General features: G+C 57.3%; 111 protein-coding genes and 5 pseudogenes (1 of these 116 running past the window's edge). 53 read left to right on the top strand and 63 right to left on the bottom strand.

Annotated features, from left to right (window positions below):
- A protein-coding gene (locus tag ACKLKD_RS07475) for a DeoR/GlpR family DNA-binding transcription regulator (protein ID WP_025712240.1) crosses the window boundary here: on the top strand, positions 1–180 show its final stretch. The gene continues 582 nt to the left of window position 1, outside the view; only the last 180 of its 762 coding nucleotides appear in the window; its start codon lies beyond the left edge, outside the window; it ends in the stop codon at positions 178–180.
- On the opposite strand, the gene ACKLKD_RS07470 is transcribed toward ACKLKD_RS07475, so the two are convergent.
- Positions 177–1,037, bottom strand: coding sequence for a broad-spectrum class A beta-lactamase OKP-D-1 (locus tag ACKLKD_RS07470; protein ID WP_080897395.1), 861 nt, complete (start codon positions 1,035–1,037; stop codon positions 177–179). The genes ACKLKD_RS07475 and ACKLKD_RS07470 overlap by 4 nt on opposite strands.
- 295 nt (positions 1,038–1,332) lie before the next feature.
- Here ACKLKD_RS07470 and ACKLKD_RS07465 point away from each other — a divergent pair, with 295 nt between their 5' ends.
- Positions 1,333–1,593, top strand: a complete 261-nt coding sequence (locus ACKLKD_RS07465; protein ID WP_080897438.1) for a hypothetical protein — start codon at positions 1,333–1,335, stop codon at positions 1,591–1,593.
- 83 nt (positions 1,594–1,676) lie between these two features.
- Positions 1,677–2,765 carry an AAA family ATPase gene (locus ACKLKD_RS07460; protein WP_025712238.1) on the top strand — a complete coding sequence of 363 codons (1,089 nt, stop codon included), beginning with the start codon at positions 1,677–1,679 and terminating at the stop codon, positions 2,763–2,765.
- Between the two features lie 28 nt (positions 2,766–2,793).
- Here ACKLKD_RS07460 and ACKLKD_RS07455 read toward each other — a convergent pair whose 3' ends face one another.
- Positions 2,794–4,059 (bottom strand): MFS transporter, encoded by a 1,266-nt coding sequence (locus ACKLKD_RS07455; RefSeq protein WP_080897394.1) that lies wholly within the window; start codon positions 4,057–4,059, stop codon positions 2,794–2,796.
- Between the two features lie 54 nt (positions 4,060–4,113).
- The gene (locus ACKLKD_RS07450; protein ID WP_080897393.1) at positions 4,114–7,221 is read right to left on the bottom strand and encodes a beta-galactosidase; all 3,108 of its coding nucleotides are present in this window, start codon (positions 7,219–7,221) and stop codon (positions 4,114–4,116) included.
- A gap of 197 nt (positions 7,222–7,418) precedes the next feature.
- On the opposite strand from ACKLKD_RS07450, the gene ACKLKD_RS07445 reads away from it, so the two are divergent.
- Positions 7,419–8,483, top strand: a complete 1,065-nt coding sequence (locus ACKLKD_RS07445; protein WP_080897392.1) for a LacI family DNA-binding transcriptional regulator — start codon at positions 7,419–7,421, stop codon at positions 8,481–8,483.
- 265 nt (positions 8,484–8,748) lie between these two features.
- Complete coding sequence (locus ACKLKD_RS07440; protein ID WP_025712233.1) at positions 8,749–9,189, top strand: GNAT family N-acetyltransferase; 441 nt, start codon at positions 8,749–8,751, stop codon at positions 9,187–9,189.
- A gap of 40 nt (positions 9,190–9,229) precedes the next feature.
- Here the strand turns inward: ACKLKD_RS07440 and ACKLKD_RS07435 are convergent, their stop codons facing one another.
- Positions 9,230–9,445, bottom strand: a complete 216-nt coding sequence (locus ACKLKD_RS07435) for a DUF4177 domain-containing protein (RefSeq protein WP_004205985.1) — start codon at positions 9,443–9,445, stop codon at positions 9,230–9,232.
- Positions 9,414–10,511 carry a transcriptional regulator FtrA gene (gene ftrA / locus ACKLKD_RS07430; protein WP_080897391.1) on the bottom strand — a complete coding sequence of 366 codons (1,098 nt, stop codon included), beginning with the start codon at positions 10,509–10,511 and terminating at the stop codon, positions 9,414–9,416. Before ftrA ends, ACKLKD_RS07435 begins: the two co-directional genes overlap by 32 nt.
- 67 nt (positions 10,512–10,578) lie before the next feature.
- On the opposite strand from ftrA, the gene ACKLKD_RS07425 reads away from it, so the two are divergent.
- From ACKLKD_RS07425 to urtE, 7 genes are all read left to right on the top strand, one after another.
- Positions 10,579–10,977, top strand: a complete 399-nt coding sequence (locus tag ACKLKD_RS07425; protein ID WP_080897390.1) for a rhodanese-like domain-containing protein — start codon at positions 10,579–10,581, stop codon at positions 10,975–10,977.
- Between the two features lie 148 nt (positions 10,978–11,125).
- Positions 11,126–12,229 (top strand): cobalamin-independent methionine synthase II family protein, encoded by a 1,104-nt coding sequence (locus ACKLKD_RS07420; RefSeq protein ID WP_025712228.1) that lies wholly within the window; start codon positions 11,126–11,128, stop codon positions 12,227–12,229.
- A gap of 170 nt (positions 12,230–12,399) precedes the next feature.
- The gene (gene urtA / locus ACKLKD_RS07415) at positions 12,400–13,671 is read left to right on the top strand and encodes an urea ABC transporter substrate-binding protein (RefSeq protein ID WP_004176249.1); all 1,272 of its coding nucleotides are present in this window, start codon (positions 12,400–12,402) and stop codon (positions 13,669–13,671) included.
- Positions 13,672–13,732: 61 nt separating this feature from the next.
- Complete coding sequence (urtB, locus tag ACKLKD_RS07410) at positions 13,733–15,307, top strand: urea ABC transporter permease subunit UrtB (protein WP_080897389.1); 1,575 nt, start codon at positions 13,733–13,735, stop codon at positions 15,305–15,307.
- Entirely contained in the window at positions 15,307–16,380 is a 1,074-nt protein-coding gene (gene urtC / locus ACKLKD_RS07405; protein ID WP_080897388.1) for an urea ABC transporter permease subunit UrtC, read from the top strand. The genes urtB and urtC overlap by 1 nt, the downstream gene beginning before the upstream one ends.
- Entirely contained in the window at positions 16,380–17,177 is a 798-nt protein-coding gene (gene urtD / locus ACKLKD_RS07400; protein WP_080897387.1) for an urea ABC transporter ATP-binding protein UrtD, read from the top strand. Before urtC ends, urtD begins: the two co-directional genes overlap by 1 nt.
- Positions 17,178–17,186: 9 nt before the next feature.
- Positions 17,187–17,885: an urea ABC transporter ATP-binding subunit UrtE gene (gene urtE, locus ACKLKD_RS07395; protein ID WP_025712223.1), complete on the top strand. Its 699-nt coding sequence runs from the start codon at positions 17,187–17,189 to the stop codon at positions 17,883–17,885.
- A 35-nt stretch (positions 17,886–17,920) separates the two neighbouring features.
- On the opposite strand, the gene ACKLKD_RS07390 is transcribed toward urtE, so the two are convergent.
- Positions 17,921–18,403, bottom strand: a complete 483-nt coding sequence (locus ACKLKD_RS07390) for a helix-turn-helix domain-containing protein (protein ID WP_080897386.1) — start codon at positions 18,401–18,403, stop codon at positions 17,921–17,923.
- Positions 18,404–18,532: 129 nt separating this feature from the next.
- Positions 18,533–19,729 (bottom strand): efflux MFS transporter YdeE, encoded by a 1,197-nt coding sequence (ydeE, locus tag ACKLKD_RS07385; protein ID WP_087805615.1) that lies wholly within the window; start codon positions 19,727–19,729, stop codon positions 18,533–18,535.
- Between the two features lie 194 nt (positions 19,730–19,923).
- Here ydeE and eamA point away from each other — a divergent pair, with 194 nt between their 5' ends.
- Positions 19,924–20,823 carry an O-acetylserine/cysteine exporter gene (gene eamA / locus ACKLKD_RS07380; RefSeq protein ID WP_008804965.1) on the top strand — a complete coding sequence of 300 codons (900 nt, stop codon included), beginning with the start codon at positions 19,924–19,926 and terminating at the stop codon, positions 20,821–20,823.
- A 48-nt stretch (positions 20,824–20,871) separates the two neighbouring features.
- On the opposite strand, the gene marB is transcribed toward eamA, so the two are convergent.
- The 3 genes from marB to marR are packed head-to-tail and all read right to left on the bottom strand — an operon-like array spanning position 20,872 to position 21,960.
- Positions 20,872–21,090, bottom strand: a complete 219-nt coding sequence (marB, locus tag ACKLKD_RS07375; RefSeq protein ID WP_002904394.1) for a multiple antibiotic resistance protein MarB — start codon at positions 21,088–21,090, stop codon at positions 20,872–20,874.
- 34 nt (positions 21,091–21,124) lie between these two features.
- Positions 21,125–21,505: an MDR efflux pump AcrAB transcriptional activator MarA gene (gene marA / locus ACKLKD_RS07370; protein WP_025712219.1), complete on the bottom strand. Its 381-nt coding sequence runs from the start codon at positions 21,503–21,505 to the stop codon at positions 21,125–21,127.
- 20 nt (positions 21,506–21,525) lie between these two features.
- Entirely contained in the window at positions 21,526–21,960 is a 435-nt protein-coding gene (marR, locus tag ACKLKD_RS07365) for a multiple antibiotic resistance transcriptional regulator MarR (RefSeq protein WP_004143563.1), read from the bottom strand.
- A gap of 89 nt (positions 21,961–22,049) precedes the next feature.
- Between marR and ACKLKD_RS07360 the strand changes: the two are divergent.
- Together ACKLKD_RS07360 and ACKLKD_RS07355 are read left to right on the top strand one after the other, a co-directional pair.
- Positions 22,050–22,176, top strand: a pseudogene (locus tag ACKLKD_RS07360) (hypothetical protein); the annotation flags it as partial.
- Between the two features lie 46 nt (positions 22,177–22,222).
- Positions 22,223–22,891, top strand: a complete 669-nt coding sequence (locus ACKLKD_RS07355; RefSeq protein WP_002904403.1) for a MarC family NAAT transporter — start codon at positions 22,223–22,225, stop codon at positions 22,889–22,891.
- A gap of 70 nt (positions 22,892–22,961) precedes the next feature.
- Here the strand turns inward: ACKLKD_RS07355 and ACKLKD_RS07350 are convergent, their stop codons facing one another.
- The gene (locus ACKLKD_RS07350; protein ID WP_042929292.1) at positions 22,962–24,161 is read right to left on the bottom strand and encodes a sugar transporter; all 1,200 of its coding nucleotides are present in this window, start codon (positions 24,159–24,161) and stop codon (positions 22,962–22,964) included.
- 201 nt (positions 24,162–24,362) lie between these two features.
- Here ACKLKD_RS07350 and ACKLKD_RS07345 point away from each other — a divergent pair, with 201 nt between their 5' ends.
- Entirely contained in the window at positions 24,363–25,157 is a 795-nt protein-coding gene (locus ACKLKD_RS07345) for a PhzF family phenazine biosynthesis protein (protein ID WP_087805617.1), read from the top strand.
- A 45-nt stretch (positions 25,158–25,202) separates the two neighbouring features.
- Here ACKLKD_RS07345 and ACKLKD_RS07340 read toward each other — a convergent pair whose 3' ends face one another.
- From ACKLKD_RS07340 to ACKLKD_RS07325, 4 genes are all read right to left on the bottom strand, one after another.
- A complete protein-coding gene (locus tag ACKLKD_RS07340; protein ID WP_087805619.1) occupies positions 25,203–26,522 on the bottom strand; it encodes an MFS transporter in 1,320 nt (439 codons plus the stop codon).
- Between the two features lie 63 nt (positions 26,523–26,585).
- On the bottom strand, positions 26,586–27,536 hold the full coding sequence (locus tag ACKLKD_RS07335; protein ID WP_080897383.1) for a phosphoglycerate dehydrogenase: 951 nt from the start codon (positions 27,534–27,536) through the stop codon (positions 26,586–26,588).
- An 85-nt stretch (positions 27,537–27,621) separates the two neighbouring features.
- Complete coding sequence (locus ACKLKD_RS07330; RefSeq protein WP_025713193.1) at positions 27,622–28,506, bottom strand: dihydrodipicolinate synthase family protein; 885 nt, start codon at positions 28,504–28,506, stop codon at positions 27,622–27,624.
- Between the two features lie 14 nt (positions 28,507–28,520).
- Positions 28,521–29,669 (bottom strand): iron-containing alcohol dehydrogenase, encoded by a 1,149-nt coding sequence (locus ACKLKD_RS07325; RefSeq protein ID WP_080897382.1) that lies wholly within the window; start codon positions 29,667–29,669, stop codon positions 28,521–28,523.
- A 174-nt stretch (positions 29,670–29,843) separates the two neighbouring features.
- On the opposite strand from ACKLKD_RS07325, the gene dtnK reads away from it, so the two are divergent.
- The 3 genes from dtnK to ACKLKD_RS07310 are packed head-to-tail and all read left to right on the top strand — an operon-like array spanning position 29,844 to position 32,824.
- Positions 29,844–31,082, top strand: coding sequence for a D-threonate kinase (gene dtnK / locus ACKLKD_RS07320; RefSeq protein ID WP_080897381.1), 1,239 nt, complete (start codon positions 29,844–29,846; stop codon positions 31,080–31,082).
- Entirely contained in the window at positions 31,075–32,061 is a 987-nt protein-coding gene (locus ACKLKD_RS07315; protein WP_025713190.1) for a D-threonate 4-phosphate dehydrogenase, read from the top strand. Before dtnK ends, ACKLKD_RS07315 begins: the two co-directional genes overlap by 8 nt.
- A 1-nt stretch (position 32,062) precedes the next feature.
- Positions 32,063–32,824, top strand: a complete 762-nt coding sequence (locus ACKLKD_RS07310; protein ID WP_025713189.1) for a DeoR/GlpR family DNA-binding transcription regulator — start codon at positions 32,063–32,065, stop codon at positions 32,822–32,824.
- Between the two features lie 11 nt (positions 32,825–32,835).
- On the opposite strand, the gene ACKLKD_RS07305 is transcribed toward ACKLKD_RS07310, so the two are convergent.
- On the bottom strand, positions 32,836–33,780 hold the full coding sequence (locus ACKLKD_RS07305) for an L-lactate dehydrogenase (RefSeq protein WP_025713188.1): 945 nt from the start codon (positions 33,778–33,780) through the stop codon (positions 32,836–32,838).
- Positions 33,781–33,925: 145 nt separating this feature from the next.
- On the opposite strand from ACKLKD_RS07305, the gene ACKLKD_RS07300 reads away from it, so the two are divergent.
- Positions 33,926–34,408, top strand: coding sequence for a GNAT family N-acetyltransferase (locus ACKLKD_RS07300; protein ID WP_025713187.1), 483 nt, complete (start codon positions 33,926–33,928; stop codon positions 34,406–34,408).
- Here ACKLKD_RS07300 and ptrR read toward each other — a convergent pair.
- Entirely contained in the window at positions 34,362–35,240 is an 879-nt protein-coding gene (ptrR, locus tag ACKLKD_RS07295) for a putrescine utilization regulator PtrR (protein ID WP_023289635.1), read from the bottom strand. The two genes, ACKLKD_RS07300 and ptrR, sit on opposite strands and share 47 nt — an antisense overlap.
- 106 nt (positions 35,241–35,346) lie before the next feature.
- On the opposite strand from ptrR, the gene sad reads away from it, so the two are divergent.
- From sad to ACKLKD_RS07260, 7 genes are all read left to right on the top strand, one after another.
- On the top strand, positions 35,347–36,732 hold the full coding sequence (sad, locus tag ACKLKD_RS07290; protein ID WP_087805621.1) for a succinate-semialdehyde dehydrogenase: 1,386 nt from the start codon (positions 35,347–35,349) through the stop codon (positions 36,730–36,732).
- 82 nt (positions 36,733–36,814) lie between these two features.
- Positions 36,815–37,741 (top strand): glutaminase B, encoded by a 927-nt coding sequence (gene glsB / locus ACKLKD_RS07285; protein WP_080897378.1) that lies wholly within the window; start codon positions 36,815–36,817, stop codon positions 37,739–37,741.
- A complete protein-coding gene (locus tag ACKLKD_RS07280) occupies positions 37,741–38,109 on the top strand; it encodes a DUF4186 domain-containing protein (protein ID WP_025713183.1) in 369 nt (122 codons plus the stop codon). Before glsB ends, ACKLKD_RS07280 begins: the two co-directional genes overlap by 1 nt.
- A 114-nt stretch (positions 38,110–38,223) precedes the next feature.
- On the top strand, positions 38,224–39,648 hold the full coding sequence (locus ACKLKD_RS07275; RefSeq protein ID WP_025713182.1) for a GGDEF domain-containing protein: 1,425 nt from the start codon (positions 38,224–38,226) through the stop codon (positions 39,646–39,648).
- Positions 39,649–39,725: 77 nt separating this feature from the next.
- Positions 39,726–40,256: a GNAT family N-acetyltransferase gene (locus ACKLKD_RS07270; RefSeq protein WP_025713181.1), complete on the top strand. Its 531-nt coding sequence runs from the start codon at positions 39,726–39,728 to the stop codon at positions 40,254–40,256.
- Positions 40,257–40,369: 113 nt separating this feature from the next.
- A complete protein-coding gene (locus ACKLKD_RS07265; protein ID WP_025713180.1) occupies positions 40,370–41,821 on the top strand; it encodes a tagaturonate reductase in 1,452 nt (483 codons plus the stop codon).
- Between the two features lie 254 nt (positions 41,822–42,075).
- The gene (locus tag ACKLKD_RS07260; protein WP_025713179.1) at positions 42,076–42,522 is read left to right on the top strand and encodes a GNAT family N-acetyltransferase; all 447 of its coding nucleotides are present in this window, start codon (positions 42,076–42,078) and stop codon (positions 42,520–42,522) included.
- 209 nt (positions 42,523–42,731) lie between these two features.
- Here ACKLKD_RS07260 and ACKLKD_RS07255 read toward each other — a convergent pair.
- Positions 42,732–42,914: pseudogene (locus tag ACKLKD_RS07255) on the bottom strand (tautomerase family protein); the annotation flags it as partial.
- A gap of 175 nt (positions 42,915–43,089) precedes the next feature.
- Here ACKLKD_RS07255 and ACKLKD_RS07250 point away from each other — a divergent pair.
- From ACKLKD_RS07250 to ACKLKD_RS07240, 3 genes are read left to right on the top strand one after another with little or no spacing between them, the layout of a single operon-like run.
- Positions 43,090–43,806: a hypothetical protein gene (locus ACKLKD_RS07250; protein ID WP_025713177.1), complete on the top strand. Its 717-nt coding sequence runs from the start codon at positions 43,090–43,092 to the stop codon at positions 43,804–43,806.
- Positions 43,807–43,810: 4 nt separating this feature from the next.
- Positions 43,811–44,005, top strand: a complete 195-nt coding sequence (locus ACKLKD_RS07245; protein WP_023328596.1) for a hypothetical protein — start codon at positions 43,811–43,813, stop codon at positions 44,003–44,005.
- Positions 44,006–44,023: 18 nt separating this feature from the next.
- Positions 44,024–44,506, top strand: a complete 483-nt coding sequence (locus ACKLKD_RS07240) for an Hcp family type VI secretion system effector (protein ID WP_042929505.1) — start codon at positions 44,024–44,026, stop codon at positions 44,504–44,506.
- A gap of 48 nt (positions 44,507–44,554) precedes the next feature.
- Here ACKLKD_RS07240 and ACKLKD_RS07235 read toward each other — a convergent pair whose 3' ends face one another.
- The 7 genes from ACKLKD_RS07235 to ACKLKD_RS07205 form a co-directional block, all read right to left on the bottom strand.
- Entirely contained in the window at positions 44,555–44,935 is a 381-nt protein-coding gene (locus tag ACKLKD_RS07235) for a tautomerase family protein (RefSeq protein ID WP_025713175.1), read from the bottom strand.
- Positions 44,926–45,246 (bottom strand): carboxymuconolactone decarboxylase family protein, encoded by a 321-nt coding sequence (locus ACKLKD_RS07230; protein WP_004143517.1) that lies wholly within the window; start codon positions 45,244–45,246, stop codon positions 44,926–44,928. Before ACKLKD_RS07230 ends, ACKLKD_RS07235 begins: the two co-directional genes overlap by 10 nt.
- Positions 45,247–45,408: 162 nt before the next feature.
- Positions 45,409–46,170 (bottom strand): trans-aconitate 2-methyltransferase, encoded by a 762-nt coding sequence (gene tam / locus ACKLKD_RS07225; protein ID WP_025713174.1) that lies wholly within the window; start codon positions 46,168–46,170, stop codon positions 45,409–45,411.
- Between the two features lie 202 nt (positions 46,171–46,372).
- A complete protein-coding gene (locus tag ACKLKD_RS07220) occupies positions 46,373–46,663 on the bottom strand; it encodes a hypothetical protein (RefSeq protein ID WP_004205945.1) in 291 nt (96 codons plus the stop codon).
- A 211-nt stretch (positions 46,664–46,874) separates the two neighbouring features.
- The gene (locus ACKLKD_RS07215) at positions 46,875–48,062 is read right to left on the bottom strand and encodes an MFS transporter (RefSeq protein WP_080897377.1); all 1,188 of its coding nucleotides are present in this window, start codon (positions 48,060–48,062) and stop codon (positions 46,875–46,877) included.
- A 155-nt stretch (positions 48,063–48,217) separates the two neighbouring features.
- Entirely contained in the window at positions 48,218–48,640 is a 423-nt protein-coding gene (locus tag ACKLKD_RS07210) for a VOC family protein (RefSeq protein ID WP_025713172.1), read from the bottom strand.
- Positions 48,641–49,091: 451 nt separating this feature from the next.
- Entirely contained in the window at positions 49,092–49,937 is an 846-nt protein-coding gene (locus ACKLKD_RS07205) for a LysR family transcriptional regulator (protein ID WP_042929502.1), read from the bottom strand.
- 89 nt (positions 49,938–50,026) lie between these two features.
- On the opposite strand from ACKLKD_RS07205, the gene ACKLKD_RS07200 reads away from it, so the two are divergent.
- Complete coding sequence (locus tag ACKLKD_RS07200; protein ID WP_042929508.1) at positions 50,027–51,085, top strand: NAD(P)H-dependent flavin oxidoreductase; 1,059 nt, start codon at positions 50,027–50,029, stop codon at positions 51,083–51,085.
- A gap of 10 nt (positions 51,086–51,095) precedes the next feature.
- Here ACKLKD_RS07200 and ACKLKD_RS07195 read toward each other — a convergent pair whose 3' ends face one another.
- Genes ACKLKD_RS07195 through ACKLKD_RS07180 form a run of 4 tightly spaced genes read right to left on the bottom strand, consistent with a single transcriptional unit; the run spans position 51,096 to position 54,398 of the window.
- A complete protein-coding gene (locus ACKLKD_RS07195) occupies positions 51,096–51,755 on the bottom strand; it encodes a methionine ABC transporter permease (RefSeq protein WP_004217626.1) in 660 nt (219 codons plus the stop codon).
- Positions 51,752–52,543 (bottom strand): methionine ABC transporter ATP-binding protein, encoded by a 792-nt coding sequence (locus ACKLKD_RS07190; protein ID WP_025713170.1) that lies wholly within the window; start codon positions 52,541–52,543, stop codon positions 51,752–51,754. The genes ACKLKD_RS07195 and ACKLKD_RS07190 overlap by 4 nt, the downstream gene beginning before the upstream one ends.
- Positions 52,540–53,346 (bottom strand): MetQ/NlpA family ABC transporter substrate-binding protein, encoded by an 807-nt coding sequence (locus tag ACKLKD_RS07185; protein WP_002904638.1) that lies wholly within the window; start codon positions 53,344–53,346, stop codon positions 52,540–52,542. Before ACKLKD_RS07185 ends, ACKLKD_RS07190 begins: the two co-directional genes overlap by 4 nt.
- 23 nt (positions 53,347–53,369) lie before the next feature.
- Complete coding sequence (locus ACKLKD_RS07180) at positions 53,370–54,398, bottom strand: isopenicillin N synthase family dioxygenase (protein WP_080924591.1); 1,029 nt, start codon at positions 54,396–54,398, stop codon at positions 53,370–53,372.
- Between the two features lie 284 nt (positions 54,399–54,682).
- Here ACKLKD_RS07180 and ACKLKD_RS07175 point away from each other — a divergent pair, with 284 nt between their 5' ends.
- From ACKLKD_RS07175 to ACKLKD_RS07165, 3 genes are all read left to right on the top strand, one after another.
- Positions 54,683–54,946, top strand: a complete 264-nt coding sequence (locus tag ACKLKD_RS07175; protein WP_002904643.1) for a VF530 family DNA-binding protein — start codon at positions 54,683–54,685, stop codon at positions 54,944–54,946.
- 21 nt (positions 54,947–54,967) lie between these two features.
- Entirely contained in the window at positions 54,968–55,279 is a 312-nt protein-coding gene (locus tag ACKLKD_RS07170) for a cupin domain-containing protein (protein ID WP_004205936.1), read from the top strand.
- A gap of 178 nt (positions 55,280–55,457) precedes the next feature.
- Positions 55,458–56,213, top strand: a complete 756-nt coding sequence (locus ACKLKD_RS07165) for a VOC family protein (protein WP_025713168.1) — start codon at positions 55,458–55,460, stop codon at positions 56,211–56,213.
- Between the two features lie 9 nt (positions 56,214–56,222).
- Here the strand turns inward: ACKLKD_RS07165 and ACKLKD_RS07160 are convergent, their stop codons facing one another.
- A complete protein-coding gene (locus ACKLKD_RS07160) occupies positions 56,223–57,152 on the bottom strand; it encodes an AraC family transcriptional regulator (protein ID WP_420061966.1) in 930 nt (309 codons plus the stop codon).
- A 119-nt stretch (positions 57,153–57,271) separates the two neighbouring features.
- Between ACKLKD_RS07160 and ACKLKD_RS07155 the strand changes: the two genes are divergently transcribed.
- Positions 57,272–58,510, top strand: coding sequence for an MFS transporter (locus ACKLKD_RS07155; protein WP_087805669.1), 1,239 nt, complete (start codon positions 57,272–57,274; stop codon positions 58,508–58,510).
- On the opposite strand, the gene hpxE is transcribed toward ACKLKD_RS07155, so the two are convergent.
- Together hpxE and hpxD are read right to left on the bottom strand one after the other, a co-directional pair.
- On the bottom strand, positions 58,487–59,461 hold the full coding sequence (gene hpxE / locus ACKLKD_RS07150) for a molybdenum cofactor-independent xanthine hydroxylase subunit HpxE (protein WP_087805625.1): 975 nt from the start codon (positions 59,459–59,461) through the stop codon (positions 58,487–58,489). The genes ACKLKD_RS07155 and hpxE overlap by 24 nt on opposite strands.
- 11 nt (positions 59,462–59,472) lie before the next feature.
- Positions 59,473–60,510 carry a molybdenum cofactor-independent xanthine hydroxylase subunit HpxD gene (gene hpxD, locus ACKLKD_RS07145; RefSeq protein ID WP_087805627.1) on the bottom strand — a complete coding sequence of 346 codons (1,038 nt, stop codon included), beginning with the start codon at positions 60,508–60,510 and terminating at the stop codon, positions 59,473–59,475.
- Positions 60,511–60,635: 125 nt separating this feature from the next.
- Here hpxD and hpxR point away from each other — a divergent pair, with 125 nt between their 5' ends.
- Complete coding sequence (gene hpxR, locus ACKLKD_RS07140) at positions 60,636–61,559, top strand: LysR family hpxDE operon transcriptional regulator HpxR (protein WP_008804925.1); 924 nt, start codon at positions 60,636–60,638, stop codon at positions 61,557–61,559.
- Here hpxR and hpxO read toward each other — a convergent pair.
- Positions 61,540–62,694 (bottom strand): FAD-dependent urate hydroxylase HpxO, encoded by a 1,155-nt coding sequence (hpxO, locus tag ACKLKD_RS07135; RefSeq protein WP_025713163.1) that lies wholly within the window; start codon positions 62,692–62,694, stop codon positions 61,540–61,542. The genes hpxR and hpxO overlap by 20 nt on opposite strands.
- Before the next feature lie 345 nt (positions 62,695–63,039).
- On the opposite strand from hpxO, the gene ACKLKD_RS07130 reads away from it, so the two are divergent.
- The 5 genes from ACKLKD_RS07130 to ACKLKD_RS07110 all read left to right on the top strand — a co-directional run bounded on the left by ACKLKD_RS07130 (position 63,040) and on the right by ACKLKD_RS07110 (position 67,048).
- Entirely contained in the window at positions 63,040–64,419 is a 1,380-nt protein-coding gene (locus ACKLKD_RS07130) for a nucleobase:cation symporter-2 family protein (protein ID WP_087805629.1), read from the top strand.
- Positions 64,397–64,897 carry a 2-oxo-4-hydroxy-4-carboxy-5-ureidoimidazoline decarboxylase gene (uraD, locus tag ACKLKD_RS07125; protein WP_080897374.1) on the top strand — a complete coding sequence of 167 codons (501 nt, stop codon included), beginning with the start codon at positions 64,397–64,399 and terminating at the stop codon, positions 64,895–64,897. Before ACKLKD_RS07130 ends, uraD begins: the two co-directional genes overlap by 23 nt.
- The gene (gene uraH / locus ACKLKD_RS07120) at positions 64,894–65,220 is read left to right on the top strand and encodes a hydroxyisourate hydrolase (RefSeq protein WP_025713160.1); all 327 of its coding nucleotides are present in this window, start codon (positions 64,894–64,896) and stop codon (positions 65,218–65,220) included. The genes uraD and uraH overlap by 4 nt, the downstream gene beginning before the upstream one ends.
- Before the next feature lie 239 nt (positions 65,221–65,459).
- Positions 65,460–65,726 (top strand): type II toxin-antitoxin system antitoxin HipB, encoded by a 267-nt coding sequence (gene hipB / locus ACKLKD_RS07115; RefSeq protein WP_008804920.1) that lies wholly within the window; start codon positions 65,460–65,462, stop codon positions 65,724–65,726.
- Positions 65,726–67,048, top strand: a complete 1,323-nt coding sequence (locus ACKLKD_RS07110) for a type II toxin-antitoxin system HipA family toxin (protein WP_087805631.1) — start codon at positions 65,726–65,728, stop codon at positions 67,046–67,048. The genes hipB and ACKLKD_RS07110 overlap by 1 nt, the downstream gene beginning before the upstream one ends.
- A gap of 16 nt (positions 67,049–67,064) precedes the next feature.
- On the opposite strand, the gene ACKLKD_RS07105 is transcribed toward ACKLKD_RS07110, so the two are convergent.
- The 5 genes from ACKLKD_RS07105 to ACKLKD_RS07085 all read right to left on the bottom strand — a co-directional run bounded on the left by ACKLKD_RS07105 (position 67,065) and on the right by ACKLKD_RS07085 (position 73,335).
- A complete protein-coding gene (locus ACKLKD_RS07105) occupies positions 67,065–68,357 on the bottom strand; it encodes a glycoside hydrolase family 10 protein (protein ID WP_087805633.1) in 1,293 nt (430 codons plus the stop codon).
- 132 nt (positions 68,358–68,489) lie between these two features.
- Positions 68,490–69,494 carry a fimbrial protein gene (locus tag ACKLKD_RS07100; RefSeq protein ID WP_025713157.1) on the bottom strand — a complete coding sequence of 335 codons (1,005 nt, stop codon included), beginning with the start codon at positions 69,492–69,494 and terminating at the stop codon, positions 68,490–68,492.
- Positions 69,482–71,983: a fimbria/pilus outer membrane usher protein gene (locus ACKLKD_RS07095; protein ID WP_025713156.1), complete on the bottom strand. Its 2,502-nt coding sequence runs from the start codon at positions 71,981–71,983 to the stop codon at positions 69,482–69,484. The genes ACKLKD_RS07100 and ACKLKD_RS07095 overlap by 13 nt, the downstream gene beginning before the upstream one ends.
- A gap of 15 nt (positions 71,984–71,998) precedes the next feature.
- Positions 71,999–72,694 carry a molecular chaperone gene (locus ACKLKD_RS07090; protein WP_087805635.1) on the bottom strand — a complete coding sequence of 232 codons (696 nt, stop codon included), beginning with the start codon at positions 72,692–72,694 and terminating at the stop codon, positions 71,999–72,001.
- A gap of 77 nt (positions 72,695–72,771) precedes the next feature.
- A complete protein-coding gene (locus ACKLKD_RS07085; protein WP_004143457.1) occupies positions 72,772–73,335 on the bottom strand; it encodes a fimbrial protein in 564 nt (187 codons plus the stop codon).
- Between the two features lie 445 nt (positions 73,336–73,780).
- Here ACKLKD_RS07085 and ACKLKD_RS07080 point away from each other — a divergent pair, with 445 nt between their 5' ends.
- Positions 73,781–74,068, top strand: a complete 288-nt coding sequence (locus ACKLKD_RS07080) for a hypothetical protein (protein WP_025713154.1) — start codon at positions 73,781–73,783, stop codon at positions 74,066–74,068.
- A 206-nt stretch (positions 74,069–74,274) separates the two neighbouring features.
- Here ACKLKD_RS07080 and map read toward each other — a convergent pair whose 3' ends face one another.
- The 3 genes from map to ACKLKD_RS07065 form a co-directional block, all read right to left on the bottom strand.
- Positions 74,275–75,078 (bottom strand): type I methionyl aminopeptidase, encoded by an 804-nt coding sequence (gene map / locus ACKLKD_RS07075; RefSeq protein WP_025713153.1) that lies wholly within the window; start codon positions 75,076–75,078, stop codon positions 74,275–74,277.
- Positions 75,059–75,277 carry a ParD-like family protein gene (locus tag ACKLKD_RS07070; RefSeq protein WP_002904808.1) on the bottom strand — a complete coding sequence of 73 codons (219 nt, stop codon included), beginning with the start codon at positions 75,275–75,277 and terminating at the stop codon, positions 75,059–75,061. The genes map and ACKLKD_RS07070 overlap by 20 nt, the downstream gene beginning before the upstream one ends.
- A 289-nt stretch (positions 75,278–75,566) precedes the next feature.
- Complete coding sequence (locus tag ACKLKD_RS07065) at positions 75,567–75,815, bottom strand: hypothetical protein (protein WP_025713152.1); 249 nt, start codon at positions 75,813–75,815, stop codon at positions 75,567–75,569.
- Positions 75,816–76,111: 296 nt separating this feature from the next.
- Here ACKLKD_RS07065 and ACKLKD_RS07060 point away from each other — a divergent pair.
- Positions 76,112–77,767, top strand: a pseudogene (locus tag ACKLKD_RS07060) (putative bifunctional diguanylate cyclase/phosphodiesterase).
- A gap of 33 nt (positions 77,768–77,800) precedes the next feature.
- Here the strand turns inward: ACKLKD_RS07060 and ACKLKD_RS07055 are convergent.
- The 7 genes from ACKLKD_RS07055 to ACKLKD_RS07025 form a co-directional block, all read right to left on the bottom strand.
- Complete coding sequence (locus ACKLKD_RS07055; RefSeq protein ID WP_087805637.1) at positions 77,801–78,736, bottom strand: alpha/beta hydrolase; 936 nt, start codon at positions 78,734–78,736, stop codon at positions 77,801–77,803.
- 185 nt (positions 78,737–78,921) lie between these two features.
- Positions 78,922–79,062 (bottom strand): hypothetical protein, encoded by a 141-nt coding sequence (locus ACKLKD_RS07050; RefSeq protein WP_042929501.1) that lies wholly within the window; start codon positions 79,060–79,062, stop codon positions 78,922–78,924.
- A gap of 24 nt (positions 79,063–79,086) precedes the next feature.
- Positions 79,087–79,326: a hypothetical protein gene (locus tag ACKLKD_RS07045; RefSeq protein WP_080897372.1), complete on the bottom strand. Its 240-nt coding sequence runs from the start codon at positions 79,324–79,326 to the stop codon at positions 79,087–79,089.
- Between the two features lie 431 nt (positions 79,327–79,757).
- Positions 79,758–80,201: a PTS sugar transporter subunit IIA gene (locus tag ACKLKD_RS07040; RefSeq protein WP_080897371.1), complete on the bottom strand. Its 444-nt coding sequence runs from the start codon at positions 80,199–80,201 to the stop codon at positions 79,758–79,760.
- Entirely contained in the window at positions 80,191–81,636 is a 1,446-nt protein-coding gene (locus tag ACKLKD_RS07035; protein ID WP_025713233.1) for a sugar porter family MFS transporter, read from the bottom strand. The genes ACKLKD_RS07040 and ACKLKD_RS07035 overlap by 11 nt, the downstream gene beginning before the upstream one ends.
- 738 nt (positions 81,637–82,374) lie before the next feature.
- Positions 82,375–83,703: a 6-phospho-alpha-glucosidase gene (locus tag ACKLKD_RS07030; RefSeq protein ID WP_025713234.1), complete on the bottom strand. Its 1,329-nt coding sequence runs from the start codon at positions 83,701–83,703 to the stop codon at positions 82,375–82,377.
- 11 nt (positions 83,704–83,714) lie between these two features.
- Positions 83,715–85,247, bottom strand: coding sequence for a PTS transporter subunit EIIC (locus ACKLKD_RS07025; protein WP_087805639.1), 1,533 nt, complete (start codon positions 85,245–85,247; stop codon positions 83,715–83,717).
- Between the two features lie 255 nt (positions 85,248–85,502).
- On the opposite strand from ACKLKD_RS07025, the gene ACKLKD_RS07020 reads away from it, so the two are divergent.
- The gene (locus tag ACKLKD_RS07020; protein WP_025713236.1) at positions 85,503–86,201 is read left to right on the top strand and encodes a GntR family transcriptional regulator; all 699 of its coding nucleotides are present in this window, start codon (positions 85,503–85,505) and stop codon (positions 86,199–86,201) included.
- 5 nt (positions 86,202–86,206) lie between these two features.
- Here the strand turns inward: ACKLKD_RS07020 and ACKLKD_RS07015 are convergent, their stop codons facing one another.
- Positions 86,207–86,950 (bottom strand): sulfite exporter TauE/SafE family protein, encoded by a 744-nt coding sequence (locus ACKLKD_RS07015; RefSeq protein WP_025713237.1) that lies wholly within the window; start codon positions 86,948–86,950, stop codon positions 86,207–86,209.
- Positions 86,951–87,061: 111 nt separating this feature from the next.
- Here ACKLKD_RS07015 and ACKLKD_RS07010 point away from each other — a divergent pair, with 111 nt between their 5' ends.
- Positions 87,062–87,946 (top strand): LysR family transcriptional regulator, encoded by an 885-nt coding sequence (locus tag ACKLKD_RS07010; RefSeq protein ID WP_087805641.1) that lies wholly within the window; start codon positions 87,062–87,064, stop codon positions 87,944–87,946.
- Positions 87,947–88,058: 112 nt separating this feature from the next.
- Entirely contained in the window at positions 88,059–88,934 is an 876-nt protein-coding gene (locus tag ACKLKD_RS07005; protein ID WP_087805643.1) for an NAD(P)-dependent oxidoreductase, read from the top strand.
- A 52-nt stretch (positions 88,935–88,986) separates the two neighbouring features.
- Here the strand turns inward: ACKLKD_RS07005 and ACKLKD_RS07000 are convergent, their stop codons facing one another.
- The 5 genes from ACKLKD_RS07000 to ACKLKD_RS06980 form a co-directional block, all read right to left on the bottom strand.
- Positions 88,987–90,456, bottom strand: a complete 1,470-nt coding sequence (locus ACKLKD_RS07000) for an alpha/beta hydrolase (protein ID WP_087805645.1) — start codon at positions 90,454–90,456, stop codon at positions 88,987–88,989.
- 190 nt (positions 90,457–90,646) lie between these two features.
- Positions 90,647–93,721 (bottom strand): efflux RND transporter permease subunit, encoded by a 3,075-nt coding sequence (locus ACKLKD_RS06995; protein WP_087805647.1) that lies wholly within the window; start codon positions 93,719–93,721, stop codon positions 90,647–90,649.
- Complete coding sequence (locus ACKLKD_RS06990) at positions 93,718–94,866, bottom strand: efflux RND transporter periplasmic adaptor subunit (RefSeq protein WP_087805649.1); 1,149 nt, start codon at positions 94,864–94,866, stop codon at positions 93,718–93,720. The genes ACKLKD_RS06995 and ACKLKD_RS06990 overlap by 4 nt, the downstream gene beginning before the upstream one ends.
- Positions 94,867–94,944: 78 nt before the next feature.
- Positions 94,945–96,141 carry a sensor histidine kinase gene (locus ACKLKD_RS06985; RefSeq protein WP_087805651.1) on the bottom strand — a complete coding sequence of 399 codons (1,197 nt, stop codon included), beginning with the start codon at positions 96,139–96,141 and terminating at the stop codon, positions 94,945–94,947.
- Complete coding sequence (locus tag ACKLKD_RS06980; protein ID WP_087805653.1) at positions 96,138–96,830, bottom strand: response regulator; 693 nt, start codon at positions 96,828–96,830, stop codon at positions 96,138–96,140. The genes ACKLKD_RS06985 and ACKLKD_RS06980 overlap by 4 nt, the downstream gene beginning before the upstream one ends.
- A 124-nt stretch (positions 96,831–96,954) precedes the next feature.
- Here ACKLKD_RS06980 and ACKLKD_RS06975 point away from each other — a divergent pair, with 124 nt between their 5' ends.
- The 3 genes from ACKLKD_RS06975 to gap all read left to right on the top strand — a co-directional run bounded on the left by ACKLKD_RS06975 (position 96,955) and on the right by gap (position 100,056).
- On the top strand, positions 96,955–97,740 hold the full coding sequence (locus ACKLKD_RS06975) for a MipA/OmpV family protein (RefSeq protein WP_087805655.1): 786 nt from the start codon (positions 96,955–96,957) through the stop codon (positions 97,738–97,740).
- A 246-nt stretch (positions 97,741–97,986) separates the two neighbouring features.
- Positions 97,987–98,967, top strand: coding sequence for a GlxA family transcriptional regulator (locus ACKLKD_RS06970; RefSeq protein ID WP_040242584.1), 981 nt, complete (start codon positions 97,987–97,989; stop codon positions 98,965–98,967).
- Positions 98,968–99,045: 78 nt separating this feature from the next.
- Positions 99,046–100,056 (top strand): type I glyceraldehyde-3-phosphate dehydrogenase, encoded by a 1,011-nt coding sequence (gene gap / locus ACKLKD_RS06965; protein ID WP_002904873.1) that lies wholly within the window; start codon positions 99,046–99,048, stop codon positions 100,054–100,056.
- Between the two features lie 420 nt (positions 100,057–100,476).
- Here the strand turns inward: gap and ACKLKD_RS06960 are convergent, their stop codons facing one another.
- On the bottom strand, positions 100,477–100,641 hold the full coding sequence (locus ACKLKD_RS06960) for a hypothetical protein (protein ID WP_004221585.1): 165 nt from the start codon (positions 100,639–100,641) through the stop codon (positions 100,477–100,479).
- Between the two features lie 181 nt (positions 100,642–100,822).
- Here ACKLKD_RS06960 and ACKLKD_RS06955 point away from each other — a divergent pair.
- Positions 100,823–101,248: pseudogene (locus ACKLKD_RS06955) on the top strand (helix-turn-helix domain-containing protein); the annotation flags it as partial.
- Between the two features lie 5 nt (positions 101,249–101,253).
- On the opposite strand, the gene ACKLKD_RS06950 reads toward ACKLKD_RS06955, so the two are convergent.
- Both ACKLKD_RS06950 and ACKLKD_RS06945 read right to left on the bottom strand, forming a co-directional pair.
- Positions 101,254–102,081 carry an SDR family oxidoreductase gene (locus ACKLKD_RS06950; RefSeq protein WP_080897370.1) on the bottom strand — a complete coding sequence of 276 codons (828 nt, stop codon included), beginning with the start codon at positions 102,079–102,081 and terminating at the stop codon, positions 101,254–101,256.
- A 72-nt stretch (positions 102,082–102,153) separates the two neighbouring features.
- Positions 102,154–103,302 (bottom strand): iron-containing alcohol dehydrogenase, encoded by a 1,149-nt coding sequence (locus ACKLKD_RS06945; protein ID WP_025714725.1) that lies wholly within the window; start codon positions 103,300–103,302, stop codon positions 102,154–102,156.
- A gap of 132 nt (positions 103,303–103,434) precedes the next feature.
- On the opposite strand from ACKLKD_RS06945, the gene ACKLKD_RS06940 reads away from it, so the two are divergent.
- Together ACKLKD_RS06940 and ACKLKD_RS06935 are read left to right on the top strand one after the other, a co-directional pair.
- Positions 103,435–104,394, top strand: a complete 960-nt coding sequence (locus ACKLKD_RS06940; protein WP_025714724.1) for a LysR family transcriptional regulator — start codon at positions 103,435–103,437, stop codon at positions 104,392–104,394.
- Between the two features lie 153 nt (positions 104,395–104,547).
- Positions 104,548–105,171 (top strand): annotated as a pseudogene (locus ACKLKD_RS06935) (helix-turn-helix domain-containing protein); the annotation flags it as partial.
- A 566-nt stretch (positions 105,172–105,737) separates the two neighbouring features.
- Here ACKLKD_RS06935 and ACKLKD_RS06930 read toward each other — a convergent pair.
- A complete protein-coding gene (locus tag ACKLKD_RS06930; protein WP_025714722.1) occupies positions 105,738–107,003 on the bottom strand; it encodes an aromatic amino acid transporter in 1,266 nt (421 codons plus the stop codon).
- 185 nt (positions 107,004–107,188) lie between these two features.
- Complete coding sequence (locus tag ACKLKD_RS06925; protein ID WP_025712472.1) at positions 107,189–108,559, bottom strand: tyrosine phenol-lyase; 1,371 nt, start codon at positions 108,557–108,559, stop codon at positions 107,189–107,191.
- Between the two features lie 689 nt (positions 108,560–109,248).
- Here ACKLKD_RS06925 and ACKLKD_RS06920 point away from each other — a divergent pair.
- Entirely contained in the window at positions 109,249–109,500 is a 252-nt protein-coding gene (locus ACKLKD_RS06920) for a zinc ribbon domain-containing protein (RefSeq protein WP_025712471.1), read from the top strand.
- Between the two features lie 184 nt (positions 109,501–109,684).
- Here the strand turns inward: ACKLKD_RS06920 and ACKLKD_RS06915 are convergent, their stop codons facing one another.
- From ACKLKD_RS06915 to ACKLKD_RS06900, 4 genes are all read right to left on the bottom strand, one after another.
- Positions 109,685–111,115 carry an aspartyl protease family protein gene (locus tag ACKLKD_RS06915; RefSeq protein WP_087805657.1) on the bottom strand — a complete coding sequence of 477 codons (1,431 nt, stop codon included), beginning with the start codon at positions 111,113–111,115 and terminating at the stop codon, positions 109,685–109,687.
- A 135-nt stretch (positions 111,116–111,250) separates the two neighbouring features.
- Positions 111,251–111,661: a hypothetical protein gene (locus ACKLKD_RS06910; RefSeq protein WP_117141138.1), complete on the bottom strand. Its 411-nt coding sequence runs from the start codon at positions 111,659–111,661 to the stop codon at positions 111,251–111,253.
- A 122-nt stretch (positions 111,662–111,783) separates the two neighbouring features.
- Positions 111,784–112,002 carry a helix-turn-helix domain-containing protein gene (locus tag ACKLKD_RS06905; RefSeq protein ID WP_025712469.1) on the bottom strand — a complete coding sequence of 73 codons (219 nt, stop codon included), beginning with the start codon at positions 112,000–112,002 and terminating at the stop codon, positions 111,784–111,786.
- A 12-nt stretch (positions 112,003–112,014) separates the two neighbouring features.
- Positions 112,015–112,550: DUF2975 domain-containing protein (locus ACKLKD_RS06900; protein WP_420061965.1), on the bottom strand; the 536-nt coding region annotated here is incomplete at its 5' end.

Below are 112,550 nucleotides of genomic sequence, written 5' to 3'. Positions count from 1 at the left end.
GTCAGCCAGGTCAGTGCGAAAAGCATCCTGCTGTGCGACAGTTCGAAATACAATCAGGTGGCCACCTTTATGGCGTTACCCTTGACCCGGTTCACCACCATCATTACCGACCGGCATCTCTCCGATGCCGCCGCCAGTCATATCGCCCGGCATGCCTGCGAAGTGCTGCGCGCCGGTTAGCGCTGCCAGTGCTCGATCAGCGCCGCGCCGATAGCGGCGATCTGCTGGTTACGCTCGGCGATGGTCGCCGGCGTATCCCGCATATAAATCACCACAATGCGCTCCGCTTTGCCGTCCGGGCCGAGCAGGGCGACGATGCCGCGCGCACCCCGTTCGCCAGCCCCGGTTTTATCGGCGATAAACCAGCCCGCCGGCAGCACGGCGCGGATCAGCGGGCCGGCAACCCGATCGTCCACCATCCACTGCACGAGCTGCTGTTGCGAACGGGCGCTCAGATGCTTCGCGGTCAGTAGTTTGCGCAGCGTGGCGGCCATGCTGGCCGGGGTGGTGGTGTCGCGCACGTCGCCGGGCAGCGCCTCATTCAGTTGCGTTTCCCGGCGGTCAAGGCGCGTGACGTTGTCACCAATAGTGCGCAGAAAAGCCGTCAATCCCGCCGGACCGCCGAGGGTGTCCAGCAGCAGATTGCCGGCGCTGTTATCGCTCATGGTGATGGCGGCGGCGCAGAGTTCGCCGACCGTCATCCCGTCGGCAAGGTGTTTTTCGCTGACCGGGGAATACGCCACCAGATCCTGCTGGCGGTAGTGGATCCGCCGATCCAGTCGTTCGACCCCGGCATCCACCCGGGCCAGCACCGCGCCGCAGAGCAGGACTTTAAAGGTGCTGGTGAGCGGAAAACGTTCATCGGCGCGCCAGGCGGCCAGCGTGCGGCCGCTGGCCAGATCCATTTCGACATAGCCCACGCGGCCCGACAGCTGGCTTTCGCTTATTTTTATCTGCTCGAGCGGTTGCGGGCCGGCGAATAGCGGCAGTGGCAGGCAGGCGAACAGGGAGATAACACACAGGTGAACATAACGCATAACCGCAATACTTCCTTGAGTGAGAGCCGAAAAAGACGCGTCCGGGAGTGACAAATAAGAATAACCCGGCGTTTTGCTGATTCACAATTCCTCTTTTTTCCTTCATCATTTGTCGGCTTTTATTTCGAATAATCAATATGTAGCTCAGCCTAAGCACGCTATTTTTTTGACTCAAGGCCGCGATGAACTATAAGAAAGTACGTAATACCGCACTCAGGCTGGCGCCGTTTGTTGACGATAACGCCCGCCGGTCTCCGCGGTTCGCCAATGATATATGCCATCCCGGGAGGAACAGGTGCACCCGATAATTAAGGTCATGCTGGTGGGAGGTAAGGCGGACGGGCTGTTGGTCAGCGTCGCCGGCGACGCAACCGAGGTCTCGGTGACGCCTGCGCAGTATGGTGCGCCATCCGGGCAACCGCTGAGCTATCGCATCGTAAGTCAAACCATTGACGATGAACGCTATTTCTTTGGCGTCTTCAGTGACGCCCATCAGGATAGCGATAAGCTGACGCGGGTGGCTCTGACCCGTGGAATGAAAAAAATGTTCTGTTAAACCCTGCCTGAAAGGGGTGTGACAGGGGCTCTCTGGCGCCGCTGTGCTACCGTGGCAGCCTTCTTCTTTGGGCAGGACGCATCATGATCCAGTACATCCGTATTCAAAACTTTCGCTCAGTGAGGGATATCGCGCTGGAGCTTGGGCCGCTGAACATTGTCTTCGGCCCCAACGGCTGCGGTAAATCCAATATTTATAACGCCATCCACCTGCTGACCGCCGCCGCTGACGGCAGGCTGTCGGGATTTATCAGCGAAGAGGGCGGTCTGGAGAATATGATGTGGTCCGGGGAGCGTTCGCCGGTTGATCGCCACCCCCGGCGGCTGCAAATCGCCTGCCGGACGGACAGCTTTGATTATGAGCTGCAGATAGGTTTCCCGGAAAAATTACCCTATCCGACGCAGTTCATGCTCGATCCGATCGTTAAAGAAGAGAACATCTGGCTGGCCGGCTACGCCCGCCGGCCTTCCTCTCGCGTATTACAACGTAAAAATCAGGCGGCGTTCCTCGTCGATGTGACGGGGGAGAAAAGTACTTTCACCGAAAGCATTTATGAAAACGAGTCGGTATTTGGTCAGCTCGGCGAACCGCATCGTTTTCCCGAAGTGTCGCGGGTGCGCGAGACCCTGCGTCGCTGGCGGTTTTATCATGAGTTCGCCATCGGCCGCCACTCGCCGCTGCGCCAGCCGGCCGTAGGATACCGTTCACCGGTGCTCGACAGCGATGGTCACAACCTGGCGGCCGCCTTTCAGACCATTGTCGAAATTGGCGCGGAAGAGATGATGTATGCGATCCTCGCCGACGCCTTTCCCGGCTGTCAGTTTTACTGTGAAAACGAGCACTCGCGTTTCGTTCTGAAAATGCGCCGCGAAGGGATCCGCCGCCCGCTGCTGGCGGCGGAGATGTCCGACGGCACGCTGCGCTTTCTGTGCCTCGCCGTTGCGCTGCTCAGTCCGCGCCCGCCGGCCTTTCTGGCAATCAATGAACCGGAGAACAGCCTGCATCGCGACATGTTGCCCGCGCTGGCCCGGCTGATTATCGAGGCATCCCGTTACAGCCAGATCTGGCTGACCAGCCACTCGGCAGAGCTGGCGGCGTTGATTGCCGCCGGGGCGCCGTGTCAGCGCTATGCGCTGGAGAATCGCGACGGGGAGACGCGGATTGTTGAGTGAGCCCAGTCATCCCTGACGGGCGCGTCGGTCAGGCGGGGGTCTGCGTCTCCGCAGCAGGCAGCAGGCTTTTACCGCCGCGCAAGGTGATGAATGAGAGCAGGGTGAAGCTCAGGGTGATAGACCCGAGGATCAGATACGCCTGATGAAACCCCACGGTGTCGTACATCCGGCCGACCCAGGCGGAAAGCACCACCCCGGACAGTTGTTTGGACAGGTTAAAGCCGATCAGGAACAGGGTGGCCGAAAGCCGCGGGTTAAAGGCGGAGGAGATATATTTAAAGGTTCCGACCAGCAGGAAGGGGATCTCAAACATATGCAGCATCTTGAGGATCACCACCTCCACCGCCGATGAGGCAAACGACGACCCGAGAATACGCACCGACATGATCATCCCCGCCGTCAGCAGGGCGTTTTTGGCGCCGATACGGTTAACAATGGCCGGCGCGCAGAACATGATCAGCGCATTGAGCAGCTCGCCACCGGTGGTGACGAAGCCAAACACTTCGGTACCGCGCTGCGGGCTGGCGAAAAAGCTTTTGAAAAAGTTGGCGAACTGCTGGTCAAACACGTCGTAGACGCTGGCGACGCCCACCACATAGATAATAAAGCCCCAGAAGCGCGGCATACGCAGCAGCTCTGCCGCGGTGCGCAGCGAAAAGGCCTGGCGATTGGCGCCGAGCGCCTCGATAACCTCGGCGCTGTTGCTGCTTTCCGGCCGCGACAGCCAGAGCAGCAGGCCGAGCACCAGCGCAAAGCCGGAGGCGATCCAGAAGGTGATATTCGGGTCGATGCCGAACAGCACGCCGGTTATCGAGGCGCACAGCGCCCAGCCGACGCAGCCTGCGACCCGCACTTTGCCATATTCAAAGCGGTTGGCCCGGCTGACGCGTTCGATATAGGCTTCCACCGCCCCGGAGCCGCTGGAGAAAACAATCCCCAGATAGATCCCGCCTGCCAGCGCCCCGGCGATAATATTCATTTGCAGCAGCGGGGAAAAAACGAAAATAAAGAACGGTGCGAAGAGAATTAACAGCACCGTAATGGTCCACAGCAGATGTTTGCGCAGGCCGAGCTTATCCGACATCAGGCCGAACACCGGCTGAAAAATAATCGCGAATAACGAGATGGAGGAGAAAACGATCCCGGTTTCCGTTTTGGTTAAATGGTTAACGTCCGCCAGCCACACCGGGAAAAACGGAAAGTAGGCTGACATAATGAAATAGTAAAAGAAAAAGAACAGCAGGAAATAGACAAAATTATGCCGTTCTCGTGGCGCCAGTTCAGAGAATTTCATCACCATGATCCCTTGTTATTCTGTTTGTAGGGTGGGGACTTTCGCCCCCACGGATTAAAGGCAACGCAATGAGACCTCGTACTGCCAGCGCGTCTCGGTCAGCAGCCACTGCGGCAGCACGCTCGGGGTCCAGGAGTCATCGCCTCCCACCCCCATATGCAGGCCGTCGAGGGTGATCCAGACGCCATCTTCGGCCTGCATCTTGTGCCAGTGGTCGGTCTCCATCAGCTGACGGGTGCTCCACGGCTGAACGGAGAAGTGGAAATGACCGCTGACGTGCCAGCGTCCCCAGTCCAGCGCCTGGGTATCGCAGCGCAGGCCGTTTTCCGTCGGAAAGATGTAGGGGGTCGTCATCGCCGCCAGCGGCTGCTCCCAGCGGGCGAAGCAGGCGCTGCTCCGCCGGTCAGGGTAGTTCTCATGCGGACCCAGGCCCAGCCAGCTCACCGGCGCCTGCTGATCCGCCACCTGGAAGTGCAGCCCGACCCGCGGCAGCGGCGGCAGGGTTTCCGCCCGTTCGCCGTCCACCGCCAGCCGCAGCGTACCGTCCGCGGTGAAGTGCATGCGCCAGTGGCTGACAATCACCACCTCTTCGCCGCGCAGATAGTGCCAGCGGCAGTCGACGAGGGTTTCATTCGCCAGGCGCTGCGCGTCGCATTGCACGCAGCGCGCCTCCAGATTGAACAGGCCGGCGCTTTTCCAGCGCTCCACCCAGGCGTTGGGGTCAATGCGCTCCACTTCGCTGACTCCGATGTCGTTGTCGAGCGGCGCGCGAATAAACTGGTCGCGCAGCGGGGTGAGCAGCTGCTCCTGGCCATTAACCGACCAGTGGCTCAGCAGCCCTGTCAAGCGATCGACGGTCCAGCATTGCGAACCGGCGCGGATCTGCCAGGCTTCATCGCTGACGATAAGATCCGGCGCACTCGTCGGGGCAGGCCGTTCCGGCAGGGCCAGCGGCGCCGGCAGGGGAAACTGATGCCAGGCGACGTGGTGCTCCGCTTCTGACCAGGCGGTGGCCTTAGGCTGGGTCACCTCCAGCGTCAGCCACACCGCGCGGGCGCCTGCCGGCAGGGTCAGGCTGTCGAGCAGCGTTATCTCGTCGCTGCCCTCCGGCGGCAGCGCCAGGGTCTGGTTGCCGTGATACAGGGTTTCACCGGCCGACTGCACCTGCCAGCGCAATACTTCGTTGTCGGTTTCACGGAACAGGTATTCGCTGGTGATGCGCACCCGCAGCGGCGAGGTCGACAGCAGCGTGAACTGAAAATACTGCTGGGCGTGCTTTGCCTCCACCAGCGACGGATGCGGCGTGCGATCGGGGAACACCAGACCGTTCATACAGAACTGACGATCGTTAGGCTTATCGCCAAAGTCACCGCCATAGGCCCAGCCGACGCTGCCGTCGGCAAAGGTTTTGCGGATCGCCTGATCGGCCCAGTCCCAGATAAACCCGCCCTGCAGCCGCGGGTACTCGCGGAAGGCCTGCCAGTAATCGGCGAAGTTACCGAGGCTGTTGCCCATCGCGTGGGCATATTCGCAAAGGATCAGCGGCCGCTGCTCGCCGGGCAGGCTGATCCATTTTTTGATCCCCCATTTGGGTACCGCCGGGATCGGCTGGTCGCGTTCGACGCGGGCGTACATCGGACAGATAATATCGGTGGCGGTGGTATCCGCGCCGCCGCCCTCGTACTGCACCGGACGGCTCGGGTCGTTGCGTTTCAGCCAGTGGTACAGCGCTTCGTGGTTGCCGCCGCCGCCGGACTCGTTGCCCAGCGACCAGATGATAATGCACGGATGGTTGCGGTTGCTCTGTACCATCCGGGTGACGCGGGCGCTGAAGGCTGGCAGCCACGCCGGATCGTCGGACAGCCGATTCATCGGCACCATCCCGTGGGTTTCAATATTGGCCTCGTCGACCACGTACAGACCGTAGCGGTTGCAGAGTTCATACCAGCGCGGCGCGTTGGGGTAGTGCGAGCAGCGGACGGCGTTAAAGTTGTTCTGCTTCATCAGCAGAATGTCCTGCACCATATCCGCCTCGGTGACCACCTGACCGCGCAAATGATGGTGTTCATGGCGGTTAACGCCGCGGATCAGCAGCGGTTTGCCGTTGAGGCGCAGCAGGCCGTCGGCTATCTCGATGCGGCGAAAGCCGATGTCCCACGCTTCGGCCTCCAGCAGTTCGTCGCCGCGCCACAGGGTGACCACGGCGCGATAACAGTTTGGGGTTTCCGCGCTCCAGTGCGCCGGCGCCGCCACCGCCAGGGAGAAATCGACCCGTTCCGCGTAGTGGCCGCGCTCATCCACCGTCGGGGTGCCTAACGGCTGCCGCCCGGCGGCGACCTGCTCCTCGCCGCGCCACAGGCTAACCCCGACGCTGAGCCCGGCAAGCGCCGCCTCTGTCGCGTCGACGGTGGCCCGCACCTGCAGAGTGCCGTCGCGGTAGAGGGCGTCGAGGGTCGGCATCAGCTGTACGTCGGTCAGTCGCTGGTGCGGCTTATTCAGCAGCCATACCGAGCGGAAAATACCGCTCATCCGCCACATATCCTGGTCTTCCAGCCAGCTGCCGGCGCTCCAGCGCATGACCATCACGCACAGGCGGTTGTCACCCGGGCGCAGGAAGGGGCTGAGATCGAACGCTGCCGGCAGGCGACTGTCCTGCGAATAGCCGACCCACACGCCATTGCACCACAGATGAAACGCTGAGTTGACGCCATCGAAAATAATCTGCGTTTGCCCGTTCTCGCACCACGTGTCCTCAACCGTAACGTGCAGGGAGTAGCAGCCGGTCGGGTTCTCCTCCGGCACCCGCGGCGGGGTGGTGTCGATAGGATAGCGAACGTTGGTGTAGATCGGCGCGTCATAGCCCTCCATCTGCCAGTTGGAGGGGACCGGGGTGCTGCGACTGTCCGGCAGATCCTGCGTCAGCCACTGCGCATCCACCGCAAACGGGCTGCGGGCGTAAGCGAACTGCCACTCGCCGTCCAGCTGACGGCGATAGGGAGAGGGCTGCTCATCCCTGGCGGCAAGCTCATCGCGCCAGCTGGCGAAAGCGGGATGCGCCGGCAGGCGGTTGAGGTGGGTGATGGTCTGGTTTTGCCAGTCTTCGCGGGCGAGGATCGCGTGAAAATCAGGGACATGGCCGTGCCCGGTATCATAAATTTGCATGTGAATACCCAATAAGTCAGAAAAATGTCGTTCGCTAAACAGGATGATTAACGTTATCGGGTAATTTGTTTTTTCCAGCAACCGCACTGGATATGAAATTAACAGACGATCACGAAAGCGAGGCCAAAGCGCTATTTTTTGTCGTATTTTGAACATAAAATGTTAGCGCACGACATTGTAATTGCTGAGGAGAAAAGATGCCGCGTCGTACCGCAACCCTGGAGGATGTCGCCCGCGCGGCGGGCGTGTCCCAACAGACGGTTTCCCGGGTGCTGAACCGTCCTGAGGTGGTGTCAGCCCGCACCCGGGAGCAGGTGATCCGCGCGATGCAGACGCTGCACTATGTGCCCAACCGTTCGGCGCAGCTGCTGGCCGGCAAGGCGGCGCCCTCCATCGGGCTGATTACCGCCTCCCTGACGCTGCATGCCCCCTCGCAGATCGCGGCTGCGGTAAAAAGCCATGCCAGCCTGCACCAGCTGGAGGTGGCGATAGCGATGCCGGCGCAGGCCGATTTTGTCGCGCTGCAGGCCCGGCTGGACGAACTGCGCGCCCAGCATATTCGCGGGGTGATCGTCAGCCTGCCGCTGGAGAGCGCCACCGCCGAGCGGCTGGTTAAAGAGAACCCGGATATGGCCTGCCTGTTTCTGGACGTCTCCCCGGAGGCCGATGTCTGCTGCGTGCGCTTCGACCATCGCGACGGCTGCGGGGCCTGCGTGCGCCACCTGTGGGAGCTGGGGCATCGCGAATTTGGCCTGCTGGCGGGGCCGGAAAGCTCAGTTTCCGCCCGTCTGCGTCTCGCCAGCTGGCGCGAGGCCCTGCACAGTCTGAATATCGCCCGTTCAACCACGGTATTCGGCGACTGGAGCGCCGCCAGCGGCTGGCAGAAAACTTTTGAGCTGCTGCATCTGCAGCCGCGGATTAGCGCCATTGTCGTGGCGAACGATCAGATGGCGCTCGGCGTGCTCAGCGCCCTGGCCCAGCTCAACCGCAGCGGCAGCCAGGCGGTGTCGGTGACCGGTTACGATGACACCGCCGACAGTCTCTATTTCCAGCCGCCGCTGACCACGGTGGCGCAGGACTTCAATCTGCTGGGGCAGCGGGCGGTGGAGCGGCTCATTGCCCTGATGGCGGCGCCGCAGCTGCGGATCCGCGAGCTGCTGCCGACCCGGCTTATCGTGCGCCAGTCGGCCTGGCCGGTCGCCGATGCGCAGGACCGGCAGCAAACCCTGGCGCAGCTCAAAGCACTGGTGGAAAAGCTATAGCCGTTGACCGTTGAGGCTTTATTGAGGTTGACCATGCTAACCTCGGCAGCCAACGTAGAGAGGTCAGGATTATCTGTCTGCGAAAATGCAAAACAAAATCTATCCATGCAAGCATTGATTTACCGCCAGTCATATGGCGGTTTTTTTTTGCCGCTTCCATCCTCTCGCGTTGTCTTCAGTCCGGCTTGCCGTCTGGCAGATCCTGCGGCGGCATGCTAGATCTTGCTTTCGGGGATCCATCCGGGAGACGACGGGAGACAAGGTCATGATGGTGATAGAGGGCAAAGAGGCGATCGGGCGGGTGGACTGGCAGCGGGTGCGAAGCATCATCGCCGAGGCCGGGCTCAATGAACGTGATGTTGCGCAACTGGAGCAGGCGTTCCGCCACAGCACCTTCTGCTGGTTTGGCTATGAGAACGGTCAGCTGATTGCCGTGGCGCGAGCCATCAGCGACTGCACCTGGAGCAGCTATCTGGCGGATGTGGCGATCGTGCCCGCGCGGCAGGGGCAGGGTTACGGACAACAGCTGATGCTGGCCGTTCGGGAACAATTACTGCCCTTCGGCAAAATTTTTATCTATGCGGTGGCGGATAAGATTGCGTTTTATCAGCGCGTTGGTTTTGCCATGCTGACCACCGGTATGGTCTGCGCCAGCGAGGAGGGTATGCACAACATGCAGGCGCAGGGCTATATTCGCCAGCCCTGAGCACGCCTGGCTTAAGCGTGTAAACCAGGCGCAGGCGCTGTCAGAGGGGGCGTTCAAGCACAAACAGATACGCTTCCCGCGACCAGAACAGGGCGGTACGGCGGCGCTCCACCGACATGGTTTTCACTTCCCAGCCCTCACGGGTATAGCTGCTGAGAAACTGGCTCATTTTGTCAGGGTCGGCCTTGGCTTCGCCAAAAAACAGGCTGCCCAGCAGCCCCTCTTTATAGATCACTACCCGACACTCTTTCTTCATCATCGACCCTCCTGGCGACCGGTTTACCGTGGCCGCCTATTGTCCGTGGCTGCGACGATTTTGCAATCGGAGAAGGCGTAAACTGTTTTCGATACTGCAGCGGGCTTAGCGCGAAGTGCTGGCGAAAATGGTGGCGCAGGGTGCCGGCGCTGGCAAACCCGCAGCGCTCAGCGATCTGATCGATGCCCATCGTGCTCTCCGTCAGGTGCTGGCGGGCGCGCAGCAGTCGTTCCTCCAGCAGCCAGCGGGCGGGCGTTTTTCCGGTCGCCTCCTCAAAGCGGCGCAAAAAGGTGCGCGGTCCCATGCCGGCGCGCTGCGCGAGGGAAGCGACGGTATGGCTGGCGGCAAGATGCTGGTGCAGATAGTCAAACAGCTGCCCAAGGCGCAGGCTCTCCCGGCTGCGGGCGACCGGGCGCAGGACCTGCTGCGCCTGACCGCCGTCGCGATGGGGAGAGACGACCAGGCGGCGGGCGACGACGTTGGCGGCTTCGCTGCCGAAATCCTCGCGCACCAGATGCAGACAGAGGTCGATCCCCGCCGCGCTGCCGGCGGAAGTCATCAGCACACCGTCGCCCACGTAAAGGACATCTTCCACCACCTGAATCTGCGGAAAACGCGACTGCAGCGCCGCGGTGTAGCGCCAGTGGGTTGTCGCCTGGCGGCCATTGAGCAGCCCGGCGGCAGCGAGAACGAACACCCCGGAACAGATGGAAATAATCCGGCACCCGCGGGCGTGGGCGGCGGCCAGGGCGGCGCACAGCGCCTCGGGGACCGGGGCGTCGATGCCGCGCCAGCCGGGGACCACAATCGTATCCGCCTGGGCGAGAAGTTCAGGGCCGCCGTCGGTCATCAGGCGGATGCCGCCGGTGGCGCGCAGCGGGCCTTCATCGACGGCGGCGACGACGAACTGGTACCAGTTGTCGCCCATTTCCGGGCGCGGCAGGCCGAAGATCTCCACGGCCACGCCAAACTCAAAGGTGCACAGGCCATCGTAGGCAAGGGCGACCACCTGATGACGTGACGGTGTCACCGAAGGGGTTGTCAGGATGTTAGCGTTTTCTGTCATGGTTGCCGGCAGATAAGGGTGAGGGGCGTCAGTAAAGTAGTGTTATCACAGACAAGGAGAAGACGCCATGAGTGTAGTAACCCAATTTACCCCCGCCGCTTCCGCTGAGGCTATCCGCTGGTTCCGCCATAAGCTGCATCTTGAAACCGACTGCGCCGATGTACACAGCGCCCAGCGTGCCGGCGAGGTCGACTTTGTCCTGCTGCACGTGGTGGGTAGCGAGGCGGCCTTCGCGCATCGGCATCTTCCCGGCGCGCTGCATCTCCCGCACAGTCAGATCACCGCCGGGAGAATGGCGGCCTGGCCGGCAGATACCGTGTTTGTGGTCTACTGCGCCGGGCCGCACTGCAACGGTGCCGACGTTGCCGCGCTGAAGCTGGCTGAGCTGGGGCGACCGGTGAAAATGATGCTCGGTGGGCTGACCGGCTGGGAAGATGAGGGCTATGCGTTTGCTTCCGGTGATTGAAAATTTTTCATGTACCATGAAATATTCTCGTTTGCGACCCGCCAGCCTGCATGCCAGTATCTGGACATATAGCCATCCAGAAGTCTAAAAATTCAAATAATGAACTATCACGGTGGGCAACTAACGCGCCCACCGCTAAGGAGACAGCATGCAACGTCAACAGGCCCCGTTCCGCGCAGACATCGTCGGCAGTTTTTTGCGCCCGAACAGTATTAAACAGGCGCGTCAGCAGCTGGCTGAGGGGGTTATCGACGCCGGTCAGCTACGCGAGATCGAGAATAACGCGATCCGTCATCTGGTCCAGCAGCAGTGCGACTGCGGCCTGCATGTGGTCACCGACGGCGAGTTTCGTCGCGCATGGTGGCACTTCGATTTCTTCGACGGCCTGCAGGGGGTTGAGCGTTATGATGCCGACCAGGGGATCCAGTTCAACGGTGTGCAAACCAAAGCGCACGGCGTGCGCGTCACCGGCAAGCTGGCCTTCGGCGATCACCCGATGCTCGAAGATTTCCGCTATCTGAAAAGCATCAGCGGCGACGCGCAGCCGAAGATGACCATTCCCAGCCCGAGCGTGCTGCACTTCCGCGGCGGACGGAAAGATATTGATGCCACGGTCTACCCGGATCTGAGCGACTACTTCGACGATCTGGCCACCACCTGGCGCGATGCGATCCGCGCGTTTTATGACGCCGGCTGCCGCTATCTGCAGCTGGACGATACCGTCTGGGCCTATCTGTGCTCCGATGCCCAGCGTCAGCAGGTTCGCGAGCGCGGCGAGGATCCGGATGCGCTGGCGCGTATTTATGCCCGGGTGCTGAACCAGGCGCTGGAGGGTAAACCAGCCGATCTGACGGTGGGCCTGCACGTCTGCCGGGGTAACTTCCGTTCAACCTGGATCTCGGAAGGGGGTTACGAGCCAGTGGCCGAGGTGCTGTTTGGCGGCGTCAATGTCGATGCCTTCTTCCTCGAGTACGACAACGACCGCTCCGGGGATTTCGCGCCGCTGCGCTTTATTCGTCCCGGTCATCAGCAGGTGGTTCTCGGACTGATCACCACCAAAAACGGTGAGCTGGAAAATCCGCAGGGGGTCAAAGCGCGTCTCGCCGAGGCCGCGCAGTACGTACCGCTCGAGCAGATCTGCCTCAGCCCGCAGTGCGGTTTCGCCTCCACGGAAGAGGGCAATGCCCTCAGCGAAGACCAGCAGTGGCAGAAAGTTCGCCTGGTGACCTCCATCGCCGCCGACGTCTGGTAATTGCTTTCTTAGCGCAGCGTTGCACCGTGATGAGGCAACGCTGCCATCCTCTTCGCCACTATCGCCCACCTGCGCCGCATCCTGCTGTTTTCACAACTTGGCACCTTTTTTGCCTTATCACCTCTGGTTAGCTGTTAATTCTTTATTTTTGCGCTACTCAGGAGTGAATCATGCAACGTAGAACGTTATTAAAAGCTTTTGCACTCTCCGCCTCTGTTATGGCTATGGGTCTCTCCTTTCAGGCCTATGCCGCCGACACCATCAAAGTCGGGATCATGCATTCGCTCTCCGGGACGATGGCGATTTCCGAAACGCCGCTGAAGGACGTCGCGCTGATGGCCATCGACGACATCAACGCCAAAGGCGGGGTGCTGGGCAAAAAGCTGGAGCCGGTGGTGGTCGACCCGGCCTCCAACTGGCCGCTGTTTGCCGAGAAGGCGCGCCAGCTGCTGGCCCAGGATAAAGTGGCGGTAGTGTTTGGCTGCTGGACCTCGGTCTCGCGTAAATCGGTGCTGCCGGTGTTTGAGGAGCTGAACGGCCTGCTGTTCTACCCGGTGCAGTACGAAGGGGAAGAGATGTCCCCCAACGTCTTCTATACCGGCGCGGCGCCTAACCAGCAGGCCATCCCGGCGGTGGAATACCTGCTGAGCGAGGATGGCGGCGGCGCTAAACGTTTCTTCCTGCTGGGGACGGACTACGTCTATCCGCGCACCACCAACAAGATCCTCCGCGCCTTCCTGCATGCCAAAGGGATCCAGGACAAAGATATCGAGGAGGTCTACACCCCGTTCGGCTACAGCGATTACCAGACCATCGTCGCCAATATCAAAAAATTCGCCGCCGGTGGCAAAACGGCGGTGGTCTCCACCATCAATGGCGATTCCAACGTGCCGTTCTACAAAGAGCTGGCTAACCAGGGTCTGAAAGCGACCGATGTGCCGGTGGTGGCCTTCTCGGTGGGGGAAGAGGAGCTGCGCGGCATCGATACCAAACCGCTGGTCGGCAACCTCGCGGCATGGAACTACTTTGAGTCTGTCGATAATCCGACCAACAAAGCCTTCGTCGCCGATTATCGCGCGTATGCCAAAGCGCACAAGCTGCCGAATGCCGATACGGTGGTGACCAACGATCCGATGGAGGCGACCTGGGTGGGTCTGCATATGTGGGCGCAGGCGGTGACCAAAGCGGGCACCACCGATGTCGACAAAGTGCGCGAGGCGATGGCCGGGCAGACCTTCAACGCGCCGTCCGGCTTTACCCTGACCATGGACGCCACTAACCATCATCTGCATAAGCCGGTGATGATCGGTGAAATTGAAGGCAACGGTCAGTTCAACGTGGTCTGGCAGACCGATAAACCCGTTCGCGCGCAGCCGTGGAGCCCGTGGATCCCCGGTAACGATAAGAAACCTGACCATCCGGTGAAAACCGTCAGCCAGTAAGCGCCAGGGCCGGCGGGGCTGAAGCATAGGGACCGTCGGCCGCTGACCAGAGGAGAACGACATGAACGCATTGCGTCTCATGAGTGTGTTGGCGCTACTGCTGACCTTGCTGCCATGGCGGGCGCAGGCCGCGGAGGCGGACGACTTCGTTGCCGCCAGCCGCAGCCAGCAGGCGCAGCTGTTGACTGAGTGGGCGGCAGCACCGCAGGCGGATCGCCTGCCGCTGCTGCGGGCGTTGACCAGCGAGAGCCTGGTGATGGACGACGGAAAACATGCTTTCCGCACCCGACAGGGCGGATTACAGCCACTGGGCGCTGCCGCCGCGCCGCAGGGCGAAACCCGACCGGTCCGTCTGACCAACCGGCTGCGCAATCTGGCTGCCGGCGCGCTGGCCAGCCACCTTATTTTAAGTGACAACGTCACGGAGAGGGCTTCCGCCGCGCGTACGCTACAGCGGGAAGCGACCCCGGCCATGGCCGCGCTGCTGCAACAGCGGCTGAAGGCGGAAACCGATGATAATGTGCGCGGCCTGCTGGAGGTGGCGCTGGCGCGCCTGCAGCTCACTCAGCCTGAGGCCAGCGCGCGGCTGGCCGCCGTGACGCTGCTCGGCCATTCGGCGGACCCGGAGACCCAGGCGCTGCTGATCCCCTTTACCGATGCCCAGCATGAGCCGGATGCGGCGGTGCGCGAGGCGGCCAGCGACAGTCTGCAGAAGATCAAACATCGTCTGCTGCTCGGCGATCTGCTGGGCCAGGCCTTTATGGGGCTGTCGCTGGGCTCGGTGCTGCTGCTGGCGGCGCTGGGGCTGGCGATCACCTACGGCCTGCTGGGGGTGATTAACATGGCCCACGGCGAGATGTTAATGATCGGCGCCTACAGCTGCTGGCTGGTCCAGCAGGCGCTGGCGCAGATCGCGCCGCAGTGGCTGGCCTTTTATCCGCTGGTCGCGCTACCGGTGGCGTTTCTGGTGACCGCCGGGATCGGTATGGCGCTGGAGCGCACCATTATTCGTCATCTGTATGGTCGGCCGCTGGAAACGCTGCTCGCCACCTGGGGGATCAGCCTGATGCTTATCCAGCTGGTGCGGATGCTGTTTGGCGCGCAGAACGTCGAAGTGGCTAATCCCGCCTGGCTCTCCGGCGGCGTGCAGGTCCTGCCGAACCTGATCCTGCCGTGGAACCGGCTGGCGGTGCTGGCGTTCGTCCTGCTGGTGCTGTGTTTTACCTGGCTCATCCTGAACCGTACCCGTCTGGGGATGAACGTCCGCGCCGTGACGCAGAACCGGGCGATGGCCGCCTGCTGCGGCGTGCCTACCGGGCGGGTGGATATGCTGGCCTTTGGCCTCGGCTCCGGTATTGCCGGGCTGGGCGGCGTGGCGCTGTCGCAGCTTGGCAACGTCGGGCCTGAACTGGGTCAGGGATACATCATCGACTCGTTTCTGGTAGTGGTGCTGGGCGGCGTCGGCCAGCTGGCCGGCAGCGTGGCGGCGGCCTTTGGGCTGGGCATTTTCAACAAAATTCTCGAACCCCAGATGGGCGCGGTGCTGGGCAAAATCCTGATCCTGGTGATGATTATTCTGTTTATTCAGAAACGCCCGCAGGGTCTGTTCGCGCTGAAAGGGAGGGTTATTGACTGATGAGCCAACCAATCACCTTAACGCTGGCGCAGCGCGCGCCGCGGCCGCTGCGCTGGCTGGGGATCTTACTGGTGCTGGGGCTGCTGAGTATGCCATTCCTGGCGCTGCTGCCGGCCTCGCATCCGCTGGTGGTGCCGAGCTGGCTGCTGACGCTGAGCGGCAAAATCCTCTGCTACGCCATTGTGGCGGTGGCGCTGGATCTGGTCTGGGGCTATGCGGGCATGCTGTCGCTGGGGCACGGGATTTTCTTTGCCCTCGGCGGGTACGCCATGGGGATGTACCTGATGCGCCAGGCGGCGGGCGACGGTCTGCCGGCGTTTATGTCTTTTCTCTCCTGGAGCGAGCTGCCCTGGTTCTGGTGGGGCACGCAGCATTTTGCCTGGGCGATGGCGCTGGTGGTGCTGGTACCCGGTCTGCTGGCCCTGGTTTTCGGCTGGTTTGCCTTTCGCTCGAAGATCAAAGGGGTCTATTTCTCGATCATGACCCAGGCGCTGACCTATGCCGGCATGCTGCTGTTCTTTCGCAACGAAACCGGGTTTGGCGGCAACAACGGCTTCACCGGTTTTACCACGCTGCTGGGCTTTCCGATCACTGCCACCGGCACCCGCGCTGCTCTGTTTATGGCCACCGTCCTGCTGCTGTTGCTGACCCTGTGGCTGGGTTCGGCGCTGGCGCAGAGTAAGTTTGGCCGGATCCTCACCGCGGTGCGGGATGCAGAAAACCGGCTGATGTTCTGCGGCTACGACCCGCGCGGCTTTAAGCTGCTGGTGTGGACGCTGTCGGCGGTGCTCTGCGGTCTGGCGGGGGCGTTATATGTCCCGCAGGTCGGGATCATCAACCCCAGCGAAATGTCGCCGACCAACTCCATCGAGGCCGCCATCTGGGTGGCGCTCGGCGGGCGCGGCACCCTGATCGGTCCGGTGCTTGGCGCCGGGCTGGTCAACGGCGCGAAAAGCATTTTCACCGTGGCGATGCCGGAGTACTGGCAGCTGTTTCTGGGCCTCATCTTTATCATCGTGACCCTGTTTTTACCCCGCGGGGTGATGGGCCTGCTGCGTCGAGGAGACCGCTAATGCAACCGGATGAAGGACTGTTTACCCGTCAGCTGCCCGGAGATCGCTTTCGCGAACAAACCGATCCGGTGCTGCAGCTGGAGAACATCAACGTCAATTTCGACGGATTTCAGGCGCTAACGGATCTGTCGCTGGCGATAGGCGTCGGCGAACTGCGCTGTGTGATCGGCCCCAACGGGGCGGGCAAGACCACCCTGATGGACGTGATCACCGGCAAAACCCGACCGCAGAGCGGCAAAGCGCTCTATGACCAGTCGGTGGATCTGACCACTCTTGACCCGGTGGCCATCGCGCGTCACGGCATCGGGCGCAAGTTTCAGAAGCCGACGGTCTTCGAAGCGCTGACGGTGGCGGAAAATCTCGCCCTGGCGATGAAGGGGGATAAATCGGTGTGGGCCAGCCTGCGCGCCCGGCTGAGCAGCGAACAGGACGATCGGCTCAATGAGGTGCTGCGCCTGCTGCGTCTCGACGGCGAGCGCTACCGCCAGGCCGGTCTGCTGTCCCATGGTCAGAAGCAGTTTCTCGAGATCGGCATGCTGCTGGTGCAGGAGCCGCATCTGCTGCTGCTTGATGAGCCGGCGGCCGGCATGACCGATGCGGAAACGGAGTATACGGCGGAGCTGTTTCGTACCCTGGCCGGACAGCACTCTCTGATGGTGGTGGAGCACGACATGGGATTTGTCGAGACCATCGCCGACCGGGTGACGGTTTTGCATCAGGGACAGGTGCTGGCGGAGGGATCGCTGCGCGAGGTGCAGGCCAATGAGCAGGTCATTGAAGTTTATCTGGGACGTTAAGGAGCGCCAATGCTACAGGTGAGTCAGTTACATCAGTACTACGGCGGCAGCCATATTTTGCGTGGGGTGGAATTTTCCGCCCGCCAGGGCGAAGTCACCTGCCTGCTGGGGCGCAATGGCGTCGGTAAGACCACGCTGCTGAAATGCCTGATGGGGCTGATCCCGGCGCGCAGCGGTGAGGTGCGCTGGCAGGATCAGAACATCACCCATCGCAAACCGCACCAGCGGGTACAGGCCGGGGTCGCCTACGTCCCCCAGGGGCGCGAGATTTTTCCGCGCCTGACGGTGGAAGAAAACCTGCTGATGGGGCTGTCGCGCTTTCCCGCCCGTGAAGCGCAGCAGGTGCCGGAGGAGATCTACCAGCTTTTTCCGGTGCTCAGGACCATGAAGCAGCGGCGGGGCGGTGATTTATCCGGCGGCCAACAGCAGCAGCTGGCGATCGGCCGCGCGCTGGCCAGCCGTCCCCAGCTGCTGATCCTTGATGAACCCACCGAGGGGATCCAGCCCTCCGTTATCAAAGAGATTGGCGAGGTGATCCGCCAGCTGGCGAGTCGGGGGGATATGGCGATCCTGCTGGTGGAACAGTTCTATGACTTTGCCGCCGGGCTGGCGGACCACTACCTGGTGATGTCGCGCGGCGCCATCATCCAGCAGGGCAAGGGCGGTGATATGGAGCGCGACGGCGTGCGCGCCATGGTGACTATCTGACCGGGCCGGCGGCAGGCGCGCCGCCGGTATGCGGGTTATTTGCGCAACAGCCGCTGCAGGCGCGCCTGGCGCCAGTTTTTGATCCATTCGCCGAACACGAACAGGCGTAATCCTCTGACTACCAGCAGAGCGCCCCAGATCAGGGCCACCCAGCCGGACCAGGCGTACTGCGGGTTTGTGAAGTGGTTGAGCACCGCCAGCAGCACGCAGACTACCACCGCCACCGACAGCGAACGGAAAAAGCGGCTCTCCTGATGCACCCGCGCTTTGGCTTCCTCGATGCGCAGATCCAGCGAGGCTTCCGGGCCCGGCGCACCCTCCCGCGAGGCTTCGCCGCCGATCTCGGCCACCGTGACCTCAAAGACCGCGGCGAGGGCGCTGAGGGTCTCCAGCCCCGGGCGTTCGCCATTCTCAATGCGCTGGATCGTGCGAACGCTGAGACCCGCCATTTCGGCTAGCTGCTCCTGGGACCAGGCGCGCTGCAGCCGCAATTGTTTGACCTGATTGTTGCTGTTCATATTCGTATGCTCCATGACGTTCTGCGGATGTAAACCTGTGATGGAGTATGGTGAAGCGGGCCGCCAGCCACCACGACAGCGACCCGACAGCGGCCCGACATCAACCCGACAGCCGCATGCCAGCTGGCGTCAGGCGTTGGCCAGCGGAGGATCCGGTTGCCAGGGGCGGGCATTCATCCCACGGAAAATCATCAGCCAGGCGGCGACAATCGCCACGATAAGAATGACAAAAAGCGACCAGTGCGGCAGATGAGTGAGGATCAACCCCGTCAGCATCGGGTTGAATGCCGCGCCCAGCCACCCCAGCGACTGGGCGGAGAAGTAGCTGGCCTTCATCCCCGGCGGGGCAATATGGTCAATCAGCATATACTCCCCGGGGGCATAAATCACTTCCCCGAGGGTGAAGATCACCGCCGAGATCCCCCACGCCCACAGGCTGGCGCCAGAGAACATAAAGCCCACAAGGCCGATCACAAAGCAGACGGTGCCGAAGGTCATCAGCGGGCGGATATTTCTCGCGCTCAGCCGCCGGCCAACCGCGTACTGCAGAGCAACCACCACCGCGGCGTTCACCGGCAGCACCACCGCCACCACTTTCTCGGCGAAGTCGCTGCTGGCGACCACCAGCACATACTGCGAGAGACAGGAGGCGAAGGCGCCGCTGACGAAGGAGGCCAGCAGCCCGGAACAGGTAAACCACAGCAGCGCCCGGTCGCGCAGCAACACCGACGGCGACCAGGGCGCGGCGCCCGGCGGGGCCGTGGCGGCGCCATCCCGCTGGAGAAACAGCTGAATAAACACCAGCGGAAAAGCGGCGCAGGCGGCCGCCAGCCAGAATGGCAAATTGATGCTGTGCATCACCAGCAGGGTGCCGATGGGCGGGCCAACGGTCCAGCCGATATTGAGGATGGTATAGTTCAGCGAGAAGATACGCGCTTTTTTCTCCGGCGTCAGCCGGTCGGCGAACCAGGCTTTTAGCACGGTGGAAAACACCGAGTAGGCGCAGTTGATCAACGCAAAGAAGATCACTACCAGGATAGCGTTATTGACCAGCGGTATCGCGCTAAATCCCAGAATAAACACCAGCACTGACCACACCATATAGCGCTTTTTGTCGAACTTATCCGCGAGGATGCCAAAGCCCATGCTGAACAGCACACCGATCACCAGCGCCAGTGACAGGGCGTAGCCAATCACATCCACCTCCAGCTGAAAGCGTCGGGTGAGGTAGATAGTCATAAACGGCAGTGTGGCTCCGCGGCCAATAGTTAATAGCAACGACGATGCCAGCAGCGCAATGGTGGAGCGCCGGAGAGTGGTGATCATGATTTCCTTGCCTGTCATGTTGTTATCATTTTATGTCTTCGATCACAAATAACACGGCCATTACGCCTTGTACAGGTCGCCCCGGCCGCCGGGTGCACTTCCGGCCCTGCCAAAAATAATGATCTATCCCGGCGGCCGCTTTTTGGTTACTTTGATTTTGTTCACAAAAATTCCAATAACGACAGAGGCAGGGTATGACGAGGAAAGATGGACTGCTGGCGCTGCTGGTAGTGGTGGTGTGGGGGCTTAATTTCGTGGTGATTAAGCTGGGATTACACAACATGCCGCCGCTGATGCTGGCGGGGCTGCGCTTTATGCTGGTGGCCTTCCCGGCGCTGCTGTTTGTGTCCCGACCGGCCATCCCGCTGCGCCTGCTGCTGGGCTATGGCCTGACCATCAGCTTTGGTCAGTTTGCCTTCCTGTTCTGCGCTATCGGCCTGGGTATGCCTGCCGGGCTGGCTTCGCTGGTACTGCAGGCGCAAGCCTTCTTTACCATTATTCTCGGCGCCTTCGTCTTTGGCGAACGCCTGCAGGGCAAGCAGCTGGCGGGGATCGCGCTGGCAATCTTCGGCGTACTGGTACTGGTGGAGGGCAGCCTCGGCGGGGAGCATGTGCCGCTGGTGGGCTTTATGCTGACCCTGGCGGCGGCGCTCAGCTGGGCCTGCGGTAATATCTTCAACAAGAAAATCATGTCGCATGCCGCCCGGCCGCCGATTATGTCGCTGGTGGTGTGGAGCGCGTTGATCCCGGTGCTGCCGTTTATGCTGGCCTCATGGTTGATTGATGGCCCGCAGACCATGCTGGCGAGTCTGCAACACATCGATCTGCTGACGATACTGTCGCTGCTCTATCTGGCGTTTATCGCTACTATCGTCGGCTATGGTATCTGGGGTTCGCTGCTGGGGCGCTATGAAACCTGGCGGGTGGCGCCGCTGTCGCTGCTGGTGCCGGTGGTGGGAATGGCCAGCGCTGCGCTGCTGCTGGGGGAGACGCTGAGCGGACTGCAGCTCACCGGAGCGGTGCTGATTATGGCCGGGCTCTACATTAACGTCTTCGGCTTACGTCTGGTGCGGCCGGGTATGGCGCGCGGATAAAAAAAAGCCCCGGAGACGGGGCTATACACAATTATGTGTGTAATGGCATCACAGGTCGTGCTGCTGGTAGTACGGCACGCCAAGCTCGTCAGATTTATCATTGCCGGCCGCCATATGATTGAAATCAAATGGCGAGTCGTTATGTTCCGAAGGGATAATCATCGTATCACGCTGGTTTTGACGCACCGGCGTGGTGTTTTGCTCCGCATAGCTGAGGCTGGAGGCCAGCGACAAGAGTACGATAGCTGCGGCAGCGAATAGTTTCATGATTTCCTCAATACGTTTTTTATCGTGCAGGTGATTAACAACAGTGAGTTAGCGGATGTAGATAGCGGGACTCGCCAGGTACATTCGTTATGCGATATTTGTGGGGCGGAACATCGAAATAGTTCTTGAACGTTCGCGTCAGGGTCTGCTGCGACTCGAAACCGTAGCGTTCCGCCAGGTACAGGATTGGCTCATTGCTCTGCTTGAGCTTTTGCGCAATCTCCGTCAGCTTGCGGCTGCGGATGTACTGGCCGAGAGAATGGCCGGTCTCTTTCTTAAACATACGTTGCAGGTGCCACTTGGAGTAACCTGAGCGCTCAGACACTTTTTCCAGCGACAGGGGCGATTCCAGGTTATCCTCGATCCACGACAAAATACTATGGATAGTGATGGCGTCATTATTACGTCTGGACATCATCTTACCTCTTCTTATTTTTACGGCAGGACCTTCTTGAGCAGTTGCTCAAGCATGGCGACTTCGTCCGCCGACAGATTTTTTGTTAACTCCTGGTGTAACTTCTGACCCACAACCTGATGACACTGCTCGCAAAGGGCTGCGCCGTCTGGCGTCAACTGCACCAGCACGCCGCGTTTGTCAGCGGGGTTGGGTAACCGTTCAATCCAGCCTTTGCACGCCAGGCGGTCGAGCATACGCGTCATCGCGCCCGGGTCGACGGAAAGCACGGTTTTCAGCTCAACGGGGGTAATACATACTTCGCAACGAATGGAGCAGAGCACGCGAAACTGGGTCGCGGTAATATCCATAGGTGAGAGGTAGTCGTTGAGCAGGCGATCTTTTTTCTGGTTAACCATCTGGATCAAGCGACCCAGCGGGATCATTTCATTAAACAGGTCGCTGGTACTTTTCATGATGGTTGCCCAGGTAAGTAATTAGTTGCAGGTGATACTATTGCCCAGGCAATCATAAGTCAACATTATGAATTCGCCGATACCACGATTTGCTAAAAGAAAAAAATCTGACACGGGTCACTTTTTATGATTTTTCTAACGCTTGTTATTTTTTATCAGAAGTGGTTTATCACCCGGGCTGGTGTCGGATCCCTCGAAGCCGGTATACTCACGGAACGAAATCATCCTGAAAAAATGAATATTAACGGGACTTTAATTAACTATGTTCGATTTGTTTAAAGCGATAGGACTCGGCCTGGCGGTGCTTTTACCGCTGGCTAACCCACTCACAACCGTGGCGCTGTTCCTGGGCCTGGCGGGCAATATGAACAACGCCGAGCGGAACAAGCAGGCGTTGATGGCATCGGTGTATGTCTTCGCCATTCTGATGGTGTCGTGGTATGCCGGACAGGTGGTGATGAATACATTCGGCATATCAATACCTGGGCTGCGTATCGCCGGGGGATTGATTGTGGCCTTTATCGGTTTCCGTATGCTGTTTCCCCAGCAAAAAGCCCACGATTCGATGGAAGCGAAGATCAAATCGGAAGAACTGCAGGATGAGCCGACCGCCAATATCGCCTTTGTGCCGCTGGCGATGCCCAGTACCGCCGGTCCGGGCACCATAGCGATGATCATTAGCTCTGCCTCGACCGTTAAGCACGGCGTGGACTTCCCGGAGTGGGTGGTGCTGGCGGCGCCGCCGATCATCTTTTTGCTGCTAGGGGTGATTCTGTGGGCGTGTCTGCGCAGTTCCGGCGCGATTATGCGTCTGGTCGGCAAAGGGGGGATCGAAGCGATTTCCCGACTGATGGGCTTCCTGCTGGTCTGTATGGGCGTGCAGTTTATTATTAACGGCGTGCTGGAGATTATTTCGACCTGGCATCCCTGACCGCCCCGGATGGGATGAGAGACAAAAGCCTGCCGGTAGTAATGCCGGCAGGCTTTTTTGTGCGATGGATTCAGGAGTGGTGCGGCTGATGGTCTTCCAGCGATACCGGCCAGCGGCGGAAAATCATCAGCGACCAGACCAGCGCCACCAGTGCCGGAATGGCGCCGACATAGCCGACAGAGGCCATCGACAGATGCAGACTCACCTGGCTGCCGACCAGCGCTCCTGCGCCAATACCGATATTAAAGATGCCTGAGAACAGCGACATCGCCACGTCGGTGGCGTCCGGGGCGGAGGCCAGTACTTTCACCTGCATGCCAAGGCCGATAATCATGATCGCCACCCCCCAGAAGATGCTGAGCAGCATCAGGTGGTGCGGGTTATGCGAGGCCGGCAGCAGCAACAGCAGACAGGCCAGCAGCAGGCCGATAGCGATGCTAATCAGCCCGGAAGCGTGCTGGTTGCCGAGCTTACCGAACAGAATGCTGCCGATAATACCGGCCCCGCCGAGGATCAGCAGCAGCACGGTGGCAAAGTTGCCGCTCAGGCCTGCCACGGTCTGGACAAAGGGCTCGATATAGCTGTAGGCGGTATAATGGGCGGTCACCACCACCACGGTCAGAATATATACGCTGACCAGCGCCGGGCGGCGGAACAGCACCGGCAGGCTTTTCAGCGAGCCTGAATGTTCGCTCGGCAGGGTTGGCAGCAGCTTCACCAGGCAGGCCAGGGTGGCTAACGCGCCGAGGCCAATCGCCAGGAAGGTCATCCGCCAGCCAAAATACTGGCCGATGATGCGGCCAATCGGAATACCGAACACCATCGCCAGCGCGGTACCGGTGGCGATCAGGCTCAGCGCCTGCGCGCGTTTGCCTGGCGGCGCCATGCGTATGGCCAGCGCCGAGGTTATCGACCAGAACACCGCATGCGCAAAGGCGATGCCGATGCGGCTGATGACCAGCACGTCAAAATTCCAGGCAAAAAACGACAGGATGTGGCTGGCGATAAACAGAATAAAGAGGGCGATCAGCAGCCGCCGGCGCTCCACTTTACTGGTCAGCAGCATAAATGGCAGCGACATCAGCGCCACTACCCACGCATAAATGGTCAGCATCATGCCCACCTGCGCGGTTTCCATGCCGAAGCTGTCGGCAATATCCGACAACAGGCCAACCGGGGCAAATTCTGTGGTGTTAAAAATAAACGCGGCGATGGCCAACGTCACGACACGTAGCCACGCTACCTTGCGTGAGACCGTATTCGTAGTCATAAGCTCTGGACTGGTGATTCAGGGGAAGATGTGACGCTGATCTTAAAACGATTGCTGGCGAAAAGACAATCATTTTGTGATCTGCATCTCATTTTGTTGGCGGCGCCTGGCCGCGGTTAAGCAATTAATTTTGCTATGGATAGTGTCAGGGAGGCGCTTTTATGTCATGTTGAGGGAAAGTAAAAAAAGTAAGGACAGTGTATGCAGGAAATTCAATTTTATCTGGTCGATGCTTTCAGCGATAAAAACTTCGGTGGCAATGCCGCTGCCGTCTGCCCGCTCAGCGAGTGGTTAGCCGACGATGTGCTGCTGAAAATGGCCCAACAGCATAACCAGTCCGAAACGGCTTTCTTTGTCCGTACCGACGAGGGTTATGAGCTACGCTGGTTTACCACACTCGGCGAAATCAACCTCTGCGGCCATGCCACCCTGGCGACAGCGCACGTGATTTTCGAATATCTTGACCATCCTTCGGCGACCATTACCTTCAGTACTCGCTTTGTGGGCGATCTGCGGGTCACCCGCAGCGGCGACTGGCTGACGCTCGACTTCCCGGCCTGGTCGACCGCGCCGGTGGCCAATCCGCCAGCGGACCTGCTGGCCGGGCTGGGGCTTGAGTCCGCCGTTGAAGTACGGGAAGGGCGCGATTATCTGGTGGTGCTGGCGGATCGCCAGCAGGTTGAAGCCGTGCAGCCGGATATGGTGCGGCTGCAAACGCTTGGCAAAATGATCTGTGTTAGCGCGCCGGATGTGGAGTATGACTTTGTCAGCCGCTTCTTCTGCCCGGGTGAAGGAGTACCGGAAGATCCGGTGACCGGCTCCGCCCATAGCATGCTGATCCCCTGGTGGGGCGAAAAGCTGGGGAAAACCACCATGATGGCGCGCCAGGGTTCCACCCGCGGCGGCGACCTGCGCTGCCAGTGGCAGGGCGACCGGGTGCTGATCGGCGGCCAGGCGACCACCTATCTGCGCGGGACGGTTTACCTGCGAGGGTAACAATGTGTTTACGCCCGGTGGCATCCTCTACCGGGCGGATTGGACTTAATGTTGTTCAGCAGCATTAAGGACGGGTGATTTTTCACCCTTGTCATTGATAGGTTCAATTTTACCCATCAGGAACAGGTAGTTGATTATCCCGATAACGACAAGAATGGCCGAGAAAATCAGTGCCCAGTTGAATGAGCCTGTCGCAGCAACGATCGCACCCGTAATGATAGGGCCGACTGCGCCTCCCATATTCGAAACCGTATTTTGCAGCCCAGCGACAATTGAGACGCTGTTTTTGGGGGCAACATCACCCGGTAAGGCCCAAACCTGCGACGCAGCAACCGTGGTTCCTGATTTGGCGACACAAAGAAGAAAAACAGTCATGAAAACCGAGTCGGTAAATGGTGCAAAACCGATGCAAAGTGCCATGAGTAAGCCGATGGTCAAAAACAGTTTACGGGTCGCTGTTAGAGACAGTATTTTCTTATGTACCAGGCGATCTGAGGCCCAGCCAGCAAAAACTTCAATCACCATCCCACATAATAAAGGCAGAGCGGCTACCATCCCCATTTTAATAAAATCCATACCTTTCTCTTTTACCAGGTAAGTGGGAAGCCAGGTAATGAAAAAATAGGACGTATAATTGATGGTGAAAAAGCCGATGCACATTGCCCAAATGTTACGATAACGCAAGAGCTTATACCATTTCATTGGCAATACGGTTTTGTCGCCGTGATGTTGTTTTTGGCCATCGCGAATAATGCGCACTTCCGAAGGACTGATGCGTTTATGTTCTTCAGGGTTTTCAGCATAGATAAAATACCATGCGATAACCCATAAAATGCCCACACTACCGATGATCAGAAAGGTCAGTCGCCAGTCAAAGGTGTAGATCATCCAGACGATAAGCGGCATGGCAACGGCACCGCCAAATTTAGACGCGCTGTCGAACAGGCCGGATACCGTCGCGCGCTCTTTGTCCGGAAACCAGCGTGCGGCGATCCCTGCATTGCTGGGGTAGGCGGCGGCCTCGCCAACACCTAAAGCCAGACGCAAGGCGAGAAGTGATTTAAACCCCGTGGCAACCCCCATCATCGAGGTGGCGATTGACCACCAGGCAACGGCTAAACCAAGACCTTTTTTCTGTCCAAAACGATCGGCGAACCACCCCGCGGGGATCTGTAATAACGAATATGACCAAAAAAAAGCAGCCATGATAAACCCCATCATTTCGGGGTCGAGCTTCAGTTCATCAATTAAATGAGGGGCGGCGGCAGATAATACTGTCCGGTCGATATAGTTAATGGCAATAGCCAACCACATTAATCCGGCTATCCACCAGCGAATACGAGTAGTGTTAGCTGTCGTGTTCATATATTCGGCTCTGAGTAGATGTTCGTTATATTGGTGGGAATGACATGCTTCCCACCTCGTTATTTACAGCGAATTCATAATGTTTTCAGGTCGTTCACCGCGACAGACGCAGGTAATAATATTGTTGACGCAGCGTGCGCTAATATTGCTAATGGCGCCATCCGTATATCCAGCAATATGCGAGGTTGGCGCAAAATTGGCCAGGGTAAACAAAGGATGCGTAGCGCACGGCTCCTCGAGAAAAACGTCAGCTGCGGCTCCGGCGAGGTGTCCTGATTTCAGTGCCTCATACAAAGCGTGTTCATCAACGATACCGCCTCTGGAAACATTAATGAGGAACGCCCCTGATTTCATCTGCTGTAGCCGGGCGGCATTAAACATATTTTCAGTTTCCGGGGTTAACGGCGTATGCAGACTAATAAAATCACTTTGCGCCGTCAGGGTATCCAGTGAAACATATTCAACCTGATGCTCCTGAGCAAATTCTCTGTCCGGCCAGGCGTCGGTGGCCAGCACTCGCATATTGAATCCGCGCGCACGTCGCGCCACTTCCTTGCCGATATGGCCTAAACCGACGATCCCCAGCGTTTTGCCATAAACATCAGTGGCAAAAATACGAGGCCAGTTGCCTGCTTTCGTTTCACTTATTGCCTGAGAAATCTGGCGGGCAGTATTGAGAATTAAACCAAAAGCAAAATCGGCCACCGCATGCTTATTGGCATCCGGAACGTTAGTGACAAAAATATTGCGCTGACGTGTCGCGTTAAGATCGATGTTATCCACACCAACGCCGTGTTTGCAGACAATTTTAAGCCTGGGCGCTTTTTCCAGCAGAGATTCATTGATGTCGGTAAAGGCGACAATCATCGCTATGGCATCAGGCAGATGCTGAGCCAGCATTTCTGTCGAGGCATCGGCAGGCAACATGACCAGTTCCAGATCGGCCTCTTTCAGCGCTGAAATAGGCGCGTCGTCGTATTTGGCGAATGAGGGCGAGGTGCAAATTACTTTCATAACCGTTTCCTGTTTACTGGCGACGCGTAGCGTCGCAAATACAAGGTCTTGCCCCAGCCAGTGAAGGCCGGGGCGGATACGTAAATTAGTGAAGGTAGGTGTTAATGATATTTTTAATCTGCTGCAGCTGTTGGTCACTGAACTGCACCGCGTAGCGGCTGTCGCCCACCTCATGACCCATCAGCTGCAGGGCTTTTTTCACCGCCGCGGGCGAGAACGCCACCTTATACAGATCGGTGCGCAGGCCCGTCACTCGCTCCTGGGCCTGGCGCGATCCGGCGATATCCCCGGCGTGAAAGTGCGACCAGATGGCGTTGATTTCAGCGGGCGCGACGTTGGCAAGCCCCGAGATGCAGGCTGAACAGCCGTCGACAAATCCCTGATGAATAAGCGAGTCCGGTCCGTTCAGAACGTCGAAGCCGTCGATATCGCGCACCGCGTCGAGAAAGCCTTTCAGGCTCTCATAGCTGCCGGCGCTGTCCTTGATGCCGACGATATTCTCGTGCCGGGCCAGCTGGCGCGCGGTCTCCGGGGCAATGGTGTTCCCGGTGCGCGCGGGAATGTTGTAAAGAAAGAGCGGGACGCTCAGCGCGTCGGCGATCGCCGTATAGTGGTTAATCAGCTCTTCCTGCTTCAAGGGCACGAACCACGGGGTGATGGCCGATACCGCGTCAACGCCGAGGCGGGCGATCTGCTGGCCCAGTCGACGAGTTTCCCGGGTGGATATTTCCCCGATATGGGCCACCACCGGGACGCGACCGGCCGCTTCTTCCACGCAGGTTCTGGCGACGGCGATCTTCTCTTCCTCATTGAGGACAAAAAATTCGCCGTTGGTACCGCCGCAGAAAATACCGTTGCCCGCGGCGATCTGGCGCTGTACCTGCTGGCGTAGCGCAGGCAGGTTAAGCGCGCCCTCGGCGGTAAAGGGGGTGACGATGGCGGTCAGTACGCCGCTAATAGCTTTCCTCATTTTACTTTCTCCTGTTAGGCATGTTCTGGAAACAACGTCTGGTAGATAGCCGCTATCTCTTCACGGCTGACGCTGCAGGGGGCATTGTTCATCAGGCGTTTGACGTTTTGCGCCGCCGCGCTGAGGGCGGGAATGCTCTCCTGCGGCACGCCGAGCGCGGCCAGGTTGTCGGGCAGCGGCAGTCGTTTCACCAGCGCCGCCAGCCACGCGACCAGCGCATGGGATTTCTCTTCCTCGCTGAGCGTGCGATCCGCGTCGGGGATCAGATCCCAGACCTGAGCAAATTTCGCCACCGCGTGGGGGCGGACCACCCGCATACAGGGCGCCAGCAGGATGGCGTTGGCCACGCCGTGCGGCAGATGCCAGGTGCCGCCGAGCGGATAGGAGAGCGCATGCACCAGGTGGGTGCCCGCATGGTTAATCGCTGCGCCGCCGTACCACGAGGCCCAGAGCATCTCCAGTTTTGCCGTTAGATCCTGCGGCTGATTCACCGAGCGCTCGATATGGCGCACCAGCTTGTGCAAACCGATTAACGCCGCGTTGTCGCTCACCGGATTGGCGACGGTGGAGGTAAAGCACTCCAGCAGATGGCACAGGGCATCAATGCCGGTCGACGCCGCGATGCTGGCCGGCATGCTGGTGGTCAGTTCCGGCAGCAGGGCGACATAGTCCGGCAGCAGCACCGGGGAGATGATCCCCACTTTGGTCTGCTGCTCGGGGATTGCCAGAATGGCGTTCGGCGTCGCTTCAGAGCCGGTCCCGGCGGTGGCCGGGATTAACAATGAGCCGAGCCGTCGTTGCGGCTGCTCACCGGCCAGCAGGGCCGTCAGAGCGGGCGCCTCAGGGTGCAGAAGTACTGACAGCAGTTTTGCCACATCCAGCACGCTCCCCCCGCCGATGCCAACGACCATCTGTGGCTGGCTGGCGCCCAGCTGGCTGACGATCTGCGCCACATCATGATGGCTTGGCTCCGCCGGCACCGTGTCAATGACCTCGACCTGGCGTCCCTCAGCCGTCAGCAGGCGATGGATCGCCTGGGTTGCTTCCAGCGCCCCGACGTTCTTGTCGGTCACCAGCAGGATAGAGGTTTTACCGGCCAGCAGCGGGCGCAGAGCCGATGAGGCGCCCGCCCCGCTGATAATCGTACTGTGTATCGTCGCCACACGTTTCTCCTTGGTAGCAATTGATTACTTTCAATCATTCATGAGTCACAGGACTCGTCTGGTGGGGAAAAGTTATAATTTATGCGGCAGGTTAATAACATGAGCTTGCTCACATTTAATCAAATATGATTGAATATAATCAATTCAGGATTTCATCGACCACAAGGCAGGACAATGAACGACGACGGCAATAACAACGTGCTGGTGCTGGCGGATGACTTTACCGGGGCTAATGATGCCGGGGTCAGCCTGGCAGAAGCAGGGATGGCGGTGGAAGTGGCATTTACCGCCGGGCAGGCGTCCTCCGTGCGGGCATTAATTCTTAACAGCGACAGCCGGGCGATGAGCGCCGCCGCGGCGGCGGACAAGGTTACCGCTCTGCTGCGCGGTGCGGCGACATTCACTGCGTACTGGCAGGTTAAGAAGATCGACTCCACGCTGCGCGGAAATCCCGGCGCCGAACTGGAGGCGATGATGACGGTGCAGAATTGTCGGGTGGCGGTGGTGGCGCCGGCGTATCCGGCAGCCGGGCGGCATACCCGGGACGGGCGCTGTTATGTCCGCGGGGTAGCCCTCGATCAGACTGAATTTGCCAGCGATCCGAAAACGCCGGTGAGCCGGTCTGATATTGCCGGCATTCTCGCCATGCAGAGCCGGCTGCCGTGCCGCTCGCTGAGCGCCGCGCAGCTTCCGGCGGCGTTAGCGGCTGCTGACGAGGAGAGGCGGGTACTGATTGTCGATGCCTGGGAAGACGGCCACCTGGATCAGGTGATCGACGCCGTCGCGCCCCATGCGCGCAAGACGTTGCTGGTCGGCTCGGCGGGCCTCTGCGAGGCGCTGGCCCGCCGCCTGCGACGTAGTGAGCAGGGGCCGCTGCTGGCGGTGGTCGGTTCAATGAGTGAGATGGCGCAGCGACAGGTTGCGGCCCTGCAGGCCCACCCCCGGGTGAGGCAGATTGAGATTGACGTGGCGCGGGTCTTTAGCGGCTCGTCTGAGGATGAGGCCCGGCGGATCGCCGGGGTGCTGCGCGAAGGCCGGCACTGCGTGGTGACTACCCGCCCGGACAGCGCTGCCCGGCAGGGGATAGAAGCCCGGTGCCGTGAACAGGGCCTGAGCCGTGCCGCATACGGCGAGCGCATTTGTGGCTGGCTTGCCGCGCTTACGGCGCAGGCGGTGGCGCAGTGCCCTCCTGGCGCCCTGTATCTCTCCGGCGGCGATGTGGCCATCGCCGTGGCTCAGGCGCTCGGCGCCAGCGGGTTCCAGATCCGTGGCCGGGTGGCGGAGTGCGTTCCTTACGGGCATTTTCTCGGTGGCCGCTGGTCGCGGCCGGTGATGACCAAAGCCGGAGGATTCGGCACCGACACCACGCTGTTACATGTTGTGAATTTTATTGAGGAGAAACTGAGTGTCTAAAACGATTGCAGTCACAATGGGCGACCCGGCAGGTATTGGTCCGGAGATTATTATTAAATCCCTCGCCGAGGGGGCGCTGAGCGGCGCACCGGTGGTGGTGGTGGGCTGTGCCCAGACGCTGCGGCGGATCCTGGCGCTGAATATCACGCCGCGGGTGGAGCTACGCATCATTGACCATCCCGCCGAAGCAGTATTTTCCCCGGCGACGATTAACGTTATCGATGAACCGCTCAGCGACCCGCAGGAGCTGCGTCCCGGCGAAGTCCAGGCCCAGGCGGGCGATCTCGCGTTTCGCTGCATCAAACGCGCGACCGCCCTCGCGCTGGAGGGCGCCGTCGCCGCCATCGCCACCGCGCCGCTGAATAAAGAGGCGCTTCATCTGGCGGGGCATGCTTTCCCCGGCCATACCGAACTGCTGGCCCACCTGACGCAGACCACCGATTACGCCATGGTGCTGTATACCGAGAAGCTTAAAGTTATCCATATCACCACCCATATTTCCCTGCGCAAGTTCCTCGATACCCTCAACCAGCCGCGGATTGAGACGGTGATTGGCGTGGCAGATCGGTTTTTGCGCCGCGTCGGCTATCAGCGTCCACGCATTGCGGTCGCCGGGGTCAACCCGCATGCCGGGGAGAATGGCTTGTTTGGCGATGAAGAGATCCGCATCGTCGCCCCGGCGGTCGCCGCCATGCAGGCGCAGGGGATAGCGGTCACCGGACCCTGTCCACCGGACACGGTGTTTATGCAGTGTCATGAAGGGATGTACGACATGGTAGTGGCGATGTACCACGATCAGGGGCATATCCCGCTGAAGCTGCTCGGGTTCTATGACGGGGTGAATATCACCGCCGGGCTGCCGTTCATCCGCACCTCAGCGGATCATGGCACCGCGTTTGATATTGCCTGGACAGGTAAAGCGAAGTCTGAGAGCATGGCAACCTCCATTGAGCTCGCCATGCAAATCGCGCAGGAATAACATGAAGGGATATAACCGGTTAGAGCAGATTATGGACTTCCTGAAAAGCCATAATCTGGTGACAGTCGACCAGCTGGTGGCGGCGACCAACGCCTCACCGGCCACTATTCGCCGCGACCTGATCAAACTCGATCAGGAAGGGGTGATCAGTCGCACGCATGGCGGGGTGACGCTGAATCGGTTTATTCCTTCCCAGCCGACGACGCTGGAGAAAGCCCAGCGCAGCCCGCTGGAGAAGCAGGCGATCGCCAGCGCGGCGGCCGCGCTGGTGAAAGCCGGCGACGCTATCGTGCTCGACGCCGGCACCACCATGATTGAGCTGGCGCGGCAGATCACCCATCTGCCGCTGCGGGTGATCACCAGCGATTTACATATCGCGCTGTTCTTATCGGAATTTAAGCAGATTGAAGTGACGATTATCGGCGGGCGCATCGACGACAGCAGCCAGTCGTGCATCGGCGATCACGGCCGCCGTCTGCTGCAGACTATCTGGCCGGATCTTGCCTTCGTCAGCTGCAACGGCTGGGACCTTGAGAAAGGCATCACCGCCCCGACCGAAGAGAAGGCCGCCCTGAAACGGGATCTGATGGCCAATGCCCGGCGGCGGATTCTGCTGGCGGACAGCTCGAAATACGGCGCCTGGTCACTGTTCAACATTGCTCCGCTGGCGTCGTTGACCGATATCGTCACCGACGCCCACCTGCCGGAAGAGACCCGCGAAGCGCTGCTGACCCTCTCCCCGCAGCTGATCATTGCCGACTGACCCGGACGTCGTCAGGGCAGACGAGCGATATTGGCTTTGATCACCGCTATCGACTGGCTGAACTTCGCCTGCTCTTCGGCGGCCAGCCGCAGTTCAATAATCTGCTGCACGCCGCCCTGGGCCAGCACCGCCGGCACCCCAGCCGCTGCGCCGCTGACCCCGTACTCGCCGTCAAGAATGCAGGAGACCGCCAGCGCGCGGTGGCTGCCGGTGAAGATATTGCGGCAGATCTCGGCGATGGTGCCTGCCACGCCATATTCGGTGCAGCCTTTACCCGCGTAGATCTCAAACCCCAGCTTACGCACTTTTTCGGCCATGGCCTCGCGATCGAGCGGGTGGCCGGTGCGCTGCTGATAGAGGTCGGCGATCGGCGAGCCGTACACCGAGGAGTGCGACCACACCGGAAACTGGGTATCGCCATGCTCGCCGAGGATAAAGGCGTCGATGCTCTGGGCGCCAATCTCCAGCTCCTGCGCCAACAGGCGACGCAGGCGGGTGGTGTCCAGCCAGACGCCGGTGCCCAGCACCTGGCTGCGCGGCAGGCCGGAGAGCTGCCATACCTGCCAGGTGATGATATCGCAGGGGTTGGTGGCCACCAGGAAGATGCCGTTAAATCCGTTCGCCATCATCGCCGGCACAATGCTCTTCACAATCTTCGCGGTGGCGGTCAGCTCATCCAGCCGGCTCTGACCGGGGCGCAGCGCGCCGCCGGAGACGGTGATCACCGCGATATCGACATCGGCGCAGTCGCTGGCCTCGCGGGTGGAGATGGTCATCATCCCCGGCAGGTAAGCGGCGGCATCGCTCAGGTCCTGAGCGTGGGCTTCAGCGCGCTGCTGGTTAAGGTCGACGAGGATCAGCTCCTCGCAAATACTCTGATTGAGCAGGGCATAGGCCGCCGATGCGCCGACGTTGCCAGCGCCAATAATCATCACTTTACGGGCTTTAGTGTGCATGTTGTGGTCTCAGAAACGAACGACAGGCAATAAAGTTACTGTGTTTCAGTGAGTTAGTGCAAGAGGAGGGCGACAATATAAGTTAATGCTATGCCGGTAAGCGCCGCCGGCCGCGCTACAGTGGCGTAAAAAAAGGAGCTCACCTATGTATACCATCACCGACATCGCCGCCACCGACGCTGAATTTACCGCCCTGATTGCCGCTCTTGACGCCTGGCAGGAGACACTTTATCCGGCGGAGAGCAACCATCTGCTGGACCTCGGCCAGCTGCCGCCGCAGACGGTGATCGCCCTGGCGATCCGCAGCCCGCTGGGCGAGGCCGTTGGCTGCGGGGCTATCGTCCTCAGTGAGGAAGGTTTTGGCGAAATGAAACGGGTCTATATCGATCCGCAGCACCGCGGACAACAGCTGGGGGAAAAACTGCTGGCGGCGCTGGAGGCGAAAGCGCGTCAGCGCGATTGCCATACCCTGCGCCTGGAGACCGGCATCCATCAGCATGCGGCGATTGCCCTTTATACGCGCAACGGCTACCAGACACGCTGCGCGTTTGCGCCGTATCTGCCGGATCCGCTCAGCGTGTTTATGGAGAAACCGCTGTTTGTCGATCTTCGTTCAGCAGCGCTATAAAGGCCTCCAGCTGGCGGGTTTTGGCGCCCCGGCGCCACACCAGCCAGGTGGTTAGCCAGCGCCACTCTTCGGCCAGCGGCCAGGCGGAAACCTGCTGATGGCCTGGCATGCTCTCCAGCATACTGCGCGGGATCAGCGCCAGGCCGGCGCCGGCGATCACGCAGGCCAGCATCCCATGGTAAGACTCCATCTCGTGGATCCGGCCCGGGGTCGCTCTGTCAGCATGAAACCAGCTCTCAAAATGCCGGCGGTAGGAGCAGTTGGCGCGAAAGGCGTAAACGTTGGCCCCGTTCACTTCGCTGGCGCGGGCGATGGGCGCGTGGCCGTAAGGCGCAACGATCATCATCTCTTCAGGGAACACCGGCAGCCCCTCCAGACCCGGATGCACCAGCGGGCCGTCAACGAACGCGGCGCTCAGCGCCCCCTCCAGCACGCCGTCGATCATCGTCCCGGACGGGCCGGTGGAGAGCGCCAGATGAATTTTCGGGTAGCGTTGATTAAAGTGGGCCAGGGTGGTGGGGATCCGCACCGCCGCGGTGCTCTCCAGCGAACCCAGGGAAAACAGTCCCTGAGGTTCGTCGCCCGCCACCACCATCCGCGCCTCGTCCACCAGGGCGAGGATCTGCTGGCTGTAGCGCAAGAAGCTGTGGCCCGCGGGCGACAGGCGCAGGCGCTGGTTCTCGCGGATAAACAGCTCAACGCCGAGGTCGGCCTCCAGCTGGCGGATGCGGGTGGTGAGGTTGGACGGCACGCGATGCACTTTCTGCGCCGCCTGGGTAATGCTGCCGGTGCTGGCGACCGCGTTAAACATCTCTAGCTGAGTCAGGTCCATAGTATTCTTCTTTTGTGAATGCGTTGCTTAATATTATTCATTTTCAATGAATGGAAAGGTAAGCCAGAATACGGTCACTTCGCAAGCAACGAGAGAGAGAATAACGATGAATTTATCTGCAACGCACGCCGTCTCCGTCAATCCGACTACCGGTGAGGTGGTCTCCTCGCTGCCGTGGGCCAGCGAAAGTGAGGTTGATGCGGCGATCGCGCTCGCCGCGGCAGGCTATCGCCAGTGGCGTCAGACGCCGCTCGCCGATCGCGCCGACGCCCTGCGCCGCATCGGGGACGCGCTGCGCGCCCGCGGTGAAGAGGTGGCCCAGATGATCACCCTTGAGATGGGCAAACCGATCGCTCAGGCGCGCGGCGAGGTGGCGAAATCCGCCAACCTCTGCGACTGGTACGCTGAACACGGCCCGGCGATGCTGGCGACCGAAGCCACCCTGGTGGAAAATAATCAGGCGGTGATTGAGTATCGTCCGCTGGGCGCTATTCTGGCGGTCATGCCGTGGAACTTCCCGGTCTGGCAGGTGCTGCGCGGCGCGGTACCGATCCTGCTGGCCGGCAACAGCTACCTGCTGAAGCACGCCCCGAATGTGATGGGCAGCGCCCAACTGCTGGGCGAGATTTTTGCCGCCGCCGGCCTGCCGGATGGCGTGTTCGGTTGGGTGAACGCCACCAATGACGGCGTCTCGCAGATCATCAACGATGACCGCATCGCGGCGGTGACCGTCACCGGCAGCGTCCGTGCCGGCAAGGCGATTGGCGCGCAGGCGGGCGCGGCGCTGAAGAAATGCGTCCTCGAGCTGGGGGGATCCGATCCCTTTATCGTGCTCAACGATGCTGACCTGGATGAGGCGGTGAAGGCTGCCGTCACCGGTCGCTATCAGAACAGCGGCCAGGTGTGCGCCGCCTCGAAACGCTTTATTCTCGAAGCCGGCATTGCCGACGCGTTCACCCGCAAATTCGTCGATGCCGTCGCGGCGCTGAAGATGGGCGACCCGCGCGATGAGCAAAACTACGTCGGGCCGATGGCGCGGTTTGATCTACGCGATGAACTGCACCAGCAGGTGACGGCGACCCTCGATGAAGGGGCGACTTTGCTGCTGGGTGCGGAAAAAATCGAAGGGGCAGGCAACTACTATGCGCCAACGGTGCTGGGCAACGTTACCGCCGGAATGACCGGCTTTCGCCAGGAGCTGTTTGGCCCGGTAGCGACCCTGACCACCGCTCGCGACGCTGACCACGCGCTGGCTCTCGCCAACGACAGCGAGTTTGGCCTGTCGGCCACGGTCTATACCACCGATGAGGCGCAGGCCCAGCGCTTTGCCCGCGAGCTGGAGTGCGGTGGCGTCTTCCTTAACGGCTACTGCGCCAGCGATGCCCGCGTGGCCTTCGGCGGCGTGAAGAAGAGCGGGTTCGGTCGCGAGCTGTCGCATTTCGGCCTGCACGAGTTCTGTAATGCGCAGACCGTCTGGAAAGACCGTCGCTAATACATCGTTCGCCCCCTGACGACCGTCGTTCTCGTCTGCTATACTCGCCCACCAAATTTCGATGGTGGGCAAGGAGCCGCGTGTGGCGACGGTGATCAACAATGCAATGCTGGAAGCCATTCTGGCAGAAATCAGGCCGCTGATTGGCCGCGGAAAAGTGGCGGATTATATTCCGGCGCTGGCCAGCGTCAGCGGCGACAAGCTTGGTATCGCGATCAGTACGGTCGACGGCCAGCACTTTGCCGCTGGCGATGCCCATGAACGTTTTTCCATCCAGTCTATCTCCAAGGTATTGAGCCTGGTGGTGGCCATGAACCACTATCAGGAAGAGGAGATCTGGCAGCGGGTGGGGAAAGATCCCTCCGGCCAGCCCTTCAACTCGCTTCTGCAGCTGGAGATCGAGCAGGGCAAACCGCGCAACCCGTTTATTAACGCCGGGGCGCTGGTGGTCTGCGACATGCTGCAGAGCCGGCTCAGCGCCCCGCGCCAGCGGATGCTGGAGATTGTCCGCCGTCTGAGCGGTGTGGCCGATATCGCCTACGATCCGGTGGTGGCCCGCTCTGAGTTTGAGCATTCGGCGCGCAACGCCGCCATCGCCTGGCTGATGAAATCCTTCGGTAATTTCCATAACGATGTCGCCACCGTGCTGCAGAACTATTTCCACTACTGCTCGCTGGAGATGAGCTGCGTTGAACTGGCGCGCACCTTTCTGTTTCTTGCCGACCGCGGTATCGCCCCGCATCTCGATGCGCCGGTTATCGCGCCCATTCAGTCCCGCCAGGTGAATGCCCTGATGATGACCAGCGGCATGTACCAGAACGCCGGCGAATTCGCCTGGCGCGTTGGCCTGCCGGCGAAATCAGGCGTTGGCGGCGGGATTGTGGCGATTGTGCCGCAGGAGATGGCGATCGCCGTGTGGAGCCCGGAACTTGACGACGCCGGGAACTCGCTGGCCGGCGTGGCGCTGCTGGAAAAACTGACTCAGCGGATGGGGAGGTCGGTGTTCTGATGGACAATCAGGATCGGTTGTTTGCCCGCCTGGCGCGCTCGACGTTTCGTTCACGTTTTCGGCTGGGGGTAAAAGAGCGGCAATACTGTCTCGATAAGGGGCCGGCGATCATCGACCAGCACGCGGCGGATTTTATTCGCCAGCGGCTGGCGCCCGCGGAACCGGTGAACGACGGTAAGCAGACGCCGATGCGCGGCCATCCGGTATTTATCGCCCAGCATGCGACCGCCACCTGCTGTCGCGGCTGTCTGGAAAAATGGCACGCCATTCCCCACGGCCGGGCGCTGAGCGAACAGGAACAACACTATATTGTGCAGGTGATCCATCACTGGCTGGTGCTGCAGATGAACGGCCCGTCGGTGCGGTAATGTGCATTTGATCGGCGCCGGAGTATGCCTGATAAATATTCTCATGTTATGATAATCCGCTAACTAATTATTAACATAATAACTACCTGAAACAATTAGACGGATAATTACTGAATGTCTTCACTGTCGATTCGGTCATTTACGCTGTTTCGTGAAGAACAACCCGTGCGCGATGCACTGGTCTTATTTACGTTAACACTACTGCTGCATTTTCTGGGCGCGATGCTGCGTCTGGTGCAGGAGCTTTCGTTCTTCTGGCCGCTCAATGCAGTAATGGCTGGGATTTTTGCGCGCTACGTATGGCTTAACCGCAGCTATTTTTATGCCGTCTGTTTTGCAGCCATGCTGGTTTATGACGGATTAACCTCGCGCTGGGGGATGGGCTTTGCCTCATTGCTAATTAACTTCTCCAATATTGTTTTTATTGTGACGCTGGCGCAGCTGGTGCTGTGGGACAAACGACGCGCCGATTCCATGCCCGGCCCGATCAATGCGCTGAATTTATTCTGTTTCTGCCTGTTCGCCGCGTTGCTGTGTGCGGCCGTTGGCGCACTGGGTTCGGTGGACGTTGAGCGCGCGACCTTCATTCCCCAGCTGGCGGACTGGTTTAGCGAACAGTTCTCGACGGCGGTGCTGATCGTGCCGTTTATTCTGACCCTGACGTTGCCTTCTGCATTAAGCGGCTTTCGCTTTCGCCAGCTGCTGCCGGTACTGGCGCTGGTCCTGTCGATTGCGCTTGGCGTAGCGGTGGGGGGCGCGGGCAGCATTACCTTCCCGTTACCGGCCCTGATCTGGTGCGCTGTTCGCTATCCGCTGCCGCTGACCTGCCTGCTGACTTTTCTCACCGGCATCGGCGAAATACTGCTGGTGGCTAACTCGTTAATCCACCTTTCGCCGGATGCGCGAATGCAGCCGTGGCAGCTGTTCTCCACCCGGCTGGGGATCGCGGCCATGCTGATTAGCCCGGTGATTGTCGCCTCCAGCGTCGAGGCGATTAACATGCTGGTGAAACAGTTGGCCCTGCGCGCCGATTTTGATTTCCAGACCCGCGTCTATTCCCGTTCCGGGCTGAGCGAAGCGCTGAAGCGTCAGGCGCTGCCGGCGGATAAACTGCTGACGGTGATGGTGCTGGATATCGATGGCTTTAAGCGGGTGAATGACGCTCTGGGTCATGAGGGCGGCGACTGCGTGCTGACCCAGTTTGCCCAGCAGGTGCGACAGCTGGTGGGCGAGCAGGGGATGGTGGCCCGCATTGGTGGCGAAGAGTTCGCGGTGGCGGCGGTCGTCGACAGTACCCAGCAGGGCTATTTACTGGCGGAGAAGATCCGTCACGGAGTGGAGTCGCAGACTTTCGGGCTGGGCCAAAACCCTATTCACTTGACCATCAGTATGGGACTGGAGACGCGCGAGGTAGGACAGGCCCGCATCACCGAGCTGTTTAATCAGCTACTGCTGGCGGCGGACGATGAGATGGTGAAAGCCAAACAGACCGGCCGCAACCGTATCTGTATGCCAACGCTGACCGAAAGCGCGCCATAAGAAAATCCTATACCCATTCTGCTTGTGTTAATTATTGGTTAAAAACATAGTGATGTGGTCGATAACAGGGAGCTTTTATGACCACATCCTTTTCACTGCGCACGCTATCGCGTGACGATATTCTTCATCACCTCCCAGCACTAAGCGATATCCTGGCAAGCTGCGTCAACGGCGGCGCTTCGGTGAGCTTTATGCTGCCTTTCGCGCCGCAAACGGCTAAAACGTTCTGGCAACGCACTGCCGACAGCGTGGCCGCCGGGGAGCGCATCGTGCTGGCCGCCGTTGACGCGGATGAACGTCCCGTCGGCACCGTGCAACTTATCACCAGTCAACCGGAAAACCAGCCCCATCGAGCGGATGTCGCCAAACTTTTGGTTCACCAAAATGTCCGCCGACAGGGGATCGCTCAGGCATTGATGACTGAGCTTGAGCGGCTTGCCCGACAGGAAGGAAAGACGGTGCTGGTACTGGACACGGCGACCGGCAGCGGGGCGGAACAGTTCTACGTTCGCTGCGGCTGGGAAAAAGCAGGAGAAATCCCGCGCTATGCGCTGATGCCTGACGGCGAGATGACCGCCACCTCCCTGTTCTATAAGTTTTTGCCCTGACGGGCGCTATTGCAGAATGCTTTGATCAAAACAGGGTTTCAATGGTAGAAAAACCTGATAAGTTATTGGACCAATTACTCAGGTTGTATGACTACTATTAGAGGGAACCCATTGTGAAAACTTTAAACCGTCGTGATTTCCCCGGCGCGCAGTACCCTGACCGTATCATCCAGTTTGGAGAAGGTAACTTCCTGCGCGCATTCGTTGACTGGCAGATTGACCTGCTCAACGAGCATACCGACCTTAATGCGGGCATCGTGGTCGTACGGCCGATCGCCACCGATTTTCCGCCGTCGCTGAACACCCAGGACGGCCTTTACACCACCATTATTCGCGGTCTGAACGAGAAGGGCGAAGCGGTCAGCGATGCGCGCCTGATCCGTTCGGTCAACCGGGAGATCAGCGCTTACGCCGATTTCGACGCGTTCTTACAGCTGGCGCACGATCCGCAGATGCGGTTTGTCTTCTCCAACACCACCGAGGCGGGCATCAGCTATCATGCCGGGGATCGTTTTGACGACGCGCCGCCGGTCAGCTATCCGGCGAAACTGACGCGTCTGCTGTTTGAACGCTATCAGCATTTCGCTGGCGCGGCCGACAAGGGATGGGTGATTATTCCCTGCGAACTGATTGATTATAACGGCGAGGCGCTGCAGGCGCTGGTGCTACGCTATGCCGCCGAATGGGAACTGCCGCAGGCGTTTATCGCCTGGCTGACCTCAGCGAACACCTTCTGTTCGACGCTGGTGGATCGCATCGTGACCGGTTATCCGCGCGATGAAGTAGCGGCCCTTGAGGCTCAGACCGGCTATAAAGACGCCTTCCTTGATACCGCCGAGCATTTCTACCTGTTCGTAATCCAGGGGCCTGCCTCGCTGGCGACCGAGCTGCGTCTCGATAAGCTGGCGCTCAATGTGCGCATTGTGGACGATATCAAGCCGTATAAAGAGCGCAAAGTGGCTATCCTCAACGGCGCGCATACCGCGCTGGTGCCGGTGGCCTTCCAGGCCGGGATCGACACCGTCGGTGAGGCGATGAACGACGCGGAGATTTGTGCGTTTGTCGAAAAGGCCATTTATGACGAGATTATTCCGGTGCTGGATCTGCCGCGCGATGAGCTGGCATCCTTCGCCAGCGCGGTGACCGGGCGCTTCCGTAATCCCTATATTAAACATCAGTTGCTCTCTATCGCCCTTAACGGCATGACCAAGTACCGCACTCGTATTCTGCCGCAGCTGCTGGCAGGGCAGAAAGCGCAGGGGGTATTACCGCCGCGCCTGACCTTTGCCCTCGCGGCGCTGATCGCCTTCTATCGGGGAGAGCGGCAGGGTGAAAGCTATCCGGTACAGGATGATGCCGACTGGATGACCCGCTATCAAACGCTGTGGGCCCGCCATCGCGATGGCCAGATGAGTACCCGCGAGCTGGTTACCGCCGTGCTCAGCGTGGAGGCTCACTGGGAGCAGGACCTGAGCCAGATCCCCGGACTGGTGGAGCAGGTCACCACTGACCTTGACGCTATCCTGACCCGCGGTATGCGCGACGCCGTCAAGCCTTTGTGCTAATTGCGCACCACGTTCACCCGGCTACGGCCGGGTTGAATCGCCTTTTAATTAGTTACAACATACTTTTATATAGCTCTCACTAAGCCGGTTGTCGGCCCCGCTGCAAAAGGCTTTTTAGTGCCAAATCGCGCTCCCTAAACCAAGAATTGCCGCGAAGTCGCTTGAACAAATATCTGCGCAGGAAAATAATGGCCTTAACACATATTTCCTGCCAATGTTCGCAGGCTAATTCATTCATCTGTAAGGAAACTGGCATGGTCATCGATATCCGGGAAATACGGCCGCACGACAAAGCCGAATGGCTTCAGCTGTGGGAAGGCTATACCCGCTTTTACGGCAGCCCGCAGCCGGAAGAGGTGACCGAAGCCACATGGCAGCGGATGTTGGACATGAACTCCCCGCTGCTGGGCAGGGTGGCCGTGGTAGATGACGCAGTGTTGGGCTTCGCGATTTGCGTTCTGCATGAGGGAACCTGGGTCACTACACCGATCTGTTATCTTGAGGATCTGTTCGTCGACCCTGCATTCAGGGGACAAGGCATTGCCAGAACCATGATTAAGGCATTACAAAGCGAAGGGGCGGACAAAGGCTGGTCGCGTCTGTACTGGCATACCCGCCGCGATAATCCTGCTCGCCATCTGTATGATGAATTTACCCCGGCGGACGATTACGTGCGCTACAGGATCACGCTGACGTCCTGAAGCGATAAGAAGTTGTTAAGCTTTTCCCGCTATAACAGGGGGAACAGGCTCAGGAGAAATAACGATGGAAAAACGTCTGGAAACAGTGGTCAATCTGATTATGTTTCTTTCGCTATTGGCTACGGCCTGGGATCTCTCGCTGGTGCATCATCTTGCCTGGTAGCAAACATATCGCCTGAACCGCGGCGCCTCATGCGGCGCCGCCTGCCTTATTCGCCTGCCATCTTCCCTCCGCTAAAACTCCAGTCCTCCAGTTGGTTAAACTGGATAACCACCATCACGTCCTGCGGGCTGACCGCCATCTCATCGTCTAACCGCGCACAGAGCCGACGATAAAGCCCCTGTTTCTGCGCCCGGCTGCGCGGTTTACCGGCGAAAATATGAAACAGCACGCAACAAAAGCTATCAGAGGTATTTTTACCGGACAGGGTTTGAGTGAATATAAACAAGAGAGAAAAATTTATATCACTATCAAGATCATCGTTTTATACGTATATTGAAAGGCCAGATCACCGTAAGAAATATGCGCTGGGAAAATGAATAGTCTAATAAAGGAAGAGGCTGATTATGTATTATAGGGATTTCATTATTACCTCTATCGAGGCAGAGCATATCCTGGCGCTGAAACTTGATGAAGCATTTGCTGGAGTGAAAAAGAATGTTATAGATACACTGAATCAAATGGGAAGTGGTATAACCCGTGCTTCGTATTATACTTCCTGCTTAATGGATAATTATCAGGATGTTTGTTCTAAGTTAAAGCAAGAGGACACAAGATTTATTGCAGGGCTGGCGCAATTATTTACAAACCGTGATATCATTTTTCAAATGATTAAAATATATATAGAAACCTATTTTCAAAATAAAAAAGAAGAAAAAGCTCAATATATTCTCAAGAAGCTTGTCAGCGCGGGAGTTTACATATCATCATCAGGATTAACTAATCGGATTTTAATCATGGCAGTAGCAACCATGATTTGCCAGACTTCCAGATTTAATACAGTTGTATATGGGCGTATCAACAGGGCAAGGTCATTAGTCCTTAAAGGGAGTGTAACTGCTACCGCAGTGGTATTGAACGTATATGGATTGATTCAGGATGCCGCAAATAGCGCTGACAATTTGAAAAGGCATAATTCATTTTATTACAATGCCTTATATTCCAACCATCTGGAGATGATGTACTTCCTCATCGAACCTGTCATCACAGGAGTTCCTTATTTAAATCCGATGATTATTTCCGATGATGAACTTGCTGAATTACTTATTAAATTAATGAGGTGAATGGATGGATTTCTTGAAAAGATGGTTAAAGGAAGAGTTCATTCTTTTTTTATGGGGATGGGGCATTGTATTATTAATCATTGTATTTAGCATGATTGCAGTCTCTCTTTTCCCTGACATTGCCATTAACTTAATAGGACTTTTTGTTTTATTAATCATTGGGTTTCACGTTGTTGTTTGGTTTAAAGTTAAAAACTGATATGAAAGAGGATGGGTAATGTCAAATCCAGCATATTTATGGTTAACTGATGAGAATGATTCGCCTATTATAGGTTCTTGCCTGATGCCCACGCGCACGGGTTCTATCGAATTGCGCGCAGTGAATCATCATGTTTGGTTACCTGCCGATAATAATACAGGAAAGCTGACGGGAACCCGTCTTCATACACCGATTAAAATTCAAAAAGAGTTTGACAGAACAACACCTTTGTTATTTAGGGCTCTTTGTGAAGGTCGAACATTAAAATTGGCAACACTAAAAATGTACAGAATAAATGAGGCGGGACTGGAAATTGAATATTTTAACATAGCGATGACGAATATTAAGATTACGGCAATCACACAAAATTTACATCCGGCCGGAATGACAAGTACTCACCTTGAAGACATTGATTTCCGTTATGAGACGATCACCTGGAGATACACAGAAGGAAACATCATGTATCGTGATTCATGGAACGATCGCTGTTGTGCCTGGTAGCAAATGATATAGTGCTGAACCGCGGCGCCTCATGCGGCGCCGCCTGCCTTATTCGCCCGCCATCTTCCCTCCGCTAAAACTCCAGTCCTCCCGTTGGTTAAACTGGATAACCACCATCACGTCCTGTGGGCTGACCGCCATCTCATCGTCTAACCGCGCGCAGAGCCGACGATAAAGCCGCTGTTTCTGCGCCCGGCTGCGCTGTTTTCCGGCGAAAATATGAAACAGCACGAAGCGGGCGCTGCGTCCTCCGCTGAGGTAGTGCGGGTCGTAAATGCGCTGCTCGTCGGCGGCCTGTTCGATAAACTGAAATTTATCTGCTGTCGGCACGTCAAACTCTGCCACCAGGCATTCATGGAATAACGTTGACAGCTGAGCAAACTCCGCGGGACGCCAGGCGGTGCCAAGCGAAATTCGGGTCAGGGGCATGACGCCTCCTGCGCGTTCAGGCAGGTCAGGGCGCTGGCCGCCGCCGGCCAGCCGGCATAGAACGCCAGATGGGTAAACAATTCGACAATTTCTTCCCGGCTCAGGCCATTCTGATAGCCGAGCGCGATGTGCCACGGCAGCTGTTCAGTTTTGCCCTGCGCCGTCAGGGCGGAAAGCGTGATCAGGCTGCGTTCGCGGGGCGACAGCTCGCTGCGCGCCCAGATATCGCCAAACAGCACCGTTTCGGTTAGCTCGGCTAGCTTTGGCGCGATAGCCGCCAGCGTTCGGCGGTCGACAGGAGGAGTACTCATAGTAGTGATTCTCTTTGCAGGTTGAAGGCGTAATCACTGTCGCACGCTGACTAAGATATTGAATATCGCAACGTTCAGGATTATCAATCCTGAAAATCAGGATGGTATAGCAGATCCTTTACCCCGTTCATCACTACGCTTTCCTGGCCCCTATACCAACGGTCAGGCGGCGATCCTTCGCGCCACCATAAACAACCGCGGGAACCGCAGAAGCACTTTGCCGTTACACTGTAACGGATAGTGATCGGCCAGCAATGCGAGATAGCGTGTAAGAAACGCGCTTCCGGCCTGCTCGCCCAGGCCTGCAAGATAGGGGCGTAATCCGGTGCTCTGCAGCCAGTCGACTATCGCCTGATGAGACGCGAGGGGATGAAAATAGGTAGTGCGCCAGAGATCAACCTCACAACCATGGCGGCTCAGCAGATCGTACCAGGCGGCGGGCGGGAGTAACGGCTGGCGCCCGCGGTCCGGCAACCCCATCTCGCTGGCAACCTGCCGCATCAGGGTGTGGGAGGGCTCCTGCCAGTTATCCGGCATCTGCACCGCCAGCGTCCCGTTAGCGGCCAGCTGTTTCACCAGATGCGGAAAAAGCGTCTCGTGGTCCCGGAGCCACTGCAGCGAGGCGTTGGCATAGATCACGTCAACAGGTTGCGCAGGCTGCCAGCGGGCAATATCGGCGTCGATAAATTCACAGTCGGGCAACGCCTGCGCCGCCTGGGTCAACATGGCCGGGGAGTTATCGATGCCGACGATCGTCGCCAGCGGCCAGGCGGCGCGCAGCAGCCGGGTACTGTTTCCCGGTCCGCAGCCAAGGTCGACGGCGTGCTTCACCGGCAGATGGGCAATACGGGAGAGCAGGTCGGCCGCGGGGCGGGTACGTTCAGCGTCGAATTGCAGATAGAGCGAAGGATTCCAGTCGGCCATCGGGTGCAGTCCTGTGTGAGGGAGACAGGGCAAAGCATAGATCGCCTCAGGCGACCTGTCAGCGGTTAATCATCCTCCGTGGCCACTGTTTCGTGACAGTGTCACAAAATATAACATAACCGGATAGAACCCGGGCTGTCGGCAGATCCTGTGAGTGATAAGTGGCAGGGACCGCATCTGCGCCCGCAAGGGACGCAGGGGCTTATTCGGCGTTCTTCAGCGCTTCGGCACGGCTGGCGGTGGCGTAAACAAAATCCAGCATTGGCTCGAGATCGGTGTCGTAGCCGGCCTGAATAATTTTTCCTCGCAGCCACTCAATTTCGCTGGTGATATCGGGATGAAAAATGTTGTTATCCTGCGCCCGACGCAGCCATTTCAGCAGAAAGTTATTCTTTCCTCTGATACCGCCCGATTTTTTCGACTTTCCGTGCATTTTCAGCGCGACCAGGACGCAGTAGTAGAAATGAACGCGCTGATTAAAACTTTGGTGCATGTTTGTGTTTCCCGCCAGAATCAGGAATTCACCGTGTGGGTCAGTGATTCGGATTGGACTACGGTACCGGGCTGGATCGTTGCGCGATCTCTGTTGTTCTCCGCTACCGTCCTTGCCTCTGCTGCCAGACGCTGAGGGAATGTTGGCATGGAAGCCGAATCGTCGTCAATTACCGATTCGTTTTTTGACCAGGCCCGGGAGCCTGGTCAGATTATGCCTGCGACCTCACCCGCTGTTGCCGGTGTACGCGTAAAATCAGCAGGAAAGCGAACACCACCACGATCGCCGCCAGTAAATAGAGCGTCGCAAGATCGTAAAAGCCGGCGACCCATCCGGCCAGTGGCCCGGTGAGCCCCAGCGCCAGGTCAAGGAATGCCGAGTAGGTGCCGAGGGCGGTGCCCTGGTTTTGCTCTTCCACCTGTTTGACCGCCTCCACGCCTAATGCAGGGAAGACCAGCGAGAAACCGGAACCGGTGAGAAAAGCGCCGACACCGGCCACCCAGGCTGATGGCGCCAGCCAGATCAACAGCAGGCCGAGACATTCGATCACAAAGCAGGCCAGGGAGACCGGGACGCCGCCGTAGCGGGTAATGGTATTTCCCAGCACCAGGCGAACACAGATAAAGCCGATGCTAAACAGCGAAAGGGTAAACGCGGCGCCCTGCCAGCTGTGCGCCGCAAAATAAAGGGTGATAAAGGTGGCGATCACGCCGAAACCCACGGTGCCAAAGGCCAGACCCAGGCCATAAGGCCAGATTTTTCGCACCACCGCGTGAAAGGGCGCTCTGACGCCGGCGGTCACCCTGACGTCCTGGCGGGTACGGGCGAACAGCAGGCCGATGGCCGCGACCAGCACCACCAGCGAAGCAAAGCCGCTGATGCCGAAATACTGGTTAAGGGTGACCCCCAGCGGCGCCCCGACCGCCATGGCGACATAGGTCGCCACGCCGTTCCAGGAGATCACCCGCGACGTGTGGATCGCGCCGACGGTTTTGATCCCCCACAGGGTGGCGCCGGTGGCGGTAAAGCTCTCGCCGACGCCGAGAAACACCCGGCCCGCCAGCAGCGCGGTGATGGCGAGCATCGGCGTTGCCTGCAGGACGACGGCCAGCAGCGTGAAGGCGCCACTGAGCAGACAGCAGATGATCCCGAGGCTGACCACTTTTTTCGGGCCCCAGATATCGGTATAGCGCCCGGCGTGCGGCCGACTAATCAGCGTCGAGATGTACTGCAGACTGATCACAATTCCGGCCACAAAGGTGCTGTAGCCCAGCTGATAGTGAATGTAACCCGGCAGAACGGCCAGCGGCAGGCCAATGGAGAGATAGCAGATACACGTAAAAACAACGATCGAAATAATGCGCAAATTGAGTTGCGTAGTGCTGACGGAAGTGCTCATAGGGATAAGATGTTAATACAAAGAGGTAGTTAGCATAGCGCGCCGGGAGGACGCTGGCGAGTCGCGACCGCGTTTTATCGGTAACCGACGGGAACGATGTCTGTCCGAATGTAAATAATTGCTTTTACCGCGGCTGACGCCCGCCCCGATCAACGTCAGCTCGCCGCCAGGCCCGACGAATCGTGCGTGATGCCCCAGGCGCGGTTTTGCAATACGGTGCGATAGCCATCGCGGTCGACGAAAGTGACGCCATTGACCTCCCAGTAAGGGTTAAACGCCGTAACGCGCAGAAACCCGGCGGCGTCCATGGCGGCGCACTGTGCTTCCCATGCCGCCTGCTGCGGGTAATACAGCACCAGTAAATCTTCATCTCCTGGCGAGGGAGTGACGGGGTGGTGGCGACAGTGGGTGAATTCCAGATGCCACTCCGCGTCGGGCGCGCCGAGCATTATCCCGCTGAATCCTTCGTGATCGGTAAAACTGCCGAGCTGCTGAAGCCCCAGCCCGGCGCAATACATGCTGGCGGCGGCGTCCAGTTCACTGACCGGTCTGGCAATACGCATATGGCTGAACGACATAATGACTCCCGTAAGGCGTAGGCCGGGTCAGGCGTAGCCGCCACCCGGCAAAAAAGCGGCATCATAGCCGTGACCTGGCGCCCGGCGGCGCTGCGCTTGCGCGGGCCTACGGACCGCAGGATCCCATTAGCCTGAAAACGCAGCCCTGTAGGCCGGGTCAGGCGCAGCCGCCACCCGGCAAAAAAGTGGCATCATAGCCGCGACCTGGCCCCTGGCGGCGCTGCGCTTGCGCTGGCCTGCGGACCACAGGATCCCATTAGCCTGAAAGCGCAGCCCTGTAGGCCGGGTCAGGCGCAGCCGCCACCCGGCAAAAAAGCGGCATCATAGCCGTGACCTGGCGACAAGCGATTTTGTCGCCAGCGTTGATACTGTAGCGGTAAAACGCCGCTGCGTTTATCGGGAAGAGCTCTGGTGCGCCTCCTGCCAGTGCATCGCGGTTTCCTTTTTCAGCTTAGTCGTTCGCCACACTTTGCAACAGCTTGCGCCATTCGCTCAGGGCGGGAGCGCTGTCCCCGTTGCGCCAGATAAGCTGGGTGGTCGCCGCGCACAGCGGTTCGCTAAGGCAGTTTTCGGGAAGCGTCATCTGCGCCAGCACGCTCTGCGGCAGCAGGCAGGCGTAGCGCCCGGAGGCCGCGCAGGCGAGCATGCTGTGGTAGGAGTTGACCTCATGCACCTCGGCAGTTATTTGCTGCGCTGCCAGCCAGCGTTCGCCCAGCGCCCGATAACTGCACCCGCTGGCAAATGCCGCGAACCGCAGCGGGCCCGGATTCCGCGGACGGACCAGCATCAGGGTTTCATGAAACACCGGGGTGAATGCCAGCTCGGCAGGACAGGCCGGTTGACCATCGGCCCCCGGCGGCAGGCAGACCAGCGCGGCATCAAGAGCGGCGTTGACCACTCCCTCGGTTAACTGGCGGGTTGGCTGGGTGGAGAGCACGATCTCTACCTGCGGGCACCGCTGTTGAAAGCAGGTCAGCAGCGGCGGCAGCCGGCTGGCGGCGGTCGCCTCCATCGCGCCCAGCCGCAGGGTACCGCTGGGGGTCACCGGATTCAGGGCCTGCTTTGCTTCCTCCGCAAGACTCAGGATCCGCCGGGCATAGCTGAGAAACTGCGCGCCTGCCGGGGATGGCACCATCTTCTTATTGCTGCGGACGAAGAGCGCCACGCCAAGCTCCTCTTCCAGTTGCTGAATACGGGTCGTGATATTGGACTGCACGCGGCCGAGCCGTTTCGCCGCCTGGGTGACACTTTGCGTCTCTGCCACCTGGATAAAGATCTGCAGTGTGCTGTGGTTCATATTTTTATTCTCAATATAAAAATGATATTGATCTTATCATCTTTAAAAGAGATGGTAAGCCTCCGGCATCGCTAATGCATGAGGAAACCATGAGCAACCCGCTGCTTTCGCTTCTTGATATTGATTATCCCCTGATTCAGGCCCCGATGGCGGGCGTCTCCACCCCCGCGCTGGCCGCCGCGGTAAGTAATGCCGGCGCGCTGGGCTCGCTGGGGCTGGGCGCGTCAACCGTTGCCCAGGCGGAAACGATGATAGCGGCTACCCGCCAGCTGACGGACCGTCCGTTCAATGTCAATCTGTTCTGTCATGCGCCGCCCCGGCGCGACGCCCGGCGGGAAGCCGACTGGGCAACAACATTACGCTCCCATTTTGCCCGCTATGGCAGTACGCCCCCGGATTCGTTAAAAGAAATCTATCAGACATTCATCGGTCATACGCCGATGCTGGAGCTGCTTCTCGACCTGTCGCCGGCGGTGGTGAGCTTTCATTTTGGCCTGCCTGCGCGCGAGACGATCCAGCGCCTGCAACAGCAGGGGATCGTCACCCTGGCAACAGCAACCTCGCTGCAGGAGGCGCTGGTCATCGAGCGCGAGGGAATTGACGTGGTGGTCGCTCAGGGCTATGAGGCGGGCGGGCACCGGGGGATCTTTGCTCCGCAGGAGCCTGATGCCCAACTGAGCACCTTCACCCTGGTGCAACTTCTGCGGCGTCGGCTAACCATCCCGGTGGTAGCCGCCGGGGGCATCATGGACGGGGCGGGGATCACCAGCGTAATGCAGTTGGGGGCGCAGGGCGTTCAGCTCGGTACGGCGTTTTTACTGTGTCCGGAATCGGCCGCCGACGCCGGTTATCGCGCGGCGATCAACAACAGCATTGACGGACGTACGGTGCTGACCTCCGCGATATCCGGGCGTCCGGCACGCTGTCTGGCGAATGCCTTCTGTGCGCTGGGGGAAGCCTGTCCGGCGAGCGCCGTGCCGGACTATCCGCTGGCGTACGATATCGGCAAAGCGCTGGCCGCCGCCGCGAAAGCCCAGGGCGTCCATGAGTATGGCGCCCACTGGGCCGGGCAGGGGGTGGGATTGATCCGCGAGTGTGACGCCGCCAGTCTGGTGCGCCAGCTGGCGGCAGAGTGCGGCTGGAACTAATGTCTGACGGTTAGCGACGGTGGGCGAGGCTGCGCACCAGCCGATCGCCGGCCATTTGCACGCCCTGGACCATCGCCACCAGGATCAGCACCGTGCCAAACATGACTTCATTATTAAACCGCTGATAGCCGTAGCGGATGGCGAGGTCGCCGAGTCCGCCACCGCCGATCACGCCGGCCATGGAGGAGAAACCAATCAGCATCACGATGGTCAGCGTGATCCCGGCCAGCAGCGTTGGCAGGGCTTCCGGCAGCAGAGATTTAAAAATCACGTGCCAGACGTTGCCACCCATCGACAGAATGGCTTCGATTCTCCCGTAGTCCACCTCGTCGAGCGCGTTTTCCGTCAGGCGGGCAAAGAACGGAAAGGCGCCGATGGTCACCGGCACGATGGCGGCGGTGCTGCCCAGCGTGGTGCCGACGATCAGGCGGGTAAAGGGGATCAGGGCGATCAGCAGCACGATAAACGGCAGCGACCTGCCGATGTTGATCACCGCGCCTAACAGCGCGTTCAGTTTCGGCATCGGGGCCAGCCCGTTGGCGCGGGAAATAAATAACAGTACGCCGGTGGGCAGCCCGATCAGTACGGTAAACAGGGCCGCGAGGCCCACCATATAAAGCGTATCCAGCGTGCCGTCGAGTAATAACGGCCACAAATCTTCCCAGCTCATGCTACTCCGCATAATGGCCTCCCCTGAACGCCGTGACGGGTAAGAAAATCCTGTTCAGCCTGCGGGTCGTGCAGCAGCGACTGGCGCAGCCGCGACCATGGGGTCACCAGCAGGTCGGCGAGTTTACCGCTCTCGACAATCTCGCCCTGTTCCAGCAGCGCCGCGTGGTCACAAATGGTTTTCACCACCTCAAGCTGGTGCGTAATCAGCACAATGGTCAGATTAAGGCGCTGGTTAATATCCGCCAGCAGGGCCAGCACCGAGGCGGTGGTCTCGGGATCCAGCGCACTGGTCGCCTCATCGCAGAGCAGCACTTCCGGCCGGGCGGCCAGCGCCCGGGCGATACCGACGCGCTGCTTTTGCCCGCCGGAAAGTTGCGACGGGAAAGCGGCGGCCTTTTCGCTGAGATCCACCAGCTCCAGCAGTTCGCGCACCCGGGCCTCGCGAGCGGCCTTCGGCACCCCGGCAATCTCCAGCGGCACCGCGATGTTGTCGGCGACGGTACGGGCATGCAGCAGATTGAAGTGCTGGAAAATCATCCCGGTGCGCAGGCGATAATCCCGCAGCGCCGCCTTGTTCAACTGGGTAATATCCTGTCCGTTCACCAGAATGCGGCCCGAGGTGGGCCGCTCCAGTAAATTGAGACAGCGGATGAGCGTACTTTTGCCGGCGCCACTGCGCCCGAGAATGCCGTATATCGCTCCTTTTGGGATCTGCAACGCGATATCGTTCAGCGCCGGTCGGCCGGTTCCGGCGTAGGTTTTGCTCAGCCCTTCGATGGTGATCATGACTGAGGGGCCACCGGGATCACCGAGCCGTTGTAGGTTTTGCGGATAAACTCCGCCACCTGCGGCGACGTCAGATCTTTCGCCAGCGCCTTAATGCGCGGGTCATTCGCCAGGGCTGGGGTGGTCACCAGAATATTGGCGTACGGGTTATGCTCGGCGCTTTCCAGCCCCAGGGCATCTTTCGCTGGCACCAGGCCGGCTTCCAGCGCATAGTTACCGTTAATCACCGCCAGGTCGACATCGTCGAGGGAACGCGGGATCTGCGGTGATTCAATCTCCAGAATCTTCAGGTGTTTCGGGTTCTCGACAATATCCTTCGGCGTCGCCAGGGTGGTGGCCGGGTCGGTAAATTTGGGATCCAGCTTGATAAGCTTCTGCGCCTGCAGCAGGAACAGCGCCCGGCTCAGGTTGGTGGTGTTATTCGGCACCGCCACGGTGGCGTTTTCCGGCAGTGATGAGAAATCTTTATGCTTGTGCGAGTAGATCCCCAGCGGCTCAATATGCACGGTGGCCGCGACGGCAAAGGTTTTACCCAGCGCTTTCTCCTGATCCTTCAGATAGGGGACATGCTGGAAGTAGTTGGCATCCACATCGCCACTGGCCAAGAGTTCATTGGCGTTGACCCCGCTGGTCAGCTCCACCACCTTCAGATCGAGGCTGGGATCGATTTTTTTGATGTAGTTGAGGATCTCCGCATGGGGAACCGGGTCCGCGGCGACGCGCAGCGCGGCGGCCTGGGCAGACGTCCATGCCAGAGAAAGAGACAGTGCGACCCCTGCCAGTTTAAAAGCGGCATATTTCATGGTGTGTTCCTTTTTAGTTATGGTTAAACGATCAATTGCTCGGCGCGTTCGCGAAACACGTCCTGATAGTAGCGTTCCGCCACGTCCGGATGGGAGCGCAGACGGCCCTTGAGATAATTCCAGCCGACATCGCGCAGCAGCGGATTGTGCGGATCGCTGTCCGGACCCAGCGCTTCACGCGCCAGTTCGGGCGGCAGGGTGTAAACCGGCACCACCGCGTCAAGCTGGGCGCCGAGGAAGAAGGCGATAGAGAGGCGCTGTTGCTGCGCCGGCGGCGACACGACCCGATGGACGGTGGCGCGCAGATAGCCGTTGGTCGCCAGCTCCAGCAGTTCGCCAATATTGACCACAAAGCTGCCGGCCAGCGGCACGGCGTCGATCCACTGTCCAGGCGCGACCTCTACCTGCAGCCCTTTCTGCTCGTCCTGCAGCAGGAAGCTGAGAAAACCCGAATCTTTATGGGCGCCGACGCCCTGGCTGCTTTGCGTCTCCTGCTGGCCGGGATAGCGGATCAGTTTGATATGCTCGTTGGGTTTGTCGCCATAGAGCTGGTCGAAAGCATTCTCCGGGAGCTGCAGCGCTTCGGCAAAGGCGCGCAGCAGGCGGATGCCCACCTGGGTCATTTGCTGTTGCCAGTGAAGTAATACCGGTTTAAGCGACGGCAGGGCGGCAGGCCACAGATTCGGACCCTGCAGGCGCTGCCAGCGCGGGGCGTCGTCGCTGAGGGTCAGCGCCGGACGTTCGGCGCCGATATCAAACTGTTCCCGCCAGTCAGGCTGGCCGCGCGTCAGCTCAGAGGCCGCGCGGTTATAGCCGCGAAAATGGGGGGAGTGGATCATCGCCACCTGCTGTTTTTGCGCCTCATCGAGGGCAAAAAAGCGTTGGGACTGGCGCTGAACTTCATATTGAAGCGCGTCGTCGACACCGTGATTGATCAGATAGAAGAAGCCGATGTCGCGGGCGGCGTGACGCAGGTCGGCCAGGAAGGCCGCTTTATCCGCGGGGTCCGCGTAGCGGGCCAGGTCGAGAATCGGCAGGGTGGTCGCGTTCATTGTGTTCTCCGAAAACGGGGTAATAAGTTATGGGTTGATTCAGGTTCAGGGTTCGGGCACAACAGCAGCGCATGGTGATTTCCTCTGTCCGGGGCTGAACACAGCTTGCCTCAAGGCCAAATAAGCAACCAATAACGTTATTTTCTAATTTATGACCGCGCGGGGTTCAGTGCTTTTGCGTTAAATAGATATAGGCGCGAAGCGCGTAATGAAGCCGGTTGCGCCGGTCGGTCAGAGCCAGTAAGGTAGGCGCACTTTTTTAATGCGCAACGGACGTATCCTTAATGCACAGCTCAAAAGATCCCCTGCACGGCGTGACGCTGGAAGCGCTGCTCAATGCCCTGGTGGCGCGCTATGGCTGGGCGGAAATGGCCCGCCAGGTCAACATTAACTGCTTTAAAAGCGATCCCAGCATTAAGTCCAGCCTGAAATTTCTCCGCCGAACACCGTGGGCGCGTAAAGAGGTGGAGGCGATGTATCTCGCCTCGCTTGATGATGATGCGCCGGTCGAAAAAGCGGATCCCTGGGCAAACTGGCAGAAAAAATAACCCTTACCACAGGACACCATCATGCAGAGCTGGAGCAGTAAAGATTTCACCGCCGACCGCGCGTGGGGCGCGCTGGATATCGCCAATTTTTCCGGCACCACCGTGCGTCTGCACTGGACCGACCAACCCTATATCTGGCACATCAACGACGGTCAGGAGGTGTTTGCAGTGATGGATGGTCAGGTGGCGATGCATGTGAAGGTCGACGGCGAGGAGCAGGTGATCATGCTGAACGCCGGCGATATCTTCTACGCTGAGGTGGGATGCGAGCATGTCGCCCATCCGCAGGGGGCGGCGCGTATTCTGGTGATCGAGAAAGAAGGGTCGGTCTGATCCCGCCGGCGGGTGGTTCGTTAGTCCGCCGTTTCATCGCCTGGCAGATGCCATATACCGCGTTGATATAAATAACTTATCCAGCTTTCGATATATTTAATTCTTGTTTGCCAATCCCATCATCCCGGCACTATCTTTTGCCGCAGACGCCTGACCAGGCACAATCGCGGGAGAGATCATGGCAACCTTGCAGTGGGACCACGCCGTACAGTTTGTGAATCAGCCGGAAGCGGCCATTCAGACCTTTGCCGACCAGCAGCTGCGGGCGGTGGCCGGCGGGCGCCATCCGGGGTGGGGAACCCGCAATGCGCTGAGCTATTTTGGCCTGACCTATATCGAATTTCTCGCCATTTCCGACCCGGATGAACTGCGCGCCGCGACGGACCGGTTCCTGCTCTCCCGCGACGCCGCACGGTTGCTGCCGGAGAACGAGGCGCTGTTTCGGGTAGCGCTGCGCAGCGACGACATCGACGCCACCCATGACCAGTTGCGTCGCAAAGGCGTGACAGTGTCACCGATTGTCGATGGTCAGCGCAACGATCCGCAGGGCAATATCATCCGCTGGCGGATCTTCACCATCGATGGCGACTTTGACGGGCTGGTCTATCCCTTTGTGCTGCAGTGGGGAGAAGACGATGCCACCCGGCTGGCGCGGCTGCGTTCCCAGGAGCTGGACGTGCCGCATCCGCTGGGAGATATCGTGCTTGAGCAGGCGGTGTTCGAGGTGGTCAATCCGCAGGCGGTGCGCGATCGCTGGCAGGCGCTGCTGGGCTTTCAGCCACTGGGTGAGCAGGGGCTCGACGTGGGCAGCCAGCAATTTATCTTCCGTGAAGGGGCTGGCAACCAGCTGACCGAACTGGTGTTCCGCGTCGCCGACCCGGCGCTAAAGGGACAGCGATTTCGCGTCGGCAACGGCGTGTATCGCTTTACATAAAAGCTGAATCTAGCGTGCCGTGGCGCGCAGGGCACCCGGCGGCTGGCCGGTGATGCGTTTGAAGGCCCGGCTGAAGGCCGCCAGCGATTGATACCCGAGGCTGAAGGCGACCGTTTCCAGCGCCTGGCCTTCGTGGGTGATGTACTGCACCGCCAGCCGCATACGCAGCTCGGTCAGATAGCGGGCGGGGGTGGTGCCGGTGGCGGCGAGAAAACGTTCCGCGAACAGCGAGCGGGAAAGCCCCGCCTCCCGCGCCAGATCTTCCACTTTCCAGTTGACCCCCGGGCGCTGATGCATGGCATAGATCGCTTTCGCCAGCCGGGGATCGCGCAGGACCTGCACCCAGCCGGTGGCGTTGCCACATCCGCACGCGACCCAGCCGCGAACAATCAGCGCGGCCACCACGTCCGCCAGCCGGGCGAGGATCCCGGCATAGCCTGCCTGACGGGTGAGGGATTCCCGTTCCATCGCCGAGAGCAACGGCTGGATCTCCGGCCAGGTGTTAAGCAGGCTGCTGACCCGCATCACCTCGGGCATGGCCTTCACCAGCGGCTGCATGCCGCCGAGCTCAAAGTCCATACATCCGCTAAAAATAACGACGCGCTCCGGGCAGTCAGGGCGGCCGCCGGCGTTAATACAGCTCACCGTGCTGCACACCGTTTCGCTGGGCAGCTGGGCCACATTGACCGCTGTAGCCTGCGGATCCGAGAGCAGGGCGTGCCCGTCGCCGTTGGGAATAAACAGCGCATCGCCGCTCTCGAGGGTGAACTGTTCTCCGCTGGCCATGCGCAGCAGCACCGGCCCGCGGCTGATGAAATGGAACTGGGCTTTGCCCGCCACGGCGCTAAAGCCGACGCCAAACGGGCGTGCGGTTTCGATGCGCCGGTAGTTGACGCCGGAGAGGCGCATCCCGCGCAGCAGTTCGCTGGTCAGGTCGATGGTGGCTGGGTCATGGCAATTCCGGACGAATAATCAATAACTGGAGAGTATGCATCATATATCGTCCGAAGGTAAGTCCCTAAGATGGCCAGGATGTTAATAAAACTGGAGAGATGTATATGAGTTCCTGCATAGCTGCTGACGCGAGCCTGTCACCCGCCAAACCTGCCTGGCGCGCCGTCTATGCCCTGGCCCTCGGGGTGTTCGGCCTGATCGTGGCCGAGTTTCTGCCCGCCAGCCTGTTAACGCCGATGGCCAGCAGCCTCGGCGTCAGTGAAGGGATGGCCGGACAGGCGGTCACCGCCACGGCGCTGGTGGCGTTAGTCACCGGCCTGCTGATCGCCACCGCCACCCGCAATATCGATCGCCGCTGGGTGCTGATGTTCTTTTCCGTGCTGCAGATAGTCTCCAGCCTGATGGTCGCTTTTGCCGATTCGCTGGCGTTTCTCCTGCTGGGCCGTCTGCTGCTCGGGGTCGCCATCGGCGGCTTCTGGGCGATGTCCACCGCCACGGCGATGCGTCTGGTACCGGCGGCCCATGTGCCGAAGGCGCTGGCGATCATCTTTTCCGCGGTGTCAATTGCCACGGTGGTGGCCGCGCCGCTCGGCAGCTATCTTGGCGAGCTGATCGGCTGGCGCAACGTGTTTATTCTCTGTGCGATACCGAGCCTGCTGGCGCTGCTCTGGCAGCTGTGGGTGCTGCCCTCCATGCGCCCGGAGAGCGTCGGGACCTTCTCCACGCTGTTCAGGGTGCTGCGCCGTCCCGGTATGCTGGGCGGCATGCTGGCGACGATCCTGATTTTCAGCGGCCATTTCGCCTTCTTTACCTACCTGCGACCGTTCCTTGAGACCGTGGCGCAGGCCAGTGTCGAAGGGGTCTCGCTGATATTGCTCGGCTTCGGTATCGCTAACTTTATCGGCACCTCGGTGGCGAGCTATCTGCTGAGCCGTAGCCTGCGCCTGACCCTGGCGCTGGTGCCGTTGATGATGAGCGTTCTGGCGCTGCTGATGGTGACGTTTGGCCATCTGACCGTGCTGGACGGGCTGCTGGTCGCCCTGTGGGGATTTGCCTTCGGTCTGGTGCCGGTGGCCTGGTCCACCTGGCTTGCCACCACCGTGCCGGATGAGGCAGAAAGCGCGGGCGGTCTGCTGGTCGCCTCTATTCAGCTGGCCATCAGCGCCGGGGCCGCCGGCGGCGGGGCGGTGTTTGATTTGCACGGTGCCAGCGGCGTCTTTACCGGCAGCGGTCTGCTGCTGGTGAGCGCGATGGTGATTGTCTTCGCCGCCGTGCGGGTGAAACCGGTCGCCAGCGCTGACCAGCCGGAGACGGGCCGCTTATCCCGCGAGATCGATAACTAAATTGGCCGACAGGCTGCGGGAGCAGCACAGCGCAATATGCTGCTCCGCGGCCTGTTTTTCCGCCGCCGACTGCACGGTATCCCGGTGGTCGACGGTTCCCTCCCGCACCGGCGTCAGGCAGGCGCCGCAGATCCCCATCTCGCAGGAGAGCGGCACCGCGACGCCATGCTGCTGTAGCACCTGGGCGATGGTTTTGTCCCCCGGGACCGGCCAGCGTTCCCCGGTGGAGGCGAGGGTGATGGTGAAAGTTCCGTCCGCTGCCGACGCTGCCGTCGGGGCGGGCGGCTGGAACGCTTCGCTGTGCAATTGCGCCTCCTCCCATCCGGCCGCCCGCGCGGTATCGCGAACCCGGGCCATAAATCCGGGCGGACCGCAGAAGTAGACCCGGGTGTCGGCGTCCGGCGCCCCCAGATCCTGCGCCAGCCGCTGGCGCGGACTCTGCCCCTCGTCTGAGCAGTGGATCTGGCAGATTCCACCGGTTAGCTGGCGGGCGATCTCGGTGGCGAAGGCGGCCTCCTGCGCACGGCTAACGTAATAGTGCAGCGTAAAGCTGGCGCCGGACGCCGCCCGGGCGTGGGCCATCGCCAGCAGTGGCGTAATGCCGATCCCGGCGGCGAGAAGCACCACATGGCCGCCCTCGTGCAGCGGAAAGTGGTTGCGCGGGGCAGAGATCATCAGCGGTTGTCCCGGGCGCAGGGTGTCGTGGACATAGCCTGAGCCACCGCGGGACTGCGCCTCGCGGGCGACGCAGAGCAGATAGTGCTCCCGTTCGGCCGGGTTACCGGTCAGGGAGTACTGGCGGATCAGCCCGCAGGGAAGATGGAGGTCGATATGGGCGCCGGGCGTCCACGCCGGCAGCGGTTGCCCCTCGGCGCTCACCAGACGAACGGCCAGATTTTTCGCGCCCTGACGCCACAGGCCATCGACCACCACGGGGAATATGTCGCGCATATGACCTCCACTCATACCAGAAAGAAATCACCAAAACCCATCTTCTTCAGCCCGCGCCGGTAGGCGATGGAGCTGCGGTCTGCCGGAATATGCGCCTCAAGGGTCAGATCCAGCGGCAGCCGCTCCGGACGCTGGGTCTCTACCATCAGGCGGTCCTCTTCAAACACCCGCAGGTTGAACGCATGTACGTCTTCTACCGGCACGTGCAGGTCGAAATTGCGGGCAATAGGGGCAAACATCCGCGTCACCCGGGACGACACCGGCGAGGCGGCGTTCATGATCACCAGCCTGGCGTCGGCGGGAAAATGGATGGTCAGCGTAGCGGTGAACGGCAGATGCATTTCAAAGTGACGCAGCCACTGGAACCCTTCCGGCGCGCGGAAATCGGCGCTGGCCGGGTAATTGCCCACCGAGCTCCAGTAGTCGGCAACAAAGCCGAACGGCGTCTCCTGCGGGGTGTAGTCCGGCACCTGCTGGTTGTCCGGATCGGCGAAGGTGTCGGTGTGGATCCACGCGAAGTGGGCGACATCGAGAAAGCCTTCGACCTGGCGGCCGGCAAACCCCTTCACCTCGAAGGCCGGGCAGTTGATTTGCTGAAATCCCGCGTCGTCCCAGTGCGGCATGGTCGGTAACGGCGGCGGATTGTCCGGATCGCAGGCCAGGCAGGTCCAGATCAGCCCGTAGCGCTCCTCCACGGCGAAGCTGGTGAGATGCAGTTTGGCCGGAATGGGTTGCCCCGGGCTGGAGGGGATACGGTTGCAGCGGCCATCCTCGCCAAAGCGCAGGCCATGATAGGGGCAGACGATACCTTCCTCTTCATGAAACCCCAGGGTCAGCGGCACCCCGCGGTGCGGGCAGACGTCGCGGGCGACCACCACCTGGCCTTTAATACGGTAGATGACCAGCTGTTCGTCCAGCAGGGTGGCTTTCACCGGGGCGCCGGTAATATCGCAGGCGCGGGCCACCGGGTGCCAGCAGCGGGCCAGCCGCAGCCAGTCCTCGGGATCAAAGGTGCAATGGGCGGGGGGCGTGGGGGTGATTGTCTTCATGATTTCTCTTCCTGCTCACATCGGTGATTGTTTTATTGTTGTGAGATTATTGTTGTCATATTAGGGTGTTCACATCCATCACCATTAATTCACTCAGCTGTTGCAAAAAAGAGTACAGAGGCGCCATGAGTCCATTTTCCCGTTTCGCGCACTATTTCATTGCCGTGGCCCGCTGCGGCAGCCTGCGCCGGGCCGCCGAGCAGCTGCATATTTCCGCCTCGGCGATTAACCGTCAGATCCTGCAGGCCGAGGAGGCCTTCGGCACCCCGCTGTTTGAGCGCCTGCCGGAGGGACTGCGGATGACCACCGCCGGTGAACTGCTGTATGACAATCTGCTGCGCTGGCAGAAGGAGTTTCGTCAGACCCGACAGAAATTTGATGAGCTGCAGGGGATGAAGCGCGGGAGCGTCAGCGTTGGGATGGTGCAGGCGCTGGCGGAAGGGGGCTTCGCCGCCGCGCTGGCGGAGATCATCGCCAGCTGGCCGTGGCTGGAGCTGGATCTGCAGGTGGCTGACAGCCACACCGTCAGCCAGAAAGTGCGTCAGGCGGACCTGGACGTCGGCCTGATCCTCGATCCGCAGGGGCAGGCCGGGCTCAGCGTGCTGGCCTTTGCCGAACTGGAGGTGGGGATTGTGATGCGCCCGGACCATCCCCTGGCGGGGGCGAAAGCGCTGTCTTTGGGCGAGCTCAGCCTGGAGCGGCACATTGTGCCCGGCGCGCCGCTGATCGTCCATGAGCGGGTGGCGCTCCTCTATCGCCACCATGACTTTGCGCCGGAGAATACCATCAGCTGCAATGATATCCGGCTCATCAAATCGCTGGTGCTGCGCGGCAGCGGCGTGACGCTCCTTAGCCTGCTCGACGTGCTGGACGAGGTCCAGCGCGGGCAGCTGGCCTTTATCCCGCTGCGCAGTACGCTGCTGCGACCGCTGACCCTGGCGCTGTGCACTGCGCCCTCGCGTCAGCTTTCGCGGCCCGCGCAAATGGCCATTCAGACGCTGAGTGCGGTGATCGAATCCATGGCGACGGTCAGCCCAGCGGCCCGCTGAGGATGGTGTCGCACATGCCGTTGATAATGCGCTCCCCGGTCTCCTCGCGCAGCTCCTGGTACCAGGCTTCGGTGAGCTGCATATCCTTCCCGTGGGTGATATCGCAGCGCTTGCGCGCCTTCAGCACCAGGTCACGAACCCGGTCGCAGCGCTGGGCTTCATACTCGCCCAGGGCGGCCGCAATATCGTGGGTCTGGCGGAACACAGCGCCCAGCACCACTGCATCTTCCATCGCCGCGCAGCCCCCCTGGCCAATATCCGGGGTGGTACTGTGTCCGGCGTCGCCGAGCAGCGCGACGCGGCCGCGTACCAGGCGGCTGAACGGTTCGATATCATGGATTTCAATGCGGTTAGTGGTCTGCGGATCGAGGGCGGCGATAAGCTTCTGCACCGGCGGCGCCCAGCCGGCAAAGTAGCGGCTGAGGTCGGCGCGCAGGGTGTCGCGATCCTCCGCCAGCCCCGCCGGCAGCGGCACATCAAAGAAAAAGTAGAACCGGCCGCCGGAGACCGGCATCAATGAGACGCGCTTGCCTTCGCCGACAAAGGTGGTCCACTGGTCGCCGGGCGCCAGCGCTTCATCTATCTCCACCAGACCGTTCCAGTTGACGTAGCCGGCGTAGCGGCGCGGCGGGGTAAAGCCCAGCACCCACGGACGCAGTGCGGAATGGCTGCCGTCGGCGGCAATCAGCAGATCGCCGCTGGCGCGGCTACCATCGGTAAACCATACCGTCACGCCGTCGGCGTCTTCCTCACAGCGGGTGACGCGTTTGCCGAACTGCACGCTTTCCCGTCCCCAGAAATCCAGCATTTCCCGCTGCAGCTCTGCCCGGGAGACCGGGCAGGGCCGGCTGCCGGTGCGTTCGATCAGCGGGGCGAGACTGAACTGGGTCATGTTCTCGCCGCTGCGGAAATCGCGATACGCCATCCGGCGCAGCGGCCCGCCGAAGGTCTCCATGATGTCGCCCATGCCGAGGTGGGCCATGCACTTCACGCCGTTGGGCCACACGGAAATCGCCGCGCCGACCGGTTTGATCTCTTTCACCGCTTCATAGACGTCGCAGTCGATCCCCGACTGTTTGAGCGCCACTGCCGCACTTAAGCCGCCGATGCCGGCGCCAATCACGATTGCTTTCATTTTATTCTCCTTATCCAGATGTCGTGACTGACTCCAGCAATTTGCGTACCAGTTCGCCGGAGGGAGGAAAACCGCCTGCCACAGGCACAGCGATGGCTCATGACGCACCGCATCGGTGCAATGTGACGAATTGGTTGCCTTTTTATGAATCAAAAGTTTCTCAATGTTGCATTAAGAATCTATTGTTTCAACGGTCTGGTTCAGCAGCGGCGGGAAGACATAGGTAAAGAGAGTGATTTAAGTTGATGATTTTGAAGTGTTAATAAAATTTTCCGATCGTTTTTGTCGCCTCTGGCCTGCTTTGTGCACTAGCCCATGCACTTCTCTTTGCTACGGGATAACACCATGTCTGACGAACATCACAGCGGCCTGCTTTACGGCCTTGAACAGCGGATCCCACCGCTTCCGGCTTTTTTCAGCGCCCTCCAGCATGTGCTGGCGGGCCTGGTGGGGATTATCACGCCGCCGCTGATCATCGGCGCTACCCTCGGGCTTGGCGACTGGCTGCCGTATCTCATCAGTATGTCGCTGCTGGCCTCGGGCATTGGCACTTTTCTGCAGTCCAATCGGGTATGGGGCATCGGCGCCGGGATGATCTGCATGCAGGGCACCAGTTTTGCCTTCCTCGGCGTGACGGTGGCCGGAGGGATGTGGGTAAAAGCCCAGGGCGGCGGGCCGCAGGATATGATGGCGATGCTGTTTGGCGTTAACTTTGTCGCCGCTCTGGTGCCGGTGATTGTCAGCCGCTTTATCGAACCGCTGAAGAAAATCTTTACTCCCATCATTACCGGCAGCGTGATTGCGCTGATCGGCATCAGCCTGATCAAGGTCAGCGTCATCAACTGGTGCGGTGGGGAAAAGGCCGAGGATTTCGCCAGCATGAGCAACATCGCGCTCGGGGCGGGTACCCTCGGGGTTATCGTCCTGCTGAGCTGCGCCAAAAACCGCTGGCTGCGGCTCTCCTCGGTGGTGGTGGGCATTGTCGTGGGCTGTGTGGCGGCGGGGCTGAGCGGTCAGTTCCATCTTCACAGTCTGGGCGATACCCTGTTTCGCCTGCCGACGCTGTTTCCGTTCGGTTTTCAGTTTAACAGCGCGATATTTCTGCCGGTCGCCCTGGTGTCGCTGGTCTGTATTCTGGAGGCGGTCGGCGATCTGACGGCCAACTCGCTGATTTCGCAACAGTCTATTGATGACCATGCTTTTCGTAACCGGCTGAAGGGCGGTATCCTGGCGGACGGCGTTAGCTGTATGGTGGCCGCCATGCTCTGTGCTTTTCCCAACACCACCTTCGCGCAGAACAACGGCGTGATCCAGATGACCGGGGTGGCCAGCCGCTACGTCGGGCGCTACATTGGCGTGATCCTGATCCTGCTTGGACTGTTTCCCCCGGTAGGCGAACTGCTGCGGCAGATCCCGGCGCCGGTACTGGGGGGCGCCACGATGGTGATGTTTGGCTGTGTGGTGGCGGCCGGGATCCGGATTATTACTCAGACCCCGCTGAGCCGTCGCGATGTGCTGATTGTGGGTCTGGCGTTTGGTGCTGGCCTTGGCGTCGAGTCGGTGCCGGCGTTTCTCAGCCATTTTCCGCCGATGGTCGGCGATCTGTTCGGTTCGGCGGCCACCAGCGGTGGGCTGGTAGCGATAGCGCTGAACCTTATTCTGCCGCAGGAGCAGGCGGCGACGAAAACGATAAGGAGTCAGGATGATCGCGCTGAGTCAGTTTAACGGCCTGAGTAAAGATGAGGCAGTGGGGCTGCTGGCCCCCTGCGTGGCGATCCCGGCCTGGGGCGAGACGCTGGTGAGCTTGCGACCTTTCGCCAGCCGCCATGCGCTGCTGCAGACCGCCCGGGAGGCGATGGCTAACTGGGGAGAGGACGAGCTGAACGCGGCGCTCAGCGCCCATCCGCGGATCGGTGAAAAGCCGACCGGCAGCCAGACGCACGCGGCGCTGTCGCGCCAGGAGCAGTCGGCGGTGGACAGCGAGAATGAGCGGCTCGCGCAGGCTCTGCGGGAGGGCAATGCCCGCTACGAGGCCCGTTTTGGCCGGGTGTTTTTAATCCGCGCCAAAGGGCGCAGCGGCGATGAGATGTTGCAGGCGCTGACGCACCGGCTGCAGCATACCGCCGACGAAGAAGTGGCCGAGGCGCTTGCCCAGCTGCGAGAGATTACGATGTTAAGACTGGAAGGAGTGATTGGCGAATGAGTACCCTGAGCACCCATATTCTGGATATTTCCACCGGTACGCCGGCAGAAGGCGTAACGGTCAGCCTGAGCCGGGAGGGCGACACGCTGGCGACCCTGGTGACCAATGCGCAGGGGCGTATCGCCACCTTCAGCGACGCGCCGCTGCCGGCGGGGCGCTATTGCTTAACGGCGGAAACCGGGGCGTGGTTTACCCGCGCCGGGCGCGAGAGCGTCTTTACCCGGGCGCAGATTGATTTTGTCATCGGCGAGGAGGCAGATGACCATTTCCATCTGCCGTTTCTCATCGCCCCGGGCGGATGGTCGACCTATCGCGGCAGTTAAGCCCGGCTGCCCGGCCTGGATCGTTACGCAGCGGGCAGAGACAGCCCCCAGGCCCGGTAAGGTGCAGCCGCCACCGGGCATGTACAGGCATCTCAGGCTACCCTCTTTCCTGCTTTATCCCCACATGAGGATAATCATCTTTCTATCCCCACCAGGGGATAATCTTGACATTATCCCCTGGTGGGTATAAAACAAAATTTATCCCGATAAAGGGATAAATGATGGTGAGGAACCAGACGATGAATTCCCCGCAGATATACAGTCCCGTGCAGCTGGCCAATTATCTGAAGCTGCTGCGCCAGCAGAACCACTGGACACAGGATGCGCTGGCCAGGCGGATCGGTATTAAGCAGGCGACGCTGTCCAATTTTGAAAATCACCCCGACAAAACCACCTTAACCACGCTGTTTAAGATCCTCCAGTCGCTGGGGGTGGTGATGACCCTGAACGCCAAAGCCACAGAGACGGCGCCGGCTCCCGATAACAACACGGACCTTGACTGGTAATGGCAACGCTTATCACCTGGATGAACAATGTGCGCGTGGGCACCTTAACCCGCCAGGCTAACGGGGCGCACAGTTTTCGCTACGACGAAGAGTGGCTGCGCAGCCCGCGCGCCAGACCGCTCTCCCTCTCGCTGCCGCTGCAGTATGGCAATATCACCGCCGACGCGGTGTATCACTATTTTGATAACCTGCTGCCCGACAGCCCACAGGTCCGCGACCGGATCGTCAGGCGCTATCAGGCGCGCTCAACGCAGCCGTTCGATCTGCTGGCCGAAGTCGGGCGCGATAGCGTAGGGGCGGTGACCCTGCTGCCGCCGGGGGAAGAGGCGTATCTGGAGGCATTGCGCTGGCAGACGCTGGACGAGGCGCAACTCACCTCTCTGCTGACCGCCTACCAGTCGGATATACCTCTCGGAATGGTGAACGGCCAGGATGATTTCCGTATCTCGGTGGCCGGCGCCCAGGAGAAAACGGCGCTGCTGCGGATGGGCGGACACTGGTGTATTCCGCAGGGCACCACGCCGACCACGCATATCATTAAACTGCCGATCGGCGAGATTAAGCAGCCTAATGCAACGCTGGATCTGCGTGAAAGCGTGGATAACGAGTATCTGTGCCTGGCGCTGGCCAGAGCGCTGGGCCTGGCGGTGCCGGAGGCAGAGATCATCACCACCCCGCGGATCCGCGCGCTGGCGGTGACCCGCTTCGACCGGCGCTGGGTGCAGGAGGGACGGGTGCTGCTGCGTCTGCCGCAGGAGGATCTGTGTCAGGCGTTTGGTCTTCCTTCAGCGATGAAATACGAGTCCGACGGCGGACCGGGGATCGCCGCGATAATGTCTTTTCTGCTGGGGTCCAGTGAAGCCCTGAAAGATCGCGCTGACTTTATGAAATTCATGGTCTTTCAGTGGCTGGCCGGGGCGACGGACGGTCACGCGAAAAACTTCTCAATTTACCTGCTGCCCGGCGGTAGTTACCGCTTAACGCCGTTCTACGACATTATTTCGGCGTTTCCGGTACTGGGTGGCACGGGTCTGCATCTGCGCGATCTGAAGCTGTCGATGGGGCTCAATGCCACAAAAGGGCGGAAAACGGAGATTAACGCGATCTATCCGCGTCATTTTCTGGCGACCGCCAAAGCGGTGAACTTTCCCCGGGAGCAGATGCTGGCGATCCTCAATGAGTTTGCCGGGCGGGTGCCGCAGGCTATCGACAGCGCCCGCCGGACGCTGCCGGCGGACTTTTCCGCCCACGTCTGGCAGGCCATTACGGAGAATATGCTGAAGCTGCACGCCCGCCTGCAGCAAGGGCTGCAGGCGTTATAGCGAAGCCGGCGGGCGGCTAGCTCTGCGGCTGCCCCCAGCGGCTGCGCAGATAGTTGACCGCCTGTCGGGTTTGCGGCTGATTGAGATTATTTTCGCGGAACAGGATCGTGCCCTGGATCTGCGGCAGAGTCTCATTGAGGTCGAGCTGCTTTTTCAGCTCCGGCACGCCGCCGTCCACCGTCCAGTCAGGCTCATTTTTAGACGGCTCACCCACTTTGTACAGCGCCACGCCGATATACAGCCGGGTATGCGTCGGCTTAACCACCTCGGCCCACCAGTTGGCCAGCACATCATAGCGCGCGGCATCGCGGGCAAACGGCCAGTAGATCTGCGGGGCGATGTAGTCGAGCAGTCCCTGCTGCACCCAGCTGCGGGTATCGGCATAGGACTCATCATACGCGGCCGCGCCCCGGGTATCCGACCCCGCCGGATCGTGGGAGCGGTTGCGCCACACCCCGGCCGGGCTCACGCCAAACTCAACGTTCGGATTGAGCTTTTTGATGGTGCTGGAAACCTGGGCAATGAGCTGCTGGGTGTTATGCCGGCGCCAGTCGCCTTTCGAGGCGTAGCCCTGCCCGTAACGGCGGAAGGTTTCATTATCGTTAAGCGGTGAAGCGGCGGTTTCGGTGTAGAAATAGTCGTCGAACTGCACACCGTCAATCGGGTAGTTTTGCACCACTTCTGCGACGATGCTGGTGATCCAGTCCCGCGCTTCGGGGATGCCCGGGTCGAGAACAAAGCGATCGCTGGCGGTGCGGATCCAGTTACGGTGCAGGACGAACACGCTGGCCGGCACCTGCATGAGGGTGTTATTCAGCTCGGCAACGGTCGACGGTTTGGTGTTGACCGAGACACGATAGGGGTTAAACCATGCGTGAACCTTCATACCGCGCTTGTGCGCTTCATCCAGCATAAACTGCAGCGGATCGTAGCCGGGGTATTCGCCGATTTTACCGGTCAGCATATCGGACCACGGCAGAATATCTGACCGCCAGAGCGCCGTACCGTCCGGCTTCACCTGGAAAAAGACGGTGTTAATGCCCAGGCGCTGCAGGTTATCGAGTTTGGCGATCAGCGCCAGCTTTTGCTGGGTGATGCGGCTCTCCGGCGTACTGGCAATAATCGACCCGACCGGCGGCCAGTCAAGGCGCGAAACGGTGGTGAGCCACACGCCGCGTACCGGCTCCCGGTGCGTCTGGCCGGCTTTAACGGCTGCGCTTTTCGGCGGCGTGACGAGGGATTTAGGGGCCTTACTGGTGCAGCTGAACAGCATGCCGGCGGCAATGAGAACCGCACCTGCCAGCGCCACTTTGCTGGCTAAGGGGAATCGACGAGAATGGCTGATGATAAACTCCCGTGTAATCAGATCGTCGCGTGTAGCGGCTATTCTCTTACGATTCGTGGGTCAGAGCAATTCCTTCATCCGTCGGTTCGCCATCGCTTAGTCATAATGTAAGGTATAGGTCGCAACGGCCGACACCTGACCGGCGGTGACCCGGGGGCGGGTCTGGTAGTAGCGGGCAGTGAGCGGCAGCGTAAACCGTCCCGGGCTGGCGCTGCCCAGCGTCATCTCATGATTCAGGGCGACCGGCTGACGATGGTAAAGCAGTTGCACCCCGATACCCTGCGCCCGATCGTCCGTGGCGTCATTGCGCAAAACGCCATGATCCCGGGCGGTGAGGGGCTCTGCGCCGTCAACACGCAGGGAAACCGTGACCGCGCTGTTGCAATCCAGCTGCAGCGCGAAAGGGGTATCGCCGGTGGTTTTGCCGACGCCGCCGAAGTGGTCAAGCATCGCGGCGGGCAGCTTAATCAGCGCTGGCGTGGCGTCATTCACGGAACATCCCGCGGTGTTGACCCTGCCGGTTAAGTCTAACGCGGCCAGCGGGGTATGCTCTGCCATTAAAAAATGCTCGCTGTGATACTCAAGCTCGCCCGGTGTCGCCGCGGGACCGGTTTTAATAAGCTCAATCGTCAGGCGGAAATAGCCCAGTTTCCACACCGCATCAGGCAATATGGCCGGATTGTTCACCCGTTCGCTAAACGGCGAGGGCGTCGGCCGGTCAGGAAAGCCGCCATAGCCGCCGATAGCGCGCAGCGATACGCGAACGCCAATGCCGGCGAGGTTGGTTTGATAAACCGTCGGTCGCGTCGCCCCGCCGGACAGCAGACTGTCCAGCAGCAGCGGCGACAGTCCGTGCGGGTCGTCCGCGCAGCGGATCCACTGTTCGCCGCCGTCGCTAAGGCGATTCCAGGCAAAACTTTTGTGATACAGCGGGGTGCCCGGTCTGGCGTCAGCCGGCACGGTGAGTTGCCCTACGTTCAGCCGAAGGGTGCTGGCCTGGCCGCGGACAAACACTGGCGTACAGGCCCATCCGCTGACGGCCGGTAACAGGGCAAGTAACAGCGTCAGAGCGGCCCGACGCAGGAGAGTTAAAAAGGACATGTTAACGTCTGCTGTAAAATGAGTGGATGGGGTGTCTGCGCCAGCGTCGGGGTGAGATCGTAGCGGGCAGTACAGTGCTGCTGAGGGCCTGGCCCCCATTGTGCATACAGGGTGCCTTTCGGCGCCAGGCCGGCGAGGTACACCTGACCCTCGCTGGCAACGATGCTGCTGGTATCTTTGGCGCGCACCTCGCTGCCAAAGGGCAGCGGTTGTCCCTGCGACTGCAGTGTAAACAGCGCTTTATAACCAACGTGGGTGTGAAAACGCGCCAGCACCACCGCGTCTTTGGTGGGCACCAGCGTCACGGTGCTGTTGGCCAGATCCACATTCTCCGGCAGCGAGTGGCTGTCGAGGGAGACGTCGTTGCGGTGATAGGCGGTGGCGAAGGGCAACACGGCGTACCCGTCTCCATTGGTGGTGATGGTTTTCTGGTTGGCGAGGGTCACACCGCTGGCACCACCGGCGTCAATCAGTACAACCGAACCATTCATTTCGGGCGTAAAGACCACCCCGTGGCGGTGAATCAGGATACCTCCGCTGGCGCCGTAGTTCAGGCGAGTGGCCTGCGAATCGCGGCTGTAGCCGATATTGAGGTCGCCCATTCCACTGCTGTAGCCGGCCGTCAGGCTGCCGCTGTGCCCGTTTTGCCGATCAAGCGTTTGGCTGACGGCGTAGCTAAGTGCATGATTATCCAGCAAGGTGCCGTTGAGACTGACCATCTGACTGTCGGCACTGTGGCGGGAGGAGGTCAGGGTATAGCCGGCATAGCTGCCCGGCAGCAGATGGCTCAGCGGCACTGAAAGTGACAACGTCACCACTTTGTCGGACTGTGGCTCGTCGTCCTCCTCATCACTGTCACTGCTGTGAGAGTCGCTGTAGCTGAGCGACCACGCGATACCGTGAAACTGGCTGCTGATCCCCATATTGGCGGTACGCTGTGTGGCGCCCCCTGACCAGTAGCTGTCCTGGTCGAGACTCAGATAGAGGGTGATATCGTACGGCAGACTCTGGCTGGCGGTGATTTGCAGGGTCGATTTTTTGTTGTCGTTATCCTGCGAGTCGGCGTCGGGATCCGGGCTGGAATACGCCTCGCTCAGCGTGGCATAGCGCTGATGTGAATAACGCCAGCCCGTGAAGGTGAACTGCGTGCCAAGACGGTCAAAACCTTTGCTGTACTGGAGCTGCCAGGCCCGGCCATCGATCGGATCCTGCTGCTGCCCGTCACGGGCGTTTAACAACTGCAGCGAGAGCGCCCCGGCATCGCCCAGCCCTTGTCCCGCACCGACCGAGAGATTGTGGTATTGCGCCGTGCTTTGCAGCCCGCCAAACAGCGTCAGGTTGTGGGCAAATCCGCGCATCAGCGACAGCTGCATCATCGACGGCTGCTCGCTGGCATCGTCGCTATGATAGCGCCCGGCGACGAGGTTGTATTTCAGGTTGCCTTCGCGCTGCATGCTGGTCACCGAAGCATACGGCTGGGTGAAGCGGCGAATTTCGCCATCCGACTCTTTGACGGCAACCTCAAGATTGCCGCTACTGGCGGTAGGATAAAGATCGTCAATCACGAACGCGCCAGGGGTGACGTAGGTTTGATACAGCACGTAGCCATTTTGCCGAACCGTGACCTGGGCGTTGGTTCTGGCTATCCCGCGGATGGTCGGGGCAAAACCTTTCTGCGAGTCCGGGAGCATCGCATCACTGGAGGCGAGGGCAATTCCCTGAAACTGGACCGCGTCGAACACATCGCCCGACGTGAAGGTATCCCCGAGCGTCAGTTCACTCCGCCAGCGCGTCAGATCGCGCTCAAGCCAGGCGCCGCTGGTGGTCCAGTGGGGCTTATCGTCGCTGTTGGCGGTCAGGCTGTTGCTGGCGCGCAGGCGCCAGGCGCCGGCGTTCACGCCACTTTTCAACATCAGATAGTTATCGCGCTCGGTGTTGCCCTCGCGGGTACGCTGGCTGGCGCCTGAAAAGCGGTAATTGCTCTGAAAGGCGCTGATACCTTCATCCCACAGCGCAGAAGGGACATTATCCCTCGCCTGGTGCGTCATCAGCGCCTGGGGAATGGTCATTAACAGCCGTTGATGGGCAAAATCGAAATTGACCGTACTGCCCGGCAGCAGCGTGGTGAGTTCGGGGCATGAGCGGGGCGTTGCGCCGGGTGCCTGTGCCAGCACGGCCGGATTAACCCCCGCCTGCACCAGGTCTTCCCGTTGAAGGCAGGGCGTCAATTGTCCGCGATCGTTCTGGCGAAACGTGATGATCTTACGGGCGTCCAGGGTGACGCCGTTGACCTGCCAGTTCACCGGATAGTCGCCAGGCGGCTGGCTCGTTTGCTGATTGAAGCGCTGCAGATCCACCGTCGGCAAATGGTCGTTTTTTTCCAGCAGATCCATATTAAAGGTCGCCTGGGCGTGCAAAGGCGCGCTCTGTCCGGCAAGCAGGATGGAGAGGCTGACGACGGTAACGGTATGAGCCGGGCCGTGGCGCATCGCGATTTCAGGCGGTTAATGCGCCGGGACGGGGGCGCTAAACGTCTGTACAGCGCCAAAGTCATCCAGTATGCGCCAGCTCACCTCGTGGGCGCAGGCCTCGCCGGCCAGGGCGTACTCTTCACGGCTGTGAGGGGCAATCACGCTGTGCTCAAGCGGCGTTTTCTGGTTCTGGCCCGCGCAGCTGAGCGTGGTGATAGTCACATAATAGGGAGAGGCGTTTTCCGCCTGCAGGTGGTTGCCACTGACGTGCCAGCGCAGGTGCTGCGCCGCGTCGAGCGCCGAGCCGGGGAGCCCTGCCGGGCGATAAATTAACTTAAGTTGATTCTTAATGGCAAATTGCAGAATGTTCTCGCCAGCCGGTGCGGTATTGGCGGGAATCACTTTGATGTTCAGGGTGAACAAACTCTCCCGGTCATGCGGTAGCTGCGGCGAGGTTAACAGCACGCGCAGATCGTTGCTGTCTCCGGCGTCCAGACGGAACAATGGCGGGGTGACGATAAAGGGTGATTTATTATTATCAGCCAGATCGTCCACCCAGCTCTGAATAAGCACCGGATCGTGAGGATTCGTATTTTTGACGGTAATGTCGGCCTCATGACTTTGTTCATTATAAATAACACGTGTGCCGGCAATGGCAACCCCGGCGGCAGACGCCAGGAACGGGCAAAAGAGAAGACTCAGGATAAAAGCCACTTTATAACACTGCATAGTTGAGGATCCGGTCACGAGGAATGAAAATAAGGGCAGGGGGATCTGCCCTTGATAACGACGGAAATCAGAACATTCTATTCATAAACAATATCAATATTGGCTGTGGCATTAATATTGCCGGCAGTCACATCCTGTGAGGAATCGCTTTTCAGATCGGCAATAAAGTTAAATGCAATATCACCGTTTTCGTCGGCTTGCGAAACCGCCGTTTTGCTCTGCTTGTCAAAGGTCAGCTGAGTGCCTTCCGTTGAGCCATCAGGAGAAGAGAAGACTTCAATGCCCACACCTTTGGCGGTATCCGCGGCGTCGGAGAGCGCCAGCACGGCGGCGCTGGTGCCGTTAGCATTGGTGTCTGGGGTACCCTCCAGGCTGATACTGATGTTCTGTGCCAGCGGGCAGCCGGTCAGGTTGATGGTGAACGGCGTTTCTGCGGTTTTCGCTTCATGTGATTTCAGCGCCGACATATCGACGTTGCCAAAATCGACATTCACATCGCCACCATTGTTAGCGATCTGGCAGGACTCGTTAATAATTTTACCGGTGAAATTCAGTGTTCCCGCCGCGCGGGCGGTGGTCACAGTAGCCAGACTTAAGGCCAGCAGTGAACCAACAACCAGCAGGGTGCCTTTTTCTTTCATACTCAAACCTTATTAAATAATCACAAGTTAATAAAAGCGTTTAACATTTTTAAAGCATGTTTTTTATTTCTGTTCACAAAAGAACGGTAAGCATCGCTAATGTATACTGCCGTCGGGGGCGGGATTATACGGAGAACATCGTAAAGGCCCATTGATAAGGTGTGTTAAGCTGTAACATTATTTATTTTTTAGTGTAAGTATAATCTCATTTGATATTAAAAATGGTTCCATACATATAATGCATTATTTCCAGTAGATAACTATTCCGACATATTTTTGATAAAAAGTTGCTGTTATTCCCGGCAGTTGAACGGACAGCCCGGAATAATCATTTACGCTGCCATTATTTTGCAGTAGCGTGGAGTAACGGCAGGAAGCCGCAGGTTGTATGACACAGAAACGATTCTGTGCCGCGCAGTGTCACCCGTTCTCAAGGAAGATTGCTATGTCTCCGTCCCGTCTCGCTCTGTTATGTCTGTGTCTGGCGCCGCTGGCGTCGTCTGCGGCCCTCTCTGGTCAGGTTCATTTTTCAGGGCATGTCATCAATCCGGCCTGTCTTATCACCCCGCAGCGCGATCGTATCGCGGTTTCGTGCCAGCACCGTTCACCGCAACAGGTCGCTGTGACAGGCCACCGCCCACGCTATGCGATGCCGGATAATCGCGGCGAGGTCAGTATCCACTGGCGAAATGCACAGCATAGTGAAGCGGATGTGATTATTCGCTATCGCTAAGGCGGGATAGAGGCGATGAAGGGTAAGCGGATGCAGAAGGTAAAAGGTAAGCTGTGGTGGGGTTTATGCGCGCGCCAGTCGTAAGCACCGGGGCGACGCGCGCGCAGAAAATCATTCATGAAAACAATTATTGCCGCCGCCCGGCAGCAGAATCAGACGTTAGCCGGGCTCCCGGGCGAACAGCGGGATCGGCAAGCGGCCCACCGTCATACAGAAAGGGAAGACACGCTGTGTATCCGCGCTTGCTCATCGTCGCGTAGCGTCAGCACCTCAAAACCGTTCGCGGTGACGGCTACGGTATGTTCCCACTGTGCCGACAGTTTTTTATCGCGGGTAACCACCGTCCAGCCATCTTTTTTGGTCTTGATGCGGCTGTCGCCCTGGTTGACCATCGGCTCGATAGTGAACACCATGCCTTCGCGCAACACGGCGCCTTCCCCGGGCCTGCCGTAATGCAGCACCTGCGGCTCCTCATGCATTTCCTGACCAACGCCGTGACCGCAGTATTCTCTGACCACGCTGTAGCCATGGTCCTCGACCCAGCGCTGGATAGCATGGCCAATGTCGCCCAGCGTCGCGCCAGGTTTCACCACCTCAATGCCTTTCCACATCGCTTCATAGGTGGTCTTTACCAGCCGGCGGGCCAGCGGGGAGACGTCGCCGATGAGGTACATCTTACTGGAGTCAGCGATCATGCCTGCTTTTTCCAGCGTAATGTCGACATTGACAATCATCCCCGAGCGCAGATGTTCGGTCGCTTTGGGGATCCCGTGGCACACCACATCGTTAACAGAGGTGTTTAACACATAGGGAAAATCATATTGTCCCTTGCTGGCCGGGCGGGCGTGCAGCTGGTTGACGATAAAATCTTCCACTCGATCGTTAATTGCCATCGTGGTGACGCCGGGCACGATAAAGGTATCCAGCATATCAAACACCGATGCCAGCAGCTGGCCGGCATGGCGCTGCCGCGCGAGTTCATCGGCAGTTTTAATGATTATTGATGGCATTGATCACCTCCAGCAGACGGTCAGAGCCGGATTTCAGCATCAGCAGTTTGATTTGCTGGTGGTTAAGCTCGGGGTAGAGTTCACTCATCATACCCAGACGGATCCAGTATTCCGCCTGGGCATTGACGGAGCGGGACATGGCTTTGCTGGCATCACGAATATCATCGTGCAGCAGATCGGAGATTTTGACGATTCCCATAGATATATACCGTAATGATTCGTATATACATCGTATACAATCCAGTGCGGTATGTCCTTGGCATTTTGTGGCGTGGATGGTGAGCACCATGTAAAAAAGCCCGACCAGCGGGCTTATATTCAGCATTTTTTCGGGTTAAACATTCGCGCTGTTCACCATGGCGAAAATTACCCATTAAATTATCGGTATGCAGAAAGAAAATAACATGATGGCAACGCATCAGTATATTTTATGCAGGTGTTAATTTTGCGTATTAATATTCTCCCGTCAGGCCGGGAATCCAGGGGATTTACAGCGCGTCGGTGAGTTTATCCACCACGACTTTACCACTGTTATCGAACTGCGTTATGCGAAAGCAGTCGCTCCAGGAGCGGCGGGTCGTAAAGCGGTCGAAAAGTGACACCCGGCCTTTACGCTGACCGTCTTTACTCAGAATAACCCATTCAGTGACTGCCGAATAATGCTGGTTATTGTCATGACGACTCTGTTGTTCAACAAGCTGGTCTTCTTTTTCCACTTTTAAATAATCACGCAACATATTTAACCTCCATAGAAAGTATTATTAACATTACTCCTTTTATTTATTCTTTCAATCAAACTTTTTAATCAATAAAAGTGACTATTAGTGGACGATTGAAGTGGCAAAAAGGCCGAGGCGATCACCTCAGCGGACAGGAGATTCCACTACGCTTTATCATGTATTCGCTGCACTGCCTGCGACTGCCGGGGCCGCAAAGAGGGCAACATAACGCGTTAACCTTGTATTCATCATGGGTGTTGTTCTGCTATATCTAGTGCGTTTTGCCACGACCGAGCCACAGAGAGCGCTGTAACATGAGTCACGATCACCTGACAGACATTGCCTATCGCCACTTTATTGAAAGTGTTAAAGATTATGCCATATATATCCTGAGCACCGACGGCGCGGTCATCAGCTGGAACGAAGGTGCCCGCCGGGCAAAGGGCTATCTGAGCGAAGAGATTATCGGTCGCTATTTTGGTCTCTTCTATAGCGAGGCCGAGCAGCGCTCCGGCGTGCCAGCGAAAAATCTGGAGGTTGCGGTCCGTACCGGACAGTTTGAGGGCGAAGGCTGGCGCTATCGCAAAGACGGCTCCCGCTTCTGGGCGCATGTGATGATCGATACTATCCACGATGAGCAAAATACCCTGCTGGGTTTTGCCAAAATTACCCGGGATATTAGTGAACAAAAGGCGATTAACGATCGCATTGCCTGGATGGCGCGATACGATGCGCTGACCGGGTTAACTAACCGCGTGGAATTCTTCGAGCGGGCGGAAAAGCTGATCACCAGTAATGATGCCCGCCGGTTTGCTGTTTTCACAGTCGACCTGGATAAGTTTAAAGAGATTAACGATCTGGAAGGCCATCTTATTGGCGATCAGCTGCTGCAGCGCGTGGCGGGCGCGGTGCTGAAAACGCTGCAGAAAGAGGAGGTGGTGGCGCGCTTTGGCGGCGATGAGTTTGTTGCGCTCAAGCCTTTCTAGGATGAGAGCGAAGTGGACGCCTTTGCCGCCCGCCTGTGGCACTGTTTTAGCGGCAAACAGACCTTTGCCGCAACGGAAGTGATCCTTTCCGCCAGCATTGGCATTTCGGTCTATCCGCTGGACGGAACGGACATTAACACCGTACTGAGTAATTCCGATCTGGCCATGTACCGGGCGAAAAGCAGTCTCGATACCAAAATATGCTGGTACGAACGTGAAATGGATGACAAAACGCGGCAGCGAAATATGATGGCCGCCGACATTCGCCGTGGAATTCACACCGGAGAGTTCTCGCTGCACTATCAGGCGATCCGCAATATTAAAGATCGGCGGATAACCGGTTACGAAGCGCTGTTGCGCTGGCAGCATCCGCAGCTGGGAGCGATCCCTCCGGAGGTGTTTATTCCGGTCGCCGAGGAGAGTGGCGCCATTGTGCCATTAGGCTACTGGGTACTGGAGCAGGTCTGTATCGAGTCACTGGATAATCGGCTGAACAAAAAAATCTCAGTTAATATCTCACCGGTACAGTTGCGTCACCGTAGCTTTATCGAAAAAGTGCGCGAGATCCTGATGCGAACCGCTTATCCGGTTAGCCTGCTGGAATTTGAAGTGACGGAGACGGCGTTCATCATCAATAAACAGCTGGCGTTCAGCGTGCTGCATCATCTGCAAAAAATGGGCATCAATATCGCGCTGGATGATTTCGGCACCGGCTACTCCTCCCTGAGCATGCTGCGCGATTTTCATTTCGACGTGATTAAACTCGACCGTAGCTTTATGCAGGATGTGGAGAGCAATCCTCAGGTTCGTTCTTTTGTGCGGGCGATAATTTCGCTGGGGAACTCTATCAATACCCCGCTTATCGCCGAAGGGGTGGAAACCGAGGGGCAACGGCAGATCCTCGAAGAAGAGGGATGCGACGAAATGCAGGGCTTTCTGTTCGGCGAGCCGGTCGATATTAACCATCTTCCGCAGCAGAATTAACGCGCCCGCCGTTGGCTGGTGGGCGCGGGATCGTTACTGATGCGCCAACGGAGGCTGCCCGGAGAGATGAAGCAGCGCGGAGCGCAACGAGACATCGAACATCTGCCCATGCGTCAGTCCAGGGTAGCGCCAGAACTGCACCGTCAGACCGTTACCGGCCAGCTGCCGCTGGGTCTGACGCAGTACGCCCAGGGAGGCTTCATGCCCGGAGGGCTCGGCGGCGGCTTTTCCATCGCCTTCCAGCAGATACAGTGACGTCCCGGTAAACGCGGTGCCATCAAGGGTCGCGGTGTCCTTCAGGGGAGAGGTCTGCGCCTGGCCAAGCGACGGGCTGGCAGAATAGTAGATCCTGAACAGGGAGTGGTTTCGCCACGCGTCGAGTACAAACAGTCCGCCGTAGGAGTGGCCCCAGAGAGCCCGCTGGCGCGGATCTATTTTCAGGTTAGCTTCCGCCTGGGGCACCATCGTTTCGGTCAGGAGCTGGCGAAAAATATAATTGCCACCGGTTTTCCGCGGCGGTGGCGCGGGTTTACCCGTGCGAGGTGTGAACGTCTTTAGCGGTGGGGTGTAATCCCAGGCCCGGGCGGCGGTGTCGAAAGGCAGCGCCGTCTGATAGCCGATCGCGACGATCACCGGCGGGGAGCCAGCGGAAAGCTGCTGCAAAAATGCGTCGCTGAGCTTATCCATCACCGCGTTACCGTCCAGCATATACAGCACCGGGTAACCGGCGGCAGGGGGCGCTTTATTGGGTACGGCTGTCCACACCCGGTAGTGGCGTGCACCATCGACAGAATCATACTGGCGTTGGGTAAAGTGGTAGAAAGCCGATCCTTTGTCCGCGATGTTCGGCCCCAGCGGCTGAAGATCTGGCCGGGCGCAGCTGCCGCTACTGTAGAAGAGTGCCCCAACCGCCAGCGTCAGCAGCCCGCTAGCCCGGCCTGTGGTGATGCTCCCTGAACTCTGCTTCACGTCGTCTGTTCCCCCTGTTTTTTATCTTCTGACATTTTGTCGGGCAGACACGTTAGCACAGCTTGATTGATAATGGTTCTCATTTCTTTTTGTGCGCGAACATTGAGGCTGAATGGCTGCGGTCGGGGGGCGCAAATGGTACAGATAAGAGAGCAGGCCGCCTGTCGGCGACCTGCTCAGAACGGTCAGGGGTCGCGGTGGAGGTTACGCAACAGCCTCTTTATCAGCGGGGCGATCGCGATAAAGAGCAGCGCAATAATCACGACCAGCAAAAGCGTCAGCCCTTTATGGTGGCTGATAAGCACCCACAGCATCGCCAGCGTCATTAGCAGATTCCTTGTATGTCCGCGTTAGCCGTCACTGAGGTGAATGAAATTCAACAAAATAGTCATCACCACCCAGGCCAGCAGCAAAAAGCGTCGTTTGTCATGACGTGATTCCAGCGCAGCGAAATAACTCGCGCTATACCAGGTTGATATAATAATAGCCAGCGTGATGATGGCCTGCCAGACCGCTTCGCTGTAGCCAGTGATGCGGCTTATCCCACGAAAGCAGAGTACAATCGCGATGCCATTAAGTGCGTTGCACATCAACCATCCCCACAAACTGGCAGGACGGCGAAAAAAATATCCAAGTCGTAAAACCAATGTCGTATACACCTTGCCAAAATAATCGCGCTGTAAAATGCAGTTTAAATGCCGAAAGGGTATTGATGTAAATCAAAATTAATGGGATGGCGAGATTATTCCTGGCGAGGCGCGTCAATAAACGCCTAAAGCAGAGAACGGCGAAAATGTAGGGATAATATCTATATCATTGTTTTATATGTGTAAAGTAGAGGTGTTACTGCGATAGTTGCTACACTCGTTATATTTATAAGTCATTTAAGATACGTTAATTTCCATTGTTATTATTGGGATTGACGTTATAACGGGGAAAATTAGGTGATTCGTAAGATCGTCTTCCTGCCAGGGGTAAGTAAAGAAGCCACCCGGGACAACGGCCCCGGGCGGAAAGGCACTTAATGGGGCAGGGCGTTATGCTGCAGAATTTTCAGGAAGTCATTTTTGTCTGAAATTAACGACAGTGCGTTAGCGATTAGCTCATCGCTAAATATCGAGGCAATTTCTTTGAGCACATCAATATGCTCTTTCTCTTTCGCGATCACGCCGATGGCAATAAACATCACATTGCTGCGATCCCAGATAACCCCATCAGGAAACTGATAGATCTCAATCCCGGTTTTGAGGATGATATCCGTCGCGGATTTCGGCAAGTGTGGCAGGGTGATGCCATTGCCCAAAAAGGTCGAGACCTGATGCTCGCGCTCCATCAGAAAGTGAACGCACTCCTGATTGACATAGCCTTTGGCTTTAAACTCCGCGCCAATCATGGCGATGACTTCCGCTTTGTTACTGGCCTTGCAGCCGATGTGCAGATTATCCAGCGTGATGTTATCGATCATAACCAACCTCCCTGGTGAGACGAGTGGATTTTTTACCCTCATGATTCGCTGACAGCTCCGCTTCTAACTGCTCAAGCGACTTATTGGAGGTCTCGGGCAGGGCGAAGACCACGAAAAGAATGGCTAAATAGTTGATGGCCGCGAAGATGAAGAAGACTGGCCCAAGGCCCAGTTTCGCCTGCAGCAGCGGGAACAGATAGCTGACCACCGCGTTCATGATCCACATGAAAAATACCGAGATACCCATCGACAGACCGCGGAATTTTAGCGGGAACAGCTCGGCTAAGACCACCCAGGTAATAAAGCCCATCGAGCCCTGCATCACACCGACGAACAGCGCGCCCAGCAGCCAGATGACGGTGGCTTTCAGATCGCCCACCAGGGTGTAGTCGACAGTGGCGATAATCAGGTGCAGCGTGGCCATAATGGCAAAGCCGTAGATAATGATCGTCTTACGTTTGAAACGGTCGACAAGGAACAGCACGCCAATCAGCATACCGCCCACAGAGAAAACACCGTTCAGCACGTTGCAGATCAGCGAGGTTCGTTCGGAGAAACCGGCGGCACTCAGAATTTCCGTACCGTAATACATAATGACGTTAACGCCGGTGGTTTGCTGCAGGGCGGCCCAGGTAATACCGACCAGCAAAATTTTGAGGATCCAGGGCGTTTTGAGGATCGTGGCAAAGGTGCCCTGGGCGCTGTTCTTATTGCCAGCTTCAATTTTGATTAAGGTAGAGATGTCGTCGTACTCTTTCTGCGCGCGTTCCGCCGGGCGGATCTGTTTGAGAATATGCAGCGCTTCATCATGACGATTTTTGCTAATCAGCCAGCGCGGGCTTTCCGGCGCGCGCCACATGCCCACGAAAAGACAGATGGCCGGGATGGCCTGGACCAGCAGCATATAGCGCCAGACGTCCGGCAGATGGCCCCAGATGATGCCGATGATCGCGTTGATGGCAAACGCCGCCAGCTGGCCAATGACGATGGCGACTTCATTCAGGCCGGTGAGTTTGCCACGCATCTCGGTGGGCGCCACTTCAGAAATGAAGGTCGGAGCGGTAACCGAGGCGCCGCCGACGGCGTAGCCCAGCAGGGCGCGGGCAATCAGCAAAGTCGTGATATCGGGGGCAGCGGCGGAGAGCAACGCACCGATGAGAAAAATAAAGGAGAGAAACAGTAAGTATTTTCGCCGGCCGAAGAAGTCGGCAAACTTGCCGCCAAAGACGCTGCCCAGCGCGGCGCCGACCAGCAGAACGCTCATGACCAGCCCCTCGGTGGTCGGGGTCAGCGCCATGTACTGCTTCAGTGAGGAAAAGGCGCCGTTAATCACGCCGGTGTCGTAACCGAAAAGCAGGCCGCCGAAGGTGGCCACTAAGGTAATCTGATGAAGTCGTTTTCTCTGTTGCTGGTTCAGGTTTGTTATAAATGACATGGTAGTCCCTTTATTTTGTTGAACGACACAAGATAAAAATACATCTCTCCAGTCAGGATTTATCACGCCTGTGTTGTCGTAACTAACTGAATTAAATGCTTTTATTCTTTGTGTAATTGCTCGGCACAAGGCAGGGTACGCTAAGCAATGGCGGTCAAAGAGGTTTACGGCTTGGTGTTGACATAGATGTAGTCGATATCCGTTCTCCTTTTGGGTTAGCGATCTTCAGTGCGTCGGTCGCGCCGACATTTGCCGATGAACAGCGCTCTGGTTTAGTACGTTGCTGTCGCTCCGGCGATTTACCGTGGTAAGAATATGGCACAAAGAAATGGAATGAACATGCAACAAGATCACATTATGAAAATTTAATTTCAAATCGGTGTTGCAGAATGGTAAAGGCATGAAGCCAATCACAAAGGCTGCAGGGGATATATCCCCATGAAAAGCAGGTTAATTTTACAGCATGGTAATAATGATGTTGTTTTCAGTGGGTTAATGTAAACCGAAGAATACAACGCAGATCACATTTTTACGCCATAATACCGAAGAATAGAATTTATATTTCATTTCTGTGATCAGGGTAAACCGAGGATGACGGCCTTCTGACAACGGTCTGGGGGAATGTGAGCGGTTCGCTGCACCCATGAAGGGGGTTATGAGATGAATGTGTGGCTGGCGGGAACGTCAGGTAAAAATGCAGAGAGGGGAGTCTCTGCATCTTACCCATCACGGAAAAGATCAGTGCAGTGCGGGCCAGTAGCCTTCGTTGGCGACGATCAGTTCATCGAGGATGGCTTTCGCCACCGCGGCGCTGGGCACCGTTTTTGACAGGGTGATGGCCTGCCACAGTTTCTGGTAACTGCCCTCAATCCAGGCATCAACCACCAGCTTCTCGACCGCCACCTGCTGCTCCATCAATCCTTTCTGGAACGACGGGATTTTCCCCATCGCCAGCGGTTCCGGGCCGTTGACGCCCACCAGACAGGGAACTTCCACCATCGCCGTCTCATCAAAGTTGGCGATGGCTCCGTTGTTCTCGACGATCAGCAGCATCCGCTCCTGGGTGTTAAAGGCGATGGCGCAGGCGAGGTCGACAATAAAAGTGGCATGGGCCCCGGCATGGAAATGCGCGCCTTCCGCAGTACCGCGACGGGTGATCTCCCGGGCCATATCAAACACCTCTTTTTCACGCCCGGCCATGACCTCGTTGGCCCGGGTAAAGTCTGGATCGGCGTGCGCCACCTCATAGTCCGGGTAGAGATAGTATTTCAGATAGGTGTTAGGCAGCGTCGACGGATCGAGGGCAAACACATCCTTCACCTTTTTAAACGTCTCGATCCAGCTCGGCGCCTTATGCTGAAAGTCTTCCTTTGGGCTGCTGTATCCCTGCTCCGCCACGTGACGTTTCAGCGCCGGCATCAAATCGTTACCGGCTTTATCGGTGATGCTGGTCCACCAGCCGAAGTGGTTCAGGCCGTAGTATCGGACGTTCAGCGCCTTACGCGATGGCAGGCCGAGGATGTCGGCAAACAGCCCCTCGATGGCCACCGGCATATCGCAGATGTTGATGATGCGCGCGTCGGGCCGCAGACGACGGGTCGCTTCCGCGACGATAGCCGCCGGGTTGGAGTAGTTGAGCATCCAGGCCCCTGGCGCGTACTGCTGCATATAATCGACCAGCTCCAGCACCCCGGCAATGGAGCGCATACCGTAGGCAATCCCACCCGGGCCACAGGTCTCCTGACCCGGCACGCCATATTTCAGTGGGATCTTTTCATCCTTTTCCCGCATCTCATACAGGCCAACGCGAATATGCGCCATCACGAAATCCACGCCGGTAAAGGCCGCCTGCGGATCGGTGGTATAGCTGAACTTCACCTGCGGGAAGCGTTCTGCCACCAGAATGGCGCAGGCGTCGCCGATGGTCTTCTGACGCTGGTGATGGTTGTCGTACAGACGGATCTCCCGCAGGGGAAAGCGTGACATATTTTCCAGTAACATCATCACAATCCCTGGGGTATAAGTACTGCCGCCGCCGGCAATCGTGACCACAAAATTATCTTTCATTTACCACCTCGTTATTCAGTAACACCCAGACTGGCGTTGACCGCCGTTCGAATTTTGTTGACCCCCAGGCCATAGATCACCTGGACATGGTTTCCTTTGATCAGCACGTTGCTCCCGCCGCTCTCTTTCAACAGCGTCTGCTGGATAAGGGCGGGGTCCCGCACATCAACCCGCAGACGGGTAAAACAGTTTTCCACCGCACAGACATTCTCTTTACCGCCCAGCCCGGCAATCACCAGCGCGCCTTTATCCCGATGCTCGCGATTAGCCTGTTGCGAATGTTCATCGTCGGCTGCGGTTTCGCGCCCCGGGGTGAGCAGCCGCAGACGGGTAATACAGAAGGTGCCGACCAGGTACATGGTCGCGGTTTCCAGCAGGCCGAGGGCGACAAACAGCGGCCAGCGCGTCACGCTGGCGCCTGCCGGGAGGTTATATACGACGAAATCGATAAGGCCGTTGGTGGCGCAGACCCTGACATGAAGCAGCCAGGCCAGCATCTGGAAAAAACCGTCCAGCAGGGAGTAGATAAGCCACAGCAGCGGGGCGGTGAAGATAAAGAGAAATTCAAAAGGTTCGGTGATCCCCACCAGGACGGAGGTAACAATCAAGGGGATCAGCGTGACTTTCAGCCGCTGCTTATTCTCCGGTTTCGTTGTGCGGTAGAAGGCGAGCGCCATACCGGCGGTGCCGAAAATCTTCACCATGCCATAGGTGAGAAAACGGGCGGAATCACTCAGCGCGCCAATGGGATGGCGGGCGATTTCGGCAAGAAAAATGGGCTTGGCACCCATTACCGTCTGACCATCAACCAGCAACTGACCGCCGATAGAAGTAAACACAAACGGCGACCAGATCAGATGATGCAGCCCGGTCGGGATCAGGAACCGGTTGAGAAAGCCGTACAGGAAGACCCCGATGGCGCCAAAGGATTTCATAAAGCCGGTCAACGCTGAGATGCCCAGCTCCACCATCGGCCAGAGATAGACGGTGGCGATAGCAAACAGGCCAACCAGCGGCAGCATCACGATCAGCACCAGCTTGCTGTTGCCGTAGATCGACAGCGCGCCGCGAAACTCAATACCGACCACACGATTGTGGACAAAGGCGACGGCGCAGCCGAGGATGATACCGAGGAACACGCCCATATCGATAACCTGAAAACCGAAGATAAAGGTTTGTCCGCTGCCGTACAGTTGCGCGTTAGTGGCCCCGGTCGCCAGGCGATGGGTCAGGGTCAGCCAGCTGTTGTTCGCCGCCAGGTAGATAAGCCAGGTCATCGCCGCCACGAAGGTCGCTTCAGCCTTGCGGGTTTTCGCGAGGCCGCTGGCCAGCCCCAGGCAGAACAGAAACCCGAGATGGTTCATCAGCGCCCAGAGCATGCTGGAGACGAATTTCCCCACCAGGTAGATCCCGCTGCTTTCATCCACCCACAGTCGGTTGGTTGTCATGCTGAACAGGGCGATCAACAGGCCGATAGCTGGCAGATACAGCACCGGCCCGATCATCGCCTTGGAAAAGTCCTGAAGCTTTTTCACCCCAATCATGGTTGTCCTCTTGTCCTCGCAGACCTGCTGAATAGGCTTATCAGACTAGGAGCTGACCATCGGTATCCCGAGCAGGAAAAGGGCCAACTGTGACGAAAGTCATATATATTGTTACTGGACAGATATATAAATATGGCGTGATTTATAGATGAGTTAGGGTTGGATTTTTCGCCGTAAAATAAAAATAATCCTTTATTTACATTTGGTTGATCAGAATTCCATTTGCCAGAAACTACGCCATCGAGACATCTAAAAGTGATTTATAAAAAGATTGCCACTGAACTGAAGGCCCGCATCAACAGCGATGACTATGCCGTGGGCGATATGCTGCCCAGCGAAAAAGCGCTCGCTGCGGAGCTGCAGGTCTCGGTGATGACGCTGCGCAAAGCGCTGGCGCTACTGGAGGAGGAAAAACTGATTGCGCGGCGTCACGGTAGCGGAACCTGCATTGTGCGTAAAAGCAACTATCATGGCGGAGAACTGGAGGGGTTTAACTACCAGATGCAGGTGGTCGGCGTCACCAACTACCGTAACAAAGTCATTGAATTTACGCTGCTTGATGCCCCTCCGGCCATTGCCCAGCAGTTAAAGATCCAGCCGGGGGAGAAAGTGTATTACGTCCGACGGCTGCGGCTAATCGATGAGGTGCCGATCCTGGTGGAAAACAGCTATATCCCATTCGCCACCTTTCCCTGGCTCAGCGTGGGTAACCTCGAGCAGTCTAAGTTCAACTATTTCAAAAAAGAGTGCCATATCACCATTATCGAGAGCCACCGCAGCTATACCCCGGTGTTGGCGACCCGCGAGCAGGCGGAGCTGCTGCAGGTGGCGCCAAACAGCCTCCTGCTGCGGGTGCAGTCGATCAGTTACGCCCAGAACCGGGCGATCGTCGATTTCTCCGACATTTACCAGAACACCAGTAAATACAATGTGAAACACATTACCCGCCGCTAGTGGATTCAGGCCAGCCATCCCCGACAGATCAGCTCCACTCCCAGCGCCAGCAGGAACAGCAGAAAGCCCTGACGAAAGCGTTGCGGGCTGAGACGGGTGCGGATCCGTTGTCCCAGCCACATGCCGAGCAGCGCCGGTAACAGCGCCAGTGCCGACAATAGCCCTGCATCATCATGCCAGCCATCGTGCAGGGCGAGGCCAGCCGCCATCGCCAGGGTGGAGAGGGTGAACGACAACCCCAGGGCCTGCACCAGCTCGTCGCGGCGAAAGCCCAGCGCCTGCAGCCAGGGAACGGCCGGAATGACGAATACCCCGGTCGCGCCGGTGATCACGCCGGTCAGCCCACCGACGATCGGCGACAGCCACTTCTCCACGCGGGCGGAAACCTGAAACACCGGACCGCAGAGCGCATAAGCGGCATAGACTATCAATGCGGCGCCAAGCGCCAGCGCTGACCACCGGGGATTGAGGTCGATCAGCAGTGAGGACCCCGCCAGCGTGCCAATAAGAATCCCGGTCATCATAAGCCAGAGGCGGCGCACAATCTGCGCCAGCGCCGGGCCGGCCAGTAACTGCCAGAGATTAGTGAGCAGCGAGGGGAGCACCAGCAGCGCTGCGGCGGCCTGCGGCGGCATCAGCAGGCCAAGCAGGCCCATCGCCACCGTGGGCAATCCCATGCCGGTCACCCCTTTGACCAGCCCGGCGGCAATAAAGATCAACAGGAAAGAGATCGTGTGTAAATCGAACATTATGGCTGACTTTTCAGGGTAGAAAGGGGCATTGAAACAGCTGGTCGCAGGGGCAACAATGCGGTATGTTGGCCAAAGACTACGGAAAAACCGAAGGGTAAGGAGAGCGAGATGCGACTGGATCTGGCGGATCTGCGGTTGTTTATCGCCATCGTGGATACCGGCAGTATTACCGGTGGGGCAGCCATGGCCCATCTGGCCCTGGCCTCCGCCAGCGAAAGAGTGCGCAAGCTGGAAGCAGAGGTCGGTGTTCCCCTGTTGCAGCGTCATGCCCGCGGGGTGACGATGACGGAGGCCGGGGAGGTACTGGCGCGCCATGCCCGCCCGCTTCTTGAACAGCACCAGCGTCTGCGCCAGGCGATGCACGCCTTCGCCCGCGGTCAGCAGGGGACGCTGCGCCTGTTCGCCAACACCTCAGCGCTGTCGGCTTTTCTGCCGGGCAAGCTCGCCGCCTGGATGGCAGCGCATCCGGCGGTGCAGGTCGACACCGAAGAGCGCACCAGCGCGGATATCGTCAGCAGCATTCTGACGGGTGTGGCGCAGGCTGGAGTGGTGTCCGATGCGGTCGACCCCGGGCCGCTGCATCTGGATCCTGTCGCCGATGATCCCCTGGTGCTGATTGTGCCGCCGACTCACCCTCTGGCCGGCGCGAATGAAGTGGCGTTTGCGGCGGTCATCAACGAGCCGCTGGTCGCCCTCTACCAGACCAGCGCACTGCAGCAGCATATTGAACAACATGCCGCCGGGCTCGGCCAGGCGCTAAACGTCCGGGTCCGGATGAGCCATTTTGAAGGGCTTTGCGAGATGGTGGCTCACGGCGCCGGCGGGGCGATCCTGCCCCGCGTCATTGCCGAACGCTACCAGCAGCGCTACCGGTTTGCCGTCATCGCGCTGCAGGATCGCTGGGCACAGCGCCGCCTGTGTCTGTGTTATCAGGATGATGCCCGGCTGACGCCAGCGATGCGCCGTTTGCTGGCGTGGCTCCGACAGCCGTGAGACCATGAGTGACGGCGTCACTTTTTATGGCGGTTATTGCTACTGACATCCGTGTCAGAGATGCGATAGTAGACGTCCGACATTTATTAACACGCGAATCAGGACAGACAAGATGAGTACATTACCAAAGGTCGCGGTGCTGGGACTCGGCGCCATGGGACATGCTTTTGCCAGTAACCTGCTGAAAAACGGCTTTACCGTAGCCGGCTGGAACCGTTCGCCAGCACGCGGCGAAGATTTACAGGCGCAGGGATTATCCCTGCATACCACGCCGCAGCAGGCGGTCGCTGATGCCGAGGTAATCATCAGTATGCTCGCCGACGGTCAGGCTACCCTCGAGGTACTGGCGCAAATAGCGCCTGCCTGTCAGCCGCAGGCGATCTATTGCCAGATGGGCACCATCGGCCTGCCGGAGACGCAGCAGGCCATCGCGTTGTTGCGGGAACGTCAGCCGGAGATGACCTATATCGATGCCCCGGTGTCGGGGACCAAAGCCCCGGCGGAGAAGGCGCAGATCCTGGTGCTCGCCAGCGGAGATCGTGAAAAGGGCGCCGCCGTCGAGCCGGTGTTCGCGGCCATCTCCCGCGGGACGCAGTGGTTTGGCGAGGCCGGCAACAGCCAGAAAATGAAGCTGGTCCTCAATGCCTGGCTGATTTCGATGATGCAGGGCATCGCGGAAAGCGCCCAGCTGGCGAAGACGCTGGGCTTTACCCCCGACCAGCTCTGGAGCGCTCTGGAAGGCGGCCCGCTGGCCGCACCGTATGTCAAAGTGAAACTGGATGCCATCGCCAGCGAGCAATTCGCGCCGCAGATGCAACTGGCGCATGCGCTGAAAGATGCCCGGCTGGCGCTCTCCCTGGCCGAGCCGCACACCATGCCGGGGCTGGATAACATTGCCGAACTGTGGCAGCAGGCGGCGGACGCGGGATATGCCGGCCAGGATTTGTCAGCGGTATATCAGTGGCTGTCGACGTCGGCGAAAGCGTAGTACCGCATCCTCAGGAAAAAGTGGCCGTGGTGGCCACTTATCCAGAGAAGAGCTATTTCCCGGAGAGAGCCGGGCGAGTGTCGATCCCTTCGTCAATGCGCTTGATCATATAGGGAAAGAACGGATTGGAAGACTGACGCATCAGCGAGTCCAGACCCACAACCAGCACCGAACGCTCGCCGCGAGCAGCAAACGTGCCGAGGCTGATCCCATATTGATTCAGCGGATGGGGATAGCGCCCGTACAGCGAATCGCTTAACGGGAAAGGGAGCGCGACATGAGAAAGGGAGTATACGTCCGGCAGATAGCGCATTCCCTGCAGCTTTTCCACTGTGGTGTCTGTTTTCCCGGCAGATGTTGTGCGGATTTCCATATCGGTACTGGCTGAATTCGCGTTAGTGATGATCGTGGTCTGATAAGCGCGTGGCGGCGCGGGCAGCAACCGCGCCAGCGCGGTGTAAGACGTCCGGCGTAATAATGAATTAAACCTGACGGCATGATTCAAATCGAAGAGGACAATTTCACTGCCATTTTCCGGCAAACGGTTATACAGCGCCGTCACGATTGCCCGCGTACTGACCGTTGAATCCACAACGGACTGAAAGGTCAATACCGGCGGTAAGCTGTTAAGTCTGTGATTTCTCGAGTCAGTCACTATCTGCTTTTGCAGCGCTTTGGTCAGCAGGAAGGACTGCCGGGCGGCGTTCGTCGGGAAGGAGTTATATTTGAACGGATTAAACTCGGGCATGATGTTTAACCATGCGGCTTTCGAGAAGGCGGGAAGAAACGCGGGCCAGCCAGCGAGGCCGGAAAAACGCGCGAAGCTGGTAATACCGATCATCGGAGAAATCAGGATCACCCGCTGGGGTTTTGCCAGTTCGGCATTATCCAGCGCGTCCAGCGAATATTTCATTGCCAGCGCGCCGCCGTTGGAAAATCCGACGATATGCAGGGGCACATCATTACCCGTCAGTCGTTTCGCTTCTCTCACCGCAAGGCGCGTGGCGGCAAGCCAGTCCTGCCAGTCCACATCGGTCAGCCCGGCGGGAACCGTCCCATGGTCCGGTAATCTGATACCGATGGCGACATACCCCTGTTGCCGGTAATTTTCAGCGATATGCCGCAGGCTGTAGGGGGTATGTGTCAGACCATGCAGCAACACCACGGCGCCTTTCGGTTTGCCATCCGGCATCATGATATATGACCGATTCCAGTTGGTTGGAAACGAGTCCGGATAGATGGGGCTGTGACTATAGTAACGATTCAGTTCGGTTTGCTGCTCAGCGTCCAGCTTATCGGTAACCTGGCGTTTTACCTCACTGAAGAGCGCATTCTCTTTGTTGATGTAATCGTTCCAGTCAGCATTGTCGATTTCCTCCGCGTCCATCTCATGCGGAACCCAGGTATGCCAGAGCTGCAGCTCGGGTCCGCGCTGAATGTCATAAAGGCGTAGTCCCAGAGCGCCAACGATCAACAGCAGCAGGGACAACACGATACGTTTTAACCAGGTTACCCATTTCAACGCGTAGCTTCCTTTCTTAATGACATGTTTTCTGAGTATAAATAAACATGGTCAGGGAGATTTACTTTTTATTAGGTTTCCTGTTATCCACACGTTGCGGCAGCAGGTGGATGACACGATGGAGCAAGTTCTTTGTCTTGCAGCGAATAACCTGGCAGACCCCTGAGGCGAGGATACGACGGCACGCTACTCATTTTTCTCGAGTCTCGCCTGAGGACGTTATTCTCAGGTGTAACAACAGGCTAAACGATGCCGGTAAAACGGTCAGTGTAACCAGCGTGGCAACCAGTAGTCCCCCGATAATCGCATAGGCCATCGGTCCCCAGAATACCTGATGAGAGATGGGGATCATTCCCAGAATGGCGGCACAGGCCGTCAGGCAGATGGGGCGCGCACGATGCTCTGCGGCCGCAATAATGGCGGCATCGCTTGCCATTCCCTGAGCAAGATTGCTGTCAACCTCGCTAATCAGTATGACGGCGTTACGAATGATCATGCCAGCGAGCGCAATCACGCCAAGCAGAGCGACAAATCCCATCGGTGTTCCGCCAGGTAACATAGCCAGCACGATCCCCGGTAAACCAAACGGGGCCATCAGTATAGCCAACGCCATACGGGAATAGTTGCGCAACTGGAGCATCAACAGCAAGAGCATGATGACCAGTGTCACCGGTAGAACCGCATAGATCGAACTATTACCTTTTTCAGATTCAGCAACCGCGCCCCCTTCTTCAATGCTGTAGCCTTCAGGCAGTTCCGCGCGCAACCTGTCTACCGCAGGTCGCAACGCTGCGGATACCGCTTCGGCGCGAAGTCCCGGGGCGAGGTCAGTTTGCACGGTGATGAAAGGCAAACGCTGTCGACGCCAGATAACCGGATCATCCACGCCCCAGACTGGCGTGGCAAAGGCGCTGAGCGGGATTTGTTTCCCGTCATTCCCCTGAACAGTCAGCGAAGAAAAGGTGGCGAGGTTAAGACGCTCATTGTCCCTGGCCCGGAGCACCACATCGACAAGGCGGTCATTATCGCGAACCGACGTGACCACACTGCCGGACCAGACGGTATTGAGCATCCGGGCCAGACTTTCTGACGACACGCCCGCAGCCCGGGCTGCGGTCTGATTGACCTTGAGGGTAATGACTCTCTCCGGTTCGCCTGCCGTCTGATTAACCTCGCGAGAGGAGGGGGACCGGCCAATGACATCGCTCAGGCGGTTCGCGATCGACCTGACCTTCAGATAATCTGGCCCACTCACCCGGTATTTGACTGGCCAGCCGACGGGAGGCCCAAGTTCCAGGGGCGATACGCGCGTGATGATGTCGCTAAAGCGCGTAGCCAGTATCCTGTTTAACTGTCGATGAAGACGATCCCGCGCTTTAAGATCTTTAGCTACCACCACCATCTGGGCGATATTTTCATTTGCCAGAAGCACATCCATAGGCAGGTAAAAACGGATCGCTCCCGACCCAACGTATGTCGAAAAGCGATCAACGTTGCGGTTGCCTGCCAGGGCCTTCTCCAGCTTTTCAGCCGTATTTTGCGTTTCCGACTGCGAGGCATTTGCCGGCAGCGTCAGGCTTACCAGCAATTCTGGCCTGTCGGAGGCGGGGAAAAACTCCCCCTGCATAAAGGTTGTTCCGTAAACGGACAGACCAAGCGCAATGAGAGCAATACACACGGTGGCGAAGCGGTGACGCAACGCCTTGCGCAGTAGCCACTGGTATCCGCGGGCCATCCGTCCAGGACCTTTCGCCTTCTGTCTGATGTTGTCAGATAACAGCCACGTCCCGGTTAACGGTGAAAACAGGATCGCGACAACCCATGAGCACAGCAGGGCGATGAGCACCACGGCAAACAGGGAAAAGCAATATTCGCCGGCGCTGGACGCAGCAAATCCCACGGGAATAAACCCGGCAATCATCACAAGGGTGCCCGTCAGCATCGGAAATGCGGTCGTTTTAAAAGCCCGGGTCGCCGCCTGTCGGCGGAAATCCCCGGCTTCCAGACCAGAGACCATGGTTTCCACGGTGATCATGGCGTCATCGACCAGCAGGCCCAGCGCGATAATCAATGCGCCGAGAGAAATACGCTGCAGACCTATTCCTGCCAGCATCATTCCTGTAAAGGTCATGGCCAGAACCAGTGGGATGGCCGCAGCCACTACCAGTCCGGCTCGTAAACCCAGCGAGACAAACGAAACGGCCAGGACGATCGCCACGGCTTCGATAAGCACCCGGATAAACCCGCTTACGGCATCGCTGACCACCGCTGATTGATCGGCAACCTTGACCATCTCAATACCGTGCGGCAGCGTGACGCTGATGGCATGCATTTTTGCATTCAGCGCGGCGCCGAAACGCAGCATATTACCCGTCGGCGCCATCGAGATAGCCAGCCCGATGGCGGGTTTGCCGTTGACCCGGTAAACCGGCTGGGGAGGCTCGGCGTTTTCACGGCTAACGGTGGCAATATCCGTCAGAGGAAGGTAACGATCGTTAATATGCAGCGTGACGGCACGTAAGCTCGCTTCAGAAGTCAGCTCCCCGCTGACCTTTATCGCCATATTTTCCTGTCCGGTGCGGATGATACCTGCCGGGACAACCGCATTTTGTGCTTTGAGGGCATCTGCTACCTGCTGGATGTTCAACCCCATACCTGCCAGACGCGCAGGAGAAAAAGAGAGAACTATCTGTTCCTGCTGCTCACCCAGCAGGCTGGTTTTTCCGATATCCGGTAACGACATGAGTTCCCGGCGGATTGTCTCAACACGGTCCCGGACCTCCCGCAGGGTATAGCCCTCAGGTATAAAGCCATAGATCGTACCGTACGTGTCATCGAACTCGTCGTCGACGGCGGGGCCCTGAACGCCTTCTGGCAAAGAGGGGGCAATATCCTGCATTTTCTTACGTACCTGATACCAGATATCCGGCACCTTTTGCGGCGGGGTATCGTCACGAAGATTGACATGAATAACGGAGCTCCCGGCGCGGGTCTCACTTTCGAGATAATCAAGCCAAGGGGTTTCCTGCAGCTTTTTTTCCAGCGTATCGGTCAGCAGTCGGGTGGTATCCGTTACGGATGCCCCGGGCCATTGCGCAGAAACAACGGCCGTTTTAATCGTAAACGCCGGATCTTCGTTACGTGGCAGGTTCTCATAACAGAACGCGCCCATAGCAATGATCAGCAGCATGAAGAAACTGACCATCTGCTGATGATTTAGCGCCCAGGAGGACAGGTTAAATTTCTCATTCAATACGGGTTTCATGATTCGCACTCCCCGGCAATCACCGGCTCGCCGGAGCGTAATTTACTCACGCCGGCGGTAATCACCCGGTCGCCTGGTTCAAGGCCGCCGGAGATAATGACCGTGGTGGCGGTATAGTATGCTGGTACCACCACGCGAAGCTGCGCCTGCGACTGTGGGTTAATCACATAAACCGCCGGTTTGTCGTCGACGCGGCTCAGCGCTGAAGCGGGAAGGGCGTATCCATGCGGACCCGTTGCGGGTAACGTGACGGTGACGCTGGCGCCCAGCGCCATTGCCAGCGGTGGGTTTTGCAGGGTAGCCCTGACGCGCCATGTGCGGGTCTGAGGATCGGCCTGCGGGCTAATATCTCTTACCGCGGCGGACGCTTGCACCGACGGGTCGCTGAGGAGGGAAACTCGCAAGCCAGCCTGTTCCTGTGGCGGGATCGCCTCGGGTTTAGCGATATCAAACACCACATCGCGGGCTTCACCGGTCGCCAGCGTCAATACCGACTGACCACCATTGACCACCTGACCCGCAGAGGCGCTTACTTCGGTGATCACGCCGCTTCGCGGCGCAATCAGACGCGTCCAGCCAAGGCTTTCCCGGGCATTACGCAACGCGGACTCGCTGTTTTTTAAACGCGCGCGGGCGACAAGCCAGTCTGCGCGGGCGGTATCGAGCTGCGTGCGGGCAATCGCGCCTGTTGGCATTAGCTTTTGCATTCGGTTGACGTTAAGTGCAGCAACCTGAGCAGAGGCTTTGGCTCCTTCATAATCAGCCTGTGCGCCATCGAGCTGATTCTGACTGGTTGTATTTTCAAGCGTGGCCAGCAGTTGCCCTGCATTGACCCGATCGCCAATATCGACGCTACGCGTCACTATCCGGCCGCCGGTACGAAAGCTCAGAATCGTTTCATCGTGCGCATGGATCTCTCCGGTTCTTTCCAGCGCGGGAAGGGTTTGCGCTGAGCCAACAACAACGTAGCGCACCGTTCGCACAGGATCAGTCGTATTACCCTGGTTGTCCCCGCATCCGGGCAGCAGAAAAATCACTACCGAAAGAATGGTCAGGGGGAGAAAGTGCAGCCAGGAAAGGGGGCGCGCCACGTCGTACAAATGGTGCAGACTGTGGCGGAGGGAGAGTAAAAATTCATCTGACATAACGCCGCTCCATAAAGGTGATGGCGTTATTAAATGCGCGCTTAGTCGAGAAAGATTCGACGTTTCGTCAAGGTATTATCAAGAGCGGCTATTTTCCATCTCAGACGACGTCCAGGGTAACAAAAGGGTGACTGCGAGTCCGCCGGTTTCAGGTAACGACGCGCTGATACTGCCACCATGGGCCTGACAAATCGCGCGAGCAATCGACAAACCGAGACCGCTGCCGCCGGAGTGGCGGGCACGAGACTGCTCCTCCCGGCTAAAACGGTTGAACATTTCCGGCAGGAACTGGGAGGATACCCCCGGGCCGTCATCGCGAAATTCGAGGCAATATTGCCCGCTGGCGTAGTGCAGCGTGACATCAAGATGGCCGCCATCACGCCCGTAACGGAGGGCATTTTCCATAAGAATGGTGAAAACCTGGCCCATACGGAACGTATCGCCTTTGAAGGGACACGCCTGAGAATGATGAAGCCTGATTGTAAAACGATGTGCATCAGCCTGGGGCATGATCCATGTCGCCCGTTCTTTAAGCAGCTCATCCAGACGAAAGGGTTCGTTTTCCAGCACCAAATTCCCGGCATCAGACAGCGAGAGCAGATGAAGTTCATCGGTCAGGCGATTCAGGTGCTGAAGCTGTTTCATTACCATTGCCAGTTGTTCCGGGCTGGCATCAAACACACCATCCAGCATGCCCTGCAAACGTCCGATAGCGGCAGTCAGGGGGGAGCGAAGCTCATGCGCCATGGCCACATGAGAGGTACGTAACTCTTTTTCATAGCGAGCCAGTTTCCCCGTCATGGTATTAAAGCCACTGGCAAAGCTGACCATTTCAGCCGGCGCATTCCTGATGAGTTCTGCCTGGCGGCCAAATTGTCCTTCGGCGACCTCCTTTGCCGCATCACGCAGCCGGCTGAACTGCAGCGCCAGTGGCCTGGCATATCTCAATCCCATCACCACAATAAAAGGGATCATGACCAGGACCAGTAACGCCACGGTGACCCAGTCCGCCGAGGCGATGGATGGGGTTGAATAACTCAACCCCCACCAGGTATCGACGATTTGATGGAAGCGCACCGGGTTCGCCTGCGGGTTCTGGCTGAGCGCAAGAAACTCTTGTCGGACCGATGCCGGCATTCTGCCTATGTTCCAGTAATTCTGCACCGCATAACGTAGCCACATACAGGTCGCAATGACAATTACGCTTCCGATGGCCAGCGCTAATATACGTGCGCAAATCCAGCGCCACAGGGAGGAATAGCGGGTTTTTGTCATGGTTGTCTGAACCTGTAGCCTACGCCGCGAACGTTAACCAGCACGCCGGAAATACCCGCCGCCTCGAGTTTTTTACGCAGGTTATAAATATGGGTATCCACCACGCGCTCCAGGGCTTCACTTTCCGGCAAGCAGTGCTCAAGTAAATGCTGGCGGGAAAAAGGGCGTGAAGGAGAGCGCATAAGCGTGGTCAGTAGTGAAAATTCGGTTGGGGTCAGATCCAACGTCCGCGGTGTGGTCCCGTCGACAATGCTCGCCACGATGGCCGTAACATCCACTTCGAGCGATTGCCAGCGAAGGATCTCTTCCTTTGTTTCTGTTTGATTGCTGCGGCGCAGTACCGCCTGCACCCGAGCCACAACTTCTCCCGGATGGTAAGGCTTAACAACATAATCATCAGCGCCATAGCGCAAGGCGCCAATACGATCGGGAGTATCTCCCATGGCGGTGACCATGATCACCGGAACATCATTTTTACGGCGCAGGCCAGCCAGGACTTCGGTGCCGTTAAGCCCCGGAAGCATCACATCCAGCAGGATCAGATCGGGTTTCCACCGGTGCGCCATATCCAGCCCGGAAAGACCATCTCCGGTAATGACGACATCGTAATTTTCACGGCGTAAATAGGCTTCGAGCACGCCAGCCGCATCGGCGTCATCTTCAATAATCAGCACTCTTCTGGACAACATCCATTCACCTTGACCGTTTCTTAACACTATCCCGACGATTCATTGATTTTGCCAAATCATACTGCGCCAACATTTTGTGGCGGCTCCTGCCTCAGGAGAAGCCGGCGTCTGTGAGGAGAACAGTATGATAGCGATAAAAAAAGCCCTGTATATGACCGTACCGCTTTTGACGGCCATGACATCCTGCGTACAAGCAAATGATGACACTTCCTCCGGCACCTTCACCATTGGGCTGGGAGGCCACTACACTCCGCGATATTCAGGTTCAGACAAGCAGGTATGGCAGGTGGTTCCTGTACTTCAGGGGCGTAACGGCGCATTTTTTATTGATACGCAGAAAGGGGGGGGATATGACCTGCAGAACGCCAGCGGCTGGTACTTCGAACATACGCTGGGATACGATCTGGGAAGGGCGGATAAAAATGCCAGCTGGCGGGCAGGGGCAAATAATCTGAAAGGGATGGGAGACATTGACGCCTCCCTGAACACGGCCCTTGCCGTCGGCTGGCAGGCGCTTTCGTGGCTCAGTGTTGAAGGTAAAGCGACGCTGCCTTTAACGGACAGCCAAGGGGTAAGCTATCAGGCATCCTTGACGTTGCTCCCTGTACAAACTGACCATGACACGGTCGCCTTTCAGACGGCGGCCCTGTTTGGCGACAACCGTTACCTGAATACCTGGTATGGGGTGGATCCGCAGCAGAGCCAGCGCTCAGGTTATAGCCGCTATTCAGCACCGGGGGGATTTTATGGCATAGACAACAGTCTGACCTGGAGTCACCAGTTTGATGCCCACTGGGGCACGGTTATCAGTGCTGACTATACCTGGCTTGGGGAGCATGCAAATGAGAGCCCGATCGTGTTACGACGTAACGAGGCGGCACTGACAGCAGCTGTCATCTGGACATTTTAGGGCGGAGAAAGCGCGGCGTGCGGTTTGTCGGGTTAGCATTGAGTGAGTCGGCATTGTTTGGCAGATACGGAACCAGAAACGAGACATGATGTTAACGGCGCCGGAAGACCTGGTGCGGTCCTCGTGTCCACTCTTTCCGAGCCTTCAGATTTTTACATCCATCAGAATCCAGTGCTTTCGACTGTAAAATTTATTCTTTGAGTGTGTTTTGTTGACTTATTCTGTAAAAAGATTACTTTTCAGGACATGAAAAAGATACTTATTATTGTACCCGATGGCGGCATGCTGTTTGAATCCGCCGGTATTGCTGACATTCTGATGCAGGCCAACCGCCTGCACCCGGAAGGTGCCCGGGAAATCTGCTACCAGGTCAAGCTAGCGACAACTCAACCGCATCAGGTTATCCATGGTCAGTCAGGTTTAAATCTGCTGGCCGACCATCGCCTGCATGAGATTGACCCTCGCGAGCCCCTCGATACCATCATGATTACCGGCAGAGGTCAAAACCCGCAGGAGGGGATGGCGGTGGTTGACTGGCTGCGCCTTGCCGCTCCCCATGCCCGCCGCATAGCCTCCATTTGCGGCGGTGCGATGCTGCTGGCGCAAACCGGACTGCTGGACGGCAGACGGGCCACTACCCACTGGAAACTGCTGGAAACCATGCAGGCGGAATTCCCGCAGATCCGTGTCGAGGGCGGGCCGCTCTATATTCAGGACGAACATATCTGGACCTCTGGCGGGGTCAGTTCCGGCTTTGATCTTACGCTGGCGCTGGTTGAAGAAGATTATGGCTTCAGCCTGGCGCGCGATATCGCCCAGGACTTCGTCATGTATCTGCGTCGCCCGGGAGGCCAGCTGCAGTTTAGCCGCTATAACCTTCAGCAGACCGCCACCCAGGGCCCGATTAACGATCTGCTGGCGTGGTTGCTCGAAAACCTCACCGCCGACCTCAGCGTAGATAAGCTGGCGGAAAAAGTCGCCATGAGTCCGCGAAATTTCACCCGCGTCTTTACCCGGGAAACCGGCGCTTCGCCGGCGCGGTACGTCGCGGAAGCTCGCCTGGCCGCCGCGCGGCAGCGTTTGGAGCAGACTCACGAGACGCTGGATCGTATCGCCGAGCAAACGGGATTTGGCAGCAGTATTAACCTGCGACGATTGTTTGAGAAACAGCTTAACCTCACTCCAGGTGAATATCGTCAACGATTTCACTGTCGCAAAATGGCGTAAAGTGATCCTTTTTTGTCATTTACGCCATAACCCGTCCGTCCTACTCTGACTCCAGCGATAATCGATAAGGAGTTAATTATGGTAAAGGTCGGTATTAACGGTTTTGGCCGGATCGGACGCAATGTACTGCGCGCAGCACTGAATAATCCGGATATTCAAATTGTGGCAATCAACGATTTGACGGACAGCAAAACGCTGGCGCATCTGCTGAAATACGACTCGCTTCTCGGTAAGCTGGATGCAGAGGTCACCGCGGGTGAAGGGGGGCTTGTTGTTGATGGTAAACCCATTACCGTATTCAGTGAACGCAACCCGGCCAGTATTCCGTGGCGTCAGTGTGAAGTCGACATCGTTATTGAGGCTACAGGATTATTCACGGACCGTGAAAAGGCTGCTGTACATATCCACAGCGGTGGCGCCAAGCGCGTGATTATCTCTGCCCCGGGTAAAAACGATGATTTAACCATTGTGATGGGCGTTAATGAGAGCCTTTACTCCCCGGATAAACACTACGTGATCAGCAACGGAAGCTGCACCACCAATGGTCTTGCACCTGCTGCGCAGGTCCTGCACCAGCATTTCGGTATTAAACATGGTCTGATGAACACCACCCATGCCTACACCAACAGCCAGGCGCTGCACGATCAGCCGGAAAAAGATCTGCGCGGGGCTCGTGCCGCCGCATTGTCGATTGTGCCTTACTCCAGCGGCGCAGCGAAGGCTCTGGGTAAAGTTATTCCTGAGCTGGATGGGCGTTTAACGGGATACTCGCTACGCGTCCCTGTGCCAGTGGTGTCCATTGTTGACCTCACCGTCACGCTTGAGCGAGATGTGACGGTCGAAGAGGTGAACAATGCTTTTCGCGAAGCCGCCGCAGCGGGACCTCTGAAAGGGATCCTGGGTTATAGCGATGAACCGCTCGTCTCCAGCGATTACCAGGGAGACCCACGCTCGTCGATTATCGACGGTCTATCAACGCTGGTGATTGGCGGTAATATGGTCAAAATTCTGGCGTGGTACGACAATGAATGGGGATTCTCTAATCGTCTCGTTGATCTGGCATTGATGATGGCAAAGCGTGAAAGCTAATCCACTGTGTGTTGTATTCATCTGTAAAAGTATAAGCAGTTCAGCTGGATGAATAGTGGCTCGAGTATCATTCATAGATGAAACATAACAAATCTTTCTGACCGCGATATAAAAGCATAAATGCCCGAGAGAGCATTTATGCTTTTTCGGCGATGAACGGAATTGCGATATGTTGTAGTCAGGTGCTCCCTGGTGGTAGCTAATCACCAGATACAAGGGAAGGGGGAGGTGAGGCAGAGCCTGTCAACATGGAAGCCGGCTGCGTAGGGCTTCAGTACACCATTCAACTTCAGCTGGCGGTTCTGTTTATGGTCGCGATGGCACTCGTCATTTGAGTGCGGAAACGAAGCTGGCGTCTTTTTGAGAATCACATCTGTGGCTGATCAAGCCCGGTTGATACACACTGCAGGCGGCGCGCTATCAAATGAGCATTTCATCTGGCATCCCGTGACGCGTTCGGTCAGAAAATGCAACAGCAGTAAGATATGCCGGACAGTACAAGCAGCAGGTGTGGCTGAATGAATTTCCCTGGCTTTTACTGTACGAGAACAGGCTGTAGTGGGCGAAGTGATTGTTAAAAGCCATGCTTGATTTATCACCTCGAACATTTTGCCTTATAGCGCAGCATTCACGTGCATGAAAGGAATGACGGTCATAGTGTTGATGTGGGAAGAGGCAGCTATCAAAGATGACGTTATTGAGTACGACATTGCATTTAACATAATATACATTATGCGCACTAATGTCGTAGCAGTTAAGTTGTAACATCTGGCCTGGACTAAGTTCCCCATCAAAGGATTCTGATGACGGATCATGCAGCGGCTTTTTTACTTTAGATGAAGTCAACCGACTCAAAATCATTCAAGACGTTGTTGACCGGCGGCTGACTAATCAGATGGCCGCGCAGCGTCTGGGTATTTCCGACCGCCTGTGCCGACGCCTTCTGTTGCGTTACCGTGAATCTGGCCCGCCTGGTATGGCTAACCGCCGTCGAGGAAAACCCAGCAATAACCACTGGCCTGATGGCCTTGCACAGTATGCGCTCAATATTATCCGCGAGCGCTATACCGACTTTCGGCCGACGCTGGCGTGTGAGAAACTCGCAGAACTGCACGATGTTCACCTGTCCAAAGAGATTGTCCGTTCACTCATGGTCAAAGCCGGTCTCTGGATCCCCCGCAAACAACGAGCTCCAAATTAAGGTCTGAGCTCCCCATATTTATAAGAGGCCGTAACACCACCATCCATCAGAATATCGCTGCCGCTGATATATGTCCCCGCAGGCCCGAACAGAAATTCGGCTAACGCCGCAATTTCATCCGGCGTGCCGCCACGCCCTGCGGGTGATTTCTCAAGCATATTTCGGTAAAAATCGCCACGCTCAATACTAGTGAGTTCATCATATGCCAGAGGAGTGAAAACGATCCCTGCGCTGATACAGTTGATACGGGCCCCTCTTTTCCCCCATTTTACTGCCTCAGCCATTACCCGCAGCGCATTCCCACGTTTAGAGATCTGATAGGCGTACAGGCTGTCATCAATTCCTTTAACCAGCGGAAGCTCCAACAATGCCTCTGGTGACAGGGTCGCTAACTCATCAGCCTGTGTTTGTGAAAGCGCATCTATTTTCAGGCGATGGCTGGACTGAGAGCCAATCACCACGGCGGAGCCCCCCGGTGCAATGACTTTACCGAACTCTTCAAACACCACCGCTGTCCCATACAAATCCACACGCAGAATATCCTGAGCTTTGGCCTGCGAAGGTGATAAGCCTGCCGTGTTGATGACTCCTTTAATTTCGCCATGCCGGGTCGCTATCTCGACTAGATCCTGTACGGATTTTCGGGAAGCAATATCGACAATCGCTGTACTGACCGTGAAACCGGCGCGGGACAGGATGTTTTCAGCTTCCTGGGTATTTTCAGATTTGATATCTGCCAGCAAAATATGCTTACCCACACCCACTCTTCGCGCAATTGCTTGGGCAATGGCCCCACTGCCAATAACAACAATGACTTCTTTCATACAAAATACCTCAATGTCATGGGCGAATGTGCGCCTTTCTCTTTCGCCAGCGCACACCTTTGCGGTTTAGTGTTATAACGCCAGCTTAAGAATGGTGGTCAGTGTTTCCTGAGTATAGGTCTCCGCCAGGCCAAACCAGCGGGTATTTCCTTTCAGATTTTCCAGTATGGCTGGCATATCGACCTCTGTAATGCCTAACTGTGACAGACGGGTCGGTGTGCCAATTTTATCGAACCACGCTTCGAGCGCGGCAATGCCTTCTTCTGCGGTTCCTTTACCAAATAGCGTCCGGGCAAAGCGCGCAAACTGTGTCGGGTTTTGGCTGTGATACCACTTCATCCACGCAGGCATGATCACCGACAATCCCGCCCCGTGCGGGACGTTAAACAACGCCGAAAGTGAGTGTTCAATCATGTGGTTAGGGTAGCTGAAGCCCGAGGTCCCGGCATAAGTTAGCCCATTTAGCGCCAGCGTGGACGCCCAGGCAAATTCGGCACGGGCGTTGTAATCTCCCGGATCTTTTAACAACATTTCTGTTGTCTCCAGCACCGTGGCAATCACTGTCTCAACGAGACGCGACTGGATTTTTGGTTGTACCGCTGCGGTGAAATAGCCTTCAATCGAATGGGCGATAATGTCGGCGGCGGAATAGACCAGATAATCACGGGAAACGGACTGCATTAGCGCCGGATTGACGACAGAGACCTTCGGAAAGGTATGTACAGAGTGAAGAGCAAACTTCTCCCGGGTGACGTCATTGGTGATGACAGCGCCGCTGTTCATTTCGCTCCCGGTTGCCGCAAGCGTCATAATCGAAAACACCGGTAATGCCGCATTGATCTGCCCTTTGCCAATAAATAGATCCCAGACATCCCCATCATACAAGGTACCTGCCGCAATGGATTTGGCGCTATCAAGCACCGAACCGCCGCCCACGCTCAACACCGCATCAACCTGATGCTCCCGCGCTACCTGAATACCTTCCCGGACCTTTGAGAGTAACGGGTTACTGACGATGCCGCCAAACTCAACATAGCGGATCCCATGCTGAGTCAGGTTCTGGCTAATCGTCGCAAACAAGCCATCGCGTTTGATGCGCTCGCTGCCGTAAGCCAGCAGGACATTTTTGACGTTATGTTCAGCCAGAATCTGGCCAATAAGCTTTTCTTTGTCTGAGCCAAACTCAATACGGGTCGGATTATAAAAACTGAAGTTATCCATCTCACTGCCTCTCTGAAATTAAGTCCCGATATTTGCGAAGTGCCACTACTATAAGAAAATGATTTGCAACCAACTAGACAGCAAATGGGTGAATCAGTTACAACTAAATGATGTAAATAAGTGGATGCGACCATGATTAATGAATTGCGCTCTATGACGACATTTGTCCGGACAGTTGAGCTGGGAAGCCTGAGTAAAGCCGCAGATGCTCAGCAGATATCACCCCAGGCGGCGAGCAAGGCCTTAAAACAACTGGAAACGCATCTGGGGGTGAGGTTGTTCCACCGCACCACTCGAAATATGTCATTAACGGAGGAGGGACAACGTTTCTTTGAAGCGGCAAAGCCTGCATTAATGGGGCTGCAACAGGCGCTGGCGACGGTGCAACAGACCCGCGAGGAGTTTGCCGGACCGTTACGTATCGTCGGTCCCCGTTCAGTTGTTCAGCAGATTATTAAGCCCGTGCTGATTGAATACAGCCGCCTCTACCCGGAAGTTCAGCCCGATGTGCAACTTGATGACGGGATAACTAACTGGGTTGAGAAGCGAGTGGATGTCGGTTTTCGTATCAGCGTTTCACCACAGGAAGGGCTGATTGCCCGTCGCTTGTTCCCCCTACAGTTGATCATTTGTGCTTCGCCAGCCTATTTGCGTAAATATGGCGTACCGAAAACGCTGCACGATCTCAGTGCCCATCGGTGTAGCGTGTTTCGCCATGCCGCAACCGGGCGCCTGATCCCCTGGACAGTGAAGTCCGGGGACAATGTGCAGGATCATCATGTTAACCCTGCCATGTCGACCAATGATGAGATGCTGGAGTTACATGCTGTATTGATGGGCGAGGTCATTGCGCAGGTGGCCGGGCCGACGGCGGCGCAATACATACGGTCTGGTCAGCTTATTCCATTGTTGACAGATAACATCGCTGATATTCACAGTTTATTTTTATATTACGGAAGCCGTATCGCGCAACCACTGAGGGTTCGTCGATTCATTGACCTCACAATAGAACGTCTGGGTAATATGAATAACTTAAATTTATCAACAGAGGAACTAAACAAAGCTCATATTCAAGGTTTGCCTGTATATTAATCAGGCCCCTGAAAATGTGGATTAAAATCAAATACTGCATAATGTTAAACAATGCTGAGGATATCATTTTAAATATCACGGACATTTTAACTTTGCCCTGCCCCGGACATCTGAACTTAGCTTTGACAAATGTCGTAGCAGTTAAGTTGTAACATCTGGCCTGACCTAAGTTCCCCATCAAAGGATTCTGATGACGGATCATGCAGCGACATTTTTACTTTAGATGAAGTCAACCGACTCAAAATCATTCAAGACGTTGTTGACCGGCGGCTGACTACTCAGATGGCCGCGCAGCGTCTGGGTATTTCCGACCGCCAGTGCCGACGCCTTCTGTTGCGTTACCGTGAATCTGGCCCGCCTGGTATGGCTAACCGCCGTCGAGGAAAACTCAGCAATAACCACTGGCCTGATGGCCTTGCACAATATGCGCTCAATATTATCCGTGAGCGCTATACCGACTTTGGGCCGACGCTGGCGTGTGAGAATCTCGCAGAACTGCACGATGTTCACCTGTCCAAAGAGATTGTCCGTTCACTCATGGTCAAAGCCGGTCGCTGGCTCCCTCGCAAACAACGTGCGCCGAAAATTCAGCAGCCACGTTATCGCCGGGCCTGCTGCGGCGAACTGATCCAGATTGGTGGCTGCGATCATCACTGGTTCGAGAACCTTGCGCCCGCCTGTACCGCACTGGTCTATGTCGACGATGCGATGAGCTGCGTGATGCAGCTTCGATCTGTAAAATCAGAATCATCATTCACCTATTTGAGAGTGGCAAGGCCATCGGGAAATACATAGAGGTCTGGCACTATCCGGATGCACGAAAAGAACTAACTCAGGCTTAACGGCGTTGCTCTTCCCTACTCCACTTATGATCGCTGTCGGAAGTCGACCAAAGAGCATAAGCGCCATAGAATGAAATCTGCTTTATAAATGCTGTATACCGGTAAGCTGTCAGATGACCAAAAAGATTTACACCGCAGAAGAAAGGTGAAAACGCGCTGGCCCTTTTAAGGAAAAACTCAACGTTTTACAATAGCGCTACGGTCTTAACAGAGGAAAAATAGTATGTTGTTCTGGAAAAAGATGGTGCAAAGAATCGACGTTTTTGCTGCGTTGCTCGCACCACGCTACTTCCGGGTGTAAACCTAATGAGCCCGATAAGTACGGCGCTATCGGGCACAGATACCAGCTTAACGTTGGCAGGATCTTTTTCGGCGCAACCTGCATATATGTAATATTTCCCCCCACATGCGCAGCAAGGTAAACCGGTGAACCAGAGGATATTGCCAGCGGAGTAAGGTCAGAAACATAGGGCCTCCCGTTTTGTATCTCTCAGGCCAATGCTAACGAAACGTTGGCAGTAAACCAAAAACATCCAGCACCACCGTCAAGTAAACAATGCCTCCACAGACGATAATCAGATTGAGAACGACATTACTGCATGGCGCGGTATATATCGCAGTGGCGAAACGTCGACGCGCGGCCTTCACCAGGAACGGCGGCAGGATCACGCTCCAGATAGTAAACGCCAGTCCAGCGTAGCCAATCGCATGGACAAAGCCATTCGGGAAAAAGACACAGACGGCGGCCGGTGGAAAGTAAGTCACTAGCGCGGTTTTCAGGCGCCCCATGCCGTTATCCTGGAAGTGGAATAAATCAGCAATGTAATCAAACAGGCCAAGCGTTGCCGCCAGTAGAGAGCTGGCCACGGCGAAGTTACCGAAAAAAGTGAGGATCAGATCCATATAACGGCTGGAAAACAGGCCGCTGATCGCCTCGACAAAAACATCAATATTACCCCCTTTAGCAATGATCGGCGGAAATTCTGCGCGACTGATATTGCCCATGGTCACCGCCAGCCAGAAGACATATAGCAGGACGGCGAACAGTGTTCCTATAATAATTGATCGCGTAATATTATGAATGCCGTCCGTGCCATATAGCTTAACCAGGCTGGGTACATTGCCGTGAAAACCAAATGAAATGATGCAAAATGGTAACGTCATCAGGATATACGGCGCATATTGCGCATTGGGTAATGCAAACGCCACGCTGTCCACCAACTTCGCCACTTCAATGTGCCCAACCAGTCCAGAAAAGGTGGCAAAAAAAGCAACAAACTTACCAATGATGAGAATAGTGGTGATCCGACCGACTAACAGTGAGCTATACCACGCGATCGCGCCGACCAGGATACTTACAACAATCACGGAAATACTGGCAGGCAAACGAAAATTGCTGTATTTAAACACTGTTTGAGCCATTACCGCGGACGATCCGGAAATATAGGCATAGGTCAATATATATAGAACGAAACCAAAAGCGATACCGACAACCACGTTCCATTTTTGACCCAGCAAATCCTGAGTAAAAGTATTGAAACTGGCACCCGCGCCGTAGTGAAGATTCACTTCAACCAGCATCAGTCCAGTTAATAACATCATAACGGCAACAGCAAAAAGAATAACAGTGGCACCGGGGAACCATACCCCAGACATGGCAATAGGTAGAGAGAACATCCCACCACCAACCACGGTAGCAATGACGAGCATCGTACCGCTGGTTAGGCCGGGAGTACCACTCTGTCGTTCAATGGTATTAATATCCATAATAAATGTTCCTGTTGACTAATATTTATAATTACGGCTGTCATGTATACATCTTCGGATAATAAGATATTGAAGTCAGGTTTGTATTTGTTATATATAACACGATTACAGAAAGTGAAATAACCTTCTGTAGCGGAGAATAAAGACCAAAAAGCCCCATCTATTGATGGGGCCAGTCAGAACGTTTAGATATAATCAAAACGAGCAGTAAAGAAACGAAGCTGCTTAGGTTCATAAATAAACTTCAGTCCACGGATATCTTCTTTGTGCTGGTAGAGTTTAATAATACCGTCCGCCACTATATCCATATGCGCATAAGTATAGACACGACGCGGGATGGTCAGCCGGACCGTTTCCAGTTTCGGACGGTGGTGATCGCCCGTCTCTTTGTTTCGACCCGCAGAGATAATGCCGCGCTCCATGCTACGAACGCCGGTTTCCATGTAGATACTTGCCGCAAGACTCTGCGCCGGGAACTGGTCCTGTGTCAGATGTGCGCAGAAGCGTCGGGCATCCAGGAATACAGCATGGCCGCCAATTGGTTCAACGATCGGCACGCCAGCCGCTTTCAATTTATCGCCCAGGTAGCGAACCTGCTTCACACGATGCTCAATGTACTCAAACTGCATCGCTTCGCGCAAACCGATCGCCATAGCTTCCATATCACGCCCAGCCAGACCGCCATAAGACGGCATCCCTTCGTAAACGACCACCAGTTCTTTTGCCGCAGAGAACATCTCATCATCGTTCATGCACAGGAATCCGCCGATGTTAACCAGGCAATCTTTTTTGCCGCTCATGGTGCAACCATCAGCATAGCTAAACATCTCATGAACGATATCTTTGATGCTCTTGTTTTCGTACCCTTCTTCCTGCTCTTTAATGAAGTACGCGTTTTCAACGCAGCGGGTCGCATCATAGAAAATTTTAATACCGTGTGCGTGAGTTAGTTCACGGACTGCACGCATGTTGGCCATGGAAACGGGCTGTCCCCCTGCCAGGTTCACGGTGACGGCCAGACAGATATAGGCAATATTTTCAGCACCCTTTTCGTCAATCAACTTCTGTAATTTTTTAAGATCAATATCACCTTTAAAAGGGATATTTAAATCTGCATCGTGCGCTTCGTCACGAACGATATCCACAAACGTCGCACCATTCTTTTCCTGATGATAACGCGTCGTAGTAAAGTACATATTACCAGCAACATATTGCCCTGGCTTAATAGCCAACTGAGACAACAAGTTTTCTGCACCACGTCCCTGGTGAGTAGGAACAATATGCTTAAAGCCAAAAAGCTCCTGAACGGTTTTTTCCAGATGATAAAAGTTTTCGCTGCCAGCATAAGCCTCGTCACCGATCATCATCCCGGCCCACTGCTTATCGCTCATCGCATTGGTGCCGCTATCTGTCAGCAGATCAATATAAATATCTTTGGAATTTAACAGGAAAGTATTGTAACCCGCTTCCTGCATTTTCTGAATGCGTGCATCACGAGAAATCATCGATACAGTTTCAACGCTTTTAATACGGAAGGGTTCTGCCGGATAATTCATGTTATTTCTCCAGTTAACAGTGTTCATGTTCGTATTAATGTGAGGTAAAACATGCCCGTTTCATCAGTGAACGCTGATGAAATATTATTTACCGCCTCCGGTAGCCGGGGGCGGATGTAATTTAAGGGCACTATGCAAGAATTTATTGATGAAGGGAATACTTAGAGCGACATTCAATGACGGTCTTAATTTAATAAGCTGTAAAAGTGAGTGATATAAATCACATGGTTTCTTGTTAACCATTCATATTCAATGAGTTATTTTTTTCACTTTTATTTAGAGTTTGAGGTTCTCCACAATTGATGTGCTTCCGCTCTGAAAACTTTACTTTCCAGCCTAAGTAACTCATGTCCTGGTAAATGAGTACCCATACAGTTTGTGCGAGAATGATCACTCTGTGGGCTTATTTTTGTGACTGAAATCACTATTATCGTAACGAAAAGTGTACACTTAAGCGTTGTTTCACAGATTGTGATTTGCTTCCGTGAATTTCATTGCAAATTCTGGACTGTTTTTGGAAATAGCATTTATTGTCAGCCACTCCCGCCTAACAAATCTGCGATAAACATGCCGGCCCTGCAGCGTTGTGCGACGAACTTGTGCTGCAGAATGTTTTGATCGGGAACGCTATATGCTGAGCTGAAACACGGTATGTTTAGCTAATAATCAATTGAAAGAAGGAGCGCTTTATGACACAGCACGAACAGTTTTGTCAGGCCTGCGGAATACCGATGTCCGCACCTGATGCGCAGGGTGCCAGCGAAAAATATTGCGCCTACTGCAGCGACAGCGACGGTAATCTGAAGTCCTGGGAAGAGGCGGTATCCAGCCTGGCGGGGTTTCTCGATTCATGGCAAAAAGTTGGCAAAGAAGAATCGCGCAAGCGGGCAATACGCTATCTGACAGCAATGCCCGCCTGGGCACATAAAGCAGACGAGTAAGCCGTTTCTTCTTTATCTTTGCTGAAGGCGGACCCCCTCCCCTGAACGTGTTTGCTTTGTATCGTGATTTCTGAAATTGGCATACCGTGCAACAGCCCGCGACAAGCGGGCTTTTTTTATCTGAAACGTGTTACAGGCGACAAAGTTGCTGCACAAACGCAGGCACGAAACGTCACGTATTCGGTTACTGAAATGTCATCATCATTGCGTCAAAATCAATGGTCCATTTGTAGTGCCTTAAAAACTGGTGACTGAGAAAACCATCCAGAATCATACCGGATTCAGTGAAATAGAGTTGTTCCGGTAACACGCCATAAAGGCCGGTTAACCCCTTCTGATGTAAAGCGCCGACAGAAACACTGTCGATGGGCAGCCGGGTTACTGCAAAACCGCCTCCGCCAAGCCCTCCTTTGTTGTCATCCGGCGCATAGCGCTCCCCGTCCTGCAGTTTCAACCCAGCATAATTCAGTGCTTCTTTCTGCAACAAAATTGAAGCGTCCGGATCGTCAAGGCCAGAATCAAGGAAGAACGTCATACCCTCCTTACCGTTGACTGCACCTTTGACTATCATAAAATGCGTTCCTTCAAGAATGAAGGGTATATGCGAGCCATCCCGTTCGGAAACCTCACGCTGACTGATTTTCCTTCTCGGCATCAGCACCAACTGCCGCTCTGGATAATCCATCGTGGTGAGAAACTGGTGAAATACACCCGTGGATAAAATACCGTCGATATCAATTTTTTTACCCGTTCTTTCATCGGTGAAAACCCATGACTCAGGAAAATCTGCAATATCAACAGGAACATCATGTAATGTGACGTCTCCCAGACCCAATGTCTGTAGTCTGGAATGATTGATTTCTGCTGTCTTTCCGCCGGCATATGTCCCCGTGAAACTTGCCTGTGATGTAAGTCCCAGCGTCTTCGCCATTTCAGATTTGATAACAAACAAATCGGCTCCAGTATCTATGAAGACATTGACAGGTTGTCCGTTCACCATGACGGAGACTACGGGGAGATTATTCATCGAGATGAACGGAAGAACAGCCTTATCAGCTTTCCAGTCCAGTCTGTAAGGCTGGGCACTGCCGAAGGAACTCATTAAAGTCAACAGGGCTATGTCATTTTTACTGAGAGATTTCAGTTGATCATCATCGAACAATTCTCTCGCCTTTGAATACTGACCGGTCTGATAATAGATATAGAGCAACTTGATGCGACTTTTCAGGTCCCTGGCACCCTTTCGAAAAAGAGCCTCAGCCTGGACGTAATCCCCCTTTAAATAATGAACCACTCCCTGCGTATAAAGTGCATTGTTCGCATAATGCGGGTCGCTTAATAATGGTTTGAGATATTTTTCTGCTTTATCTAAATTGCCTGCTATTAGTTCATCTTGCATAAGATCCCAGAGCAGAATCTTATTAGAAGGATCCGCGGAAAGACGTCTCTCCTTTAAAGCGATACGATTTAAATACTCACCACGATCTAGCCTCTCATCGTGACTTTTCATCGAGGTGCTTGCAGTCAGTTCCGTATTGGTACCCTTCTCAGCAGCAACTGTGATTAAAGGAATGAAAGAGAAAACAAATGATAACGCCAATAGCCTTTTAAACATGATTGAAACTCCCTTCGGAAAAATCTAGTCACACTGTAGATGAGAACAAAGAAGCTTTTTTAAGTGTTATCAGAAAAAAGATTATGGGATCTCAATATATTTATTATCAAGACTGACACCAGCCCGGACTAAACTTCATCGTCCCTTATAGTCCAGTATCTCAATGCCATCAAAAGGAGATATGATCTGGTCATATCCGTCGTTATAGCGGCGAATGTAAGTATCATCGACAATATACACGCCCTCCTCTCCTGATTTCATTTTTTTGGTGCCACCAGGTAACATGTAAATGCGTTTGCCTCCAGGCGGTTCTGATACAGAATAGTAAACAGGAGAGCGATCGCCGGGCTTCCGTTTGACAGCCGTCGGTCTGTGAGTCGATTTATTTTTGTCGTTCTTATGTCCCGGTCGGGAAGAGCCTTTACGCTCTTTCTGAATGTCAGAATGTTGATTAACTTTTCCCGAACGGTCTTCTCGTGGTGCTGCTATGCCAACGCCGTTGAGGAAAAAAATAAAAAACAATATACTCAGTACTTTTCTTTTCATAAATATTTACCTTTTACGTATAACGTCATAAGGAGCATGACTCCAGGCAACACCGCTGCAAACAGCGGTGTGTTCAGGAAAGAAAAGAGCTATGGCGGCTGGGTTAATACAACCTGTTTATCTCACTCATCCTCTTTCGATGGAATATAACTAAAGAGATCGCCAGGCTGACAATCAAGATATTTGCACAGTGCATCAAGGGTTGAAAATCGAAAACCTTTAATTTTACCTTGTTTTATTAGCGAAAGATTCTGCTCGGTAATACCAATAGCATCAGCAAGCTCCTTTGACTTCACTTTCCTTGCGGCGAGTAATACATCCAGTTTTACAATGATTGCCATAAATGATCCGCCTTACAGGAAGAGTTTATTTTCTTCGTACAGAACGCTTGCCTTTTCCAGTATTTTCGCCACTGCCATCACGCACAGCGAAATAAAAATCCAGACGATATGATGTAGCTCAAATCCAAATATTATTTCACGCTCGCCAGTGGGGTTAAGCAGAGACAACCAGTAACTGAGAACAGGACCGGCAAGCAGATCCATTACCGTCCAGAGACCCAGTGAGGCTCCAACTCTGCTCATATGCTGTACCGAACGGGCAGAAAAATAGTTCCGGCGAGCATAAGCTTTAAACAAAGAGCGTAGCTGATACAGGCTGTAACAGAGAGGAGCCATAACCAGCAGACTTATCACGCCGACGCCTGCGGCCTGCCACCATGGCAACGCGCGCAGATTGACATCGAGAGCAGAAAGCCGCCGATCATCAAGCGACAGTCTTATCCCGTACAACTCATCCGCAAAGGATAATGTAGGGAAAAACAGAACAAGCGAATTCAATAAAACAACAGCAATCAACAGCATCATGGTGAATGAGACCATTCTTTGGC

The sequence above is a fragment of the Klebsiella sp. 10982 genome (assembly GCF_048589245.1).
Classification (GTDB): Bacteria; Pseudomonadota; Gammaproteobacteria; order Enterobacterales; family Enterobacteriaceae; genus Klebsiella; species Klebsiella quasivariicola.
This window is presented reverse-complemented; position numbering and strand designations above follow the sequence as displayed.

Bases quoted from the DNA above. Each gene is read 5' to 3' on its own strand.
- ACKLKD_RS07470 (WP_080897395.1), bottom strand. From the start codon at position 1,037: ATGCGTTATGTTCACCTGTGTGTTATCTCCCTGTTCGCCTGCCTGCCA.
- ACKLKD_RS07460 (WP_025712238.1), top strand. From the start codon at position 1,677: ATGATCCAGTACATCCGTATTCAAAACTTTCGCTCAGTGAGGGATATC.
- ACKLKD_RS07455 (WP_080897394.1), bottom strand. From the start codon at position 4,059: ATGAAATTCTCTGAACTGGCGCCACGAGAACGGCATAATTTTGTCTAT.
- ACKLKD_RS07450 (WP_080897393.1), bottom strand. From the start codon at position 7,221: ATGCAAATTTATGATACCGGGCACGGCCATGTCCCTGATTTTCACGCG.
- ACKLKD_RS07445 (WP_080897392.1), top strand. From the start codon at position 7,419: ATGCCGCGTCGTACCGCAACCCTGGAGGATGTCGCCCGCGCGGCGGGC.
- ACKLKD_RS07440 (WP_025712233.1), top strand. From the start codon at position 8,749: ATGATGGTGATAGAGGGCAAAGAGGCGATCGGGCGGGTGGACTGGCAG.
- ACKLKD_RS07435 (WP_004205985.1), bottom strand. From the start codon at position 9,445: ATGAAGAAAGAGTGTCGGGTAGTGATCTATAAAGAGGGGCTGCTGGGC.
- ftrA (WP_080897391.1), bottom strand. From the start codon at position 10,511: ATGACAGAAAACGCTAACATCCTGACAACCCCTTCGGTGACACCGTCA.
- ACKLKD_RS07425 (WP_080897390.1), top strand. From the start codon at position 10,579: ATGAGTGTAGTAACCCAATTTACCCCCGCCGCTTCCGCTGAGGCTATC.
- ACKLKD_RS07420 (WP_025712228.1), top strand. From the start codon at position 11,126: ATGCAACGTCAACAGGCCCCGTTCCGCGCAGACATCGTCGGCAGTTTT.
- urtA (WP_004176249.1), top strand. From the start codon at position 12,400: ATGCAACGTAGAACGTTATTAAAAGCTTTTGCACTCTCCGCCTCTGTT.
- urtB (WP_080897389.1), top strand. From the start codon at position 13,733: ATGAACGCATTGCGTCTCATGAGTGTGTTGGCGCTACTGCTGACCTTG.
- urtC (WP_080897388.1), top strand. From the start codon at position 15,307: ATGAGCCAACCAATCACCTTAACGCTGGCGCAGCGCGCGCCGCGGCCG.
- urtD (WP_080897387.1), top strand. From the start codon at position 16,380: ATGCAACCGGATGAAGGACTGTTTACCCGTCAGCTGCCCGGAGATCGC.
- urtE (WP_025712223.1), top strand. From the start codon at position 17,187: ATGCTACAGGTGAGTCAGTTACATCAGTACTACGGCGGCAGCCATATT.
- ACKLKD_RS07390 (WP_080897386.1), bottom strand. From the start codon at position 18,403: ATGAACAGCAACAATCAGGTCAAACAATTGCGGCTGCAGCGCGCCTGG.
- ydeE (WP_087805615.1), bottom strand. From the start codon at position 19,729: ATGATCACCACTCTCCGGCGCTCCACCATTGCGCTGCTGGCATCGTCG.
- eamA (WP_008804965.1), top strand. From the start codon at position 19,924: ATGACGAGGAAAGATGGACTGCTGGCGCTGCTGGTAGTGGTGGTGTGG.
- marB (WP_002904394.1), bottom strand. From the start codon at position 21,090: ATGAAACTATTCGCTGCCGCAGCTATCGTACTCTTGTCGCTGGCCTCC.
- marA (WP_025712219.1), bottom strand. From the start codon at position 21,505: ATGTCCAGACGTAATAATGACGCCATCACTATCCATAGTATTTTGTCG.
- marR (WP_004143563.1), bottom strand. From the start codon at position 21,960: ATGAAAAGTACCAGCGACCTGTTTAATGAAATGATCCCGCTGGGTCGC.
- ACKLKD_RS07355 (WP_002904403.1), top strand. From the start codon at position 22,223: ATGTTCGATTTGTTTAAAGCGATAGGACTCGGCCTGGCGGTGCTTTTA.
- ACKLKD_RS07350 (WP_042929292.1), bottom strand. From the start codon at position 24,161: ATGACTACGAATACGGTCTCACGCAAGGTAGCGTGGCTACGTGTCGTG.
- ACKLKD_RS07345 (WP_087805617.1), top strand. From the start codon at position 24,363: ATGCAGGAAATTCAATTTTATCTGGTCGATGCTTTCAGCGATAAAAAC.
- ACKLKD_RS07340 (WP_087805619.1), bottom strand. From the start codon at position 26,522: ATGAACACGACAGCTAACACTACTCGTATTCGCTGGTGGATAGCCGGA.
- ACKLKD_RS07335 (WP_080897383.1), bottom strand. From the start codon at position 27,536: ATGAAAGTAATTTGCACCTCGCCCTCATTCGCCAAATACGACGACGCG.
- ACKLKD_RS07330 (WP_025713193.1), bottom strand. From the start codon at position 28,506: ATGAGGAAAGCTATTAGCGGCGTACTGACCGCCATCGTCACCCCCTTT.
- dtnK (WP_080897381.1), top strand. From the start codon at position 29,844: ATGAACGACGACGGCAATAACAACGTGCTGGTGCTGGCGGATGACTTT.
- ACKLKD_RS07310 (WP_025713189.1), top strand. From the start codon at position 32,063: ATGAAGGGATATAACCGGTTAGAGCAGATTATGGACTTCCTGAAAAGC.
- ACKLKD_RS07305 (WP_025713188.1), bottom strand. From the start codon at position 33,780: ATGCACACTAAAGCCCGTAAAGTGATGATTATTGGCGCTGGCAACGTC.
- ACKLKD_RS07300 (WP_025713187.1), top strand. From the start codon at position 33,926: ATGTATACCATCACCGACATCGCCGCCACCGACGCTGAATTTACCGCC.
- ptrR (WP_023289635.1), bottom strand. From the start codon at position 35,240: ATGGACCTGACTCAGCTAGAGATGTTTAACGCGGTCGCCAGCACCGGC.
- sad (WP_087805621.1), top strand. From the start codon at position 35,347: ATGAATTTATCTGCAACGCACGCCGTCTCCGTCAATCCGACTACCGGT.
- ACKLKD_RS07280 (WP_025713183.1), top strand. From the start codon at position 37,741: ATGGACAATCAGGATCGGTTGTTTGCCCGCCTGGCGCGCTCGACGTTT.
- ACKLKD_RS07275 (WP_025713182.1), top strand. From the start codon at position 38,224: ATGTCTTCACTGTCGATTCGGTCATTTACGCTGTTTCGTGAAGAACAA.
- ACKLKD_RS07270 (WP_025713181.1), top strand. From the start codon at position 39,726: ATGACCACATCCTTTTCACTGCGCACGCTATCGCGTGACGATATTCTT.
- ACKLKD_RS07260 (WP_025713179.1), top strand. From the start codon at position 42,076: ATGGTCATCGATATCCGGGAAATACGGCCGCACGACAAAGCCGAATGG.
- ACKLKD_RS07250 (WP_025713177.1), top strand. From the start codon at position 43,090: ATGTATTATAGGGATTTCATTATTACCTCTATCGAGGCAGAGCATATC.
- ACKLKD_RS07245 (WP_023328596.1), top strand. From the start codon at position 43,811: ATGGATTTCTTGAAAAGATGGTTAAAGGAAGAGTTCATTCTTTTTTTA.
- ACKLKD_RS07240 (WP_042929505.1), top strand. From the start codon at position 44,024: ATGTCAAATCCAGCATATTTATGGTTAACTGATGAGAATGATTCGCCT.
- ACKLKD_RS07235 (WP_025713175.1), bottom strand. From the start codon at position 44,935: ATGCCCCTGACCCGAATTTCGCTTGGCACCGCCTGGCGTCCCGCGGAG.
- ACKLKD_RS07230 (WP_004143517.1), bottom strand. From the start codon at position 45,246: ATGAGTACTCCTCCTGTCGACCGCCGAACGCTGGCGGCTATCGCGCCA.
- tam (WP_025713174.1), bottom strand. From the start codon at position 46,170: ATGGCCGACTGGAATCCTTCGCTCTATCTGCAATTCGACGCTGAACGT.
- ACKLKD_RS07220 (WP_004205945.1), bottom strand. From the start codon at position 46,663: ATGCACCAAAGTTTTAATCAGCGCGTTCATTTCTACTACTGCGTCCTG.
- ACKLKD_RS07215 (WP_080897377.1), bottom strand. From the start codon at position 48,062: ATGAGCACTTCCGTCAGCACTACGCAACTCAATTTGCGCATTATTTCG.
- ACKLKD_RS07210 (WP_025713172.1), bottom strand. From the start codon at position 48,640: ATGTCGTTCAGCCATATGCGTATTGCCAGACCGGTCAGTGAACTGGAC.
- ACKLKD_RS07205 (WP_042929502.1), bottom strand. From the start codon at position 49,937: ATGAACCACAGCACACTGCAGATCTTTATCCAGGTGGCAGAGACGCAA.
- ACKLKD_RS07200 (WP_042929508.1), top strand. From the start codon at position 50,027: ATGAGCAACCCGCTGCTTTCGCTTCTTGATATTGATTATCCCCTGATT.
- ACKLKD_RS07195 (WP_004217626.1), bottom strand. From the start codon at position 51,755: ATGAGCTGGGAAGATTTGTGGCCGTTATTACTCGACGGCACGCTGGAT.
- ACKLKD_RS07190 (WP_025713170.1), bottom strand. From the start codon at position 52,543: ATGATCACCATCGAAGGGCTGAGCAAAACCTACGCCGGAACCGGCCGA.
- ACKLKD_RS07185 (WP_002904638.1), bottom strand. From the start codon at position 53,346: ATGAAATATGCCGCTTTTAAACTGGCAGGGGTCGCACTGTCTCTTTCT.
- ACKLKD_RS07180 (WP_080924591.1), bottom strand. From the start codon at position 54,398: ATGAACGCGACCACCCTGCCGATTCTCGACCTGGCCCGCTACGCGGAC.
- ACKLKD_RS07175 (WP_002904643.1), top strand. From the start codon at position 54,683: ATGCACAGCTCAAAAGATCCCCTGCACGGCGTGACGCTGGAAGCGCTG.
- ACKLKD_RS07170 (WP_004205936.1), top strand. From the start codon at position 54,968: ATGCAGAGCTGGAGCAGTAAAGATTTCACCGCCGACCGCGCGTGGGGC.
- ACKLKD_RS07165 (WP_025713168.1), top strand. From the start codon at position 55,458: ATGGCAACCTTGCAGTGGGACCACGCCGTACAGTTTGTGAATCAGCCG.
- ACKLKD_RS07155 (WP_087805669.1), top strand. From the start codon at position 57,272: ATGAGTTCCTGCATAGCTGCTGACGCGAGCCTGTCACCCGCCAAACCT.
- hpxE (WP_087805625.1), bottom strand. From the start codon at position 59,461: ATGCGCGACATATTCCCCGTGGTGGTCGATGGCCTGTGGCGTCAGGGC.
- hpxD (WP_087805627.1), bottom strand. From the start codon at position 60,510: ATGAAGACAATCACCCCCACGCCCCCCGCCCATTGCACCTTTGATCCC.
- hpxR (WP_008804925.1), top strand. From the start codon at position 60,636: ATGAGTCCATTTTCCCGTTTCGCGCACTATTTCATTGCCGTGGCCCGC.
- hpxO (WP_025713163.1), bottom strand. From the start codon at position 62,694: ATGAAAGCAATCGTGATTGGCGCCGGCATCGGCGGCTTAAGTGCGGCA.
- ACKLKD_RS07130 (WP_087805629.1), top strand. From the start codon at position 63,040: ATGTCTGACGAACATCACAGCGGCCTGCTTTACGGCCTTGAACAGCGG.
- uraD (WP_080897374.1), top strand. From the start codon at position 64,397: ATGATCGCGCTGAGTCAGTTTAACGGCCTGAGTAAAGATGAGGCAGTG.
- uraH (WP_025713160.1), top strand. From the start codon at position 64,894: ATGAGTACCCTGAGCACCCATATTCTGGATATTTCCACCGGTACGCCG.
- hipB (WP_008804920.1), top strand. From the start codon at position 65,460: ATGAATTCCCCGCAGATATACAGTCCCGTGCAGCTGGCCAATTATCTG.
- ACKLKD_RS07110 (WP_087805631.1), top strand. From the start codon at position 65,726: ATGGCAACGCTTATCACCTGGATGAACAATGTGCGCGTGGGCACCTTA.
- ACKLKD_RS07100 (WP_025713157.1), bottom strand. From the start codon at position 69,494: ATGTCCTTTTTAACTCTCCTGCGTCGGGCCGCTCTGACGCTGTTACTT.
- ACKLKD_RS07095 (WP_025713156.1), bottom strand. From the start codon at position 71,983: ATGCGCCACGGCCCGGCTCATACCGTTACCGTCGTCAGCCTCTCCATC.
- ACKLKD_RS07090 (WP_087805635.1), bottom strand. From the start codon at position 72,694: ATGCAGTGTTATAAAGTGGCTTTTATCCTGAGTCTTCTCTTTTGCCCG.
- ACKLKD_RS07085 (WP_004143457.1), bottom strand. From the start codon at position 73,335: ATGAAAGAAAAAGGCACCCTGCTGGTTGTTGGTTCACTGCTGGCCTTA.
- ACKLKD_RS07080 (WP_025713154.1), top strand. From the start codon at position 73,781: ATGTCTCCGTCCCGTCTCGCTCTGTTATGTCTGTGTCTGGCGCCGCTG.
- map (WP_025713153.1), bottom strand. From the start codon at position 75,078: ATGCCATCAATAATCATTAAAACTGCCGATGAACTCGCGCGGCAGCGC.
- ACKLKD_RS07070 (WP_002904808.1), bottom strand. From the start codon at position 75,277: ATGGGAATCGTCAAAATCTCCGATCTGCTGCACGATGATATTCGTGAT.
- ACKLKD_RS07065 (WP_025713152.1), bottom strand. From the start codon at position 75,815: ATGTTGCGTGATTATTTAAAAGTGGAAAAAGAAGACCAGCTTGTTGAA.
- ACKLKD_RS07050 (WP_042929501.1), bottom strand. From the start codon at position 79,062: ATGACGCTGGCGATGCTGTGGGTGCTTATCAGCCACCATAAAGGGCTG.
- ACKLKD_RS07045 (WP_080897372.1), bottom strand. From the start codon at position 79,326: ATGTGCAACGCACTTAATGGCATCGCGATTGTACTCTGCTTTCGTGGG.
- ACKLKD_RS07040 (WP_080897371.1), bottom strand. From the start codon at position 80,201: ATGATCGATAACATCACGCTGGATAATCTGCACATCGGCTGCAAGGCC.
- ACKLKD_RS07035 (WP_025713233.1), bottom strand. From the start codon at position 81,636: ATGTCATTTATAACAAACCTGAACCAGCAACAGAGAAAACGACTTCAT.
- ACKLKD_RS07030 (WP_025713234.1), bottom strand. From the start codon at position 83,703: ATGAAAGATAATTTTGTGGTCACGATTGCCGGCGGCGGCAGTACTTAT.
- ACKLKD_RS07025 (WP_087805639.1), bottom strand. From the start codon at position 85,247: ATGATTGGGGTGAAAAAGCTTCAGGACTTTTCCAAGGCGATGATCGGG.
- ACKLKD_RS07015 (WP_025713237.1), bottom strand. From the start codon at position 86,950: ATGTTCGATTTACACACGATCTCTTTCCTGTTGATCTTTATTGCCGCC.
- ACKLKD_RS07010 (WP_087805641.1), top strand. From the start codon at position 87,062: ATGCGACTGGATCTGGCGGATCTGCGGTTGTTTATCGCCATCGTGGAT.
- ACKLKD_RS07005 (WP_087805643.1), top strand. From the start codon at position 88,059: ATGAGTACATTACCAAAGGTCGCGGTGCTGGGACTCGGCGCCATGGGA.
- ACKLKD_RS06995 (WP_087805647.1), bottom strand. From the start codon at position 93,721: ATGAAACCCGTATTGAATGAGAAATTTAACCTGTCCTCCTGGGCGCTA.
- ACKLKD_RS06990 (WP_087805649.1), bottom strand. From the start codon at position 94,866: ATGTCAGATGAATTTTTACTCTCCCTCCGCCACAGTCTGCACCATTTG.
- ACKLKD_RS06985 (WP_087805651.1), bottom strand. From the start codon at position 96,141: ATGACAAAAACCCGCTATTCCTCCCTGTGGCGCTGGATTTGCGCACGT.
- ACKLKD_RS06980 (WP_087805653.1), bottom strand. From the start codon at position 96,830: ATGTTGTCCAGAAGAGTGCTGATTATTGAAGATGACGCCGATGCGGCT.
- ACKLKD_RS06975 (WP_087805655.1), top strand. From the start codon at position 96,955: ATGATAGCGATAAAAAAAGCCCTGTATATGACCGTACCGCTTTTGACG.
- ACKLKD_RS06970 (WP_040242584.1), top strand. From the start codon at position 97,987: ATGAAAAAGATACTTATTATTGTACCCGATGGCGGCATGCTGTTTGAA.
- gap (WP_002904873.1), top strand. From the start codon at position 99,046: ATGGTAAAGGTCGGTATTAACGGTTTTGGCCGGATCGGACGCAATGTA.
- ACKLKD_RS06960 (WP_004221585.1), bottom strand. From the start codon at position 100,641: ATGGCTTTTAACAATCACTTCGCCCACTACAGCCTGTTCTCGTACAGT.
- ACKLKD_RS06950 (WP_080897370.1), bottom strand. From the start codon at position 102,081: ATGAAAGAAGTCATTGTTGTTATTGGCAGTGGGGCCATTGCCCAAGCA.
- ACKLKD_RS06945 (WP_025714725.1), bottom strand. From the start codon at position 103,302: ATGGATAACTTCAGTTTTTATAATCCGACCCGTATTGAGTTTGGCTCA.
- ACKLKD_RS06940 (WP_025714724.1), top strand. From the start codon at position 103,435: ATGATTAATGAATTGCGCTCTATGACGACATTTGTCCGGACAGTTGAG.
- ACKLKD_RS06930 (WP_025714722.1), bottom strand. From the start codon at position 107,003: ATGGATATTAATACCATTGAACGACAGAGTGGTACTCCCGGCCTAACC.
- ACKLKD_RS06925 (WP_025712472.1), bottom strand. From the start codon at position 108,559: ATGAATTATCCGGCAGAACCCTTCCGTATTAAAAGCGTTGAAACTGTA.
- ACKLKD_RS06920 (WP_025712471.1), top strand. From the start codon at position 109,249: ATGACACAGCACGAACAGTTTTGTCAGGCCTGCGGAATACCGATGTCC.
- ACKLKD_RS06915 (WP_087805657.1), bottom strand. From the start codon at position 111,115: ATGTTTAAAAGGCTATTGGCGTTATCATTTGTTTTCTCTTTCATTCCT.
- ACKLKD_RS06910 (WP_117141138.1), bottom strand. From the start codon at position 111,661: ATGAAAAGAAAAGTACTGAGTATATTGTTTTTTATTTTTTTCCTCAAC.
- ACKLKD_RS06905 (WP_025712469.1), bottom strand. From the start codon at position 112,002: ATGGCAATCATTGTAAAACTGGATGTATTACTCGCCGCAAGGAAAGTG.